The 115,343-nt window shown below is 52.0% G+C and carries 105 protein-coding genes (1 of these 105 running past the window's edge); 46 read left to right on the forward strand and 59 right to left on the reverse strand.

Translation table 11 applies throughout. From position 1 onward, the window contains the following. Window positions 1-271 precede the first annotated feature (271 nt). On the forward strand, window positions 272-3,076 hold the full coding sequence (gene polA, locus J1782_RS12940; RefSeq protein ID WP_217153292.1) for a DNA polymerase I: 2,805 nt from the start codon (window positions 272-274) through the stop codon (window positions 3,074-3,076). A gap of 391 nt (window positions 3,077-3,467) precedes the next feature. On the opposite strand, the gene yihA is transcribed toward polA, so the two are convergent. Continuing rightward, on the reverse strand, window positions 3,468-4,112 hold the full coding sequence (gene yihA, locus J1782_RS12945; RefSeq protein WP_152324939.1) for a ribosome biogenesis GTP-binding protein YihA/YsxC: 645 nt from the start codon (window positions 4,110-4,112) through the stop codon (window positions 3,468-3,470). Between the two features lie 579 nt (window positions 4,113-4,691). Between yihA and yihI the strand changes: the two genes are divergently transcribed. Beyond that, the gene (yihI, locus tag J1782_RS12950; protein WP_152324940.1) at window positions 4,692-5,243 is read left to right on the forward strand and encodes a Der GTPase-activating protein YihI; all 552 of its coding nucleotides are present in this window, start codon (window positions 4,692-4,694) and stop codon (window positions 5,241-5,243) included. Window positions 5,244-5,430: 187 nt separating this feature from the next. Next, window positions 5,431-6,804, forward strand: a complete 1,374-nt coding sequence (gene hemN / locus J1782_RS12955; protein ID WP_217153293.1) for an oxygen-independent coproporphyrinogen III oxidase — start codon at window positions 5,431-5,433, stop codon at window positions 6,802-6,804. A 62-nt stretch (window positions 6,805-6,866) separates the two neighbouring features. Here the strand turns inward: hemN and glnG are convergent, their stop codons facing one another. The 3 genes from glnG to glnA all read right to left on the reverse strand — a co-directional run bounded on the left by glnG (window position 6,867) and on the right by glnA (window position 10,999). Then, the gene (gene glnG / locus J1782_RS12960) at window positions 6,867-8,279 is read right to left on the reverse strand and encodes a nitrogen regulation protein NR(I) (RefSeq protein ID WP_152324944.1); all 1,413 of its coding nucleotides are present in this window, start codon (window positions 8,277-8,279) and stop codon (window positions 6,867-6,869) included. 7 nt (window positions 8,280-8,286) lie between these two features. Further along, window positions 8,287-9,336: a nitrogen regulation protein NR(II) gene (glnL, locus tag J1782_RS12965; RefSeq protein ID WP_152324945.1), complete on the reverse strand. Its 1,050-nt coding sequence runs from the start codon at window positions 9,334-9,336 to the stop codon at window positions 8,287-8,289. 253 nt (window positions 9,337-9,589) lie between these two features. Next, entirely contained in the window at window positions 9,590-10,999 is a 1,410-nt protein-coding gene (gene glnA / locus J1782_RS12970; RefSeq protein WP_152324947.1) for a glutamate--ammonia ligase, read from the reverse strand. Window positions 11,000-11,470: 471 nt separating this feature from the next. Between glnA and typA the strand changes: the two genes are divergently transcribed. The 5 genes from typA to fabY all read left to right on the forward strand — a co-directional run bounded on the left by typA (window position 11,471) and on the right by fabY (window position 16,349). After that, complete coding sequence (typA, locus tag J1782_RS12975; protein WP_152324949.1) at window positions 11,471-13,294, forward strand: ribosome-dependent GTPase TypA; 1,824 nt, start codon at window positions 11,471-11,473, stop codon at window positions 13,292-13,294. Window positions 13,295-13,458: 164 nt separating this feature from the next. Further along, window positions 13,459-14,046, forward strand: a complete 588-nt coding sequence (yihX, locus tag J1782_RS12980) for a glucose-1-phosphatase (RefSeq protein ID WP_217153294.1) — start codon at window positions 13,459-13,461, stop codon at window positions 14,044-14,046. Window positions 14,047-14,057: 11 nt separating this feature from the next. Next, the gene (locus J1782_RS12985; protein ID WP_152324951.1) at window positions 14,058-14,936 is read left to right on the forward strand and encodes a virulence factor BrkB family protein; all 879 of its coding nucleotides are present in this window, start codon (window positions 14,058-14,060) and stop codon (window positions 14,934-14,936) included. Between the two features lie 9 nt (window positions 14,937-14,945). Then, the gene (dtd, locus tag J1782_RS12990; protein WP_165061986.1) at window positions 14,946-15,383 is read left to right on the forward strand and encodes a D-aminoacyl-tRNA deacylase; all 438 of its coding nucleotides are present in this window, start codon (window positions 14,946-14,948) and stop codon (window positions 15,381-15,383) included. Window positions 15,384-15,416: 33 nt separating this feature from the next. Beyond that, a complete protein-coding gene (gene fabY, locus J1782_RS12995) occupies window positions 15,417-16,349 on the forward strand; it encodes a fatty acid biosynthesis protein FabY (RefSeq protein ID WP_152324954.1) in 933 nt (310 codons plus the stop codon). A 68-nt stretch (window positions 16,350-16,417) separates the two neighbouring features. Here the strand turns inward: fabY and J1782_RS13000 are convergent, their stop codons facing one another. The 8 genes from J1782_RS13000 to gmk all read right to left on the reverse strand — a co-directional run bounded on the left by J1782_RS13000 (window position 16,418) and on the right by gmk (window position 27,357). Next, the gene (locus J1782_RS13000) at window positions 16,418-18,109 is read right to left on the reverse strand and encodes an AsmA family protein (RefSeq protein ID WP_217153295.1); all 1,692 of its coding nucleotides are present in this window, start codon (window positions 18,107-18,109) and stop codon (window positions 16,418-16,420) included. A 154-nt stretch (window positions 18,110-18,263) separates the two neighbouring features. Beyond that, on the reverse strand, window positions 18,264-19,655 hold the full coding sequence (locus J1782_RS13005; RefSeq protein ID WP_152324957.1) for a uracil-xanthine permease family protein: 1,392 nt from the start codon (window positions 19,653-19,655) through the stop codon (window positions 18,264-18,266). 266 nt (window positions 19,656-19,921) lie between these two features. Continuing rightward, complete coding sequence (locus tag J1782_RS13010) at window positions 19,922-21,247, reverse strand: PTS sugar transporter subunit IIC (protein ID WP_217153296.1); 1,326 nt, start codon at window positions 21,245-21,247, stop codon at window positions 19,922-19,924. Window positions 21,248-21,493: 246 nt separating this feature from the next. Further along, window positions 21,494-23,575: an ATP-dependent DNA helicase RecG gene (gene recG / locus J1782_RS13015; RefSeq protein WP_217153297.1), complete on the reverse strand. Its 2,082-nt coding sequence runs from the start codon at window positions 23,573-23,575 to the stop codon at window positions 21,494-21,496. After that, a complete protein-coding gene (gene trmH, locus J1782_RS13020; protein ID WP_217153298.1) occupies window positions 23,572-24,270 on the reverse strand; it encodes a tRNA (guanosine(18)-2'-O)-methyltransferase TrmH in 699 nt (232 codons plus the stop codon). The genes recG and trmH overlap by 4 nt, the downstream gene beginning before the upstream one ends. Window positions 24,271-24,275: 5 nt before the next feature. After that, window positions 24,276-26,384 (reverse strand): bifunctional GTP diphosphokinase/guanosine-3',5'-bis pyrophosphate 3'-pyrophosphohydrolase, encoded by a 2,109-nt coding sequence (gene spoT, locus J1782_RS13025; RefSeq protein ID WP_120509389.1) that lies wholly within the window; start codon window positions 26,382-26,384, stop codon window positions 24,276-24,278. Between the two features lie 19 nt (window positions 26,385-26,403). Beyond that, on the reverse strand, window positions 26,404-26,679 hold the full coding sequence (gene rpoZ / locus J1782_RS13030; RefSeq protein ID WP_015699238.1) for a DNA-directed RNA polymerase subunit omega: 276 nt from the start codon (window positions 26,677-26,679) through the stop codon (window positions 26,404-26,406). A gap of 54 nt (window positions 26,680-26,733) precedes the next feature. Next, entirely contained in the window at window positions 26,734-27,357 is a 624-nt protein-coding gene (gene gmk / locus J1782_RS13035) for a guanylate kinase (RefSeq protein WP_217153299.1), read from the reverse strand. Between the two features lie 278 nt (window positions 27,358-27,635). Between gmk and ligB the strand changes: the two genes are divergently transcribed. Further along, complete coding sequence (gene ligB, locus J1782_RS13040) at window positions 27,636-29,333, forward strand: NAD-dependent DNA ligase LigB (RefSeq protein WP_217153300.1); 1,698 nt, start codon at window positions 27,636-27,638, stop codon at window positions 29,331-29,333. A gap of 21 nt (window positions 29,334-29,354) precedes the next feature. On the opposite strand, the gene J1782_RS13045 is transcribed toward ligB, so the two are convergent. Then, window positions 29,355-29,972 carry a trimeric intracellular cation channel family protein gene (locus tag J1782_RS13045; protein ID WP_152324964.1) on the reverse strand — a complete coding sequence of 206 codons (618 nt, stop codon included), beginning with the start codon at window positions 29,970-29,972 and terminating at the stop codon, window positions 29,355-29,357. A gap of 344 nt (window positions 29,973-30,316) precedes the next feature. Here J1782_RS13045 and J1782_RS13050 point away from each other — a divergent pair, with 344 nt between their 5' ends. Together J1782_RS13050 and fabF are read left to right on the forward strand one after the other, a co-directional pair. Beyond that, complete coding sequence (locus J1782_RS13050) at window positions 30,317-30,937, forward strand: TetR/AcrR family transcriptional regulator (RefSeq protein ID WP_152324966.1); 621 nt, start codon at window positions 30,317-30,319, stop codon at window positions 30,935-30,937. A 139-nt stretch (window positions 30,938-31,076) separates the two neighbouring features. Further along, window positions 31,077-32,351, forward strand: coding sequence for a beta-ketoacyl-ACP synthase II (gene fabF, locus J1782_RS13055; RefSeq protein ID WP_217153301.1), 1,275 nt, complete (start codon window positions 31,077-31,079; stop codon window positions 32,349-32,351). An 89-nt stretch (window positions 32,352-32,440) separates the two neighbouring features. Here fabF and J1782_RS13060 read toward each other — a convergent pair whose 3' ends face one another. Next, window positions 32,441-33,304, reverse strand: coding sequence for a YicC/YloC family endoribonuclease (locus J1782_RS13060; RefSeq protein WP_217153302.1), 864 nt, complete (start codon window positions 33,302-33,304; stop codon window positions 32,441-32,443). Window positions 33,305-33,430: 126 nt separating this feature from the next. Here J1782_RS13060 and rph point away from each other — a divergent pair, with 126 nt between their 5' ends. The 4 genes from rph to J1782_RS13080 all read left to right on the forward strand — a co-directional run bounded on the left by rph (window position 33,431) and on the right by J1782_RS13080 (window position 37,637). After that, window positions 33,431-34,147 carry a ribonuclease PH gene (gene rph / locus J1782_RS13065; protein ID WP_152324971.1) on the forward strand — a complete coding sequence of 239 codons (717 nt, stop codon included), beginning with the start codon at window positions 33,431-33,433 and terminating at the stop codon, window positions 34,145-34,147. A gap of 85 nt (window positions 34,148-34,232) precedes the next feature. Then, complete coding sequence (gene pyrE, locus J1782_RS13070; protein ID WP_217153303.1) at window positions 34,233-34,874, forward strand: orotate phosphoribosyltransferase; 642 nt, start codon at window positions 34,233-34,235, stop codon at window positions 34,872-34,874. A gap of 32 nt (window positions 34,875-34,906) precedes the next feature. Further along, window positions 34,907-37,114, forward strand: coding sequence for a DUF2157 domain-containing protein (locus J1782_RS13075; RefSeq protein WP_217153304.1), 2,208 nt, complete (start codon window positions 34,907-34,909; stop codon window positions 37,112-37,114). Next, complete coding sequence (locus J1782_RS13080) at window positions 37,101-37,637, forward strand: GDYXXLXY domain-containing protein (RefSeq protein WP_208950133.1); 537 nt, start codon at window positions 37,101-37,103, stop codon at window positions 37,635-37,637. The genes J1782_RS13075 and J1782_RS13080 overlap by 14 nt, the downstream gene beginning before the upstream one ends. Before the next feature lie 63 nt (window positions 37,638-37,700). On the opposite strand, the gene slmA is transcribed toward J1782_RS13080, so the two are convergent. From slmA to coaBC, 3 genes are all read right to left on the reverse strand, one after another. Then, window positions 37,701-38,297, reverse strand: a complete 597-nt coding sequence (slmA, locus tag J1782_RS13085) for a nucleoid occlusion factor SlmA (protein ID WP_152324977.1) — start codon at window positions 38,295-38,297, stop codon at window positions 37,701-37,703. 171 nt (window positions 38,298-38,468) lie between these two features. Beyond that, window positions 38,469-38,927, reverse strand: coding sequence for a dUTP diphosphatase (gene dut / locus J1782_RS13090; protein ID WP_013577627.1), 459 nt, complete (start codon window positions 38,925-38,927; stop codon window positions 38,469-38,471). Continuing rightward, on the reverse strand, window positions 38,905-40,122 hold the full coding sequence (gene coaBC / locus J1782_RS13095; protein WP_165062052.1) for a bifunctional phosphopantothenoylcysteine decarboxylase/phosphopantothenate--cysteine ligase CoaBC: 1,218 nt from the start codon (window positions 40,120-40,122) through the stop codon (window positions 38,905-38,907). The genes dut and coaBC overlap by 23 nt, the downstream gene beginning before the upstream one ends. A 183-nt stretch (window positions 40,123-40,305) precedes the next feature. Between coaBC and radC the strand changes: the two genes are divergently transcribed. The 4 genes from radC (at window position 40,306) to mutM (ending at window position 42,617) form a co-directional block, all read left to right on the forward strand. Continuing rightward, window positions 40,306-40,986: a DNA repair protein RadC gene (gene radC / locus J1782_RS13100; protein ID WP_217153305.1), complete on the forward strand. Its 681-nt coding sequence runs from the start codon at window positions 40,306-40,308 to the stop codon at window positions 40,984-40,986. A 265-nt stretch (window positions 40,987-41,251) separates the two neighbouring features. Beyond that, window positions 41,252-41,488 carry a 50S ribosomal protein L28 gene (rpmB, locus tag J1782_RS13105; RefSeq protein ID WP_101079928.1) on the forward strand — a complete coding sequence of 79 codons (237 nt, stop codon included), beginning with the start codon at window positions 41,252-41,254 and terminating at the stop codon, window positions 41,486-41,488. Between the two features lie 11 nt (window positions 41,489-41,499). Beyond that, a complete protein-coding gene (gene rpmG / locus J1782_RS13110; protein WP_004392084.1) occupies window positions 41,500-41,667 on the forward strand; it encodes a 50S ribosomal protein L33 in 168 nt (55 codons plus the stop codon). Between the two features lie 140 nt (window positions 41,668-41,807). Then, complete coding sequence (gene mutM, locus J1782_RS13115; RefSeq protein WP_217153306.1) at window positions 41,808-42,617, forward strand: bifunctional DNA-formamidopyrimidine glycosylase/DNA-(apurinic or apyrimidinic site) lyase; 810 nt, start codon at window positions 41,808-41,810, stop codon at window positions 42,615-42,617. A gap of 8 nt (window positions 42,618-42,625) precedes the next feature. Here mutM and coaD read toward each other — a convergent pair whose 3' ends face one another. From coaD to rfaQ, 7 genes are all read right to left on the reverse strand, one after another. Then, entirely contained in the window at window positions 42,626-43,108 is a 483-nt protein-coding gene (gene coaD / locus J1782_RS13120; protein ID WP_217153307.1) for a pantetheine-phosphate adenylyltransferase, read from the reverse strand. 6 nt (window positions 43,109-43,114) lie between these two features. Beyond that, on the reverse strand, window positions 43,115-43,882 hold the full coding sequence (locus tag J1782_RS13125; protein WP_165062003.1) for a glycosyltransferase family 2 protein: 768 nt from the start codon (window positions 43,880-43,882) through the stop codon (window positions 43,115-43,117). After that, window positions 43,882-45,156: a lipid IV(A) 3-deoxy-D-manno-octulosonic acid transferase gene (gene waaA / locus J1782_RS13130; protein ID WP_193333112.1), complete on the reverse strand. Its 1,275-nt coding sequence runs from the start codon at window positions 45,154-45,156 to the stop codon at window positions 43,882-43,884. Before waaA ends, J1782_RS13125 begins: the two co-directional genes overlap by 1 nt. Window positions 45,157-45,283: 127 nt before the next feature. After that, window positions 45,284-46,270, reverse strand: coding sequence for a glycosyltransferase (locus tag J1782_RS13135; protein WP_165062005.1), 987 nt, complete (start codon window positions 46,268-46,270; stop codon window positions 45,284-45,286). 51 nt (window positions 46,271-46,321) lie between these two features. Beyond that, entirely contained in the window at window positions 46,322-47,413 is a 1,092-nt protein-coding gene (locus tag J1782_RS13140) for a glycosyltransferase (protein ID WP_217153320.1), read from the reverse strand. Next, a complete protein-coding gene (locus J1782_RS13145) occupies window positions 47,413-48,543 on the reverse strand; it encodes a glycosyltransferase family 4 protein (protein WP_152324989.1) in 1,131 nt (376 codons plus the stop codon). The genes J1782_RS13140 and J1782_RS13145 overlap by 1 nt, the downstream gene beginning before the upstream one ends. After that, window positions 48,540-49,622 carry a putative lipopolysaccharide heptosyltransferase III gene (gene rfaQ, locus J1782_RS13150; protein WP_371819783.1) on the reverse strand — a complete coding sequence of 361 codons (1,083 nt, stop codon included), beginning with the start codon at window positions 49,620-49,622 and terminating at the stop codon, window positions 48,540-48,542. Before rfaQ ends, J1782_RS13145 begins: the two co-directional genes overlap by 4 nt. A 206-nt stretch (window positions 49,623-49,828) precedes the next feature. Here rfaQ and J1782_RS13155 point away from each other — a divergent pair, with 206 nt between their 5' ends. Beyond that, window positions 49,829-50,785, forward strand: a complete 957-nt coding sequence (locus tag J1782_RS13155; RefSeq protein ID WP_217153308.1) for a polysaccharide deacetylase family protein — start codon at window positions 49,829-49,831, stop codon at window positions 50,783-50,785. A 1-nt stretch (window position 50,786) separates the two neighbouring features. Continuing rightward, complete coding sequence (locus tag J1782_RS13160) at window positions 50,787-51,881, forward strand: glycosyltransferase family 9 protein (protein WP_235937449.1); 1,095 nt, start codon at window positions 50,787-50,789, stop codon at window positions 51,879-51,881. 51 nt (window positions 51,882-51,932) lie between these two features. On the opposite strand, the gene J1782_RS13165 is transcribed toward J1782_RS13160, so the two are convergent. From J1782_RS13165 to rfaD, 5 genes are read right to left on the reverse strand one after another with little or no spacing between them, the layout of a single operon-like run. Beyond that, on the reverse strand, window positions 51,933-53,099 hold the full coding sequence (locus J1782_RS13165) for an O-antigen ligase (RefSeq protein ID WP_235937450.1): 1,167 nt from the start codon (window positions 53,097-53,099) through the stop codon (window positions 51,933-51,935). Further along, window positions 53,074-53,991: a sugar glycosyltransferase gene (locus J1782_RS13170; RefSeq protein ID WP_152324995.1), complete on the reverse strand. Its 918-nt coding sequence runs from the start codon at window positions 53,989-53,991 to the stop codon at window positions 53,074-53,076. The genes J1782_RS13165 and J1782_RS13170 overlap by 26 nt, the downstream gene beginning before the upstream one ends. 2 nt (window positions 53,992-53,993) lie before the next feature. Beyond that, window positions 53,994-54,962 (reverse strand): lipopolysaccharide heptosyltransferase RfaC, encoded by a 969-nt coding sequence (gene rfaC, locus J1782_RS13175; RefSeq protein WP_152324997.1) that lies wholly within the window; start codon window positions 54,960-54,962, stop codon window positions 53,994-53,996. After that, a complete protein-coding gene (gene rfaF / locus J1782_RS13180) occupies window positions 54,962-56,011 on the reverse strand; it encodes an ADP-heptose--LPS heptosyltransferase RfaF (protein WP_208950127.1) in 1,050 nt (349 codons plus the stop codon). The genes rfaC and rfaF overlap by 1 nt, the downstream gene beginning before the upstream one ends. 29 nt (window positions 56,012-56,040) lie before the next feature. Continuing rightward, entirely contained in the window at window positions 56,041-56,973 is a 933-nt protein-coding gene (gene rfaD, locus J1782_RS13185; protein WP_101079915.1) for an ADP-glyceromanno-heptose 6-epimerase, read from the reverse strand. A gap of 241 nt (window positions 56,974-57,214) precedes the next feature. Here rfaD and kbl point away from each other — a divergent pair, with 241 nt between their 5' ends. Then, a complete protein-coding gene (gene kbl / locus J1782_RS13190) occupies window positions 57,215-58,411 on the forward strand; it encodes a glycine C-acetyltransferase (protein ID WP_217153309.1) in 1,197 nt (398 codons plus the stop codon). A 9-nt stretch (window positions 58,412-58,420) separates the two neighbouring features. Further along, complete coding sequence (tdh, locus tag J1782_RS13195; RefSeq protein WP_152325001.1) at window positions 58,421-59,443, forward strand: L-threonine 3-dehydrogenase; 1,023 nt, start codon at window positions 58,421-58,423, stop codon at window positions 59,441-59,443. Between the two features lie 56 nt (window positions 59,444-59,499). Here tdh and J1782_RS13200 read toward each other — a convergent pair whose 3' ends face one another. From J1782_RS13200 to gpmM, 3 genes are all read right to left on the reverse strand, one after another. After that, window positions 59,500-60,480, reverse strand: coding sequence for a divergent polysaccharide deacetylase family protein (locus J1782_RS13200; RefSeq protein WP_217153310.1), 981 nt, complete (start codon window positions 60,478-60,480; stop codon window positions 59,500-59,502). Window positions 60,481-60,482: 2 nt separating this feature from the next. Beyond that, a complete protein-coding gene (gene envC, locus J1782_RS13205) occupies window positions 60,483-61,748 on the reverse strand; it encodes a murein hydrolase activator EnvC (protein WP_193333113.1) in 1,266 nt (421 codons plus the stop codon). A gap of 172 nt (window positions 61,749-61,920) precedes the next feature. Then, entirely contained in the window at window positions 61,921-63,465 is a 1,545-nt protein-coding gene (gpmM, locus tag J1782_RS13210; RefSeq protein ID WP_152325007.1) for a 2,3-bisphosphoglycerate-independent phosphoglycerate mutase, read from the reverse strand. Window positions 63,466-63,770: 305 nt separating this feature from the next. Between gpmM and J1782_RS13215 the strand changes: the two genes are divergently transcribed. The 5 genes from J1782_RS13215 (at window position 63,771) to cysE (ending at window position 66,971) form a co-directional block, all read left to right on the forward strand. Next, complete coding sequence (locus tag J1782_RS13215; RefSeq protein ID WP_152325009.1) at window positions 63,771-64,202, forward strand: rhodanese-like domain-containing protein; 432 nt, start codon at window positions 63,771-63,773, stop codon at window positions 64,200-64,202. Between the two features lie 53 nt (window positions 64,203-64,255). After that, window positions 64,256-64,507, forward strand: a complete 252-nt coding sequence (grxC, locus tag J1782_RS13220; protein ID WP_152325011.1) for a glutaredoxin 3 — start codon at window positions 64,256-64,258, stop codon at window positions 64,505-64,507. 64 nt (window positions 64,508-64,571) lie between these two features. Further along, the gene (gene secB, locus J1782_RS13225; RefSeq protein ID WP_013577602.1) at window positions 64,572-65,042 is read left to right on the forward strand and encodes a protein-export chaperone SecB; all 471 of its coding nucleotides are present in this window, start codon (window positions 64,572-64,574) and stop codon (window positions 65,040-65,042) included. Continuing rightward, window positions 65,042-66,061, forward strand: coding sequence for an NAD(P)H-dependent glycerol-3-phosphate dehydrogenase (gene gpsA / locus J1782_RS13230; RefSeq protein WP_152325012.1), 1,020 nt, complete (start codon window positions 65,042-65,044; stop codon window positions 66,059-66,061). The genes secB and gpsA overlap by 1 nt, the downstream gene beginning before the upstream one ends. An 88-nt stretch (window positions 66,062-66,149) precedes the next feature. Continuing rightward, window positions 66,150-66,971 carry a serine O-acetyltransferase gene (cysE, locus tag J1782_RS13235; protein WP_101079904.1) on the forward strand — a complete coding sequence of 274 codons (822 nt, stop codon included), beginning with the start codon at window positions 66,150-66,152 and terminating at the stop codon, window positions 66,969-66,971. A 59-nt stretch (window positions 66,972-67,030) separates the two neighbouring features. Here the strand turns inward: cysE and trmL are convergent, their stop codons facing one another. Genes trmL through cpxR form a run of 3 tightly spaced genes read right to left on the reverse strand, consistent with a single transcriptional unit; the run spans window position 67,031 to window position 69,610 of the window. Continuing rightward, complete coding sequence (trmL, locus tag J1782_RS13240) at window positions 67,031-67,504, reverse strand: tRNA (uridine(34)/cytosine(34)/5-carboxymethylaminomethyluridine(34)-2'-O)-methyltransferase TrmL (RefSeq protein ID WP_217153311.1); 474 nt, start codon at window positions 67,502-67,504, stop codon at window positions 67,031-67,033. Between the two features lie 37 nt (window positions 67,505-67,541). Then, window positions 67,542-68,912: an envelope stress sensor histidine kinase CpxA gene (gene cpxA, locus J1782_RS13245; RefSeq protein WP_152325014.1), complete on the reverse strand. Its 1,371-nt coding sequence runs from the start codon at window positions 68,910-68,912 to the stop codon at window positions 67,542-67,544. Further along, window positions 68,909-69,610: an envelope stress response regulator transcription factor CpxR gene (gene cpxR, locus J1782_RS13250; RefSeq protein ID WP_013577597.1), complete on the reverse strand. Its 702-nt coding sequence runs from the start codon at window positions 69,608-69,610 to the stop codon at window positions 68,909-68,911. The genes cpxA and cpxR overlap by 4 nt, the downstream gene beginning before the upstream one ends. Window positions 69,611-69,761: 151 nt before the next feature. On the opposite strand from cpxR, the gene cpxP reads away from it, so the two are divergent. The 3 genes from cpxP (at window position 69,762) to J1782_RS13265 (ending at window position 72,787) form a co-directional block, all read left to right on the forward strand. Next, window positions 69,762-70,271 (forward strand): cell-envelope stress modulator CpxP, encoded by a 510-nt coding sequence (gene cpxP / locus J1782_RS13255; RefSeq protein WP_152325015.1) that lies wholly within the window; start codon window positions 69,762-69,764, stop codon window positions 70,269-70,271. Window positions 70,272-70,616: 345 nt separating this feature from the next. Beyond that, on the forward strand, window positions 70,617-71,603 hold the full coding sequence (pfkA, locus tag J1782_RS13260) for a 6-phosphofructokinase (RefSeq protein WP_152325016.1): 987 nt from the start codon (window positions 70,617-70,619) through the stop codon (window positions 71,601-71,603). Window positions 71,604-71,797: 194 nt separating this feature from the next. Continuing rightward, the gene (locus J1782_RS13265; protein WP_165062058.1) at window positions 71,798-72,787 is read left to right on the forward strand and encodes a sulfate ABC transporter substrate-binding protein; all 990 of its coding nucleotides are present in this window, start codon (window positions 71,798-71,800) and stop codon (window positions 72,785-72,787) included. A gap of 64 nt (window positions 72,788-72,851) precedes the next feature. Here the strand turns inward: J1782_RS13265 and tpiA are convergent, their stop codons facing one another. Continuing rightward, entirely contained in the window at window positions 72,852-73,619 is a 768-nt protein-coding gene (gene tpiA / locus J1782_RS13270; protein WP_104923984.1) for a triose-phosphate isomerase, read from the reverse strand. Window positions 73,620-73,746: 127 nt separating this feature from the next. Beyond that, complete coding sequence (locus J1782_RS13275) at window positions 73,747-74,352, reverse strand: DUF1454 family protein (RefSeq protein ID WP_217153312.1); 606 nt, start codon at window positions 74,350-74,352, stop codon at window positions 73,747-73,749. 158 nt (window positions 74,353-74,510) lie between these two features. Here J1782_RS13275 and J1782_RS13280 point away from each other — a divergent pair, with 158 nt between their 5' ends. Next, window positions 74,511-74,939 carry a DUF805 domain-containing protein gene (locus tag J1782_RS13280; protein WP_152325018.1) on the forward strand — a complete coding sequence of 143 codons (429 nt, stop codon included), beginning with the start codon at window positions 74,511-74,513 and terminating at the stop codon, window positions 74,937-74,939. A 10-nt stretch (window positions 74,940-74,949) separates the two neighbouring features. On the opposite strand, the gene fpr is transcribed toward J1782_RS13280, so the two are convergent. Beyond that, window positions 74,950-75,696 carry a ferredoxin--NADP(+) reductase gene (fpr, locus tag J1782_RS13285; protein WP_165062028.1) on the reverse strand — a complete coding sequence of 249 codons (747 nt, stop codon included), beginning with the start codon at window positions 75,694-75,696 and terminating at the stop codon, window positions 74,950-74,952. A gap of 308 nt (window positions 75,697-76,004) precedes the next feature. Between fpr and emrD the strand changes: the two genes are divergently transcribed. Then, the gene (emrD, locus tag J1782_RS13290; protein WP_165062030.1) at window positions 76,005-77,198 is read left to right on the forward strand and encodes a multidrug efflux MFS transporter EmrD; all 1,194 of its coding nucleotides are present in this window, start codon (window positions 76,005-76,007) and stop codon (window positions 77,196-77,198) included. Window positions 77,199-77,266: 68 nt separating this feature from the next. On the opposite strand, the gene glpX is transcribed toward emrD, so the two are convergent. The 3 genes from glpX to J1782_RS13305 form a co-directional block, all read right to left on the reverse strand. Continuing rightward, complete coding sequence (glpX, locus tag J1782_RS13295; protein ID WP_104923989.1) at window positions 77,267-78,277, reverse strand: class II fructose-bisphosphatase; 1,011 nt, start codon at window positions 78,275-78,277, stop codon at window positions 77,267-77,269. Between the two features lie 142 nt (window positions 78,278-78,419). Then, the gene (glpK, locus tag J1782_RS13300; RefSeq protein WP_152325021.1) at window positions 78,420-79,943 is read right to left on the reverse strand and encodes a glycerol kinase GlpK; all 1,524 of its coding nucleotides are present in this window, start codon (window positions 79,941-79,943) and stop codon (window positions 78,420-78,422) included. Between the two features lie 45 nt (window positions 79,944-79,988). Beyond that, window positions 79,989-80,837, reverse strand: coding sequence for an MIP/aquaporin family protein (locus J1782_RS13305; protein ID WP_152325022.1), 849 nt, complete (start codon window positions 80,835-80,837; stop codon window positions 79,989-79,991). 589 nt (window positions 80,838-81,426) lie between these two features. On the opposite strand from J1782_RS13305, the gene zapB reads away from it, so the two are divergent. Next, on the forward strand, window positions 81,427-81,666 hold the full coding sequence (gene zapB / locus J1782_RS13310; protein WP_013577585.1) for a septal ring assembly protein ZapB: 240 nt from the start codon (window positions 81,427-81,429) through the stop codon (window positions 81,664-81,666). A 64-nt stretch (window positions 81,667-81,730) separates the two neighbouring features. On the opposite strand, the gene rraA is transcribed toward zapB, so the two are convergent. The 7 genes from rraA to priA all read right to left on the reverse strand — a co-directional run bounded on the left by rraA (window position 81,731) and on the right by priA (window position 89,799). After that, on the reverse strand, window positions 81,731-82,216 hold the full coding sequence (rraA, locus tag J1782_RS13315) for a ribonuclease E activity regulator RraA (RefSeq protein WP_152325023.1): 486 nt from the start codon (window positions 82,214-82,216) through the stop codon (window positions 81,731-81,733). A gap of 120 nt (window positions 82,217-82,336) precedes the next feature. After that, complete coding sequence (locus tag J1782_RS13320) at window positions 82,337-83,263, reverse strand: 1,4-dihydroxy-2-naphthoate polyprenyltransferase (RefSeq protein ID WP_152325024.1); 927 nt, start codon at window positions 83,261-83,263, stop codon at window positions 82,337-82,339. A gap of 97 nt (window positions 83,264-83,360) precedes the next feature. Then, window positions 83,361-84,692 (reverse strand): HslU--HslV peptidase ATPase subunit, encoded by a 1,332-nt coding sequence (hslU, locus tag J1782_RS13325; RefSeq protein ID WP_152325025.1) that lies wholly within the window; start codon window positions 84,690-84,692, stop codon window positions 83,361-83,363. Between the two features lie 12 nt (window positions 84,693-84,704). After that, the gene (hslV, locus tag J1782_RS13330; protein WP_152325026.1) at window positions 84,705-85,235 is read right to left on the reverse strand and encodes an ATP-dependent protease subunit HslV; all 531 of its coding nucleotides are present in this window, start codon (window positions 85,233-85,235) and stop codon (window positions 84,705-84,707) included. A gap of 115 nt (window positions 85,236-85,350) precedes the next feature. Next, a complete protein-coding gene (ftsN, locus tag J1782_RS13335; RefSeq protein ID WP_152325027.1) occupies window positions 85,351-86,304 on the reverse strand; it encodes a cell division protein FtsN in 954 nt (317 codons plus the stop codon). Between the two features lie 80 nt (window positions 86,305-86,384). Continuing rightward, entirely contained in the window at window positions 86,385-87,413 is a 1,029-nt protein-coding gene (cytR, locus tag J1782_RS13340; RefSeq protein WP_152325028.1) for a DNA-binding transcriptional regulator CytR, read from the reverse strand. Between the two features lie 190 nt (window positions 87,414-87,603). Then, complete coding sequence (priA, locus tag J1782_RS13345; protein WP_152325029.1) at window positions 87,604-89,799, reverse strand: primosomal protein N'; 2,196 nt, start codon at window positions 89,797-89,799, stop codon at window positions 87,604-87,606. 200 nt (window positions 89,800-89,999) lie between these two features. On the opposite strand from priA, the gene rpmE reads away from it, so the two are divergent. Beyond that, window positions 90,000-90,212: a 50S ribosomal protein L31 gene (gene rpmE / locus J1782_RS13350; protein ID WP_152325030.1), complete on the forward strand. Its 213-nt coding sequence runs from the start codon at window positions 90,000-90,002 to the stop codon at window positions 90,210-90,212. Between the two features lie 169 nt (window positions 90,213-90,381). Here the strand turns inward: rpmE and metJ are convergent, their stop codons facing one another. Continuing rightward, window positions 90,382-90,699 carry a met regulon transcriptional regulator MetJ gene (gene metJ / locus J1782_RS13355; protein ID WP_004392248.1) on the reverse strand — a complete coding sequence of 106 codons (318 nt, stop codon included), beginning with the start codon at window positions 90,697-90,699 and terminating at the stop codon, window positions 90,382-90,384. Between the two features lie 329 nt (window positions 90,700-91,028). Between metJ and metB the strand changes: the two genes are divergently transcribed. The 3 genes from metB (at window position 91,029) to metF (ending at window position 95,777) form a co-directional block, all read left to right on the forward strand. Next, a complete protein-coding gene (gene metB / locus J1782_RS13360) occupies window positions 91,029-92,189 on the forward strand; it encodes a cystathionine gamma-synthase (RefSeq protein ID WP_152325032.1) in 1,161 nt (386 codons plus the stop codon). A 2-nt stretch (window positions 92,190-92,191) separates the two neighbouring features. After that, window positions 92,192-94,627, forward strand: coding sequence for a bifunctional aspartate kinase/homoserine dehydrogenase II (locus J1782_RS13365; RefSeq protein ID WP_217153313.1), 2,436 nt, complete (start codon window positions 92,192-92,194; stop codon window positions 94,625-94,627). Window positions 94,628-94,868: 241 nt separating this feature from the next. Then, window positions 94,869-95,777 carry a methylenetetrahydrofolate reductase gene (gene metF / locus J1782_RS13370; protein ID WP_152325034.1) on the forward strand — a complete coding sequence of 303 codons (909 nt, stop codon included), beginning with the start codon at window positions 94,869-94,871 and terminating at the stop codon, window positions 95,775-95,777. Window positions 95,778-95,859: 82 nt separating this feature from the next. Here the strand turns inward: metF and ppc are convergent, their stop codons facing one another. Then, window positions 95,860-98,505, reverse strand: a complete 2,646-nt coding sequence (gene ppc / locus J1782_RS13375; RefSeq protein WP_152325035.1) for a phosphoenolpyruvate carboxylase — start codon at window positions 98,503-98,505, stop codon at window positions 95,860-95,862. A gap of 288 nt (window positions 98,506-98,793) precedes the next feature. Then, window positions 98,794-99,945: an acetylornithine deacetylase gene (gene argE / locus J1782_RS13380; RefSeq protein ID WP_165062032.1), complete on the reverse strand. Its 1,152-nt coding sequence runs from the start codon at window positions 99,943-99,945 to the stop codon at window positions 98,794-98,796. Window positions 99,946-100,080: 135 nt separating this feature from the next. Between argE and argC the strand changes: the two genes are divergently transcribed. The 3 genes from argC to argH all read left to right on the forward strand — a co-directional run bounded on the left by argC (window position 100,081) and on the right by argH (window position 103,449). Next, a complete protein-coding gene (gene argC / locus J1782_RS13385; RefSeq protein ID WP_165062034.1) occupies window positions 100,081-101,085 on the forward strand; it encodes an N-acetyl-gamma-glutamyl-phosphate reductase in 1,005 nt (334 codons plus the stop codon). 130 nt (window positions 101,086-101,215) lie between these two features. Beyond that, complete coding sequence (argB, locus tag J1782_RS13390) at window positions 101,216-101,989, forward strand: acetylglutamate kinase (protein ID WP_152325038.1); 774 nt, start codon at window positions 101,216-101,218, stop codon at window positions 101,987-101,989. Between the two features lie 83 nt (window positions 101,990-102,072). Continuing rightward, window positions 102,073-103,449 (forward strand): argininosuccinate lyase, encoded by a 1,377-nt coding sequence (gene argH, locus J1782_RS13395; RefSeq protein ID WP_152325039.1) that lies wholly within the window; start codon window positions 102,073-102,075, stop codon window positions 103,447-103,449. Between the two features lie 41 nt (window positions 103,450-103,490). On the opposite strand, the gene J1782_RS13400 is transcribed toward argH, so the two are convergent. The 6 genes from J1782_RS13400 to J1782_RS13425 all read right to left on the reverse strand — a co-directional run bounded on the left by J1782_RS13400 (window position 103,491) and on the right by J1782_RS13425 (window position 109,645). Further along, window positions 103,491-104,558, reverse strand: coding sequence for an aminopeptidase P family protein (locus J1782_RS13400; protein ID WP_152325040.1), 1,068 nt, complete (start codon window positions 104,556-104,558; stop codon window positions 103,491-103,493). A gap of 14 nt (window positions 104,559-104,572) precedes the next feature. Next, window positions 104,573-105,808 (reverse strand): PTS fructose transporter subunit IIC, encoded by a 1,236-nt coding sequence (locus J1782_RS13405; protein WP_204902584.1) that lies wholly within the window; start codon window positions 105,806-105,808, stop codon window positions 104,573-104,575. A gap of 36 nt (window positions 105,809-105,844) precedes the next feature. Continuing rightward, window positions 105,845-106,165, reverse strand: coding sequence for a PTS fructose transporter subunit IIB (locus J1782_RS13410; protein WP_152325041.1), 321 nt, complete (start codon window positions 106,163-106,165; stop codon window positions 105,845-105,847). A gap of 6 nt (window positions 106,166-106,171) precedes the next feature. After that, complete coding sequence (locus J1782_RS13415) at window positions 106,172-107,557, reverse strand: Sapep family Mn(2+)-dependent dipeptidase (protein WP_217153314.1); 1,386 nt, start codon at window positions 107,555-107,557, stop codon at window positions 106,172-106,174. A gap of 114 nt (window positions 107,558-107,671) precedes the next feature. Further along, window positions 107,672-108,694: a LacI family DNA-binding transcriptional regulator gene (locus tag J1782_RS13420; RefSeq protein ID WP_217153315.1), complete on the reverse strand. Its 1,023-nt coding sequence runs from the start codon at window positions 108,692-108,694 to the stop codon at window positions 107,672-107,674. 189 nt (window positions 108,695-108,883) lie between these two features. Continuing rightward, window positions 108,884-109,645, reverse strand: coding sequence for a glutathione peroxidase (locus J1782_RS13425; RefSeq protein ID WP_152325044.1), 762 nt, complete (start codon window positions 109,643-109,645; stop codon window positions 108,884-108,886). 160 nt (window positions 109,646-109,805) lie between these two features. On the opposite strand from J1782_RS13425, the gene oxyR reads away from it, so the two are divergent. After that, window positions 109,806-110,729 carry a DNA-binding transcriptional regulator OxyR gene (oxyR, locus tag J1782_RS13430; protein ID WP_152325045.1) on the forward strand — a complete coding sequence of 308 codons (924 nt, stop codon included), beginning with the start codon at window positions 109,806-109,808 and terminating at the stop codon, window positions 110,727-110,729. Here oxyR and sthA read toward each other — a convergent pair. Next, window positions 110,712-112,112 (reverse strand): Si-specific NAD(P)(+) transhydrogenase, encoded by a 1,401-nt coding sequence (gene sthA / locus J1782_RS13435; RefSeq protein WP_152325046.1) that lies wholly within the window; start codon window positions 112,110-112,112, stop codon window positions 110,712-110,714. The genes oxyR and sthA overlap by 18 nt on opposite strands. A 212-nt stretch (window positions 112,113-112,324) precedes the next feature. On the opposite strand from sthA, the gene fabR reads away from it, so the two are divergent. Next, window positions 112,325-113,005: an HTH-type transcriptional repressor FabR gene (fabR, locus tag J1782_RS13440; RefSeq protein WP_152325047.1), complete on the forward strand. Its 681-nt coding sequence runs from the start codon at window positions 112,325-112,327 to the stop codon at window positions 113,003-113,005. Beyond that, complete coding sequence (locus J1782_RS13445) at window positions 112,980-113,339, forward strand: YijD family membrane protein (RefSeq protein WP_165062046.1); 360 nt, start codon at window positions 112,980-112,982, stop codon at window positions 113,337-113,339. Before fabR ends, J1782_RS13445 begins: the two co-directional genes overlap by 26 nt. A gap of 21 nt (window positions 113,340-113,360) precedes the next feature. Here the strand turns inward: J1782_RS13445 and J1782_RS13450 are convergent, their stop codons facing one another. Then, window positions 113,361-113,555, reverse strand: coding sequence for a hypothetical protein (locus J1782_RS13450; RefSeq protein WP_217153316.1), 195 nt, complete (start codon window positions 113,553-113,555; stop codon window positions 113,361-113,363). 95 nt (window positions 113,556-113,650) lie between these two features. Here J1782_RS13450 and J1782_RS13455 point away from each other — a divergent pair, with 95 nt between their 5' ends. Both J1782_RS13455 and J1782_RS13460 read left to right on the forward strand, forming a co-directional pair. After that, on the forward strand, window positions 113,651-115,237 hold the full coding sequence (locus J1782_RS13455; protein WP_217153317.1) for an MFS transporter: 1,587 nt from the start codon (window positions 113,651-113,653) through the stop codon (window positions 115,235-115,237). Window positions 115,238-115,266: 29 nt separating this feature from the next. Further along, a protein-coding gene (locus J1782_RS13460) for a glycoside hydrolase family 105 protein (RefSeq protein WP_152325051.1) crosses the window boundary here: on the forward strand, window positions 115,267-115,343 show its beginning. Its footprint extends 1,063 nt past the window's final position; 77 of the gene's 1,140 nt are visible here — the first part of the coding sequence; its start codon is at window positions 115,267-115,269; its stop codon lies off the right edge, out of view.

A 115,343-nucleotide genomic window follows, 5' to 3' on the forward strand; every position in this document is an offset into this window, starting at 1 on the left:
ATATAACTATCCACAAAAGCTATTAAGTTTCTATTACACGAAAATCCCCCGCCTACTTTCTATAACCTGATGAAACCAGTAGTTAAAATTCTGTAATATTTTCCAGTACATTTCAGATAATAATCCCCTTTGGAAACTATTCACAAACTTATCCACAGGAAGATCCTTCGAGATCCCTCGCAAGTTCGCAATGATTTTTCCTCCTGAGGTTCGTCTTTCCGGCTGGCTATGGCATCCTTAGAGCATGTCTGATCACGAATAAAGAAGAGTTATGGCCCAGATAGCAGAAAACCCCTTAATCCTGGTGGACGGTTCGTCTTACCTCTATCGCGCTTATCATGCGTTCCCGCCGCTGACGAACTCTGCGGGTGAACCGACAGGCGCGATGTACGGTGTGCTTAACATGTTGCGCAGTTTATTGCTGCAATACACACCAAGCCATGTCGCTGTGGTTTTCGACGCGAAAGGCAAAACCTTCCGTGACGAACTTTTTGAACAGTACAAATCCCATCGTCCTCCAATGCCTGATGATCTGCGCTCGCAGATTGAACCTTTGCACCAGATGGTTAAAGCCATGGGCTTGCCCCTGCTGGTGGTTTCCGGCGTAGAAGCTGACGACGTGATCGGTACTCTGGCACTGGAAGCGGAAAAGGCAGGTCATGCGGTTCTCATTAGTACCGGCGATAAAGATATGGCGCAGCTGGTGACGCCGGGCGTGACGCTGATTAACACCATGAATAATGCGATTCTCGGGCCTGAAGAAGTCGTTGAGAAATATGGTGTACCGCCTGAACTGATTATCGATTTCCTGGCTTTGATGGGCGATTCTTCGGATAACATTCCGGGCGTGCCGGGCGTTGGAGAGAAAACAGCGCAAGCTCTGTTACAGGGCATTGGTGGCCTTGATGCGTTGTATGAAGATCTGGATAAAGTATCGACATTAAGCTTCCGGGGTTCAAAAACCATGGCTGCAAAACTGGCGGATAATAAAGAGGTTGCTTACCTCTCTTATCAGCTGGCGACCATTAAAACCGACGTTAAGCTGGATCTGACTTGTGCCGAACTGACGGTTTCTGAGCCTGATGCCGATGAACTCCACAAACTGTTTGGCCGCTATGAATTTAAGCGCTGGCTGGCGGACGTCGAATCCGGTACCTGGCTGAGCGCTAAAAAATCGGCAGGAAAAGCGCCAGCAGCAGCTAAGAAAGCTGCGCAGAATGAAGAAACGACTTCAACATCTGCTGTCGAACCTAACCAGCTTTCGCAAGAGGGCTACGTTACTATTCTGGATCAGGCAACGCTCGATGAGTGGATCGGTTATCTGAAAGCCGCTGATGTTTTTGCATTCGATACAGAAACCGATGGTCTGGATACGCTGACGGCCAACCTGATTGGTCTGTCTTTCGCGACAGAAGCAGGCAAAGCCGCTTATCTGCCCGTTGCTCATGATTATCTGGACGCGCCGGTACAACTTGATCGCGATGAAGTGCTTAAGCAACTTAAACCGCTGCTGGAAGATGAGAAGCAACTGAAAGTCGGGCAGAACCTGAAATTCGATCGGGGCATCTTATTGCGCTATGACATCGAAATGAAAGGCATTGCCTACGACACGATGCTTGAATCCTACGTTCTCGATAGCGTATCTGGCCGCCATGATATGGACAGCCTTGCAGATCGTTACCTCGGCCATAAAACTGTAGGTTTCGAAGAGATAGCCGGGAAAGGCAAAAATCAGCTGACTTTCAACCAGATCGCTTTGGATCAAGCCGCGCCGTATGCAGCGGAAGACGCTGATGTTACGCTCCAATTGCATCAGGCGCTTTGGCCACGTATTCAGGAAAGTGAATCACTGAAGAAAGTTTTCACTGAAATTGAAATGCCACTGGTGCCAGTTTTGTCTCATATCGAGCGTACCGGTGTTTTGATTGATCAGAATATTTTGGCCGCTCATTCCAAAGAGCTGGCCATCCGCCTGAACGAGCTGGAAAACAAAGCGCACGAGCTGGCGGAAGAACCTTTCAACCTTTCTTCGACCAAGCAACTCCAGGCTATTTTGTATGAAAAACAGAAATTGCCAATTCTGAAGAAAACGCCAGGCGGGGCTCCATCAACGAATGAAGAAGTTCTGGCTGAGCTGGCACTGGATTATCCACTGCCAAAAGTGATTCTGGAATATCGTGGTCTGGCAAAGCTGAAGTCAACGTATACCGATAAGTTGCCTCTGATGATCAACCCGCAGTCTGGCAGGGTTCATACCTCTTACCATCAGGCGGTAACCGCTACCGGTCGTCTGTCATCCAGCGATCCAAACCTGCAAAACATTCCTGTGCGTAATGACGAAGGGCGTCGTATTCGTCAGGCTTTTATTGCGCCAAAAGATTACATCATTCTGGCTGCCGACTATTCGCAAATTGAACTGCGTATCATGGCGCATTTATCCAAAGATGAAGGTTTACTGAAAGCGTTTGCTGAAGGTAAAGATATCCACCGTGCAACCGCGGCAGAAGTCTTTGGTACGCCACTGGAAAGCGTCACCGGTGAACAACGTCGTAGCGCTAAGGCGATTAACTTTGGTCTGATTTATGGTATGAGCGCTTTTGGATTATCCCGTCAGCTGAACATTCCCCGTAAAGAATCTCAGCGTTATATGGATCTGTATTTCGAGCGCTATCCGGGCGTACTTGAATACATGGAACGCACACGGACTCAGGCTTCTGAGCAGGGTTATGTTGAAACGCTTGATGGCCGCCGTCTGTATCTGCCGGATATAAAATCCAGTAACGCCATGCGTCGTAAAGGCGCCGAGCGTGCCGCAATCAACGCCCCGATGCAGGGAACGGCAGCGGACATTATCAAACGCGCGATGATCTGCGTTGCTGACTGGCTCAAGCAATCCGATGCTCCCCGTGCCCGCATTATCATGCAGGTACACGATGAACTGGTGTTCGAGGTGCATAAGGATGATGTCGATGCAGCAAGTGAGAAAATTCGTAATTTGATGGAGTCGAGCATGGAGCTCGCTGTTCCGCTCAAAGTGGATGTCGGAACGGGTGAAAACTGGGACCAGGCTCACTAAGTGGTCATTTGACTAAGTGGATAGTAATTAAGCTTTTTTTGTAATTAAGCTACAGGATTATGTGCTCAGACCTTGAAGGTGATCGCATAATCCGCGATTTTTGTGTAAGTAAACTACAAAAAGTTCTTTTTCCCCGTCAGGAAATAGGGTAAAGTTTCTCTCGTAGGGTACAGAGGTAAGATGTTCTATCTTTCAGACCTTTTACTTCACGTAATCGGATTTGGCTGAATATTTTAGCCGCCCCAGGCATTTATGTCTGGGGCGTTTTTTATTGTGCTTTTCATGGCGTTGCGAAGGCTCCCCTCAAACGCTATCTATAAAAAAGGGCGACCTGCTGGCCACCCTGATGATGTTCTTTACTTACACGTGCCATTGATTATGGTCTGTAACGTTATTCGCCTGACAATTCTTCTTCCAGCACTTCCGGTGGGATCTCGTTGAACCAGTTGTTCAGCTTATCGCTCAGTTTATCCACGCCCATTTTCTTCGGTGAAGAGAACGCTTCAACCTGAATATCGCCCATGAATTCTTTTACCGCTTCACGGACCATCTTGATTTGCGCCTGACGCGCACCGGAAGCCAGTTTGTCGGCCTTGGTCAGCAGCAACATTACCGGCGTACCAACATCCACTGCCCACTGAATCATTTGCTGATCAAGATCTTTGAGCGGATGACGGATATCCATCAGCACAACCAGACCTTTCAGCGAATTACGCATTTGCAGATATTCGCCCAGTGCGCGCTGCCATTTGCGTTTCATTTCTTCCGGTACTTCTGCATAGCCGTAACCCGGCAAGTCGACCAGACGGATGCCGGGTTTGACTTCGAACAGGTTGATCAGCTGAGTACGTCCCGGCGTTTTACTGGTACGTGCGAGACTTTTTTGCTGCGTCAGCGTATTCAGCGCACTGGATTTGCCGGCGTTTGAACGACCAGCAAATGCGACTTCAATGCCTTCGTCAGCTGGCAGGTGCCGGATATCCGGGGCGCTCATGACGAAATGGGTCATATGATAGTTGTAAGTTTGGCTGGTCAAAACGTGCGTCTCCGTGAGGCATGAGTATCTGGCTGGCGATTATAACTGCAACAGAGCCGAGATGTGTTCGTGTTTTTGAAATCCGAATGATGAGGCGAAGGGACCACAGAGATGAAGGCGGGGGAAATTGCCTTCATGATGTAAGACATTTGCTATTCATGATGCGGGTTATTTCGCTTGTTTTATCGCCGTATTTTTTAATTCTTATCGTAATCAACAAGATAAAATTTGAGTGTTTCCGAAACTTCACTGGCGGCTGGCGGGTATCTTGAGCCTTTGCGCCAGTCGGGTAAAGTAATTCTTACGCGATGAAGGCAAGTAGGGAAACACGGATGAGTTCTGCATTCACGGATCACGGGAAATGCATTGCGATTTAAGGACGAACGGGGCCGGAGGCTCTGAAAGGCAAAGGAAAAACCGGGACGTTGACGCTATACAGGGAAAGTGTTTGAGGAATGTCCTTCTGTTGAAGGAAAGAAAAAGGCAGCAAGGTTAACTTGCTGCCTTTTTTCTTTGTTCGCTTTCTGCTAGATTCCGCCGCAAATCTATACTAAATGTACACACCTAAGAGCAGATGCCATGAAACAGCCAGCGAAAGCACCACGCGCCAAAACCGCGACAGCTAAAACGAAGAAGAAAAGTCGTGTAGAGCTTGATATCGAAGCGCGCGAACGCAAGCGTGATAACAAGCGCCGTGGCCATAAAGCAGGCTCACGTGCCAATCCGGATGCGGCTCAGAATCAAAACGGTTCTGGCGCTAAGAAAGCCGATCCGCGCATCGGCAGCAAGAAAGCAGTGCCATTAATCGTTGAGACAGTAACGAACAATGCGGCGAAAGCTAAAAAAGCCGCGCAGCCGAAACAAGATGCAAAACCAAAAATGACGCCGGAAGAAGAACTGACGTTGCTGGAAAATGATGAGCGGCTGGATTCACTCCTGGACCTTATCGATGATGGCAAAGCACTGAGCGCAGAAGATCAGGCTTACGTTGATCAGACGCTGGATCGTATTGATGTTCTGATGGAAATCCTCGGCATTGAACTCGGCGACGATGAAGATGACGAAGAAGAAGAGAAGAACGAAGACATGATGCAGTTGCTTAAGCGCGGAAATCCAAAAGACGGTTTCTAAGCCGTGCGCTGGGTCATCCCGGCAATAGCCTTACTCTTTGCATGTTATATGCTTTGGTTATTCGGTAAACTACGGCGGTTATCGAAAACCAAAGCACGTTTGCGCAGAGCGACCTTTGTCAGGCAGGCCAAAAGCCTGCCTGTAAGGGAAACCGGCAGCATCCGACGCCGGAAGGAGTAAGTTACCCATGTCAGAACAGACCACCGTCTGGGATTTAGCGCTGATCCAGAAGTACAACTATTCAGGTCCGCGATACACATCCTATCCAACTGCGCTCGAATTCAGCGAAAACTATGATGATGCGGCCTTTAAAAAAGCGGCTGCGCGTTATCCAGAGCGTTCCCTTTCGCTGTATGTGCACATTCCTTTCTGTCATAAGCTCTGCTATTTCTGCGGCTGCAATAAACTGGTGACCCGCCAACAGCATAAAGCCGAAGAATACCTTAACGTCCTAGAGAAAGAGATCAGCCACCGTGCGCCGCTCTTTAAAGGCCGTCAGGCCAACCAGCTGCACTGGGGCGGTGGTACTCCGACTTACCTTAATAAAGCGCAGATAAGCCGCCTGATGGGCCTTCTGCGGGCACACTTTGATATCCTGCCCGATGCAGAAATGTCACTGGAGGTGGATCCGCGCGAAATTGAGCTGGATGTACTCGATCATCTGCGCCGCGAAGGCTTTAATCGTCTCAGTATGGGTGTGCAGGATTTCAACAAAGAAGTGCAGCGTCTGGTGAATCGCGAGCAGGATGAAGACTTCATCTTTGCGCTGATTGAACGCGCACGTGCGCTGGGTTTCAACTCCACCAATATCGACCTGATTTACGGCCTGCCGAAACAAACGGCGGAAAGCTTTGCTTATACGTTGCAACGCGTGGCAGAGCTGAACCCGGATCGTCTTAGCGTGTTCAATTACGCCCACATGCCAAAATTGTTTGCCGCTCAGCGCAAAATCAAAGACGCCGATTTGCCGGGCGCAGAAGAGAAACTGAAGATTCTGCAGGAAACCATCGCCTCACTGACGGCGTCCGGTTACCGCTTTATCGGGATGGATCATTTTGCCCGTCCTGACGACGAACTGGCGATAGCCCAGCGCGAAGGCAAACTGCACCGCAATTTCCAGGGATATACCACGCAGGGCGACAGCGATTTACTGGGAATGGGGGTGTCAGCCATCAGTATGCTGGGCGATACCTATGCACAGAACGAGAAAGACCTTAAAACGTATTACACCAGAGTGGAAGATCAGGGGAATGCATTATGGCGCGGTCTGGAAATGACCGATGATGACTGCCTGCGCCGCGATGTCATTAAATCGCTGATCTGCCATTTCGAGCTGAATTTCGCGGATATCGAACAGCGTTATGGCATCCGCTTTAATGATTATTTTGCCGACGATCTGGCGCTGCTCAAACCGCTGACCGAAGACGGGCTGGTTGAGATGAGTGATACGCATATTCAGGTCACGCCGCGCGGCCGTCTGCTGATCCGCAATATCTGTATGTGTTTTGATATTTACCTGCGCCGCCAGGTTCGCCAGCAGCAATTTTCCCGGGTTATCTGACGCTCGCCGCATAAACAAAAACAGCCGCATTTGCGGCTGTTTTGCTTTCAGGCATCTGCCTTTTATTCCATACCCAGTTCTTTCAGTTTACGGGTCAGGGTATTTCGTCCCCAGCCCAGTAAACGTGCCGCTTCCTGTTTGTGCCCCTGAGTATGGCGCAGCGCCGTAGTCAGCAGCGTACGCTCCATCTCCGGCTGTGCTTCTGACAACAGGTTTTGATGACCGGAACGCAGGGCGCGATCGGCCCATTGTGCCAGTAACGTTGCCCAACTGTCCGGCAGGCTTTGCCCACCCGTCTCTGGCGCTGCCGTTTCAAACAATTCACTCGGTAAATCCTGAATCAGCACTTCCTGACCGGCGGCCATGACAGTTAACCAGCGACAGGTATTTTCCAGCTGGCGCACGTTGCCTTGCCACGGCAGACGGGTGAGCGCGGTTTCTGTTTCCGGATGCAGGTTTTTTGCTTCAACGCCCAGTTCTTTCGCCGCAACTTGCAGGAAATAACGCGCCAGACGCGGGATATCTTCACGACGTTCACGCAGCGGAGGCAGATGGACGCGGATCACGTTCAGACGGTGGAATAAGTCCTCACGGAATTTGCCTTCCTGAACCCGTAACTCCAGATTCTGGTGGGTAGCCGCGATAATCCTGACATCCACTTTTACCGGCGCATAGCCGCCGACCCGATAGAACTGCCCGTCAGCCAGCACGCGCAGCAGGCGGGTTTGAACATCAAGCGGCATATCACCGATTTCATCGAGGAACAGCGTGCCGTTATCGGCCTGCTCAAAACGTCCCTGGCGGATGGTATTCGCCCCGGTAAATGCGCCTTTTTCGTGGCCAAATAATTCGGACTCAATCAGGTCTTTCGGGATTGCTGCCATATTCAGAGCGATAAACGGTGCTTTGGCGCGCGGGCTGTGACGATGCAAAGCATGGGCGACCAGCTCTTTACCGGTTCCGGATTCCCCGTTTATCAGCACGCTGATTGAAGAGCGTGATAACCGGCCGATGATACGGAACACGTCCTGCATGGCTGGCGCTTCACCAATAATATCAGCTGTCGGGCCACTGGCGGGCTGGCTGCGCGCGGGTTGTTGTTGTTCCTGATAATGACTGATCGCACGCTCGACAAGCGCAACGGCTTCGTCGATATCGAACGGTTTTGGCAGATAATCAAACGCACCTTGCTGATAGGCGCTGACCGCGGCATCCAGATCGGAATGCGCTGTCATTATGATGACCGGAAGCATCGGATGGCGCTGTTTAATCTGTTTTAACAGCGCTAAACCGTCCATGCCGGGCATACGGATATCTGATAACAAAACGTCAGGAGTTTGAGTCGCAATGGCATCAAGCACTTCATTGCCGCTGTCAAACGTGGTGCAGGTTAAACCGGCTCCAGTGAGCGCGCGTTCAAGTACCCAGCGGATGGAGCTATCGTCATCGACGATCCAGACTATCCCTCGTTGCATAATAACCTCACTGGCGAATAGGCAGGAAAACCGAGAATTCGGTGTGTCCTGGCCAACTGTTAAATTCAACTTTACCCGAATGCTGATCAATCAAACTGCGCGCGATGGAGAGGCCCAAACCGGTGCCCCCTTCGCGGCCACTGACCATGGGGTAAAAAAGGGTGTCCTGCAAATGCGCCGGTACGCCAGGGCCGTCATCTTCAATATCGATACGGGCCACCAGACGATAACGCACGCCGTGTAACGTAATCTGGAAAGCCGTGCGTGTGCGCAAAGTAATTGTGCCGCCTTCGTCCCCGAGCGCCTGCAATGCGTTGCGGGTGATGTTCAGCAAAATCTGTTCTATCTGATCCGGATCGTGCGCCAGTTCTGGCAGGCTCGGGTCATAGTCTCTGACCAGCTGAACGTTATCCGGTTTTTCCATCGACACCAGCTGGCAAACACGTTCGGCAACCTGATGAATGCTTTGTGTGACGTGCTGGCTTGGGCGTTGTGGCCCCAGCAGGCGATCAACCAGATTACGCAGACGGTCGGCCTGCTCAATAATGACTTTGGTGTATTCCAGCAGAGCCGGATCGGGCAGTGCTCTGGATAATAACTGGGCGGCACCACGCAGCCCGCCAAGCGGGTTTTTGATTTCATGGGCCAGGCCGCGGATCAAATCCCGTGCTGCAACCTGTTGAGCATGCTGCAATTGTTCCTGACTGAGGCGTCGCTGATTATCCATCGGCGCCAGTTCGACCAGAATAAAACCTTCCGGCAGCATCTGCGCAGTCAGTGAAAGTACGTGCGCGCGGCCATCGACAACCAGAGTCACTTCGCTGTCTGTAAAGCCCTGTCCGGCTGTCAGACTTTCACGCATTAAGTCGATATTGAGCGAAAAATATCCCACCAGTTCCGGCAAAGGGGTACCAAAGAGTTTGCGGGAACTTTGCGCCAGTAACTGCTGAGCGGCTGGATTGGCGTAATGCACAGCCAATTCGTCGTCCAATAACAGAACGCTGTTGATTAAGGAATTCAGGATCTGCCCAGCATCGGGCAGCTTGCCAGTTGCCATACCGCAGTCTCCCGCACCTGATTGGTGCATTTTATCTCGCTACCCGGCGAAATCACGGGCCAGAGGGGTTAAGCAGGAAAGAGTGTGGAGAAAAAAGCCCATCCGGAGATGGGCTGAAAGTTTCCACGGCAACAAATAAAATCGTCTTACTTAATTTTGACGCTAAAGGCTTTGTTACAACCAGGCCATCAGTCGGGTATTACGCTCAGCGCCAGATCAACAGCTGGCGCTGAGTTCAGGGTTTAATCAGAAATTAAACGCTGTAGTACAGTTCGAACTCAACAGGGTGCGGAGTCATACGCACACGATCCATTTCTTCTTTACGCAGACCGATGTAAGCATCGATAGCGTCATCAGTGAACACGCCGCCACGGGTCAGGAACTCGCGGTCTTCGTTCAGTGCGTTCAGAGCTTCTTCCAGTGAACCTGCAACTTTTGGAATTTCTGCTTCTTCTTCCGGTGGCAGGTCATACAGGTTTTTATCCATCGCGTCGCCAGGGTGGATCTTGTTGATGATACCGTCCAGGCCGGCCATCATCAGTGCAGCAAACGCCAGGTATGGGTTAGCCGCTGGATCAGGGAAGCGTGCTTCGATACGCATGGCTTTAGGGCTGGATACGTGTGGAATACGGATAGAGGCAGAACGGTTACGCGCAGAATACGCCAGCATCACGGGTGCTTCGTAGCCCGGGACCAAACGCTTGTAGGAGTTGGTTGTCGGGTTAGCGTAGGCATTGATTGCTTTAGCGTGCTTGATGATACCGCCGATGTAGAACAGTGCCATTTCAGACAGGCCGCCGTATTTGTCGCCAGCGAACAGGTTGTTACCGTTCTTAGACAGAGACATATGGCAGTGCATACCGGAACCGTTATCGCCAAACATTGGTTTTGGCATGAAGGTCGCAGTTTTGCCAAATGCGTGAGCCACGTTGTGAACCACGTATTTGTAGATTTGGATTTCGTCAGCTTTTTTGGTCAGCGTGTTGAAGCGGGTTGCCACTTCGTTCTGGCCAGCAGTTGCTACTTCGTGGTGGTGAGCTTCAACAACCAGACCCATTTCTTCCATGGTCAGACACATGGTAGAACGCAGATCCTGGGAGGAGTCGACCGGAGGAACCGGGAAGTAACCGCCTTTCACAGCAGGACGGTGACCTTTGTTGCCACCTTCGTATTTGGTGCTTGAGTTCCATGCGCCTTCGATATCATCGATAGCAACGTGAGAACCGGAGATGCTGCTGCCGAAGCGCACATCATCAAACAGGAAGAACTCTGGCTCTGGCCCGAACAGAACGGTGTCCGCGATACCAGAAGAGCGCAGGAAATCTTCTGCACGTTTTGCAGTAGAACGAGGGTCGCGGTCATAACCTTGCAGCGTAGTTGGCTCAAGGATGTCGCAACGAATGATCAGCGTGGTTTCTTCGTAGAACGGGTCAAGAACAGCAGTGCTCGCATCTGGCATCAAAACCATGTCAGATTCGTTAATGCCTTTCCAGCCACCGATTGAAGAGCCATCAAACATTTTGCCTTCTTCGAAGAAGTCAGCGCTAACCTGGTGTGCAGGAATGGTGACGTGCTGTTCTTTGCCTTTGGTATCTGTGAAACGTAAATCTACGAATTTCACTTCATGCTCATTCAGCATCGTCAAAACGTGTTCAGCGGACATACTAGTTCTCCCGAATTTCTCATTATCGTCGTGGAACGAATAACCATTTTTGGTCTTTAGTTGGAAATAACAGCTTTACTTGAACTGGCGTGTGGCCTAAACAGCACTATTATTTGTCTGGTCAGACTCTTTCACCCAGTAAAAACTTTTTACCCTAAAAAATTTTTACTCTAAAAACTATTAGCGAAAAGTGTGCCAACTTTGAGAAAATGCAAACAACGCCATTTTACAGGGCTTTTGCACTCGATAAGTATGCACCATAACGGAATTTCTGCACTACAATGGTGCTAATCGTGAGATGCAAGGCACCAAAAAGGTGCGTCATAATGGTTCAGGGGTTCTTTTGCACCGTGAAAGGGATCACAAAGTAGCCATCCACAAGTTGTTTCAACAAGATCCTTGTGATCTTGTTTAGAACCTCGCTTAATACGTGTACAATAGCGCGCTATTTCTAATGCCTGAGGCAAAGCTGTGATCGAAAATTTGCGTAACATCGCCATTATTGCCCACGTTGACCATGGTAAAACCACCCTGGTCGACAAGCTGCTGCAACAATCCGGTACTTTCGGAGAACGTGTAGAAGCTACCGAACGCGTAATGGACTCCAACGATTTGGAGAAAGAGCGTGGGATTACCATCCTCGCAAAAAACACCGCCATTAATTGGAAAGACTACCGCATCAACATCGTGGATACCCCAGGACACGCCGACTTCGGCGGTGAGGTAGAGCGTGTGATGTCAATGGTCGACTCGGTGCTGCTGGTTGTGGATGCAATGGATGGCCCAATGCCGCAAACCCGTTTCGTGACCAAAAAAGCATTCGCTAATGGTCTGAAGCCGATCGTGGTAATCAACAAAGTTGACCGCCCTGGCGCGCGTCCTGACTGGGTTGTTGATCAGGTCTTTGACCTGTTCGTAAACCTGGACGCAACTGACGAACAACTCGATTTCCCAATCATCTATGCATCTGCACTGATGGGTATCGCGGGTAACGACCATAACGATATGGCCGAAGACATGACCCCGCTGTACCAGGCGATTGTTGACCACGTATCTCCGCCACAAGTTGAGATGGAAGCACCTTTCCAGATGCAAATCTCTCAGCTGGACTACAACAACTATGTTGGCGTCATCGGCATCGGTCGTATCAAACGCGGTACTGTTAAACCTAACCAGCAGATCACTGTGATCGACAGCGAAGGTAAAACCCGTAACGGTAAAGTCGGTAAAGTTCTGACCCACATGGGTCTTGAGCGTATCGAAGCGACCGTTGCTGAAGCTGGCGATATCATCGCGATCACCGGTTTGGGTGAGCTGAACATTTCCGACACTATCTGTGACCCGGCAAATGTTGAAGCTCTGCCAGCGCTGAGCGTTGATGAACCAACCGTTACCATGTACTTCTGCGTTAACACCTCTCCGTTCTGTGGTAAAGAAGGTAAGTATGTGACTTCACGTCAGATCCTTGACCGTCTGAACAAAGAACTGGTGCACAACGTAGCATTGCGTGTTGAAGAAACTGAAGATGCTGATGCATTCCGCGTTTCAGGCCGTGGTGAACTTCACCTGTCGGTTCTGATCGAAAACATGCGTCGTGAAGGTTTCGAGCTGGCGGTTTCCCGTCCTAAAGTAATCAACCGTAAAATCGATGGCCGCATGCAAGAGCCATTCGAGAACGTGACACTGGATATCGAAGAGCAACACCAGGGTTCTGTCATGCAGGCCATGGGTGAGCGTAAAGGCGATGTCAAAGACATGATCCCAGACGGCAAAGGTCGTATCCGTCTTGATTACCTGATCCCAGCACGTGGCTTGATCGGCTTCCGTACTGAATTCATGACCATGACTTCAGGTACCGGTCTGCTGTACTCCACGTTCAGCCACTACGATGACGTCCGTCAGGGCGAAATCGGTCAGCGTCAGAATGGCGTTCTGATTTCCAACGGTCAGGGTAAAGCAGTTGCGTTCGCACTGTTCAGCCTGCAAGACCGCGGTAAATTGTTCCTGGGCCACGGCGCAGAAGTGTATGAAGGCCAGATCATCGGTATTCACTCACGTTCTAACGACCTGACCGTGAACTGCCTGACCGGTAAGAAACTGACCAACATGCGTGCGTCCGGTACTGACGAAGCAACGACTCTGGTTCCTGCTATCAAAATGTCTCTGGAGCAAGCTCTGGAATTCATCGATGATGACGAACTGGTCGAAGTGACTCCTCAGTCTGTGCGTATCCGTAAACGTCACCTGACCGAGAACGACCGTAAACGTGCAATGCGTGGTCCAAAAGAAGGTTAATCTTCTTTTACGCATACCGTTACACAGAAACAGGGTGCCTTTGGGTACCCTGTTTTTTTTGTGTTTTTTTTCCAAACCTGCGCTTAACCCCACGCATCTGTCACTGTTCACCTGTACGTTTTACCGCTAAAGTTAAAAGTCATCTTTGAAATCAGGAGCATGCAATGCTGTACATTTTTGATATGGGAAACGTCATTATTGATATTGATTTCAAACGTGTTCTTGGCGTGTGGAGCCATCTGAGCGGTACGCCATTGGCTACGCTGATGGAGCGATTCTCGATGGGCGAGGTATTCCAGAAGCACGAGCGTGGCGAAATCAGCGATGAACAGTTTGCCGCCGACTTATGTCATGAAATGGGCATTGCGCTCAGTTTCGAGCAGTTCAGCGCGGGCTGGCAAGCCATATTTGTCGGGTTGAGGCCTGAGGTGATCACGGTATTCAAGAAACTGCGCGAAGAAGGCCATCGCGTTGTCGTGCTGTCGAATACTAACCGCTTACATCTGGATTTCTGGCCTCAGCACTACCCGGAAATTGAAGCCAATACCGATGCGATGTATCTTTCGCAAAATCTGGGCATGCGTAAACCTGAACCGGAAATTTTCCAGCATGTGATTGAGAAAGAAGGACTTTCTGCCAGCCAAGCAGTATTCTTTGATGATGTTGCTGAGAATATAGAAGCCGCCCGTGCGGCAGGCATTGAGGCTGTGTGGGTGGAAGATAACCAGACAGTACCGAAATACTTTTCCTGAAGGATGTAAGGATGCACAAAAGGGCATTGAGGCACTACCCAAAATCATTATGGAAATTCACAGTCCTGCTCTTAAAGCGTTCAGATAAAGATGGCCTGACGCTTCTCGCGGGCCATTTAGCCTATGTCTCTTTGCTTTCACTGGTTCCGCTGATCGCCGTGGTATTTTCGCTGTTTGCATTATTCCCGGTTTTTTCGGAAATCAGTGCGCAACTGAAAACCTTCATCTTTTCTAACTTCATGCCGGCAACGGGCAATACCATCCAGCGCTATCTTGAACAGTTTGTGGCCAACTCCAGTAAAATGACCGCGGTGGGCACTTGTGGATTAATCGTCACTGCGTTGCTTCTGATAGCTTCTGTAGACAGCGTGCTGAATAAAATCTGGGACAGCAAAACCAAGCGCCCGATTGTGTTCTCCTTTGCAGTGTACTGGATGGTATTAACGCTCGGCCCGATTCTGCTGGTAGCCAGCGTTGCGGTCAGTTCTTATCTGCTTTCGCTGAACTGGCTTAACCTGAGTGGCGTGCATTCCCTTATCGATCATGCGCTGCGGATCCTGCCTTTGCTGATTTCCTGGGTGACTTTCTGGCTCTTATATCAGGTCGTGCCCACGGTCAGGGTGCCGGCCAAAGATGCGCTGGTAGGCGCCCTGGTTTCCGGTGCCTTATTTGAATTGAGTAAAAAAATCTTCACTCTGTATATTCAGCTTTTCCCATCGTATCAGTTGATTTACGGTGTACTGGCGGTGATTCCAATTTTATTTCTTTGGGTCTATGTCAGCTGGTGTATCGTGCTTCTTGGCGCGGAAATCACCGTTACGCTTGGCGAGTTTCGTTCCCTGAGAAAATTGCAGTCTGCTCAGCAAGTAGCAGCAGAAAAATCAGTCTGAAGGATTTGTATGATTGCGTTAATTCAGCGGGTATTGAATGCCAGCGTGACCATCGACGGAAGCGTCTGTGGTGAAATCGGGCCAGGGTTGCTGGTTTTGCTGGGGGTTGAGCGGGGCGATGACGAACAAAAAGCCAAACGTCTTTGTGAACGGGTGATCGGGTACCGGATATTCGGTGACGAGAATGACAAAATGAACCTGAACGTGCAGCAGGCTGGTGGCAGTTTGCTGGTGGTTTCGCAGTTTACGCTGGCGGCGGACACTCAAAAAGGCATGCGTCCGGGGTTCTCACAGGGCGCAGAGCCGCAGGAAGCCGACCGGTTGTATCAGTATTTTTGCGGGCAATGCCGTAAGAAGGGTATTGCTACCGAAACGGGCCGTTTCGCCGCGGATATGAAAGTGGCACTGGTGAATGACGGGCCGGTGACCTTCTGGCTACAAGTCTGATCGATAAGGCATCACGCCGGAGAGAAAGCATCTATGTATCACCTGAGAGTACCGACGACCGAAAAAGAGCTGGCCGCCTATTACCGATTCCGCTGGGAAATGCTGCGCAAGCCGTTGCATCAACCGGAAGGTTCAGAACGTGATGCCTACGATTCGATTGCGCATCACCAGATGGTTGTGGATGAAAACGGCGATCCGGTTGCGGTCGGTCGTTTATATATTAATGCCGATAACGAGGCTTCAATCCGTTTTCTGGCCGTTGATCCGAATGTACAGGACAAAGGACTGGGGACGCTGGTGGCGATGACGCTGGAGTCTGTCGCCCGGCAGGAAGGCGTGAAGCGTGTGGTGTGTAGCGCGCGTGAAGATGCCGTGGAATTCTTCGCCAAGCTGGGTTTTGTGAATCAGGGCGAAATCACCACGCCACAAACGACACCGGTTCGCCATTTCCTGATGATTAAACCCATTGAAACGCTGGACGATATTTTACACCGCCCAGACTGGTGCGGTCAGTTGCAGCAGGCCTGGTACGATCACATCCCGTTGAGTGAAAAAATGGGTGTGCGTATCAGCCAGTACACCGGCCAGAGATTCGTAACCACGATGCCGGAAACGGGCAATCAGAATCCTCATCACACCTTGTTTGCGGGTAGCTTATTCTCGCTGGCCACACTGACCGGCTGGGGACTCATCTGGTTATTGCTGCGTGAGCGCCATCTGGGCGGCACTATCGTGCTGGCCGATGCGCATATCCGTTACAGCACGCCGGTGACCGGCAGACCGCGTGCCATCGCCGATTTGGGCTCTGTCCGGGGCGACCTTGACCGGCTGGCCCGCGGACGCAAAGCGCGCGTGCAGCTTGAAGTGAATTTATACGGCGACGAGACTGACGGCGCCGTGTTTGAAGGCACTTATCTTGTTCTTCCCGCCGCTCCCGGCGCGCCGCTGGAACCTGAAATCAACTGATTCGCTTTCCGTAAAAACAAAAAGGCACCGTGCAAACGGTGCCTTTTTACGTTCAGATGCGGAATTGATTATTCCGGCGCAGCGCCTGAAACCAGCCCGTTAACCATTTGCTGATTCAAAGTCTGTCCGTTGCTGCCGGTAACCTGCAAAGTGCCTCTGAGTGTCGGTTTGAAATCGACATTGGCGGGCATTTGGCCTTGCAAATTGAGCTGCATATTGGCATTACCGTCCAGCGCCAGGTGCGGCCATCCCCAGTTTTCCAGCTCATTTGCCGGCACCGCACGTCCGGTCATTTTCACGGAGAAATGGCGCTGTGGTTGCTGATCTACCGTTGCCGTCGCTTCCAGTAATCCTTCTTTGGTGAAGGCGCTCAGCTCGGAAATATTCACCTGACTGTCGTTCGCATCCAGCGTTATGGAAGGGCGGCGAACATCATTACGGTTGAACGTCGCTTCACTGGCGTTGAGATTCAGCTTCCCGCCCCAGACTCCCCACTGATGGTCGCGCGCCAGCAACAAATTACTGCCCAAACCATCAAGCGCTGTGATTTGGAACGGGAACTGCGGGTTGATATCGATAATCAGGTTACGGTTAGCGATGAACCGGCTGACAGAAATTTCGGCCAGCGGAGCCGGCAACGCCTGAAGCCAGAGTTGTTTCCAGTTCTGAGGCAGCGTGTATTCCAGCCCGGCAACGGAAAGCTCATCCAGTTGCAGACGTTTGTTCGCACGCAGCCAGTTACCGGTCGTTCTCAGCAAGCTACGCTCCCAGCGTGCGGTGGCCTGTTTGATGGAAATTCCCTGCGGGGAAAGGTCGAGGCTGATGATTGGATCCTGAATATGCAGATTACCGTCAATCATGTCCGTCGCGTTCAGCGTGATTTCGCCGTCATCGCTTTGCCAGTCGCCTTTCTCCAGCGTCAGGTCTTGCACGGAAAGGTCGACATCACTGAAAGCCCAGTCAGTGCCTTGCAGCCGGGCGTCGATCAGATCCAGGCGCTGAATCGTCACTTTCGGCAATGTCTGGAAATCATCAAAGAATGCAGAAAGCGATTTTGACGTTTGCAGGCGGACATTGCTCAGACGCAGATTCTCGATATTCCAGCTGCCGTCGGCGACCTGCGTCGCTTTACCGGTCAGCTGACCGCGCGCCAGATCGCCACCGAAATTACTCAGTGTCAGATTCTTGTTGTTGATATTGCCCTGAATCAGCACGTTTTCAGCCGGAAGCCCGTTTACGGTCAGGCTCGATGCGCTCAACTGGAAAACGGCTTTATCACCCAAAAGCTGATTCGGTTTCGGTTGCCACGGCGAAATACCGGCATTAATTTGCTGCCCCTGAATATCGAGGCCTGTGGTATTGCCGGTCAGTGCCATCTTGCTCAGTTGCAGCGTATTGGCCTGTAAGGGCAGCTTGATGGCGGAAGGGCTAACGTTCAGGCGGCCATTGGCCAGAACAACGTGATCGAAAAAGTAAGGGTCAGTAATCTGACGCCAGCTCAAATCGAGATCCACTTCTCCGGCGTTCAGAATTTCAGGCTGATTTTTTTGCCCGAAGATGACATTCGTCAGCGTGATGCGGCCAGGCATTGACCAGTTGTGATCCAGCTTTTCTACCGAGAGCCGGTACTCGCTGTTGTCGCTTATCCAGCGGCTGACCCAGCCGGCAGCCCAGCGGGTTTGTAATAGGACGTACACCAGTACGATCGCCAGCACCAGAAGTAAGGCGAACGTCAGCAAAATTTTACCGATAAATCTCATCGTCTGGAGCCCTGTAACGGGAAAAAGGAAAAAAGATTCTTTGTTTATGCCGCAAACAGCGACTTTTCTCAACAGGTTAGCAGAAGGGAGACAATAAAAAGCGGCAGGGGTTCCAGACCTGCTGCCGCTGTTGCACGTGGATTACATCCCGTGATTACTTTTCGTGAGGGAAAACCAGATTCAGAACTATCGCAGTAATCCCGCCCGCCGCGATGCCGGAAGACAGCAGCGTTTTAATCCAGTCTGGCGCGAATTGCAGGATCAGCGGCTGCTGGGAAACGCCCATGCCGACGGCCAGTGAAAGTGCCATGATCATAATCGCGCGGCGGTTCAGGCGCTCGCGGGAAACAATACGCACGCCGGAAGCGGCAATCGTACCGAACATCACGATGGTTGCGCCGCCTAAAACGGGCTCAGGAATGTGCTGCACAAACCCGGCAACCGCAGGGAAAAGCCCCAGTACGATCAGCATCAGCGCAACCACGAAGCCAACATAACGGCTGGCTACGCCGGTCAGCTGAATCACGCCGTTGTTCTGGCCGAAACAGGAGTTAGGGAAGGTATTGAATACGGCTGACAGCATTGAGTTCAGGCCGTTAGCCAGCACGCCGCCTTTGATGCGTTTCATGTACAGAGGGCCACTGACCGGCTGCTCGGAAACGTCAGATGTCGCAGTGATATCACCGATGGTTTCCAGCGACGTCACCATAAAGATAAGCATCAGCGGGATGAGCAGATTCCAGTCGAAGCCAAGGCCGTAATACAACGGCGTCGGTAACGTAATCCAGTTGCTCTGCGCGGCTGGTGCCACGTCAGGCAACATGCCCATCATCCAGGCCGCCAGATACCCTACCGCCATGGCGATAACCAGAGAAGCGACGCGCATATAGGGATTACGCTGGCGGTTGAGCAGAATGATAACCACCAGAACGACGGCGGCCAGAATCAGGTTTTTAGGTGCGCCAAAAGTATGATTACTCATCGCCGCATAGCCGCCACCAATCGACGTCAGCCCGACCTGAATCAGCGAAAGACCGATAATCATGACGACGATGCCGGAAACCAGCGGGGTGATGACGCGGCGTGCAAGGTGCAGGAAACGCGACAAAACGATTTCGGTACAAGAAGCCAGCATCAATGTGCCAAACAGCGCGGCCATCATTGTCGGAACGTCAGCGCCGCCGTTTTTCAGCGCCAGACCGCCCATAATCAGCGGCGAGACAAAGTTAAAGCTGGTGCCCTGAATTGAAAGCAGTCCGGAACCGACGGGACCCCAGGTTTTAATTTGCAGAATGGAAGCCAGGCCCGAAGCAAACAGCGACATGCTGATAATGTGCTGAGTGTCCTGCGCAGGTAATCCCAGCGCCTGACAAATCAGTAATGCGGGGGTGATCACCGCGACAAACATTGCCAGTAAATGCTGACAGGCGGCAAAGAGAGTCTGAGGTATTGGCGGACGGTCTTCGAGCCGGTAAATCAGTTCACTTTTTGGCTGGGGGGAAAGGTCTGGTTGCTGAGAGTCTTGTTCTGTGGTTTGCGAACTCATGTTATGGCATTCCAATAAGCGGCAAAGCGGGCATTTTTATTGAAATACGCGACAAAAGCAAACGTTTGCTAACGACAATTTAAACTGTGAAATCTTCGTTAAAAAATCTTTTGTGAACTGTTTGCCCGGCTGAGGTTTTTTCTGAGAAGGTCTTGTTCTGTTTTGTACGGGAAATCGGGTAATTCCGGTGGGAGACTGAAGAAAAACAGGCGCCGGGATAAAAGCTACGGCGCCTGTTTCAGGCTTTCTGTTTCTTCACTTATCGCTTACTGAGTAGCCTCTGCTTTTTCCGTAAACACGGCTTCAGCTTCCGCTGCTTTTTCCTGCGTCAGCAACTGCTTCTCATAAACCTTGAAGAACGGATAGTAAATCACCATCGAAAGCGCCATCAGTATGATGACCAGAAGTGACACTTTAAAGTCCCAACCCATTGCCCAGGCAGCACCAATCGGCGCAGGGGACGTCCATGGAACCAGCGAAATCATATGTGGCAGAAGATCGGTTGAGACAGCGGTGTAGGCAATAACGGCATTCACCATCGGTGCCAGCAGGAAGGGAATGAAAAATACCGGATTCATGACAATCGGCGTGCCGAAAATCACCGGCTCATTGATGTTAAAGCAGCTGGGAACCAGGCTGAGTTTCCCCATTGTACGCAGATGCGCGGACTTACTGCGACAAAACAGCAGCACCAGTCCCATTGTCGCGCCGGAGCCGCCGATGACGATCAGGAAGTTCCAGAACGCTTCGGTCATGATGTGCGTCATCGGCAAACCGGCGGCGAGGTCGGTCTGGTTAAGGCCGAGATTGGTTAACCAGAAAGCCTGCAACATGCCGGAAACGATGGCCGAACCATGAATACCGGCGAACCACAGCAGATGGCAAATTAGTACCGCCAGAAGTACGGCGGGCAGGGAGTCAGCGGCGGAAATCAACGGCTCGAACAGCGCCATAATTGCCTGTGGTAACAGCATGTCGAAGCCCGACTGCACCAGCAAACTCAGCGGGAAAAGAGTCACCACCACCGCAATAATCGGGATCAGCAAATCAAACGAATGCTTAATGTTGGAAGGTACCTGTTCAGGTAGCCGTATGCCAATATTGTATTTTTTCAGCAAGCGTGTCAGTTCGGTCACATAAATCGCCACCAGAATTGCGGTGAAAATCCCTACGCCGCCCAGTGCGGCTGTAGACATTTTCTCATCAATCTGAGGCGCAGCCACCAGCAGAAAAGACATCAGCGACAGCATCGCGGTCATAAACGGGTCAAGCTTGTAGCTTCGCGCCAGATTGTAGGCAATGGCCGCAGCGATGTAGATCGACATAATCCCCATCGTCATATTAAACGGCGTCAGAATCTGTACTTCATATTTTGCCGACAGTTCCAGCCAGCTTCGGGCAAATCCCCATGAGGATTCAGGAGAGAAAGGTGGATGTACAAAAACCAGCAAAAAGGACCCTACAATCATAAACGGCATTGCTGAAATAAACCCGTCACGCACCGCCATGACATGGCGCTGGGAAGATAACCGGGCCGCAAACGGGCTGATTTTCTGTTCTATAAAATCAAAGAGGGACTGGCTGATACTCATGATGATTTTGGCCTTATGGTGAGGGGATCTGACAGGCTTACCTTAATTATCATCAGTGTAGTGGCGGGGTGTGAAACCGGTTACCGACTTTACCCCAGTCTGTGAAGGTCATCAAATAACCAGAAGGCTTGATGGTTTTGAGGCAGAAATGAGCAAAAGTTGGGTTAATACATTGAAGCCAAAACATCATTTTCAATAATGTTTTGGCGTTTCAGAAAGAAAAAGAAAAGTCGAAAAGCATAAGAATTATGCGTTGGTATAACGCACTCTTTCCGGCAGCCAGCGCTCAATCAGCGCTTTGGCATGATCGGGGAACTGCTGCTGGAGATACCGTGCAATGCGCTGTACGTCGGGGATCATAGCCTGATCGCGCAGCAAGTCAGCCACTTTAAATTCAGCGCTACCTGTCTGGCGTGTGCCCAGTAATTCACCCGGCCCGCGGATTTCTAAATCCTGCTGAGCAATGACAAAACCATCGTTGCTGTCGCGTAAAACCTGCAAGCGCTTCTGCGCTGTTTTGCTGAGCGGTGTTTTGTATAACAACACGCAGTGGGATGCGACAGCACCACGCCCGACGCGGCCACGCAGCTGGTGTAACTGCGCCAGCCCGAGGCGTTCCGGGTTTTCGATGATCATCAGGCTGGCGTTGGGCACGTCGACGCCCACTTCGATGACGGTTGTCGCCACCAGAAGCTGCACCTCGCCCTTTTTGAACGCCTGCATAACGGCTTGTTTTTCCTGCGCTTTCATCCGGCCATGAACCAGCCCGATATTCAGCGCAGGCAGGGCTTCTTTCAGCCCTTCCCATGTGGCTTCCGCTGCCTGAGCTTCCAGCATTTCGGATTCTTCAATCAGCGTACAAACCCAGTAAGCCTGGCGGTTTTCCTGCTCACAGGCGCTTTTAACGCGGCTGATGATATCGCTGCGGCGAGTATCAGGGATCGCAACCGTCGTTACCGGCGTTCTGCCAGGCGGAAGTTCATCGATTACTGACGTATCCAAATCGGCGTAAGCGGTCATCGCCAGCGTTCTCGGGATTGGCGTTGCGGTCATGATCAGCTGATGCGGATGGAATCCCTGTTGCAGACCTTTCTCCCATAGTGCCAGCCGCTGATGAACGCCAAAGCGGTGTTGTTCATCAATGATCACCAGCGATAATGAGGAGAACAGAACCTGTTCCTGAAAGATCGCGTGAGTCCCGACGACCATCGAAACCTGACCACTGGCAATCGCATCCTGCTGCGCCATTCTGGCTTTGCCTTTTTGTTTTCCGGCCAGCCATCCGACCTGAATACCCAGCGGTTCGAACCACTGACGGAAATTATTAGCATGCTGCTCGGCGAGTAATTCAGTGGGCGCCATCAGCCCGACCTGCTGACCCTGCGCAATCGCACAAAGCGCGGCAAGTGCCGCTACCAGCGTTTTACCTGAACCGACGTCGCCCTGAACCAGACGCATCATCGGATAGTTTTTTGCCAAATCCTGTTCGATTTCAGCCACCACGCGCTGTTGTGCGCCGGTCGGGCTGAACGGCAACAAGGCCAGAAACTGATTTTTCAGGCGATCGTCATGATGCAGCGGCATGGCTTTATAGCTTTGCGTGCCGGCGCGAACGGCCAGCATGCTGAGATTGTGCGCCAGCAACTCTTCCATAATCAGACGTCGTTGTGCCGGGTGATGTCCTTTCTCCAGATCGGCCAGCTGAATATCTGGTGGTGGCCGGTGCAGTAAATGCAGCGCCTGTGGAAGCGGAATTAACGAGCGGCTCAGTTCTTCCGGCAACAGTTCAGCGATGGGCACGGTATCGAGTAATTCCAGCGCCTGATCGGTCAGTTTACGCAGTGTGGCCTGACGGATGCCTTCCGTTGTCGGATAAACTGGCGTCAGCGATTCCTGCAAAACCACTTCGCTGTTTTCACCCTGAATACGATATTCCGGATGAATAATTTCGGCGCCAATTGTCCCGCGTTTAATTTCACCATACGCGGTGACACGACGGCCTGCAGCCAGACTGTTTTTCATCGCGGCGTTAAAATTGAAGAAGCGTAATGTCACCATGCCGGTGCCGTCACTTATCTGACAGGTCAGCATTCTGCGGCGGCCAAAACTGATATCACTGCGCAGTACTTCGCCTTCTATAGTCGCGAAAATACCGGGCTGTAAATCATTGATGGTGTAGAGGCGGGTACGGTCTTCATAACGTAAAGGGAGATGTAGCAATAAATCCTGAATAGTTTCAAGACCGAGTTTAGCGAGTTTGTCTGCCTGACTGGCTCCGACGCCGGAAAGCGACGTCAGCGGGATTGCGTCGAGCAGGCGGCCTTTCATCTTTTTTTCACCGTCATTTGCATCGCTGACCACCATTCATCATCAGCAATAATTTGACCCTTCTCATCAATGAACGGGCGCGGTAATTTCTTACGTTGTGCCACATGAGATAAGACCGGATAGCCACCTTCAAAGAGCAGACGTTGCTGTTCTTTCTCACTTAAAACGCTTTTATCGCGAGTATACATTCCGGCATTTTCACGCTGACGCTGAGCTTCGTACAGGATTAAAGCGGAGGCCACAGACACATTCAGCGACTGTACCATCCCGATCATCGGAATAATAATATCGCTGTCTGCAAGAGCCAGCGCTTCGGGAGTAATACCGGTTTTTTCCTGCCCCAGCAAAATGCAGGTCGGGCGGGTGTAATCAATCGCACGGAAATCGACGGCTTTTTCAGACAGGTTGGTCGCAAGAATTTGCATACCTTGCGCCTTCATTTGTGCGACGGCATCCTGAATTATTTTGTGTGTTTTGACCTGAACCCAGCTGTTGCTGCCTGCAGCGGAAGACACTAACGTCTTCATTCGGGTCGTTGGCCAGACTGCGTGGATTTGGTGAACGCCGACGGCGTCGGCGGTCCGGATGACAGCAGAAACGTTATGCGGTTTATGCACCTGTTCCATGCAGACCGTCAGGTCTGGCTGTCGGGCCGCAAGCATTTCACGGATACGCGCATAACGTTCTGGGGTCATAACAATCAGTTTCGGTTGCGGGTAACTTTGATGACGTCCGGCATGATACGAATTTTACGCATGATATTCGCCAGATGAACGCGGTCGCGGGTCGTCAGGCGGATAAAGGCACTGTATACGCGGCCGTCTTTTTCTTCAGTGCTCAGGCTCTGGATATTTGACTGCGCGGCGTTAATCGCAGCGGTCAGATTTGCCAGAGCGCCCTGATGGTTGAACATGTCGACTTTGATTTCCGCAATAAATTCCTGATCGGTTTCCTGGTGATCGTCCCAGTCAACGGCCATGAATTTCTCAGGTTCTTTCTGATAACCGCGAATGTTACGACAGGACTCGTGATGAATAACCAGTCCTTTACCCGGACTCACGTGAGCAATAATCGGGTCGCCCGGAATAGGGCGGCAGCATTTCGCGAAGGTAATCAGTACGCCGTCTGCGCCTTTGATTGGCAGATTACGTGTGCCCGATGTTGCCATTGAAGACTGATCACCCATCAGATTTTTAGCCACGACGACGCTCATGGCGTTGCCGAGACCAATTTCAGCCAGCAAATCGTCCATCGCCGCGAGCTTCATGCGGTCGAGTTCGTTTTTGATATTCTCTGGCGGAATGTCTGACAATTTCTTACCGGCACCCAGCGCATGGTTCAGCAGACGTCGGCCGAGCGAAACGGAATCATCACGTTTCAGGTTCTTGAGCATCTGACGAATTTTGGCGCGAGCGCGTGAGCTGACGACAAAGTTGAGCCATGCTGCATTCGGACGGGCGCCCGGCGCGGTAATGATTTCGATTGTCTGACCGCTGGTCAGCGGCTGCGAGAGCGGATAAGGCTGGCGATCGACACGTGCACCCACACAGGCATGGCCGATATCGGTATGCACGGCATAAGCAAAGTCGACCGGTGTCGCGCCCGCAGGCAATTCGACAATACGGCCTTCCGGCGTGAAGACGTAAATCTCGTCGGGGAACAGATCCGATTTAACGCTCTCGATAAATTCAAATGAGTTACCCGCGCTCTGTTGCAGTTCTAGCAGACTTTGCAACCAGCGTTGCGCACGAATCTGCGCCGTCGTGCTGGTTTCACTGTTCTCTTTATAAGCCCAGTGTGCCGCAACCCCCATCTCTGCCATCTGATCCATATCTTCGGTACGGATTTGTACCTCAACCGGAACACCGTGCGGGCCGATTAAAGAGGTATGCAGGGATTGATAGCCGTTGGCTTTGGGGATGGCGATGTAATCTTTAACCCGACCCGGACGCGGTTTGTACAGGCTGTGAGCCTGGCCTAATACGCGATAACAGGTATCAAGGTCTTTAACGATCACCCGGAAGGCGTAAATATCCATAATGGAATGGAAACGCTGTTCCTTAAGGTGCATTTTGCAATAGATCGAATACAGGTGTTTTTCGCGACCACTTACACGGCACTGAATACCGGCTTCGGTTAAACGGCCTTCTATCTCAGAGAGGATTTTTTGGATCATCTCTTTACGGTTACCCCGCGCAGCTTTCACCACTTCTTTGATAACGCGATAACGGTTTGGATAGAGTGCTTCGAAGCCCAGCTCTTCAAGCTCGGTTTTCAGATGGTGAATACCCAAACGGTGTGCCAGCGGGCTGTAAATTTCCAGCGTTTCGCGGGCAATGCGGCGACGTTTATCCGGGCGCAAAGAGCCCAGCGTGCGCATGTTATGGGTACGGTCAGCGAGCTTGATCAAGATGACGCGGATGTCTTGCACCATCGCCATGACCATTTTGCGGAAGTTTTCCGCCTGCGCTTCTTTCTTATCGCGGAATTTCAGCTTGTCTAACTTTGAAACGCCTTCAACCAGCTCAGCAACGCTTTTGCCAAACAGTTGCTCCATATCCTGGTAAGTTGCAGGCGTGTCTTCGATAACGTCGTGTAATAACGCCGCCATCAGAGTCTCATGATCGAGCCTCATTTCAGCCAAAATACAGGCCACGGCTACCGGGTGAGTAATATAAGGCTCACCGCTGGAGCGTGTCTGCCCCTCGTGCGCATCCCGCGCCACGAGGTAAGCCTGCACGAGGCGCTTAATTTGCTCCTCCGGCAGGTATTTTTGAATCAGTTGATTCAGGCTTTCAAAGATATACAAGTGAGATCCGTTTCGTTAATTAACGACGGCCTTCAGCGATGGCAGTCACTGCCTGAATCTCTGCGGCTTCCTGCTCTTGTTGCTCCTGACGGTCACGAACGTCGAGGATCTGATTGGTGATCAGGCCTTCTTCGATTTCGCGCAGGGCAATAACGGTGAATTTATCGTTTTCTTCAGCGACCAGTGGATCTTTACCACCAGATTGCAGCTGGCGTGCGCGACGAGCAGCCACCAACACCAGGTCAAAACGGTTACCAATTTTCTCAACAGCGTCTTGAACAGTTACGCGTGCCATATATGTGCTACTCCACAGGGTGACGAAAGACTGGGCATAATACTGAAAGTGACTTCAGTCTGCCAATAGTTTGGTGATTAATCCGTCATGACGGAGCCGCTGACGGCTCAGACGCAGACGTTCGGCGCGAATAATGGTTTTTAAATCCGATAACGCCAGATCAAAATCATCGTTCACAATTAAATAGTCGTATTCGGCAAAGTGCGTCATTTCTGCAACAGCCTGCGCCATACGTTTTGCGATAACTTCTTCGCTGTCCTGACCACGGCCACGCAGGCGGCGATCAAGCTCATCTTTTGATGGCGGCAATACGAAAATACTGCGTGCTTGCGGCATTCTTTTCCTGATCTGCTGAGCACCTTGCCAGTCGATATCCAGAAAAACGTCAACGCCAGACGCCAAAACCTGCTCAATGGCTTCACGTGAAGTCCCGTAATAATTCCCGAAAACTTCTGCGTGTTCTAAAAAGGCATCACGTTCAATCATCTCGCGAAACTCTTCTTTAGAAACAAAGAAGTAGTGCTCGCCATGTTTCTCGCCCGGACGTTCTGTACGGGTGGTATGGGAAATAGAAACCTGTGTGTCGTAGAGCGGTTGTGTTTTCAGTAAAGCCTGAATCAGACTTGATTTACCTGCTCCACTCGGGGCGGAGACAATATATAGCGTGCCTTGAACCATGATGACATTTCAACTGATTGGGTTGATAGGAAGTATGCGAAGAGTGATCTCTCGCACAGTATACACGCTCGCCGCATTCGGTGCAGCGTTCCGACGTATTTCATCGTAACTAAGCCCGGGAAAACAGCCCCACTTTGTGGAATTACGCGCTGTATTCCAAAATTTCTTTGTATTACAGCAACGAATGAAATAACCAGGAAAGCATCTCGCAAGAACGAACATTGGCACTGGCAGATAAAATACCGACAGCGTTTACTGGCACCCACAAGGAGGTGCTTATGCGCCGTTTCATTCTTTTTATCAGTGTGTTCTGTTTTATTTTCCCAACGGTTGCCGGTGAGATATTTCCGCAAGATTGTCCTGCATGGTCAGCGGCTCAGCTGAACCGGGAAACACATAAGCTTTCGGAGCAACTGGCTCAATGGGACAAGGCGTACCATGAATCAGGAAGCAGCCCGATCGAAGATTCTGTTTACGATAACCTGCGACAGAAACAGAGTAAGTGGCTGCAGTGCGCCGGATTGCCATTGCCTGAGCTTACGGTGCCGGGTGGCGATGATGCCACCATTGCTCACCCTGTAGCACATACCGGGCTCAATAAATTACGCGATAAACAGGGCGTATCAGACTGGATGCGCGGCCGTAAAAATCTCTGGGTGCAGCCTAAAGTCGACGGTGTGGCCGTTTCGCTGATTTACCGGCATGGCAAACTGGCGGCCCTGCTAAGCCGGGGCGATGGTGCTAAAGGCCAGAACTGGACGGTTAAAGCGGCTTCCATTCCGTCAATTCCACTCAATATTGCCGACAAAAGCCCGGAACTGGTATTGCAGGGCGAGCTGTATCTGAAGATGACCGGTCATCAACAAAGTGTTGAAGGTGGCATGAATGCGAGATCGAAAGTGGCGGGCGCCATGATGCGAAATTCGATATCCGATCAGCTCAGTGAGTTTGGCATCTTCATCTGGTCTTGGCCTGACGGGCCTGCCGATATGCAGGAACACCTCCAAAAACTTAGTGCTTTAGGTTTCCCTGAAGTTTCTCAATTCACACTTGCAGTTAACTCTGTGGAAGATGTATCGAAATGGCGGGATACCTGGTTTCTCCAGCCGCTGCCTTTTGCGACCGACGGCGTGGTGATCCGCCAGCAAGAAGAGCCATCCGGAAAATACTGGATGAATAAACCCGCTACATGGGCAGTTGCGTGGAAATACCCGCCCGCAAGACAACTCACAGAAGTCTCCGGTATTACAACAACCACGGGGCGAAGTGGAAAAGTCACCGTAATTCTGAACCTGAAGACGCTGAAACTGGACGATAAATCGGTGAGTAAAGTCAGTGTAGGCTCGGTTGCCCGCTTTAAATCATGGGATGTGTTGCCCGGTGATCAGGTGGCTATCAGTCTGGCCGGTCAGGGGATCCCGCGGCTTGATGATGTCACGTGGCGCGTGAGCGAACGCCCCGAAATAAACCTTCCTGATCCACAACAATATGATGCGCTTTCTTGCTTCACGCCGGAGCCCGGTTGCGCGCAGCAGTTTCTCTCGCGCCTTGTCTGGCTAAGCGGTCCTGAAGGACTAGATATGGCCGGGTTTGGTGGTGCGACGTGGCAAAAGTTGTTCGAGAGGATTTCGGCTGATTCACTGGTGGCGTGGTTAAATCTGAATGAGAAGGACATGGCGGCTGTGCCGGGGATTAGTGTTAAGCAGGCGCAGAAGCTGGCGGCGCAAATCCAGTTGGCACGGGATAAAGGTTTCAGACACTGGCTGTCAGCATTGGGTTTTCCTACCTTTGCCCTGAAGTTTGCGGAGCAAAGGCAAAACTGGGGTCAGCTGGAACAACTGACTTCCGGTGATTGGGAAACAAAGGCCGGCGTTGGGCAAAAACGGGCCCGTCAGGTTTACGGCTTTATTCATCACCCGCAGGTTATGGCGCTGGCCGAGCGGCTAAAGCAGGCAGAACTGCCTGCTTTTCAGTAGTGTACAAAGCCAGCCGATAACTTAATGGTCTGAGTGCGGGTAGTTGAAAACCGGCAGGCCGAGACGAAAGCGCAGCGCGATAAGACGTGCGATAAAACCGACAAGCAGGGTGATGATCACCACCAGATTGTGCGGTAACGCGAGGTATTGCAGGCCGATATAAACCCAGGCGGAGGCGAAAGAGATCCCTGCGTAGATTTCTTTCTGGAAAACCAGCGGGATCTGATTACACATCATATCCCTCAGTACGCCGCCGAAAACGCCAGTAATCACTGCACAGACTGAAGCAATAATTGCGCCGTGACCCATATCAAGCGCAACCTGCGTCCCGATGATTGAAAACACCACCAGGCCTACGGCATCAAGCACAAGAAATAGCCGGCGAAGATGTTGCATCAGTGGGGCCAGCCAGGTCGTCATAATGGCAGCAACGGCAACAATGACGATGTATTCCGGATGCTTAACCCAACCTAAAGGATAGTGTCCGAGCAACATGTCACGAACAGAGCCGCCACCAATAGCAGTCGCCGCTGCGATAATAATGACGCCAAAGGAGTCCATTTTACGACGCCCGGCCGCCAGAGCTCCCGTCATGGCTTCTGCGGTGATCCCAATAATATAAAGAACTGTGAGTAACATGAATGTTCGCCGGACAAATCAGTAAGTGAGAAAGCAGGAGCCGCGTAGAGTAATGAGCTTTTCATAAACTCTCGATTGAATTTTTCTTTTGCATCTTATTTCAGATTATTAAAACTAATGTTATTTACGCATCAGTCAGGCTAAACAAAAGGCTCGGGAAGGATTCTGGCTTATTTTAGATTAGAAAAACAGTTATCGCATGCCAGTTTGTTCATCCTTCTTTCGTTTTCTACCTGAAGTGTCTCTCCCATAAAGGTGAAAAGTGTCTATTTTTAAGTTACGATTATTTAAAATCGTCACTAAAAGACGCAAGACCCAATGATTTTATCTGTCCGGAGGAGTGTATGAAGCCCGAAATTCCGGTTGCGTTAACTCAGCGTGGACCAGCTGAACACGAACGGCGCGAACAAATTATTGATGCGGCATTTGAGCACTTTCGTCTGTATGGTTATGCCAAAACGTCTGTGGCGGATCTGGCGAAATCGATCGGTGTTTCAAGTGCTTATATTTATAAATTTTTTGAGTCAAAACAGGCGATTGGTGAAGCCATCTGTTCCCAGCGTGTCGGTCAGATTGATCAGGCTTTGCTGCTGATTGCCCAGAGTGACCAAAGTGCAACTCTGCGCCTGCGTTCAATTTTTAAAACGTTGTTAACACGTAGTCTGGATCTCTTCTTTCAGGATCGAAAGTTACACGACCTGGCTGCGACAGCTTCTGCGCAGCAGTGGAAATCCACGCGAAATCACCGGGCTATGATGTATGCCATCGTTGAAAAAATAGTCAGCGACGGGCGTGAGTCTGGCGAATTTGAACGTAAAACGCCGTTGGATGAAGTCTGTATGGCCATCACCAGCGTAACGACTCCGTTCTCTCACCCGCTGTTACTGGAACAAAAAACGCCGGAGCAACTGGAAGAACGCGTTCAGGCCATTACCGGTCTGGTTCTGCGCAGTCTGGCAAAATAGTCACGACAAAAATTTCGAGTTACGGGTTTACAAAATCGTAATTCGTCACATACTGTCAGCCTTTAATTAAATCGTTTCTGCCCGCTGGTGGAAGTTTCAGCAGAAACTTATGTCTTCAACAGACAGAGAGGAAAGTTTTATGACTCATCGTCGAGTGGTTATTACCGGCATGGGGGCTGTGAGTCCTCTGGGCTGTGATATCGAAACTATCTGGAAGCGCCTGCTGGCCGGTCAGTCTGGTATCCGCGTTTTGCCGGAAGAAATTGTTGAAACACTGTCCGTGAAAATTGGCGGTCAGGTACAAACTAAAGAACAGGATCCTGAATCAGGTTTCGATCCTGACCTGTTTGTTGTGCCGAAAGACCAGAAGAAAATGGACCGTTTCATTCTTTTCGCCATGGCAGCTGCCGATATGGCGATTGCGAATTCAGGCTGGAAAGCGGAAACCGCTGAACAGCAGGAACGTACTGCAACCGTCATCGGTTCTGGTATCGGTGGTTTCCCGGCGATTGCACATGCTGTGCGCACCAACGACAGCCGCGGTGCTAAGCGTTTATCCCCGTTCACCATTCCTTCATTCCTGGTGAATCTGGCATCTGGCCAGGTTTCCATAAAACACCAGTTCAAAGGTCCAATCGGTGCGCCGGTTACCGCATGTGCGGCGGGTGTTCAGGCAATCGGTGATGCGGTTCGTTTGATTCGCAATGATGAAGCGGATGTTGCACTGTGTGGTGGCGCTGAAGCAGCTATCGATACCGTGAGCCTGGGTGGTTTCGCGGCGGCAAAAGCGATGTCTACCGGCCACGAAGATCATCCGGAAAAAGCATCCCGTCCATTTGACAGCGCCCGCGACGGCTTTGTGATGGGCGAAGGCGCAGGCATGCTGGTTATCGAAGAACTGGAACACGCGAAAGCGCGTGGTGCAAAAATTCTCGCTGAGATCGTCGGTTACGGTACCAGCGGCGACGCTTATCACATGACTTCCGGTGCAGAAGACGGCAACGGTGCCGGGCGTGCGATGAAAATTGCTTTGCGTCAGGCGGGGATTCAGCCTTCAGACGTGCAGCATTTGAATGCGCATGCGACCTCTACGCCGGTGGGCGACCTGGGTGAAATCAATGCGATTAAAACCCTGTTCGGCACCGACGGTAAGCTGGCGGTGACGTCCACCAAATCTGCTACCGGGCATTTGCTGGGCGCGGCGGGTGGTCTGGAAACCATCTTCACTATTCTGGCCGTTCGCGACCAGATTGTTCCGCCAACGCTGAACCTTGAAAACAAAGATGCCGCGGCAGAAGGCCTGAACATCGTCGGCAATACGGCGCAGAAGCACGGCATTACTTACGCGCTGTCCAACGGCTTTGGTTTTGGCGGTGTGAATGCTTGTGTACTGCTGAAACGTTGGGAAGATTAATTTCTTTCTGAATTTCAGAGCTAAAGCATAAAAAAACGCCTCCGGTCAGGCTGACGGGAGGCGTTTTTTATTGCATCAGATCAGATGATTTACTCAATGTTCTGGATCTGTTCGCGCATTTGTTCGATAAGGACTTTCAGCTCGATGGCGGATGTTGTGACATCGGCATTGATCGATTTGGATGCCAGCGTGTTCGACTCGCGGTTAAATTCCTGCATCATGAAATCAAGACGACGGCCGACCGCCTCATCTTTCTTCATGATTTTATGCGTTTCTTTAACGTGCGCTTCCAGACGGTCCAGCTCTTCTGCAACATCAACACGCTGCGCCATCAGAACCAGTTCCTGCTCTAGGCGGGTATTTTCCAGCTGTACCTGCGCGTCTTCCAGCTTGCTGACCAGACGCTCGCGCTGCCATTGCAGGATATTGGGCATCTGGGCACGGACTTTGATGACTTCTGCGCTAACGCCATCAAGGCGTTGTTCGATCATTGTTTTCAGTGCGGCGCCTTCGCTTTCGCGGGCAGCGATGAAATCATCGAGAGCTGTTTCCAGCTCGAGCAGCAGTTCAGTGCTGATTGCATCCAGATCCTGCTCTTCGGCCAGCATGACACCCGGCCAGCGCAGAACTTCCAGCGGATTAATCTCGCCTTCGTCGCTTTGCATTTTTACCCATTGCGCCGCTTCAACCAGCTGTTTCGCCAGTTTTTCATTCAGTTGCAGAGTGCTTTGCGCGCCCGGATCGAGATCAAAACGCAGATTACATTCGACTTTACCGCGGGTCAGCCGGGCACGAATGCGCTCGCGAATAACCGGCTCCAGGCTGCGAAATTGCTCTGGCAGACGGATGTAAGTTTCGAGATAACGTTGGTTTACCGAGCGAAGTTCCCACGCGGCGCTGCCCCAGTCACCCTTAATTTCGCGTCGGGCATAAGCGGTCATACTACGGATCATGTATGCGTACCTGTTAATGTAAAGATGCAGCGATTATAGCCCCGGTAAGCGGGTCATGATAGGCATTACCTCGCGAAGTCCGTATAATGCGCAGCCAAACACGATTCGCGACCCGGAGAACTATCCATGCGTCCAGCAGGCAGAAATGCACAACAAGTACGCCCCGTAACACTGACCCGCCATTACACTAAACACGCTGAAGGTTCCGTGCTGGTGGAGTTTGGTGATACCAAAGTGCTGTGTACCGCGACGGTCGAAGAAGGCGTTCCGCGTTTCCTGAAAGGTCAGGGACAAGGTTGGATCACGGCTGAATACGGTATGCTGCCACGCTCCACGCACAGCCGTAATGCGCGTGAAGCCGCGAAAGGCAAACAAGGCGGTCGTACCCTTGAAATTCAGCGTCTGATTGCCCGCTCATTGCGTGCGGCAGTGGATCTCAAAAAACTGGGTGAATTCACCATCACGCTGGACTGCGATGTTTTGCAGGCTGACGGCGGCACGCGTACTGCGTCCATTTCCGGAGCCTGTGTGGCGCTGGCAGATGCACTGAACGCGCTGGTAGCAGCGGGTAAACTGAAAGCCAATCCGATGAAAGGGATGGTTGCCGCCGTCTCTGTGGGTATTGTCAAAGGCGAAGCGCTTTGCGACCTTGAGTATGTCGAAGATTCGGCAGCTGAAACGGACATGAACGTCGTGATGATGGAAGATGGCCGCATGATTGAAGTGCAGGGCACCGCAGAAGGCGAGCCGTTCAGTCATGAGGAGTTGCTCAGTTTACTGGCCCTCGCCAGAGGGGGCATCGACACTATCTTCCAGGCGCAGAAAGCGGCGCTGGCGGAATAATTTTTTAAGGCGACTGAGAAGTCGCCTTTTTTATGGCCTGCGGGCTGACAATTGCAGATATAAGACATTATCGAGGAGACCATCAATGAAAGCCTATCAGCGCCAGTTTATTGAGTTTGCACTGAACAAACAGGTTTTGAAATTCGGCGAGTTTACCCTGAAGTCCGGGCGCATAAGTCCTTACTTCTTCAATGCCGGTTTGTTTAACACTGGCCGTGATCTGGCGTTACTGGGACGTTTTTACGCTGAAGCATTGATGGATTCAAAAATTGATTTCGATTTAGTTTTCGGCCCGGCCTATAAAGGGATTCCGATTGCAACCACCACTGCCGTCGCGCTGGCTGAGCATCATGAACGCGATGTGCCGTATTGTTTCAACCGCAAAGAAGCCAAAGATCACGGTGAAGGTGGTTTATTGGTGGGCAGCCCTCTTCAGGGCCGCGTCATGCTGGTTGATGATGTGATTACCGCCGGTACAGCTATCCGTGAGTCCATGGAAATCATCAATGCTCACAATGCAACGCTAGCGGGCGTTCTGATTTCTCTGGATCGTCAGGAACGTGGCCGCGCGGATATCTCTGCGATTCAGGAAGTTGAACGGGACTATCATTGCAAAGTGATTTCAATTATTACGCTGGCCGACCTGATTGAGTATCTGGAAGAAAAAGCGGAAATGGCGGACCATCTGGCTGCTGTGAGGGCTTACCAGCAGGAGTATGGCGTTTAATCTCGGGTAAAACTTTATAAGGCAGGGATGTCATGACACAAACTGAAGCAGGCAGCAAAGAATGGATGCCTTCGCGGGCAGCAGAGTTTCTCTGTCGCCAGACGGAGCGGCTGGTTAAAGGCAAAAGCCTGACACCCGCAGAATGCCAGCGTATTTATGATTTCTGCGGTGTCCGGCCTGATTATCCGCAATGGCGAAGATTTCTGGTGCCGTTACTCTCGCTGCTGGGATTGTTATCGCTCGTCGCGGCTGCCGTCTTTTTTGTCGCCTGGAACTGGGCAGATATGCCGAAGATGGCAAAGTTTGCGCTGGCAGAGTTGTTGGTCGTTGCGCTTACCGTCGTGGTCTGGTGGCGCTGGTATGACGGACTTGCGCGTAGTGCCTTACTGGCGGCCGCTCTCAGTTTTGGCGCGCTGTTTGCCCTCTATGGGCAGATTTATCAGACGGGGGCCGACAGCTGGGAGTTGTTCAGAGCCTGGCTGTTGGTTTTCCTGCCTTTAGCCCTCATCGCCCGACAGAACAGTTTGTGGTTCTGCTCCTGGTTGCTTGCCAATCTTACCTTTCAGCTCTATTACGTCACGGTGTCTATGTCCCTGATGGACAGCGCGGCATTTGATGGTCTCGACTATTTTCCCTCCACCGCACTTTATAGTTATTTGATTGTGCAGGTGTTGTGTCTGGTTACGCGTGAAGTGCTTGCCCTGCGGGCAATTAAACACAATCCTAAGTCGTGGCTCGCCAGTCGTTGGTTCTCCCGTGTGATGGCCGGTTTTCTCCTGTTAATGCTGACTTCCATCGTTGCCGGAAATGTATCCGGCTGGCGTTACGGTTCCCCTCATCACTTTGCGACGGCGTTATGGCTGCTCGTTTTACTGGCGGGCTACTTCTTCTACCGCTACCGCCATCCTGACCTGTGTATGCTGACGCTGGGGACGGCCAGTGGAGCGGCCATCGGGTGCGTGTTGATCATGCAGATGTTCGACAGTTCTTATGATGTGGGTGGTCTGTTTATGCTGGGCTGTCTGATGGCTCCATGGCTGGCGGGATGTGGCGCTTTGATGCTCCACTGGCGGCGTAAACTCTATGAGAACCAGCCGGTCGAGGTTTCCTTCACGAAAGTGGCATTGCTGACCGAACAGTTACGCCGACATAATTTGCTTAATCAGACGCAAATTGAAGAGATTCAGCAATACGATCACTCGTCTCATCTCCCCTGGTATCTGCGGCTGACGCTGGGTGTCGGTGGCTGGGTGGCGGCCATGATCATTCTGTTCCTGCTGATACTGGTGCTCTATGTTGCCGGCCTGCTCAATGACCCTAATGCTGCCACTGTGATTATCCCTTCGCTGATCCTTGCCTTGGTCGCGGGCGGATTTCTTCGCGCGCAGGGTGTGAGCAAACATCATATCGGACTGGCATGGGCGATAGCGGCAACCTGTGGCCTGTGCTTTGGCTTCTGTATGCTCTTTGAAGCCAGTTGGGATATGTATTTTCTGGTGGGCTCACTTTGTTCATTGCCGGTTCTCGCAGTGATGGCGCTGGCGATGGCAGATCGTACATTCCGCTTTATGGCGGTAACAGCGGCGACTTTTTTACTGATACTTTCCGGCAATTTGCTGGCCGGGATGTATTTACCGCCAGTCGTCAGTTTTTGTGTGGTTTCAGCGCTGATTGCTGTCATTGTGATTTTCTGGCTGTGGATTATCAGGGAACAAATTAACTTAACAGCCACTGCAGGCGCTGAGGCTGTTTCCCCTCTCCTCTGGGGGATCCCGTCCGGCCTGATATTGCAGTGTTTTTCCGGTATTAATTCCTCACTTTTCTTTGATTTTTTCTGGCGGCCAGCAGGGTATTTCACGCTTTCGACGGGAACCGGCGCAGGTATTGCCGCAGGTTTAATCATCGGGTGTTTGTATCAGACGGTGGTGAAAAAGACGTCATCAGCGCCGCTGCTTCTGGTTGCTGCTTTGTTGTGCGGTTTCGCTGCTTATTATGCACCGGGAATCGGCCTGGGCCTGTGGTTATTACTGATGGCGCGTTATCAGGGAAGTCAGGGGGTTTTGGCCGCCAGCGGCTGTTTCCTCGCGCTTTATGTTATTGACTGGTATTACTTCCTCGGTGTCAGTTTATTGCAGAAATCCCTTCTGATGTTTGTCACTGGCGTGGCGCTGCTTGCGCTGGCATTTGCCGCCAAAAAACTGATACCGGCGCGGAAGGAGGAAGCGTATGCAAACCACTAATTTGAGAAAATGGCTGGCGGGATTAGTGATACTGCTGGCGCTGATCGCCGTGAATGCCGGTATCTGGCAAAAAGAACAGATACTTAAACAGGGGGCGGTGATGATATTGCCGCTTGCACCGGTTGATCCGCGTTCTCTCATGCAGGGGGATTATATGGCTCTCAGTTATGCCATAACGCAGGCTTTGCAGCAGGAGTTATCCCGGCAACGTCAGGTGTGTGATTCGGTTCCACAGACGCCTTGCCTGCCAGTCAGTGGCAAAATTATTGTGACAGTCAATGAGCAGCGGCAGGTCACTCAGGCGAGGTTTGATAGCGGCGAGCCGCTGAAGCCAGGGGAGTTACGGGTGAAGTATCATATGAATGCCGGAATGCTGACGGTGGGAACGAATGCTTACTTTTTCCAGGAAGGTCACGGTGGGCGTTTCGCCAGCGCGCGTTATGGTGCATTTCGGGTAGGGCAAGACGGTACGGCCTTGCTGACTACGATGCTGGATGAACATGGAAAAATGATCCAGCCGTAGGGCCAAAAACAAAAGGGCCTTTCGGCCCTTTTTTGCATCTGTAACCTGTGCTGGAAAATGACGTTATTGCAGCTGAGCAGAAATCAGAGGCCAGCGTGTATCAAAGTCCTGAGTCGGACGATACTTGAATTCTGAACGCACAAACCGCGAAAGCATCCCTTCGCAAAATGCCAGTAACTGGCTGGCAAGCAGGGTTTCATCACTGATAAACCCGCTGCCTTCACGCATTTTCTTTTCCCGTAAAACCTGACGCAACTGCGCTTCAATTCGCTCAAAAAGCTGGTTGATGCGACCCTGCAGGCGATCCTGTTCGAACATCAGTGCGTGACCGGTCATAATGCGGGTGAGCCCCGGATTGCGTTCGGCAAAACCTAAAATCAGCAGCAAAATCAGACGGATTCTGTTCAATGTATCTTTTTCATCCTGCAGGATGAGATTGATACGCGTAATCAGACTGTCTTCGATAAACTCGATTAAGCTGTCAAACATCCGCGTCTTACTGGGAAAATGACGGTAAAGAGCTGCTTCTGAAACGCCTACGCTGGCGGCGAGTTTCGCGGTGGTGATCCGCTGGCTGCCATCGCTGGACTGAAGCATTTGCGCTAACGCCTGCAAAATCTCTTCGCGCCGGTTCCTTTTTGTCGTTTCTTTCTCTGCCATGTCTGAATAGACCCTTGCTAAAAAACGGCTAAAATCATGGAGAAACCGCACAACTGCCGCATGAATCGCTGTGATCCTGCGGCTTATTTCGTTCCCTTGGTGTTGTTACGGTCTGATAGTGATAAGGATCTGTTCAATATCGCGTCAAAATCTGCGGTGCTGAACAGGTTCTTATTGGCGACCTGAATGGCCGAAACCACCTTCGCCGCGTTCACTGGCGTCAAAATCTTCCACCAGATTGAATTCTGCCTGAACGACAGGCACAAATACCATCTGAGCAATGCGCTCGCCCGGTTCGATAACAAATGTAGTCTGACCACGATTCCAGACGGAAACCATCAGCTGACCCTGATAATCGGAATCGATAAGACCGACCAGGTTACCCAGAACGACGCCGTGTTTATGGCCTAAACCTGAACGTGGCAGGATAACCGCCGCCAGATTTGCATCACCGATATGGATAGCAAGACCTGTTGGCAGCAACGTCGTTTCGCCCGGTTTCAGTTCTACCGACGCGTCCAGACAGGCGCGCAAATCCAGACCTGCGGATCCCGGCGTTGCGTAGGCAGGTAAAGGGAAAGTCGAACCGATGCGCGGGTCGAGAATTTTAATGTCGATTTTTTTCATCATAACGGCTGACAATCTCTTCTAATAAACGTTGACCAAGCAGGGATTTATCGCTGAGCGGTAAGATTTTATCCCCGTCCTGCCAAAAAAGATGCAAGGCATTGGTATCAGTATTGAAACCATGTCCGGCAAGTGAAACGTCGTTGGCGCAAATCAGATCCAGATTCTTGCGGATCCTTTTTTGCCGCGCGTATTCTTCCACATTCTGGGTTTCAGCGGCAAACCCCACGACGTAGGGACGGTTTTCCGTCATGGCAGCGACGCCCGCGACAATGTCGGGGTTTTTCACCATTTTTACAGTGATTTCATCGCCTTGCTTTTTGATTTTCTCATCAGCAATGATTTCAGCGCGGTAATCGGCCACGGCAGCGCAGGAAATAAAAATTTGCTGGGAGGCTGCAAAAGCTTGCACTGCTTTCTCCATCTCCAGCGCACTTTCCACATCAATCCGGCGAACGTTCAGAGGTGTCGGTTGCACGACCGGTCCGGCAATCAGCGTGACCTGCGCACCGCGTTCAGCGGCGGCTTTGGCAATCGCAAACCCCATTTTCCCGGAACTGTGATTGCTGATGAAACGCACCGGATCCAGAGGTTCTCGGGTCGGGCCTGCAGTCACCATAATATTCAGATGCGCCAGATCTTTATGAGCAGAAAAATGGGTATTGGCTAAATCGACTATCACCAGCGGATCGAGCATCCGGCCAGGGCCGATATCGCCACAAGCCTGGCTTCCGCTGTCGGGGCCCCAGATTAACGTGCCACGTGCGGCCAGTTTTTCCAGGTTCTCCTGAGTGACGGCAGCGCGATACATTTGCTGGTTCATAGCCGGCAGAACAGCGACGGGCGCGGCGGTTGCCAGACAGACAGTCGTCAGCAGGTCATTCGCCATACCTGCGTTCATTCGTGCCAGTAAATCAGCCGTGGCGGGAGCAATCAGAACTAAGTCAGCCCATTTGCCCAACTCGATATGTCCCATTGCCGCTTCGGCAGCAGGATCAAGCAGGTCATCAGAGACCGGATAGCCAGAAACGGCCTGCAGGCTCAGGGGGGTCACAAAGGATTTCGCCGCTTGTGTCATGACCACGCGGACTTCTGCGCCTCTTTCACGTAAGCGACGTACCAGTTCTGGTGCTTTATAGGCAGCGATACCACCGCTGATACCGAGCACAATATGTTTGCCGGAAAGTCCCGTCATCATCATTGTCCGATTGGTTGTAAGCCGAAAGAAGCGACATTTTAGCATAACGCGGAATGATGACAGCTATTGGCGATGCTCTTAAGCGGATGAATAAAAATTCTGCGTAACGCCTCGCAGGCTTTTAAACCGGAAACCCCGACGGGCAGGGCTCTGTGCCAGAATCGGCGCCTAAAAGGAGTCAGGATGACGAAAGTACAGGAAAGCTGGCCGGGTGAATTGCCTCCACGGGAAAAATTACTGCAACAGGGCGCAAAAGGGCTGACCGATCAGGAGCTGCTGGCGATCTATCTGCGTACCGGTTGCCAGGGAATACACGTCATGGCGCTGGCGAAGAATCTTCTGGAAAAATTCGGTTCTCTGCATCAGTTGCTGATGGCTGATTTTGATTCAATGGCGGGCATTAAAGGGATGGGCGTCGCGAAATTTGCACAGTTGGTTGCAGTTTCAGAACTGTCGCGCCGGTCATATTTACGTCACCTCAATGCGGAGAATGCGATGCTCAGCCCTGAGGTCATGCGGGAATATCTGCAGAATTTACTGGTTTTTCGGGAAAGAGAGGTCTTTCTGGTACTTTTTCTCGACAACCAGCATCGCGTTATTCGCCATGAGGAGATGTTTGCTGGTACTATTGGGCACGTAGAAGTGTATCCCCGCGAAATTGTTCGCGGTGCGATGAAGGTTAATGCGGCAGCCCTAATTCTGGCGCATAATCACCCATCCGGTCGGGCTGAGCCCAGCCTGATGGACCGGAAAGTGACTGAACAGATTATTCGAGCGTGCCAACTGCTGGAAATTCGCGTCCTTGACCATTTGGTTGTAGGCCACGGAGAAACAGTCTCTTTTGCTGAACGCGGTTGGATTTAGCGTCGTTTTTTGAAGATCCTTAGGGATCTTTAGCTGTTCGGGACTTGAGCACTTACGCTACAGAGCGTATACTACGCCACCTTTGAGAATCTTGGGTTTGGCGTTAAGAGCCTATCTCAGCAGGTTTCTAACCTGATGAATTGGTTTTTACCCGACGACAGTGAGTCGGTTCTCAGTGGAGTTTGCTGAGATGGGCTCTAAAAGCCTGACGAGGCGGCCATACCCTATACGAAGCTCGAGCTGATTTGATTTTTGGAGAATAGACATGTCCCGAGTCTGCCAAGTTACTGGCAAGCGCCCGGTGAGCGGTAACAACCGTTCCCACGCACTGAACGCGACCAAACGCCGTTTTCTGCCGAACCTGCACTCCCACCGTTTTTGGGTTGAGGCTGAGAAGCGCTTTGTAACTCTGCGTGTATCTGCTAAAGGTATGCGTGTTATTGATAAGAAGGGTATTGAGACGGTCTTGGCCGATCTGCGTGCCCGCGGTGAGAAGTATTAAGGAACTGCATCATGGCTAAAGGTGTTCGCGAGAAGATCAAGCTGGTTTCTTCTGCTGGTACTGGTCACTTCTATACCACCACGAAGAACAAGCGTACTAAGCCGGAAAAATTGGAACTGAAGAAATTCGATCCAGTTGTCCGTCAACACGTGATCTATAAAGAAGCTAAAATTAAATAATTTTAGTGGATTAATAAAACCCGGCTCCGGCCGGGTTTTTTATTGTCTGAATTTGGCCATTTCCGCTCAGAGCGACTTTTGTTTGCCTGATGCTGATGTCTGCGACACACTCTGAGAATCATTCTGCTAAGGGAGAAATTATGCCGGAATTACCTGAGGTTGAAACCAGCCGCAGAGGGATTGAACCCTATCTGAAAGGCCACACGATCATGCACGCTATCGTGCGTAATCCGCGTCTGCGCTGGCCTGTTTCTACAGAGATTCTGTCGCTCAGTGACCAACTGGTGCTGAGCGTTCAACGTCGTGCAAAGTATCTGCTGGTTGAGCTTAAGACGGGCTGGATCATCATTCATCTGGGCATGTCTGGCAGTTTGCGGATTCTGTCGGAAGAAACCGAACCGGGTAAACATGACCATGTCGATCTGGTGATGGATACCGGTTTTGTGTTGCGTTATACCGATCCGCGGCGTTTTGGAGCCTGGTTATGGTCTTCAGATCTGGCGGCCAGCAATGTTTTAGCGCACCTCGGGCCGGAGCCTTTAAGTACGGATTTTACCGCCGGTTATCTGCTGGAGAAGTCGCGCACAAAAAAATCCCCCATCAAGCCGTGGCTGATGGACAACAAACTGGTGGTCGGGGTAGGCAACATCTACGCCAGCGAATCGCTGTTTGTTGCGGGTATTTCACCTGACAGGCTGGCGCATTCGCTCAAACATGATGAAGCGGAGTTGCTGGTCAGAACCATCAAAGCAGTATTGTTGCGTTCTATTGAACAGGGTGGGACGACTCTCAAAGACTTTTTACAGTCGGATGGCAAGCCGGGATATTTCGCTCAGGAATTGCAGGTATACGGAAGGGCGGGTGAACCTTGTCGTGCCTGTGGTACGCCGATTGAGAGTAAAAAACACGCTCAGCGCACCACGTTTTTTTGCCCGAAATGTCAGCGCTAATATGCGATTCAGGCGCTGATTTTTTCCATCAGTGCCTGAGTGATAACCTGTGGCAGGAACGGCGTGATATCGCCACCGTGGCGGGCCACTTCCTTCACCAGAGATGATGAAATAAACGACCACTCTTTTGATGGCATCATAAATACGCTTTCCAGCGTCGGCAGCAAATGCCGGTTCATGTTTGCCAGCTGCATCTCATATTCAAAGTCAGACACCGCACGCAAGCCACGCACCAGCACATTCGCGCCCTGCGCTTTGGCAAAGTTCGCCATCAGATCGCTAAAGCCAATCACTTCAACATTTTTCAGATGAGAAGTGACCTGCGTGGCCAGCGCCACACGCTCATCCAGAGTAAACATCGGTTTTTTGCTCGGGCTGGCGGCAATCGCCAGAATGACATGATCGAACATCAACGCAGCACGCGTCACGATATCAAGATGTCCGTTAGTCAGCGGGTCGAAAGTACCGGGATAAATTGCCTTAGTGCTCATACAAGCTCACTTTTGCAGTTGATGGCTGAGTGCCCACAGGGCGGCATATTTATTGAAAGTATACTGTGCATTGACGCCTGCCAGAATCAAACCCTGTTTCCCATCCAGAAAACCCGCCCGCAGGATCCAGGTTTTTATGAATGCGCCTGATGTGTGTGAAATGACAGAGAAAAAGCTGCAACGGCGGCCTTGCTGATGGCGCTGACGGGCCCATGCTTCGGCATAACTAAGCTGTTTACGCTGAAAAGCAAAGAAATCCCGACAAGTCAGGTGCAGCAAATCGCCTTGCAAAGGGATAACGGCGGCATTGCCCGTGTTCAGCGATTCGTGAACTAAATCGTCGTTATAGCGGAAGGCTGAAGGATATAAGCGGTTGACACGATCGGGATACCAGCCGCTGTGGCGCATAAATTTTCCGAGGAATAAATTACTGCGGCCAAAACTGTAAACCGTGTTTTCCTGAGAATTATTCAGAACGTTTTCCACCGACTGACGCAGTTCCGGGGAAACCCGTTCGTCCGCATCGATCATCAAAATATAATCGCCAGTCGCATAGCTTTGCGCTAACTGGCGCTGCTTACCAAAACCCGGCCATTGCTCGTTGGTGAAAACTTTGGCGCCAAACTGACGGGCAACGTCCGGCGTGGCATCTTCACTGCCTGAATCAAGCAGGATGATTTCATCTGCCCAGGCCACAGACTCAAGGCATTCGGGCAGCAGATCTGCTTCATTGCGTGCAATCAGCACGACGGATAAACGTTTTTTATCGGCCATTAATGACCCCGCACGGGCAGATAAGGCTCCAGTAAATGCAGCAGGCGTTGTAGCGCTCCCTGATTTTGATGCAAAACTTCTACCGCGTGACGCCCGTAATACAGACGATAATCTTCATCTGTCAGCAACGTGGAGATTTCTTTGACCAGCGACGGTGTATCTGTCACGGTGATCAACCCATCGTCCTGCGTGAGCTTGGCGCAGATATCTTTGAAGTTAAACGTATGCGGACCCATCAGGACAGGAATGGCGTGTGCTGCGGCTTCCAGAGGATTATGACCTCCGCGTTCGACCAGACTGCCACCAACAAACGCCAGATCGGCAATTCCGTACAGCAGCATTAACTCACCCATCGTATCGCCGATCACGACCTGCGTTCCCGACGAAGGCACTTCCCCCGTACTGCGTTGTGTGAAGGTCAGACCCGCTTTGCGCGTCAGTTCACAGGCAACGGGGAAACGTTCCGGATGGCGCGGCACAAGGATCAGCAGCAGCGTCGGATGAGCTTTCAGCAATTCTTTATGTGCTTCCAACAGCAGGGTTTCTTCCCCTTCATGCGTACTGGTCGCAATCCACACCTGGCGGCGTGATGCCCACTGACTGCGCAGCGCGATGGCTTTAGCGGCCAGCTCCGGCGTCACGGAAATATCAAATTTCAGGCTGCCGGTAACCGCGAGCTGATTACGTTTTAATCCCAGTGAAAGGAAACGATCGCCATCTTCCTGATTTTGCGCGGCAATCAGCGTGATGCGTTGTAAAACAGTGCGGATAAATTTGCCCAGCTTTTGGTAGCCTTTAGCCGAACGCTCAGAAAGGCGTGCATTAGCAATCACTAAGGGAATTTTACGGCGATGCAGGGCGCTGATGAGGTTTGGCCACAGCTCGGTTTCCATAATGATAACCAACTTGGGGTTCACTTCATTGAGAAAACGGTTCAGCGATCCAGGCAGGTCATAAGGTAGATAAACGTGATGAACACCAGCACCGAAAGCGGACTGAACACGCTCGGAGCCCGTTGGAGTCATCGTGGTGACTGTAATGGGCAATGAAGGATAACGATGGCGCAGGGCGCGGACTAAAGGAATTGCCGCCAGAGTTTCGCCCACTGAGACGGAATGCAGCATGATGCCGCCAGAAACCACCTTCCCTTTGCAGAAGCCATAACGTTCAGCCCAGCGTTTGCGGTATGCCGGTGACTTCCGGCCACGTACCAGCAAACGGATCCAGATAAGAGGCTGGATGAGGTATAGAAGAACTGTATACAGCGTTTGCAACATAATATCCGTGAAGTCTCGAGTAGGGTTGGAATTCTAAGTTTTTAGCCAAATCAAAGCTAATACTTTTAATGCCAGAGGCTGGGCGGCTCACGCATCAAGATGCGGTTACCGACCGTTACGGGATCTATCCACTGATTAATTTTCGCAATTTGAAATACCGACGCCCCAGCCGCCAGCGGAGGCGGAAAGTATTGGCGTTTCGCCACATCAGGTTCCAGACACCTTGCTGGAAAATTTCCTCAACCAGCTTTTTCTTCAATGCCGGGTCTTTTATTTTGTCGACAGTATGAAGAATGCCCAGACCTTCTTTTGCTATTTGCCATTTACACGCTGGAATTTTAGCGACTTTTTCCTGATACCGATGATTAATATCATCCAGCATACGAAGAATCTTCATGTAATGATGTGCAGAGCGGACTTCAGTTGCGTCACCGTCTGTTCTATGTGAAACCGAATTCGAATGGATTAAATAATCGTAGAAAATATCGCTGGTATATTGAACACGTTCTGCCGCCAGCAGAATCTCAGTCGTCCACGGAATATCCTGATGTCTGAGTCCTGGCTCGAAAGAAAAGTGATGACGTTTAATAAAATCATGATTGTAGATGTTCAGCCAGGTCACATGCAGAAACTTGCGGGAGTTGAGTGCCTGTTTCAGCCAGACGTCACCCGAAATAACGCCTGTCGAAGATAAGCGTTCTGGTGGGAAGATTATTTTGTTTTTTTCGCTATTTTCATAGACATAGCGCCCATTACAGGTTGCCACATCCAGCGAGTTCTTTTCAGCCATCTCCAGCAGTTTCTGGTACATTCCGGGATGAATATTGTCATCGATGTCCGGAAATGCCAGATACTGGCCGGTGGCTTGTGACAAACCGTGATTACGTGCGATAGAAACGCCCTGGTTTTCAATCGTGAATACCTTGTACGCCTCAAAAGATGTCCGATAGGATTCAATAATTTCTGCACTTTTATCCGTTGAACCGTCGTTAACAATAATCATCTCAAAATCGGTTAATGCCTGCTGGATGATATTGTCGAAAAATTGGGAGAGAAATTGCTCCCCGTTATAAACGGCAACGATAATACTCAGTGAAGGGGTCTGCAGCATAATTATCCTGGAATAAATGTAGAGCAGCGGGTGCTCAGAATGAATTCTTATTTAGCTCTCAGCATTTTTTGCCAGCGAGCAATATTGTTCGCAAATAGGTGCAATGCCAAAGCCCGATAATGTTTCCTGATTGATTTCCGGGGGATTCTGGTAAATATCCACCATCACTTGCGCTAAATTATGGCTGTTCAACTGAGCCAGCCCGCGGGCAAGTTCACCTTGCAGGATTTCAGCAGGGCCGCCCGGACAATGTGTGCTGACGACCGGGGTGCCCAGAAGCAGGGCTTCAACCAATACATTCCCAAACCCTTCGCTGTCCGAACTCAGTACCAGCATTGCTGCATTTCGAATGAAAGGATAAGGGTTAGGCCTGAATCCGGGAAACAGAACCCTGTCTTCTACGCCGAGATCCTGAGCTAATGTTTTCAGCTTTTCAGTTTTCGCTTCTGAACCCTGGCCCAGCAGAACCAGAGGGAGTTCGATGCGGCTTTCTGCATAAGCCTGAATCAGCCGGTCGTGACGCTTATTCTCATGAAAACGCCCCACATGGATCAGGTACGATCCCGGAGGAAGCTCACATTCCTGTGCGGCAGCCAGTCTGATTGCATCAATATCGAACGGGTTGTAGATCACCTTAAGCTGAGAGGGACGGAGTTCGAAATGGGCTAAATCATCCGCGACGGCCTGTGAAACAGTCACGATATTCCGGTCCTGATAAACATTTTTTATCTTGAGTTTCTTCAGCCAGCGGCTCAGGCCGGTCCGGTGTCCCAGATAAGACGTTGAGAACATCCCGTGTAAACAGAACCAGACTTTATGGCGGGGGAGGTATTTGCTGCGGGAAACGATACGATCGGTTTTGTGCAGGTTTGATAATACCAAATCGAACTCGTCGCTGGATTGTACGGCCTGATCAAGCAACCGGGCACGGCGTGTAAGCTCAGTGATTTTACGCCACGGCGCACGGCATTTATCTTTTATCACCCGGTAAGTCAGACCGTCTGGCAGCGGATAATCACAAACGTCTCTTAATGAAAATAGCGAAACACGGTGTCCGGCGCGCAGAAAGCCTTCGGCTAATGTCAGAACAACCTTTTCGGCACCGCCGCCTGGCAAACCATCGATAACAATCAGAATATTTATCATCGGTTCAGAAGCTCTTTATAGAGGTTAAGAAGCTGCTCTGAAAGGTGCTGAGGCGTATTGTTCATGACCGTTTCCCGTGAGTTTAGAGACTCGCGAGAATCTACCACATTCGACGGCAGAGCCATAATCGCTTGCTGCAGGTCGTTGATATCCAGCGCATCACAAACGAATCCGTTTCTCCCATTTTCTATAAACTCGGCTCCACCACAGGTTGGGGTAGTGATCACGGGCAGGCCACAGGCCATGGCTTCGAGAATCACGTTGGGGAACGGATCGTATAGAGTAGGGAGTAGCAACCCGTCAGCCATTTGATAGAACTGCAGCGTATTTTGCTGAACGCCAAAGAAATGCACCCGATCTTTGCAGCCGCTTGCAGCCGCTAATTCGCGATACCGTGGCTCATTTTTATCTTTGCCGACAACCAGAAGATGTCGCGACGTTCCTGAAATGGCTTTAATTGCCGCGTCCAGGCCTTTACGTTCAAAGCCCGAGCCAACGTAGATCATGCAAGTCGCATTCGCCGGCACACCATATTGCTGGCGAAGCTGAGCGCGCAGCGGGGCGGTCACCGGTATGAAATGTTGGTTATTTACAGAATTATAAATGACGTGAATTTTTTCTGCGGGCACAGAAAACCGCTCAATGATTTCTTTTTTAACCATTTCGGCATTACAGATAACCGCTTTCAACTCTGGCGCGGCATACATATCCTTTTCGGCTTGCATGACGTAACGGTGAAACCTGTCGGTGAAAAGTCTTTTTGCTTTGTACTGAGGCAACAATCGCGAACGCTCTTCCAGCCATCTGACATGAACGCCATCACCGGCCCGGTATAAATCGCAGCCAGGTATCCGTTCGTGGCTTTGCACCAAATCGAATTTCTCTTTTTGCCAGATTTGCCGGGCCGCGTTGGCAAAACCGCGCTCCCTGCTTACACGACCGAATTTCCACGGGTTGCACAGATGCACATTCCAATCGGGGTTAATGTCACCCTGCCATTCGCGGGTGATGACATTAAGCTCGATATTTTGGTTTTCAAGTGCTTCCAGCGCCCGGGAAACAAACCGTTCGGCGCCTCCGTCAGGGCGGTATTTCTGGCGAACTAAAGCAAGCCGGAATGCTTTCATGCTAATAATCTCCTGGCCGCATCAGTCACGACGTCTACGGGAATGGCATTCAGATAACGTTCGGACGTGTTGGTATCGATATTGTCCGGATCAGGAAGTGGCCCGAAATCACCGGCCCAAATCACTTCACCTGTGGCTTCCCATGGGCGCCAGAAAACCAGTTTTGACGGGCCAAACAGAGCGACGAGAGGAGTTTTCAAAGCCGCCGCCATATGCATCGGGACAGAATCCACGCCGATAAATAGCGCGGCACCATCAATCAAGGCGGCAAGCTGGGGTAACGTTAATTTGCCGGCCAGAGAAATCAGATTGATCTGAGGACAAAGTTTCAGGATACGATCGACCATGGCGAGCTCGTGTTTGTCCGGCCCGGAAGTGACTATCAGTGGATAGCCTTCAGCGTGCAATTGCGTAAGCATGGCGGCCATCTTTTCTTCTGACCAGCATTTGAAGAACCATCGAGAGGTAGGCTGCACCACAATATAACGGCCAGAAACCTGATTCTGCTGTAATAAATGCTGTACCTTTTCACCGTCTTCCTGAGCATAACTCATCGTGGCTTCCGGTCTTATCAAAGGAAGCTGAAGGGGGGCCAGCAGGGAGAGGTTTTGTTCAACGGTATGAAGTGCATGATGGTTTTTCGTACTGACCAGTTGGGTGTGGCAAAAACGCCAAAATGCGCCCTGACGTTTTGGAAAATCGAAACCCAGGCGGACAGACGCGCCCGTAAGTCGGGTGGCAATGGCACTTCGCCACTGATCGCTTAAGTTGAGCGTCAGATCATAATGGCGGGACATGACCTGTTTCATTAAACGAATTTCATGAGCCATATGGGACCACACGCCGAGTTTTTTCCAGGTGCGGTCAATGCAATGCAAGTGATGAATGGAAGGATTGGCCGCCAGCATATCCCGGGTTTCCTGGTATATCAGCATATCAATTTCAGCGTCAGGATAACGCGCCTTCAATGTATTGACGACCGGGGTCGTCAGCAACATATCGCCGTGATGACGTAGTTTGATGATAAGGATACGCCTGATAGAGGAATCCGGATTTTGTGCTTGAGCAGTCGTCATAATTCATCACTGTTTAGGAATCAAAGCACGATTCTAAAGTACACTGAAGCCTCAGGCTACACCCAACACGGTTCTTGCGTTGAGGGTGAAAATCCCAAAAAATAGAAACAATCCAATAAATTGTTGTCATAGCGGTATGTTTGCATTGGCATGCCCGCGTAACCGTCATCCTGTACGTTTGATTAATAAGATAAAATTAGGCCAGTTCAATGAAAAAACCCGCATTTATCATCACCATAGATACCGAGGGTGACAATCTTTGGCAAAATCATGAGCGCATTTCCACTGAGAACACCCGCTTTCTGCCGCGATTCCAGAGCCTTTGCGAAAAGTACGCCTTTAAGCCGGTTTATCTGACGAATTATGAAATGGCGCAGGATGCTGCTTATGTGGAGTTTGCCAGTGATGTGATCCGGCGGGGGAAGGGCGAAGTTGGCATGCATTTACATGCCTGGAATAGCCCTCCGCTTGTCGCGCTGACCGATGATGACTGGCGACACAAGCCTTACCTGATCGAATTCCCGGAAGACCAAATCAAGGCTAAAGTGGCATTTATGACGAAACTGCTGGAAGACAATTTCCAGACAAAAATGCTCAGCCATCGCGCGGGTCGTTGGGCGTTTAATGAGTTTTATGCGTCGCTGCTGGTTGAGCAGGGATATCTTGTTGATTGTTCGGTGACACCGCATGTGAACTGGTCATCTTCACCGGGTAACCCTGAAGGGGCGGGCGGAACGGATTACAGCCGTTTTCCGAAAGAGGCTTATTTCATTGACCTCAATGATATTGCAAAAGCGGGCAATTCTCCGCTTCTTGAAGTCCCGATGAGTATTCAGCTTAAGCACTCGGGAATGCTCAATCATATTAAGAGCGGCTACGATAAACTTCGCGGAAAAACCCGGTCGCCTTCTACGCTCTGGTTGCGCCCATCCGGTGGCAATGTTGAGAATATGAAAAAGGTTGCTGAGCAGACTCTTAAGCAGGGTTCTGACTATATCGAGTTCATGCTGCACTCTTCAGAGTTCATGCCCGGCGGAAGCCCGACGTTCAAAAACGAAAAAGACATTGAAAGACTCTACGACGATTTGGAAAAGCTGTTTAGCTGGATAAGCGAACGGGCACAGGGGATGACTCTGGCAGAATATTATCAATGGAAGATGAACTAAGATGTCGCAGAAAAGGATGAAAATATTTTGGATTAATCTTTTCTTACATTGCTATGTAAAGATTAAGCCCACTCTGAAAAGCCGGAAGTCATTCTCGGCAGAAGAGAATTTTAAAAGTATTGCTATTTACTCGACCACGGCGCTGGGCGATTTAATGTTCAATACGCCAGCCATTCGTGCGGTAAGACAACGCTATCCGGATGCGTTCATTACACTGGTCTCCAGTGAAAAAAATAAAACCCTCGTTGAGGGAAGTCTTTTTTTTGACCGGATAGTATATTGGGATGAGAAGGTAAAACACGTCAGAAAACTGGTCACACAACTTAGAGAGCGGCCGCCTGAATTAACGGTAATCTTACACTCAAAAGCCCCCTACGACATTCTTAGCGCAGTAATGTCCGGCTCCCAATATATCGTCAAGGATATATACGGCGGTAAGAAGATTGGGATGGAAAAGTGGCTTGTTAATGAAGGATCGTTTTTAAGCTGCCATCTGATTCAACGAAAATTGAATATGTGCAGTTTGTTAGGTTGCGATGTATCCAATAATGAAATGGTTATTCCAGTTGATTTCACGCATCTTAATAAAGAAGCCGGAAAGAAAATTATTGGTTTTCAGATGGGCGCCTCTGAACCAATAAGATGCTGGCCAATATCAAAATTTTCTGAGCTTGCGAAGGTACTTTTCCAATTGGGGCCAGAGTATGAAGTTGTGCTGATTGGGACAAAAAAAGAACTGGCCTATGAAAAATTCTTCCTGAATTCATTGTCGGAAGATGAAGTAAAACGGGTCACCAGCTATATCGGGAAAACCGATCTGAAGCAATTGATGGGCATTATAGAAAACATGGATGTGCTCGTTACCGGAGATACCGGACCGCTTCATCTTGCCGTCGCGCTGAAAACCAAAACTGTCAGCCTTTTCGTGACAGCAAATCCTGACCATACGGGGCCTTATCAGGATATGGAATTGCATCAGGTCATGCGTGTTTCTACAGATATTAAAAATCTGGCAGCAGATATAAAAATACAGCCTTTAGCTATCATTAATGCTGAGGATGTTCTGGAAAGAATCGAATTATTGTTACCGCTCTGAGGGTGAGAGCAAGGGAATAGCTATTTTTCCCTTGCTCTGTTTCGCCATTTACTATCGGGCTTTCTTTATTTCTCCGGCCAGCAAAACACCTATCGGGAACCAGAATAAGTACCAGCTTTCGCTGGGATTACTGATATTGAACATTCCCTGCGAAACATAAAAGATCAGCATGAATATGAAGATAGCTGCCTCAAAACGTCTTTCTTCCTTGATGTAACATAACGCCCTGTAAGCGATATAACTCAGCAGCATCAGAAGTGAAATGACACCGACCAACCCGCCTTTCAGCATGCTCCCAAGATACAAGCTATGTGTCGTTGTGATGTGTTCGCCACTGTAATTAATGAAATTCAGACTCTTATCAAAACCGTAACCGAAAACAATGTCAGGAGAGATCACTTCAAACGTATGTCGCCAGATACTGAGACGTAAGTAAACCTGCGATGACAACTCCTGAAAACGTTCAATGACCATCTCAGTAATGCCAATATATGACATGGCTGTAATGACAACGGCCAGTGCGATGGCTGCAATTAAAACGTTTTTCCTGGAAAGAATTTTATAGTGTGACGTGACGATCAGCGAGATCACCAGAGCAATAAAGGGCCCGCGGCTTTGAGTGAGTAATAATGCGATGAAAAGTATAGAGGCTGTGATGATAAACACAGGTTTCTTACTCTCTTTGAACGCCAGCAATGAGAGAATTATCCCGATTGAAAAGTATCCGCCGACATCGATGACATTACTCGGGCCGGGAGATATTGGGCTCATCAGTCGGTTGGTCAGTAAATTTTGATAATCAACAACAATTAAGAAAAGCGCCAAAGCAACAAATCCGAAAATTATCGCTGCCAGAGCAATCTCTCTTTTCTCGCTGCTTAATATTTTCGCGACCATGGCGACAAAGATCAGAATGTATAAACTGTGTGTTAACGCTGACTCAAGGTTTGACGGGATGTCTCCCCAAAGGGTGCTCAGCGAAAAATACAACAGATAAATTGAGCAAAAAAGCAGCCCATAAAGCATCTGTTTTTTATGCAGAAGGGTATCGCGAAATGTTTTGTTTCTGAAAATTAGGAAAAGGAAAACTATTCCCGATAAATGGAAAAGGTTTGTCGATCTTGTATAGCCGCAAAAAATTGCACTGAAGAAAAGAAACAATGTAAAGAATAAATAATAAAGATGCTCTGCATTAATTCTTCTTAAAAAATGCATCATTATATGAAACCTTTTCAAAAATGTAGTCTGGAATAGCACTATTGACTGAAAGATTAACAACTCTTATTTTCTTATCTTTAAGTAATAAGCTGGCATGTTGAAATGCAGGTAAAACAAGGTTTGTGAAAATACCTTTAAGGTTCGTGGGTTGCATATCGCTCTGGCTTTCATAAAACCGGGGTTTATCAAAGTTGTTCATATCCAGGCCTGCGATAAACAGTTCGGTAAAACCAAGATACAGGGAAATCTGTAATGCCCAGTAAATCACGGTACCGGCATCAAAAATCCCCTGCCGGATATCCGTTGAAAAACCGATATCTGCGCGGTCCGGAGCAAACTCAGCTGAGCTCTCTTTAACAACATAAAAACCTTTTAGCTCATGAGGTTTGAGTGCAGGCTGGTAAATTCTACAAGCAGCATCTTCGATAAGCGCTAATGTACACTGAATATTTTTTAATCCGAAGCGATCAACGATTCTGGCTATGCCATGCGCCGTCGTAAATAAGGTCAAATTACGTGCGGCAATAATGTTAGCTACGATTTCGGGCTTTTTATCGAAGAATCCCATGTCTACGATAACGTAAAACGAGAATTCAAAAAATTGGCTCAGCGACCAGGCTCCGTTAACGCCAAAAGCCGGAATCGGGAGAGGGGGTTGGGTAAAATCAATTTCTTTTACGGAAGGCCCGGTGGCAGTCAGCATTACCGGCCCGGAAAACTTTCCTTTTAAGGAGGAAAGATCGGCTATGGGTACATACTGGCCGCGATATTCGAGTTTAGTTATTTCCCCCGAACGCGCTCTGCCTATTTTCATATAGGGCCATAAATTTTCATTGTGCCTGTATGACCGCGGGTGCGTGTATCGGTAAATCTGTTTGAAAAAAGATCCCACGATTAACCGGCCTCCTTATCGAGCAGTGTTTTTACCTGTTCAGGAAGAATGTCCGCCATTTGATTCCCGGATAGCGGGCGGCAAATAAACTGATTCTTCCCATATCCCCCGATCAGCCCAGGATCTGTCGGGCCGTAAAGCGTGATATTTGGGCGATCCAGTGCGGCAGTCAGATGACTCAGGCCGGTATCGACTGAAACGACAGCCTTTGCCCCTGCCAACACTTCGGCCACATTTTGCAGGCTTAATTTGGGTAATACTTCAACGAAAGGGAAACTTTCTGCAAGTCGCAGCGCACGCTGATATTCGTGTTCCGCGCCCCACGGCAGTTTGATACGGATATTCTGCGTACTGAGCAGGCCAATCAGTTCGCGCCAGTGCTCTTCAGGCCAGTGTTTATCAGCGCGAGTAGTGGCGTGAAGGAAGACCAGATACTGGCCAGCATCTTGCGATGGATGTGAAAGGAAGCGTGCGGCGATGGCGTAGTCGCCCTGAGTCGCCGGCTTTTGATAGCCCAGACTTTTTGCGAAAAGCTCACGAGTGCGTTCGACAGCATGCTGTTTTTTATCGATCTCGTGACGTTGATTGTAAAACCAGCTGGCAAAAGGTTCGCGGGCACTTTTGCAATCCTGACCGTGCTTTTCGCCTTTTGCGACACGGGTAATCAGTGCCGCGCTTTTGATCAGGCCTTGTGCGTCGATGACGGCATCGTAAGTTCGTGACTGCACTTCACGTTTGAAATCACAACGTTGCTGGCGGGTTTCGGAACCAAACCAGTTTTTGCGCCAGCGCCGGATGGCTACCGGGATAACGCGGTCTACCGCCGGATGCCATCCGGGAATTTGAGTGAAACCTTCCTCCACGACCCAGTCAAACCGGATCCCAGGGATAGCCTGCATGGCATCCGTCAGTGCCGGGAGAGTATGCAGGACGTCACCCATTGACGATGTTTTGACGATGAGAACCCGCATTACTGCTCCTTCCCTGAATTCAGTAGCTGACTTAATTCCTGATAGACCTGTTCTGGCTGAATATCGATCAGACTCTGGTGATAGCCTTCTTCGGCATCGCCTTTGCGGACTTTATGATAGCCGGTGATGAGGCGGATAACTTTGGCCCGATGACTGAGCGGCGGGGTGAAATCCGGGCTGCTCGGCCCGTACAGAGCAACCAGCGGTTTATCCAGCGCGGCCGCTACATGCATCAGCCCTGAGTCATTGCTGACGACGGCTTGACAGGCGGCAATCATTACAACAGCCTGATCCAGCGACGTTTTACCCGCCAGATTCAGGCAGAAAGGCTGGGCGCCTTCCGTCAGAGACTGGCGTATTTGTTCGCCCGCCTGATGGTCTTTCGCAGAACCAAAGAGCACCACCTGCTGGCCTTCGCCAATCAGTTTTTCGGCAAGAGCGGCGTAATGATAGTGCGGCCAGCGCTTTGCCGGGCCAAATTCTGCACCCGGACAAAAGCCCACAAGCGGCCTGTTATCGCTGACGGCAAATGAGATTTTAACCGCCGCCACTTCCGCTTCTGACACCTGTAATTTCGGCCAGAGAATCGGCTGCGGCAGGTCGGCAGCGGTGCGGATTTGTTGCGCGTCGTAGCCCAGCGCGGCATAGCGCTGAACCATCAGAGGAAAGGCGGCTTTATCGAGAACACGCAGGTCATTGAGCAGGCCATAACGCATTTCGCCACGCCAGCCGGTACGCTGAGGAATGCGGGCAAAGAACGGAACCAGTGCTGATTTGAACGAGTTAGGTAGCACGAAGGCGCGCTGATATTGTTCGCCACGAAGTGAAATGCCCAGACGGCGACGCTCACCGAGTTCCAGAGCACCGTGGCCTAACGGCATCGGCAGAGCCTGACGCACCTCCGGCATCCGGTCGAGTAAAGGACGGCACCATGCAGGTGCCATCACGTCGATTTGCGCTTCCGGATGCGCTGCTTTCAGCGTGCGGTAGAGACTTTGTGACATCATCATGTCACCGACCCATGACGGCCCAATTACCAGTATTTTCATACCGTTAATCCATTCCTCAATCAGCGGACTTATACTGTGCGGTTAAGCCAGCTCATGTATTCCGTTACGCCTTCAGCAACCGTTTTGAACGGTTTGTCGTAACCGGCGTTACGCAGCGCGGTCATATCGGCCTGTGTAAAGGACTGATAACGGCCTTTCAGTTTTTCCGGGAAAGGAATGTATTCGATATCGCCAGATTTGTGGTAAGCAACGACGGCATCCGCAACGGCCTGGAAGGATTCTGAACGGCCCGTCCCGCAGTTGAAAATACCGGAAACACCGTTCTGCCAGAACCACAGGTTCACGGCGGCTACGTCACCCACGTAGATGAAATCGCGTTTGAAACCTTCGCTGCCTGAGAACAATTTCGGATTTTCACCGGCTTTGATCTGATTGTTCAGATGGAACGCAACGCTGGCCATACTGCCTTTATGGCCTTCACGCGGCCCGTAGACGTTGAAGTAACGGAAACCACAAATTTGTGAATCCGCATGAGGCAGAATTTCGCGAACATACTGGTCAAACAGGAACTTGGAGTAACCGTAGACGTTCAGCGGTTGTTCGTATTTACGGTCTTCTACAAAGCTGGTGCTCTGGCTGCCATAAGTGGCGGCAGAAGAGGCGTAAAGGAAAGGAATGCTGCGATCCAGGCAATAGTGCAGGATATCTTTTGAATACTGATAGTTGTTATCCATCATGTATTTGCCGTCCCACTCGGTGGTGGACGAACAGGCGCCTTCGTGGAAAATGGCGTCAATATCACCCAAATCGTCGCCTGCTACGATGCTGGCAATAAAATCTTCTTTGTCGCAATAATCCGCAATATCCAGATCAACCAGATTGACGAATTTGGTGCCGTCTTTCAGGTTATCAACCACCAAAATATCGCGGTATCCCATATCATTGAGCGATTTAATAATATTGCTGCCGATAAAACCAGCACCGCCAGTGACGATAATCATGGGATCCACCTTTAATCATTTTAAGAACCGCGCACCATGCGCAGCCTGTAATTGGGTAATATCATAACACTTCATTATGAAGCTCACATTGGGAAGGTGTCCGATAACACGCATTCTTGTGTTTCAGACCGTAAGGCGTGAACTATGCTGCAAAACAAAGATATTGTGAGCAGTTCCATCGTTATTTCATATCCAGATTAGTAATGTATTCCGTGAATGAGTCATTTCAGGAGAATACTGTATGTCTGTTTCGTTTTATCGGCAGTTGGAAGACCAGCTTGATCAGGCGCGGGCTGATGGATTGTTTAAAGAAGAACGCATTTTAACGACGCCTCAGCAAGCCGAAGTGTCTGTCGCGGGCGGTAAGCCGGTCATCAATTTCTGTGCGAATAACTATCTTGGATTAGCGAATCATCCGGAGCTGATCCGGGCCGCGAAAGAGGGGCTCGACAGCCATGGTTTTGGTATGGCGTCGGTGCGTTTTATCTGCGGTACACAAGATACCCATAAAGAACTCGAACATCGTCTGGCTGATTTTCTCGGTATGGACGACGCAATCCTCTATTCCTCCTGTTTTGATGCTAATGGTGGTTTATTCGAAACGCTGCTGGGTGAGGAAGACGCCATTATTTCGGATGCACTTAACCACGCATCAATAATCGATGGCGTCCGGTTGTGCAAAGCGAAACGCTATCGCTATGCCAACAATAATATGGACGAACTCGAAGCCCGTTTACAGCAGGCGAAAGATGACGGTGCCCGGCATATTCTGGTCGCAACCGACGGCGTATTTTCCATGGATGGTGTAATTGCTAACCTGAAAGGTGTTTGCGATCTGGCGGAACGTTTTGATGCGCTGGTTATGGTCGACGATTCCCATGCTGTCGGTTTTGTCGGTACCGAAGGACGCGGTACTCATGAATATTGTGACGTGATGGGGCGGGTAGATATCATCACCGGTACGCTCGGCAAAGCGCTGGGCGGCGCTTCCGGCGGTTATACCGCAGCACGTCAGGAAGTCATTGACTGGTTACGCCAGCGTTCACGTCCTTATCTTTTCTCCAATTCTTTAGCGCCTTCGATTGTTTCCGCCTCCCTGAAAGTCCTCTCCATGCTCGAGGAAGGCAGTGAACTGCGCGAACGGTTGCTCAGTAATGCCAAACTGTTCCGTGAAAAAATGACCGCAGCAGGCTTCACGCTGGCCGGCGCCGATCACGCCATCATTCCTGTCATGCTCGGCGAAGCCCGTTTAGCGCAAGAGTTTGCCGCGCTTTTGCAGCAGGAAGGTATTTATGTCACCGGTTTCTTTTATCCGGTGGTGCCGCAAGGTCAGGCGCGTATCCGTACTCAGATGTCTGCGGCGCACAGCACGGAACAAATCGAAAAGGCGGTTGAAGCCTTTACCCGTATTGGCAAAAAACTTGGCGTGATCGCCTGAGGAGTTTTCATGAAAGCCTTAGCAAAACTCAAACGTGAAGAAGGCATCTGGATGACGGATGCGCCGGTACCGGAAATGGGCCATAACGATTTGCTGATCAAAATCCGAAAAACCGCTATCTGCGGAACGGATGTCCATATTTATAACTGGGATGCATGGTCGCAGAAAACGATCCCCGTGCCGATGGTGGTAGGGCATGAATACGTTGGCGAAGTTGTCGGCATTGGCCAGGAAGTTAAAGGCTTCAGCATCGGCGATCGGGTTTCCGGTGAAGGCCATATCACCTGCGGGCATTGCCGTAACTGCCGGGGCGGTCGCACGCACTTATGCCGAAATGCGCAGGGCGTCGGGGTTAACCGTCCGGGCGCTTTCGCGGAATATCTGGTTTTGCCTGCATTCAATGCGTTCAAAATTCCGGACAATATTTCTGATGATCTGGCGGCTATTTTCGACCCGCTGGGCAATGCGGTGCATACCGCGCTGTCTTTTGATCTCGTCGGTGAAGATGTGCTGATAAGCGGTGCCGGTCCTATTGGGATTATGGCCGCCGCGATTTGCAAACACGTCGGCGCGCGCCATGTGGTGATCACCGACATGAATGAATACCGGCTGGAGCTGGCGCGAAAAATGGGCGTGACAAGGGCGGTCAATGTCAGTCAGCAAAGCCTGCCGGACGTCATGGAAGAACTCGGAATGACAGAAGGGTTTGACGTCGGACTGGAAATGTCCGGCGCACCGGCGGCGTTTCGCAGCATGCTCAGTGCCATGAATCATGGCGGACGGATTGCCATGCTCGGCATTCCTTCCACAGAAATGGCCATCGACTGGAATCAGGTGATTTTCAAGGGGCTGTTTATCAAAGGGATCTATGGCCGGGAAATGTTTGAAACCTGGTACAAAATGGCGGCGCTAATTCAGTCAGGGTTAGATCTCACGCCGTTGATTACTCACCATTTCCCGATAGACGAATTCCAGAAAGGGTTTGATGCAATGCGGTCTGGCCACTCAGGAAAAGTGATTTTGGACTGGTAGTATGGGCTGGTCGTACTGATGTGCGGGGCCTCTTGTGTCAAAGAGGCCCTGAAGTGTTATTTTTGAGGCGCAATAGTTGGCTCTGCTACCACCGGCGCAGCGGTTGGTTTCTCAACAAAGCCGACCCAAACCCCATATTGCCGCTCTACGAACTGAATGGCTGGCAGCGATTGCAGGCTTTCTCCCACGGCGTTAAACAGGCTGCCGGCGTAAACGGGTTGGACAGGATGTTTGATCTTGCACTGGCTGATGCCTTTGCGTGATGGTTTGGCAGACGGGATATTCACCGGTTTGCCCGAAGGCGCGCTGCGCTGGGCTTCATCTAACAAATCACTTGGGCGCACCAGCACAATATCTGACGGTAAATTTGGCAGCATTTGTTGCAGCACTTTTACCGTCGTCGGATGCGGGTGGCCGATGGCAATGGCATAACCATTTTTGCGGGCTAACTGAATCGCGCGCTCGAACTGGCGGCGGATTTCGGCTTCATTTTGCACATCATCTAAAAAGACGTTGCGCTTGATGACTTTCACGCGGGTGCCTTGAGCGGCTTTCATGGACTGCGTGTTGCCGATGGTCATGCTGTCGAGAAAGAACAGGTTATGAGCATTCATCGCCTGCATGACGTTTTCCATCCCCGTCAGGCTTGAGGTCATTGCGCTACCCATATGATTGTTGATACCAATCGCGTACGGGATGTTACTGATGGCCTGATCGACAATACGCTTCACCTCTGCGGCACTCATGGACGGTGTCAGCGTATTTCTTTCCAGTGGCTGCTTACTGAGCGGCGCCATCGGCAGGTGGATCAGAATTTCGCGGCCCTGCTGATGTGCCTTGTTCATCATCATTTGCGAATCTGGCGCATTGGGGAAAATCGCGACCGATACCGCTTTAGGCATCTGAAGTACCTGGTTTTCCTCATGCTGGCGATAACCAAAGTCATCAATCAGGATGGATAATTTCGCTGCCTGAACCTGACAAACGAAAAACGCAGTACCACAAAGGGCAGCTAAAACGGACTTTTTATATCGCAATGCTATCTTCCCAACCACGGCTGTGGATTGACTGCCTGGCCCTGACGACGAATTTCAAAATACAGCGATGGCTGGCCTTGTCCGCCACTGTTTCCCACTTTCGCGATGGCCTGACCGGTTCTCACCTGATCGCCGACGCTGACCAGTGCGTCCTGGTTGTAACCGTACAGACTCATATCACCCTTGCCGTGGTCGATAACCACAACCAGACCGTAGCCTTGTAACCAGTCCGCCAGAATGACACGTCCGTCGGCGATAGCCCGGACATCACTGCCTTCGCGAGCTGAAATGACAATGCCTTTCCAGCGTAGTTCACCCTGGAGTTGTTCGCCGAAGCGATGTATCAACGAACCGTTAACCGGCCACATATTCTGTCCGGATGGTCTTCCCAGGCCGCCGGTACGCGCCATCAGTGATTGCTCACTTTGGGTCGGTTTATAGGTGGTGCCAGTTTTCTTCGCCTGCTGTTCTTTCGCCCGGACGGCGGCGGCTTCGCGCGCTTCCTTCTCGGCGCGGGCTTTTGCTGCACGTTCAGCGGCGGCAATTTTATTCTGCAAACTGGCTTCGTTGGCGCGCAACTCTGTCAGGCTTTGCTCATCTTTTTGCAATGAGGATTCCAGCGCCGTCAGCGTTTGTTTTCGCGCCGAACGAGCCTGCTCAAGTTTTTGTTGCTGCGCCTGCTGCTCGCCTAACAGGCTTTTTTGCTGAGTTTCTTTCGATTGCAGGGAAACCCGCTGTTCTGCCAGTTTTGTACGCGTTTGTTTGAGTTCTTCGATGGTTTTCTGGCGGGCTTCATTCAGATAGCCAAAATAGGCCATGATGCGTTCGCTGCGCTCGGTCTCTTCACCGCTTAACAGCAGTTGCAGGCCTTTATGCTGGCCGATACGGAATGCGGCATCCAGCTGCTTTGCAAGTATAGCTTCCTGCGTTTTCTGCTGTTTTTGCAATTTATCGATAGAGGCATTCAGCCCGGCGATATCTTTGTTCAGCGTCGCCAGTGTCGACTGTGTCCCGCGCAACTGAGTGCTGGCTGAAGCAATGGTTTTTTCCTGAGCCTGCAACTGTTGCAGCAACGTTCCGCGCTGCTGTTTCTGCTGCTTTACGCTTTTCTCTTTTTCCGCAATGTTCTGCTGAATGGTTTTGAGCTGATCTTTGTTTTCGTCAGCGTGCACACTCACGGAGAGGGTTAACAATGAAGCGCAAAGTATTAAGGCTGGAGATGGGAAGGCAGATACGGCCTTGTCCTGAGCGGAAAGGCGGGTTCTCATCAGGCTGAAATGAATGAATTTGCTCAAACTTTTTTCCGCTTGTCGACCGTGGATGATAGACAATATGGCTGTCCCTTATCTTATCGTAACACTAATCAACCGGCTGATGCACAAACAAAAAAAGCGTACCAGCCTGCGCTGATACGCCTTAAATTCGCTTTCTTAACGGAAATTAACGCGCGATAAACAGCGGTTTGCCGCTCATTTCGGCCGGGATTTCCATCCCCATCAGGGAGAGCATGGTCGGCGCAATATCAGACAATTTCCCGCCATCGATTGCTTGCGCGTTGCCACCCACGTAAATCAGCGGAACCGGCAGACTGGTATGTGCTGTGTGCGCCTGGCCGGTTGCCGGGTCACGCATCTGTTCCGCGTTACCGTGGTCGGCGGTGATCAGCAGCTGGCCACCGGCGGCTTTCACGGCATCCACAACCTGGGCAACACAATGATCCAGTGCTTCTACTGCGTTGACGGCAGCATCATAAACGCCGGTATGTCCGACCATATCGCCGTTCGGGTAGTTACAGATAATCGCGTCATATTTGCCACTGGCGATCGCACCCAGCAATTTATCGGTCAGTTCTGCTGAACTCATTTCCGGTTGCAGGTCATAGGTCGCGACATTTGGTGATTTCACCAGTATGCGGTCTTCACCTTCAAACGCATCTTCCATGCCGCCATTGAAGAAGAAGGTTACGTGCGCATATTTCTCAGTTTCGGAGATACGAAGCTGAGTTTTCTTATGCGCCATCAGCCATTCGCCCAGCGTGTTTTTCAATGATGCAGGCGGATACGCGCATGCAGCTTTAATATCAGCGGCGTATTCCGTCAGCATGATGAAATCGCCGAAGCTGATCACTTTTTCGCGGGCAAAACCGTCGAAGTCGGTGTTGATGAAGGCCCGGGTGATTTCACGCGCACGGTCAGCCCGGAAGTTCATGAAGATCATCGCGTCGCCGTCATTGATTGCCGCGGTTTCTTCGCCGGCAGCCTGCAACACAGTCGGTTTCACGAACTCATCATTTTCGTCACGGGCGTAAGCGGCCTGTAAGCCTGCCAGAGCGTTATCTGCGGTGAATGCGCCTTTGGCCTGAGACATCAGGTCATAAGCCAGTTGCACACGATCCCAGCGGTTGTCGCGGTCCATTGAATAATAACGACCGACGATAGATGCGATGCGTCCGGTACCGATTTCTGCAAACTTCTCTGAGAAACGTTTTAACGCGGCTTCAGCGCTGCGCGGAGGCGTGTCGCGGCCATCCAGGAATGCGTGCAGATATATGGCTTTTGCGCCACGGCGGTGAGCCAGTTCGACCATCGCCATAATGTGATCTTCGTGGCTGTGAACGCCACCCGCGGAAAGCAGACCCATAATGTGAACGGCTTTGCCCGCGCTGATTGCGCGATCAACCGCGCCGGTCAGTACGCTATTATTAAAGAAGTCGCCTTCTTTGATTTCTTTATCAAGGCGGGTGAGATCCTGATAAACGATACGGCCTGCGCCTAAATTAACATGGCCCACTTCGGAGTTGCCCATCTGACCATCAGGCAAGCCTACGTCAAGGCCTGACGCAGCAATCAGGGTGTGAGGCTGAGTCGCCCACAGCTTATCCATGACCGGGGTTTTTGCATTCAGAATCGCGTTATCTTGTTGTTCTTCGCGATATCCGTAGCCATCAAGAATAACCAGAACCATCGGTTTTTTATTGCTCGACATGTCAATTGACCTCAATTTGAAAGATGAAATGCTCAATAGGCTCGCCAGCTCGATGTGAAAAAACAGGCGTGGCTAAGTGCATTTAAGCGGGCTGATTTTACCCCAGCGCTGAAAGGGGAATAGCCGTGGGAGATCAAAGATGGAGCGCGGCGGGAGTTAACTTTCGGCATAAAGGCGTGTTAATTTTTCGGGATGTGCCGCAGTTTGTGGCATTAGCCCGCGCATACTGGCTGTATTTGCGCCGACGCGCAGGTATACTCTGAAGCCTTGAATTTTCCCCCAACTGACGGGAGTTGCTACACCCCATGCAAGATATTATGCCATTCATCAGTGCGCATCCGGTTCTCAGCCTGGCGTGGGTTGCGTTACTGATTGCAGTAATTGTGACCACCTTTAAAACACGTTTTTCTAAAGTGAAAGAGATCACGCGTGGCGAAGCTACCCGCCTGATCAACAAAGAAGATGCTGTTGTTGTCGATGTTCGCGCGCGTGAAGAATTCCGCAAAGGCCACATCGCAGAATCCCAAAATGTGCTGAGTGCAGACATTAAAAACAATAATCTGGGCGAACTGAGCAAGCACAAAGCGCAACCGGTTATCGTTGTCTGTGCCACCGGCCAGACTTCCCGCACGGCGGCAGAAGGCCTGATCGCAGCAGGTTTCGAACGTGTTTTCACGTTGAAAGAAGGTATCAGCGGCTGGAGCGGTGAAAACCTGCCTTTAGTTCGCGGTAAGTAAGATTCAGACCCCGTCGCAACGGCACTAAAATCTACGACCCAGAGGTGGAACCCATGGCTAAAATTGAAATCTATACCAAGGCAACCTGTCCTTACTGCCATCGTGCGAAAGCCCTGCTCAATAGCAAAGGCGCTTCATTTGATGAAATCGCTATTGATGGTGACGCAGATACGCGTGAAAAAATGATCGCCCGCAGCGGTCATTCGACTGTTCCTCAGATTTTTATCGACGGGCAGCACGTGGGCGGTTGCGATGATTTACATGCACTTGATGCGCGTGGTGGCCTTGACCCGTTACTGGGTTAATGCCGCAAGCCGCGTATTTTCATTAAGTGTTTAAAAGGACTATTAACCCGAGGGTACTACTCACATGTCAGAACAAAACAACACCGAGATGGCTTTCCAGATCCAACGTATTTACACCAAAGATATTTCTTTCGAAGCGCCAAATGCTCCTCAGGTTTTCCAGCAGGACTGGCAGCCGGAAGTGAAACTGGATCTTGATACGGCTTCCAGCCAGCTCGCTGAAGGCGTATACGAAGTCGTCTTGCGTGTGACCGTAACTTCTTCACTGGGTGACGAAACTGCATTCCTGTGCGAAGTTCAACAGGGTGGTATCTTCACTATCTCCGGTATCGATGGCAACCAGATGGCACATTGCCTGGGTGCGTACTGCCCGAACATCCTGTTCCCGTATGCGCGTGAGTGCATCACCAGCCTGGTTTCACGCGGTACCTTCCCGCAACTGAACCTGGCACCTGTTAACTTCGACGCTCTGTTCATGAACTATCTGCAACAGCAAGCTGAAGGCGAAGGTGCTGAACCGCATCAGGATGCCTGATGAAAACCGTCAATGCGTCAATGACTGTTATCGGTGCCGGATCTTACGGCACCGCTTTAGCGATTACTCTCGCCAGAAATGGCCATCCCGTTGTGCTCTGGGGACACAATCCCGACCACATCAATGCCTTACAACAAGCCCGTTGTAATCAGGAATTCCTTCCTGATGTTCCGTTCCCCGATAATCTGCTGCTCGAAACCAATCTGTCTGTCGCGTTAGCGGCCAGCCGTAATGTGCTGGTTGTCGTGCCTAGCCACGTTTTTGGTGACGTCCTGCGTCAGCTGAAACCGCATTTGCGGGCCGATGCGCGCGTAGTGTGGGCGACGAAAGGGCTTGAGGCGGAAACCGGACGTTTGTTGCAGGATGTTGCGCGTGAAGAGCTGGGTGATGCCATTCCGCTGGCCGTAGTTTCCGGGCCGACGTTTGCCAAGGAGCTGGCTGCCGGGATGCCGACAGCGATTTCGCTGGCTGCCACCGATGCGAGCTTCGCTGAAGATCTTCAGCAGTTGCTGCATTGCGGCAAGAGTTTCCGGGTTTACAGCAATCCTGATTTTATCGGAGTACAGCTTGGCGGCGCGATTAAAAACGTCATCGCTATTGGTGCCGGTATGTCCGATGGGATTGGTTTCGGCGCGAATGCCCGAACTGCGCTGATCACCCGTGGTCTGGCCGAAATGACCCGTCTGGGCTCCGCACTCGGTGCTGATCCTGCGACATTTATGGGCATGGCGGGGCTGGGCGATTTGGTGTTAACCTGCACGGACAATCAGTCACGTAACCGTCGTTTCGGCATTATGCTGGGACAGGGCAAAGATGTTCAGACTGCTCAGGACACTATCGGTCAGGTTGTTGAAGGCTATCGCAACACGAAAGAAGTACGGGCGCTGGCTCAGCGTAATAACGTTGAGATGCCTATTACGGAACAGATTTACCAGGTGTTGTACTGCGGTAAAGATGCCCGTGAAGCGGCCATCAGTCTGCTTGCCCGTGCGAGCAAGGACGAAAAACACAGCCACTGAAAGGCGACATGAAGCATAGCCACCTTGTTGGGTTTCCCGACAGGGCGGCTTTTTATTATCAAAACCTGCTAAGTCGTAAGGAAAAGTGATGTCGCTAGAAGAATTAGAACTGGTCTGGAATAACATTAAATCAGAGGCGAGAGCACTGGCTGAGTGTGAACCGATGCTGGCCAGCTTTTTCCACGCGACGTTACTCAAACATGAAACGCTGGGCAGCGCGCTGAGCTACATTCTGGCTAACAAGCTGGGCAACCCAATCATGCCGGCGATGGCGATTCGTGAAGTGGTCGAAGAAGCCTACCGCAATGACGAGCAAATGATCCTCTCCGCTGCCCGCGATATTCTGGCGGTGCATCAGCGTGATGCAGCGGTCGACAAATTCTCCACGCCATTGCTTTACCTCAAAGGTTTTCATGCGCTTCAGGCTTACCGCATCGGCAACTGGTTGTGGAAGCAGGATCGCAAAGCGCTGGCGATTTATTTCCAGAATCAGATTTCTGTCTCCTTCGGTGTGGATATTCACCCGGCGGCGCGTATTGGTTGCGGCATCATGTTTGACCACGCCACCGGGATTGTCATCGGTGAAACCGCCGTGGTTGAAAACGATGTATCGATTCTGCAATCGGTCACGCTTGGGGGGACGGGCAAAACGGTCGGCGATCGCCATCCGAAAATTCGTGAAGGCGTGATGATTGGCGCTGGCGCGAAAATTCTCGGCAATATCGAAGTGGGTGCAGGGGCAAAAATCGGGGCGGGTTCTGTGGTATTGCAATCTGTTCCGGCGCACACCACGGCGGCAGGCGTTCCTGCACGCATCGTCGGGCGGCCAGAAAGCGAACGACCTTCAATGGATATGGATCAGCATTTCAACGGTATCGCGCAGGGTTTTGAATTTGGCGACGGTATCTGACAGATTTCCGATGGCATGTTCTAACATGCCATCGTTCATTTCATTTTTTCTCTTCCGGTTTACTCTTTGAGTAAAGCACCCGGATATCCCAGCTGGCGCCAGGCCTCGTAAACCACCACAGAAACAGCATTCGATAAGTTCATGCTGCGGCTTTCTGCGAGCATCGGAATACGGATTTTATGTCTGACAGGCAGTGCATCCAGGATTGTAGCGGGCAGGCCGCGCGTTTCCGGGCCGAACAGCAAAAAATCATTATCCTGATAGCTGACGCCGCTGTGAGCGGGCGTGCCTTTTGTGGTCAAAGCGAACAGACGCTGCGGATTTTCGCTGCTGAGAAAAGCGTCGTAGTTTGGGTGATGTTTGATGTGAGCGAATTCGTGATAATCGAGCCCGGCACGGCGCAGGCGCTTATCGTCCCAGCCGAAACCCAGCGGTTCGATGAGGTGAAGCTGACATCCGGTGTTGGCACACAAACGGATAATATTGCCGGTATTTGGCGGGATTTCTGGTTCAAATAAAACGATGTTAAGCATGCGTCCCCCTGATAGAGGGACGCAGAATAGCAGAAACTCAACGCTGGTGCAGCGGCAGCCAGATAATCAGGCGAAGGCCACCCAGCGGGCTGTCTTCGGCTTTAACCTTACCTCTGTGCTGCTGAACGGCGGTATCCACAATCGCCAGCCCGAGGCCAGTTCCGCCTGATTCACGATCGCGAGCCTCATCAGTCCGGTAGAACGGACGGAAAATCTGTTCGCGATCTTCTTCACTGACGCCTGGGCCGTCGTCATCCACGGTAATGGTGATACCTTCGTTGTCGTGAGCGAAGTTCAGCGCGATGTGATGATGTGAATAGCGCAGGGCGTTGCGCACAATGTTTTCCAGTGCGCTGTCGAGCGCTGCCGCATTGCCGATGAGTTTCCACGGGCCCGGAGGCGATGTCACCTCAAGGGTTTTGCCCATCTGCTCAGCTTCAAACTGCGCATCATCAATCACGCCAGCCCACAATTCGTTGGCCTTCAGGGTTTCCCGCGACAGCTCATTTTTGTGCTGACTGCGCGATAACACCAGAAGGTCATTGATCATACCGTCCAGACGCTGCGCCTCATTCTCGATGCGCTGCAACTCTTTGCCTTCACCGTGGCGACGACGCATCAGCGCGGTTGCCAGCTGAAGTCGCGTCAGCGGTGTACGGAGTTCATGCGAGATATCTGAAATCAGCCGTTGTTGCGCGGTCACCATGCGTTCGAGCGCGCTGACCATCTGGTTGAAACTGGCGCCAGTCGCGAGGAACTCCTGCGGTCCGGCTTCGAGTTCCGGATGTTGTTTGAGATTTCCCCGTGCAACGTCATCTGCGGCGTTTTTCAACTTACGTGCAGGTTTCGCCAGACTCCATGCCAGCCAGAGCAGAAGCGGAGCGCTGATGAGCATTGTGACGATGAGCAAAAGAAGCGGGCGGTCAAACATCAGATTGATAAAATCAGACTGAGAGCTACTGGCCGGACGCATCAGGTAAAGCTGATAGTTGTCCTCGCCGTCACGAACAGAAAATGGCCCCACCATTTCAACGCGGCCATATTTCTTTTTCTTCGGACGATCGGAGTTGTCAGACTGCCCGATGAAGTTACGCACGATCTGCATTTCATTGCGCTGCGCACCGATGACGCGGCCTTCGCTGGTGACCAGCAACAGGCGCTGGCCCGGCGGAGCCCACTTATCGATCGCGCGGAACAGCCTGCGCCACCACATCAGGTCATTAGCCGGATCCGTGGCGAGTTCGGCTTCGACATGTTGTTCAATCATCAGGCCTTGCCGCTGTTCGTTATCGAGCAACGGCGTAATCTGGCGAGAATCGAGTTTCGGCACCATCAATACCAACATCAGCACCAGCGCTAATGTGAACCAAAAAATGGCAAAGATACGCGCCGTAAGGCTGTTTATCATGAAGCAGAAACCATCAGATAACCGCGTCCGCGCAAGGTTTTAAACCACGGATGTCCGTCCTGACGGTCGGGCAATTTACGGCGCAAATTAGAAATATGCATATCGATGGCACGGTCAAACGGCGTCAGACGTTTACCCAGTACTTCCTGGCTCAGATGCTCGCGTGAAACGACCTGTCCGAGATGCTTTGCCAGTAAATACAGCAGGGTAAATTCAGTCCCGGTGAGATCCAGCGCTTCACCGTTAAAACTGGCTTCCTGGCGGCCGGGGTTAAGTTGCAGCCCGTCGACTTCCAGCGTTGGCGAGCCATTATTTTCATTGGTTTGCTGCTGTTCGCTCCAGTTGGAACGGCGCAACATGGCGCGGATGCGCGCAACCAGTTCACGGTCGTTAAACGGTTTTGGCAGATAGTCATCGGCACCCAGTTCGAGGCCGAGAACACGGTCTAATTCACTGCCGCGAGCGGTTAACATAATCACTGGCGTCTGGTGGCGCTGGCGTAATTCTTTAAGGGTTTCAATGCCGTTCTTCTTCGGCATCATCACGTCAAGTAACAGAAGATCGATGGTATTATCGATTTTCTCTAATGCCTGCTCACCGTCGTAAGCCACCACAACATTAAAGCCTTCCATTTCGAGTAATTCTTTCAAAAGTGAAGTCAGTTCACGGTCATCATCAACTAACAAAATTTTATTCATTGTATTTACCTCTAGACGCAAAATACGTCATCAATTGCCGCTATTCCATGACTTTACGTACTTTTACAAGCACTGACGCTTGTTTGCAGCAGCAGGTTTAGACTGCTTTTCAATGATTCGCGATGAGCGATAAAGACTTTAGGAGTATGTGATGTTTAAGGCAGCTTCAATTGGTTTGGCCACGCTTCTGACGCTGAGTTCAGGTGTCGTTTTAGCAGATGGCGCAAAACCAGTGTCGGCGATGCCAGCAGAACATGATAGCACGTTGTTGGATAAGCCTCAGGAACGCAACACACTGTTTGATGGTGTGAATCTGACCGAGCAACAGCGCCAACAAATGCGCGACCTAATGCATCAGGCCCGTAAAGATTTGCCTCATGTAAATGTAGAACAGATGGAAACTATGCACAGGCTGGTGACCGCTGAAAAATTTAATCAGGCCGCTGTAAGGGCTCAAGCCGAATTAATGGCTCAGGAACAAGTGGACCGCCAGGTCGAAATGGCCCGCATCCGCAACCAGATGTTTAATCTTCTGTCTCCCGAGCAAAAAGATGTACTTAACAGGAAGCACGAGCAACGCATGAAAGAGATGCAAGCGCAGCTTTCTGGTTTACAACCCCCTTCTGCCCAGAAGACGAGTAGTACCAGCACGACCGAGTAAGATCCCTGTTTTTCCTTGCCATAGACACCATCCCTGTCTTCCCCCACCGAAAGGTGGGGTTTTTTTTGTCCGCAATTTGGAATTGTTTCACAAAACCGGAAATTAACAAGATGGAAATCTGCGCGTAACCAACCGGAAATATCTTGTAAAAGCCGTATGAATCAGTAAATTGCGATGTACAGAGCGTTGTATGCGTGTTCTTGCTGACTTGAATCAATTCAGCTACGGTGTTTTGTTATACTATAGGCTCAAACGCTAATAAGCCCTTTGGCTGCAAAAGTTAAATCCGCCGACGGGCAGGCTCAAGATTCTTAAGAAATTGCATCTACAAGTTCAGAGGTAGTCATGATCAAAAAAATTGGTGTACTGACAAGCGGTGGCGATGCACCGGGCATGAACGCTGCGATCCGCGGCGTTGTGCGTTCGGCGTTATCCGCAGGTTTGGAAGTTTTCGGTATTGAAGATGGCTATCTCGGCATGTACGAAAATCGCATGCGAGAACTCGACCGCTACAGCGTTTCAGACATGATCAACCGTGGCGGTACTTTCCTGGGTTCAGCGCGTTTCCCTGAATTCCGCGATCCGGACATGCGGAAAGTTGCCCTGCAAAACCTGAAAGATCGCGGTATCGACGGCCTCGTCGTTATCGGCGGTGACGGTTCTTATGCCGGTGCTGACCTGCTGACGAAAGAAGGTGGCATTCGTTGTATCGGCCTGCCAGGCACCATCGACAACGACGTTGCCGGTACTGACTACACCATCGGTTTCTTCACTGCTCTGGGTACTGTGGTTGAAGCTATCGACCGCCTGCGTGACACCTCTTCTTCACACCAGCGTATCTCTATCGTTGAAGTGATGGGCCGTTACTGCGGCGATTTGACTCTGGCTGCGGCCATTGCCGGTGGTTGCGAATTTATCGCCATCCCAGAAGTAGAATTCAAACGTGATGATCTGGTTGCTGAAATCAAAGCCGGCATCGCGAAAGGTAAAAAGCACGCTATCGTCGCCATCACTGAAAAGTTAGATGATATCGATGAGCTGGCTAAATACATCGAGAAAGAAACCTGTCGTGAAACCCGTGGCACCGTACTGGGTCACATCCAGCGTGGTGGTGCACCGGTTGCTTATGACCGTATTTTAGCGTCCCGCATGGGTGCTTACGCGGTAGACCTGCTGATGGAAGAAGGTCGTGACTACGGCAAAGGCGGTTACTGCGTCGGTGTTCAAAACGAGAAAATGGTTCACGAACTGATCTCTGTGTGTATTTCTCCTGAGAACAAGAAAAGTAAGTTCAAAGAAGACTGGTACGATACAGCTAAAAAACTGTTCTAAAAACAGCTTCTTGCCTGAATATAAGAACCTCCTTTACGGGAGGTTTTTTTTCGACCTGTTTCTGGTTATTCCAGAAAGTAATAGAAAAAAACCTTTTATTCTTTAGTTGTTTTCTTTTTCTCTGGCACGCTCTGTTCATCCAATCAAATTAATGAAATCCATAAAAACTATTTTTGGGAGAGAGTGCGATGCGTATGCGTAAATGGGGTGCAGGTCTGGCATTACTGTTGGTAGCAACCGGGGCGATTGCCAAAGACATTCAGATTCTGAACGTGTCGTACGATCCAACCCGTGAGCTTTATGAGCAATATAACAAAGCATTCAGTAAATACTGGCAGGGCAAAACCGGTGATACCGTGACCGTTCGCCAGTCACACGGCGGTTCAGGCAAGCAGGCAACGTCTGTCATTAACGGTATTGAAGCCGATGTCGTGACCCTCGCCCTGGCGTATGACGTAGATGCTATCGCTGAACGCGGCCGTATTGATAAAAACTGGATCACCCGCCTGCCAGACAATTCTGCCCCTTACACGTCGACCATCGTATTCCTGGTTCGCAAAGGCAACCCGAAACAAATTCACGACTGGAATGATTTGATCAAACCGGGTGTATCGATTATCACCCCGAATCCTAAAACATCAGGCGGTGCGCGCTGGAACTATCTGGCTGCGTGGGGCTATGCCCTGCATCACAACAACAATGACAAAGCGAAAGCTCAGGATTTTGTGAAAGCGCTGTATAAAAACGTGGAAGTGCTGGATTCCGGTGCCCGCGGCGCGACAAATACCTTTGTGGAACGCGGTATTGGTGATGTGCTGATTGCCTGGGAAAACGAAGCGCTGCTGGCCACCAAAGAAGTTGGAAAAGACAAGTTTGAAATCGTGACGCCAAGCGAATCGATTCTGGCAGAGCCAACGGTTTCTGTGGTGGATAAAGTGGTCGATAAGCGTGATACGCGTACCGTGGCAGAAGCTTATCTGAAGTACCTGTACTCACCGGAAGGCCAGACTATTGCAGCTGAAAACTACTATCGTCCGCGTGATCCGGTTGTTGAGAAAAAATTCGATGCTGAATTCCCTAAACTGAAACTGTTCACCATTGGTGATGTTGCAGGAACTTGGGCTCAGGCGCAGAAAGATCACTTCGCGACTGACGGGATTTTCGACCAAATCAGCAAGCGTTAATCCTGTTTTCAGGCAATAAAAAACCCCGGCAAGCCGGGGTTTTTTGCGCTCAGAAGGAACAGGCTTACGCTTGTTTTGCTTCTGCGGCCGCTTTAACGATCACAGCGAAAGCGTCAGCTTTCAGTGATGCGCCGCCAACCAGTGCGCCATCGATGTCTGGCTGAGTGAACAGTTCAGCAGCGTTAGCAGCGTTAACAGAACCGCCGTACTGGATGATAACTTGTTCAGCCACAGCAGCATCTTGTTTAGCGATGTGGTCACGGATGAATTTGTGAACGGCCTGAGCCTGAGCTGGGGTCGCTGATTTGCCTGTACCGATAGCCCAAACAGGTTCGTAAGCGATCACTGCGCCTTCGAATGCTTTCGCGCCCAGAGTGTTCAGAACGGCGTCCAGTTGCTTAGCGCATACGGCTTCAGTTTTACCGGCTTCGTTTTCTGCTTCAGTTTCACCGATGCACAGAACAGGGATCAGACCCGCTTCTTTCAGCACGCCAAATTTCTTAGCAATGAACTCGTCGCTTTCTTTGTGGTAAGTGCGGCGTTCTGAGTGACCGATGATGATGTATTTCGCACCGATATCTTTCAGCATGTCGGCAGAGATCTCACCGGTGAATGCGCCGGACAGGTTAGCATCAACGTTCTGAGCACCCAGCGCGATACGGCTGCCGGCCAGAGCGTGTTTAGCCTGTGACAGGTAAACTTCTGGTGGAGCAATTGCAACGCCACAACCTACAACGGTGCTCAGCTCGGTACGCAGAGCAGCAATCAGTTCGTTAACCATGTGGGTGCTGCCGTTAAGCTTCCAGTTACCCATCACTAATGGATGTCGCATGTTTTTTCCTCCAAAAGGGGACGCGAGTGTCGATTAAAATTTCTGCCAAACAAGCAGATTACCTGTGCAACAGTATAGAGATCATTGACCATAAAGGCTTTGCTTTTTGTCATTAAAAACCGTCATCTCAGGGCTCGGCCAGCGCCAGTTTTACCGGCTCAACGGCAAACGTCAGGCCTTTTTCGCCATTGTCTGAAATCACAAAACGCACCGCCCCAACTTCCTGTTTATAAAACTGCTGACCTTTCCCTTTTTCAATCAGGGACGTCACTCTCGCCACGCTTTGTTCCGGCGAAAGGGTGGCATCAAACTGACGCATCAGATTCGCCATATAGCTGACAGCCAGCGTGCGGGCGGCTTTTTCTTCAGGGCCCTGAATCGGCAAATAGGTAATTTGCAGCGTTTTGATTTTGCCTGTGCCTTTTTCCAGCGCGGTGGAGGCATAGAGATTTTCGTTAATTTTGCTGGCCGCGCGGGTCAGCGAGCTGTTAGCGGATTCACTGATTGCGCGGAATTCGCCGATCTGCTGGGTCGGATTCGCTTCATTGTATTTGGCGCGGAAGTTAATCAGCGTCGTTTCGAATGTCGGTGCGCCTGCCAGAAGATACGGGGCTTTCGGCATCTCTTCTGCGCCGGAATGGTCAGCCGGCGGATCGGCAAGGGCTGTGTTCTGGCCCGCGAGTATCAGTAATACGTGCAAAGCCAGTTGTAAAATCGATTTAGCAACAGTCATAGGGCGTTTCTTATTTTGTTTCAACAGACCGATTAAAGCGGTGATCGGGGGGCAATGTCAAAAGGAGTGCGTAAACATTCTCCCGGCCACGGTGCATCAGGTACACTCGCCCTGTTTTAACATTTTCCTCTCATTGTTTTTTAGGGAACCGACGGTCAATGACGTTACAGCACGCACTGTTTTCTTTTAACGGCCGCCTGGGCCGCCGCGATTTTTGGATCTGGATGATCAGCTGGCTGATTCTGATGGCCGCCGATTTCTTCTTTGCCGCACAGCTATGGATTACCTATCAGACCGCGGGTTTCGCGCTGGTCGTCCTGTTGTGGCCAACGGCGGCGGTGCTGGTGAAAAGGTTACATGACCGCAATAAGTCGGCCTGGTGGGCATTGTTGTTTGTGCTGGCGTGGATGCTGGTGGCCGGAAACTGGGCGGCGGCGATGCCGCAGACGTGGAGCTGGGTATTAGGACGGCTGGTGCCTTCGGTCATTTTCATCATGCTGATTATCGACTGCGGCGCTTTCGCCGGTACACCGGGCACAAATCGTTTTGGCCCGGAGCCGGAAGACGTCAGATTTAAATCTGCATAACAAAAAATACTTACCAGTAGTGTTCGCTGGTCATATGACCCGGTTTGCGTTTGAGATGCTTGCGCATGCCATGCAGGTCTTTCAGCACCTGCTGGGTATCGCGGACCATCTGCGGGTTTCCGCAGAGCATGATGTGGCTGTCTTCCGCGTTGATCTTCAGGCCGACAGCCCCTTCCAGCGTGCCATTTTCAATCAGCGCCGGGACACGGCCGGTCAGTGAGCCTGAAATTTCTTCACGGCTGACGACGGTCTGAATATGCAGTTTGCCTTCATAACGTCGCTGTAATTGCTGCATCAGCGGTAAATAGCTGAGATCGGCAGCAAAGCGCGCGGCGTGGATCAGTACGATATTTTTAAAACGCTCCAGACCGGCTCCTTCCTGCAAAATTGACAGATAAGGCCCGATGGCGGTACCGGTTGCCAGCATCCAAAGCGTGTCACACTCAGGAACTTCATCAATCACGAAAAAACCGGCGGCTTCTTTGGTGACATGAATTTCGTCGCCGGGCTGCATCACGTGCAGACGCGGGCTGAGTTTTCCTTCCGGCACGTTGACCAGATAAAACTCCAGGTCTGCGCTGGAAGGCGGATTGACGTAGGAATATGCACGCTGAACCCGCTCGCCGTCGATTTCCAGAGAGAGTTTGGCAAACTGGCCTGCGGTAAAAGAGTCGACTGGCGCATTGACCGTGATGCTGAACAAATTGTCCGTCCAGTGCTCAACTTTTTTGATTTTTCCCGTTACCCAATCAGCCATAAAAACTCCTGTCGTTTCTGATTTCGTCATGCATAGCGAATTTATGCGCTGATTTTATTTCAAATTTTTCGGATCCCTTATCGGTTAAATGTTATCAGCCTGTTCTGCGTCCGTTAGCCAGTATCGATTTCTGTACAGTCTGCGTTACAGATCTGGCTCCTGTCGCTGCCAGCAAAATAACAGGAGAGTTTGCCGCACCCCTCGCTTATTCATCTGAATTTGTTAACTTATGCGCCGCCGTATTATCGGCGGTTTTGCTGGTTATTTGTTCTGAACTTTTTCCACCTTATCTGATAACGAACTGAAAAATGAAAAATCTGGAAAATATTCACCTGCTTGTGATGCTGATATTGCTGGTGGCGGTCGGTCAGATGGCGCAGACCATTTATGTGCCGAACATCGCGGATATGGCGACCAGTCTGGCCGTCAAACCGGGGGCAGTGCAGCGCGTTATGGCCGCTTATTTGCTGACCTACGGCGGCTCGCAGCTGATTTACGGCCCGTTGTCCGACAACGTGGGGCGCAAACCGGTGATCCTCACCGGTCTGATGATTTTCCTGATTGGTGCGGCGGGCGCGATGGTGTCATCCAGTCTGAATATGCTGATCCTGGCCAGTGCGGTTCAGGGGCTGGGCACCGGCGTAGCGGGCGTGATGGCGAGAACCATGCCGCGTGACTTATACAGCGGCGGTGCTTTGCGCCACGCCAACAGTTTGCTGAACATGGGGATTCTGGTCAGCCCGCTGTTAGCGCCGGTTATCGGTGGTGCGCTGGCTGCGTGGCTGGGCTGGCGGGCGAGTTTCGGTTTTCTGCTTATTCTGTGCGCGGGCGTCGCGTTTTCGATGTACCGCTGGTTGCCGGAAACCCGCCCGGAATTTACTGCTGACCATCCGCCGCGCAAAATGCTCAGCAGCCTGCGTTTGTTGCTGGCAGACGGCAATTTCAGCCGCTATCTGGTAATGCTGGTGGGCGCGCTGGCGGGCGTGGCGGTCTTTGAAGCCAGCTGCGGCGTGCTGATGGGCGGCGTGTTGGGGCTGAGCGGTGTGATGGTCAGCATCCTGTTTATCCTGCCGATCCCTGCGGCATTCTTCGGTGCCTGGTATGCCGGGCGTACGGAGAAAAGCTTCCAGCAACTGATGTGGCATTCGGTCATCAGCTGTCTGCTGGCGGGATTATTGATGTGGATCCCGGGCTGGCTGGGCATTATGAATATCTGGACGCTGATCGTGCCTGCGTCTTTGTTCTTCTTCGGCGCGGGTATGTTATTCCCGCTGGCGACGACCGGCGCGATGGAGCCTTTCCCGTATCTGGCGGGGGCTGCAGGGGCGCTGGTGGGCGGTTTGCAGAATATGGGATCCGGGCTGGTGGCGTGGATGTCAGCGATGTTGCCGCAAACCGGTCAGTTCAGTCTTGGCCTGCTGATGTTTGCGATGGCTGTGCTGATTTTGCTGTGCTGGTGGCCGATGTCGAACCGCAGTCAGCATGAAGGACATGCGGTTTAACGTTTTGTTTTACATTAAAAAAGGCAGGGCAAAAAAACCTGCCTTTTTGATGACCGGAAGGCCGCGGATCAGATAATGAATTCGTGCAGCGCGGCGTCTTTGCGGTCTAGATAATGCGTCGAACGGATGCGGCGGATGGTGCGGGATTTGCCACGAATCAGCAGTGTTTCGGTGGTCGCCATATTTCCCTGACGGCTGATGCCTTCCAGAAGATCGCCTTTGGTAATCCCGGTCGCTGAGAAAATCACGTTGTCGTTGCGCGCCATATCATCAAGCAACAGCACTTTCCCGGCTTCAATCCCCATCGCTTTACAGCGCGCCAGCTCTTCTTCGCCAATCCGGCGGTTTTCCGGCGTATCTCCTTTGACGTCATGACGCGCCAGTAATCGCCCCTGCATATCGCCATCCAGCGCGCGGATAACGGCCGCAGAAATCACGCCTTCAGGCGCGCCGCCAATTCCATAAAGCACGTCAACCTCACTTTCCGGCATGCAGGTCAGAATGGTTGCTGCGACGTCACCGTCCGGGAACGCAAAGACGCGGACACCGGCGGTCAGCATTTCACGGATTGCGTCGTCATGACGCGGTTTTGCTAGCACGGCAACAGTCAGTTCGGTCAGCGGTTTGTTCAGCGCTTTGGCAATATTCGCCAGATTTTCTGCCAGCGTCAGGTTCAGATTAATAGCGCCTTTCGCGCCAGGACCGACGGCAATTTTCTCCATGTACATATCAGGGGCGTTGAGGAAAGAACCCTGATCGCCCACAGCCAGCACAGCCAGTGCGTTGGACTGACCCATTGCGGTCATGCGCGTGCCTTCAATCGGATCCACCGCAATATCGACCGCGTCGCCGTTGCCGGTACCGACTTTTTCGCCGATATACAGCATCGGTGCTTCATCGATTTCACCTTCGCCAATCACAATCGTGCCGTCGATATCGACTTTATTAAGCATGATGCGCATGGACTGCACGGCGGCGTTATCGGCGAGGTTTTTATCCCCGCGGCCCAGCCATTTATAACCGGCGAGCGCGGCAGCTTCGGTCACGCGGGAGAACTCGATTGCTAATTCACGTTTCATTGGAAAACCTGTTGGAAGAAAAGAAAGAGTTCGGTGAGACAAGGCTCATCTGTGCCGCAGATTTTAGCACAGTGGGAAGGACGCATAAAAAACTCCCCGGATGGGGAGTTTCATAAAAGGTGTTGGCGTAAAACTGACGGGATTACTCGTCGTGATCTTCCCACGAACGAACGCGTGCCACCGCTTTCTGCCAGCCTTTATAGCGGACATTACGTTCCGTCGTTTCAATGCTTGGGCGGAATTCACGTTCGATAGTGGCTTTGCTGCGGACTTCTTCCAGATCGTTCCAGAAACCGACGGCCAGGCCTGCGAGGAAAGCAGAACCCAGCGCGGTAACTTCCAGCACTTCAGGACGCTCAACGCGGGTACCCAAAATGTCGGACTGGAATTGCATCAGGAAGTTGTTGGCGACCGCGCCGCCGTCCACGCGTAAGGATTGCAGACGGGCACCGGAATCGGCCTGCATGGCATCCAGTACGTCGCGGGTCTGATAAGCAATAGACTCCAGCGTTGCGCGGATGATGTGGTTGCTGTTCGCACCACGGCTCAGACCGAAGATTGCGCCACGGGCATACGGGTCCCAGTAAGGGGCGCCGAGGCCGGTGAAAGCAGGCACCACGTAAACGCCGTTAGTGTCTTTCACCTTCATCGCGAAATATTCGGAGTCAGTCGCATCGCTGATCAGTTTCAGCTCATCACGCAGCCACTGAATAGATGCGCCACCAACGAAAACGGCACCTTCCAGCGCGTAGTTTACTTCGCCGCGCGGGCCGCAGGCGATGGTGGTCAGCAGACCATTTTTCGATGCAACAACTTCGGTGCCGGTGTTCATTAACAGGAAGCAGCCGGTGCCGTAGGTGTTTTTCGCCATACCCGGTTGCACGCACAGTTGGCCGTAAAGCGCCGCCTGCTGGTCACCGGCAATACCGGCGATTGGAATACGCGTACCGCCTTTACCACCAATGTTGGTCTGGCCGTAAATTTCAGAGGAAGGACGGACTTCCGGCAGCATTTCACGCGGAATATCCAGCGCTTCGAGCATGCGTTCATCCCACTTCAAATCACGGATATTGAACAGCATGGTACGTGATGCGTTGGTGTAATCCGTCACGTGAACGCGTCCCTGAGTCATTTTCCAGACCAGCCAGGTATCCACAGTCCCGAACAGCAGTTCGCCGCGTTTAGCACGTTCACGGGAGCCTTCAACGTTATCGAGGATCCATTTCAGTTTGGTGCCGGAGAAGTACGGGTCAACAACCAGGCCGGTGTTGTGACGGATGTACTCTTCCATCCCGTCTTTTTTCAGCTTTTCGCAGATATCAGCAGTACGACGGCATTGCCACACAATCGCGTTATAAATCGGCTTGCCGGTTTCTTTTTCCCACACGATGGTGGTTTCACGCTGGTTGGTGATACCGATACCGGCGATTTGATCGGAATTGATGTCGGCTTTAGCCAGCACTTCAACCAGTACCGAGCTTTGCGATGACCAGATTTCCATCGGATCGTGCTCAACCCAGCCAGATTTAGGGTAGATCTGGGTAAATTCACGCTGAGAAACGCTGATGATGTTGGCATCGTGATCCAGCACTACTGCGCGTGAGCTGGTCGTACCCTGATCGAGTGCGACAATGTATTTTTTTTCGTGAGTCGTATCTGCTGACATAATTTTCATCCTGCAAATGAGTAAGCTGTGGAACCGTTTAGCCGATCAGGCCTTACGCTGTTTGGTTGGCTGTGACGCTTTGTCAGCCGCTGTTTCGTTAATCTGGTGTGGCAGGTGACGACTAATCAATGCTTTATAGCCGACCGCACCCAGACACGCACCCAGCAGTGGGCCAAAAATCGGTACCAGGAAGTAAGGGATATCTCGGGCGCCGGTGAAGGCCACTTTGCCCCAGCCTGCGAAGTAAGCGAACAGTTTCGGTCCGAAATCACGCGCCGGGTTCAGTGCGAATCCGGTCAGTGGCCCCATGGATGCACCGATAACTGCAATCAGAATACCGATCAGCAGCGGAGCCAGCGGGCCACGTGGCAGGCCGTTGCCGTCATCGGTCAGGCCGAGGATCAGCGACATCAGAACGGCGGTGATCACGGTTTCAACCAGGAACGCCTGCAATACGCTGATGTGCGGGTTTGGATACGTCGAGAAGATACCGGCAAGGCTCAGACTGTCTACGCTGCCGCGTACCATGTTGTGAGTTTGCTCGAAATCGTAGAACAGATTGTAGTAAAGGCCGTAAACCAGCGCGGCGGCACAGAAGGCGCCTGCGACCTGCGCGATGATGTAAGGCAGAACTTTGCGTCCTTCAAAGTTTGCAAACAAACATAGCGCGACGGTGACAGCCGGGTTCAGGTGTGCGCCTGAGATCGCCGCAGTCAGGTAAATGGCCATGGCCACACCGAAACCCCAGACGATACTGATTTCCCACTGGCCAAAGGATGCTCCGGCAAGCTTCAATGCAGCAACACAGCCTGCACCGAAGAAAATGATAAGCCCGGTACCCAGAAACTCAGCGATGCACTGACCTTTTAATGTGGAACTCATGGTTTGGCTCATAGTTTGATCCTGCTAAGGATGATGTTAATGATTGGTTATAGTTTTTCTGTTATGTCGTACGTGAACGTAATCGGATTTTGACGTTCATCATTAAATGAGAACGTAATGTGAATTTATCGTTAACGAGCATAAACGAGAAATAGCGAAATCAAATTTTGTGTGTCGTGTCATAAAAATGAGCGATTTCGCGTATTCGCAGGCCATCACGCGCGGGAAAAAGGCCACGATTTAACAATTTTTGGGCCGCGTCGGTTGAAACGAACATAACAACAGGCCTGATAAGGTTATTCGGTATTAACGGGGATTTCTGGTGAGTGACGCTGCTTTTTAAGCATTTCCTGATACCCGGCGCCGTAAAATTGCAACAGACTGCGTGCAGGAAGGGGTTCTTGCTAGACAGGGCAAAGCTGGCTACATACAATCACCCGGTAAGACACCCGCTGGTTTTACAAGACTTTGGCGCAATTCAGACCCGGATTTGGTTTGTATTCGTTATCAAAATCGACGGAGTGCAGGAATTCTTGAGCCGTGTCCGGATGATGCGGCAGAACATAAGATGTGCGCCTTGCGAACATAAGGGGACCGAAAAATGTCATTTGAAGTATTTGAGAAATTAGAAGCTAAAGTTCAGCAAGCGATCGATACCATTACTCTTTTGCAGATGGAAATCGAAGAACTGAAAGAACAAAACAATACCCTGTCTCAGGAAGTTCAGCAGGCGAGTGGTAATCATGAATCGCTGGTGCGTGAAAATGCACAGTTGAAAGAAGAACAGCACGTGTGGCAGGACCGTCTGCGTGCATTGCTGGGAAAAATGGAAGAAGTCTGATGACTTCGGCCTGAAAATAAAAAAGGACGCCACGGCGTCCTTTTTTGTTGCTGAAAGCGCAAGGTTATTCGATGTCGAGCGGGTCTTCTGACAGCACGATACCGGTGTTGTCGGCATAAAGATGGTCACCGGAGAAGAAGGTGACACCGCCGAAATTGACACGAATGTCGCTTTCGCCAATCCCTTCACTGCCTGCGCCCGCCGGAATCGCTGCCATCGCCTGAATGCCGATATCCAGTTCTTCCAGATCGTCTACCTGACGAACTGCACCGTAAATCACAATCCCTTCCCATTCGTTTTGCAACGCCAGGCGTGCCAGACCGGCATCAAGCAATGCGCGACGAACGGAGCCACCGCCATCGACCAGCAGTACGCGACCACGGCCATTTTCTTCCAGCAAGTCATAAAGCAAGCCATTGTCTTCGAAACACTTCACTGTCGTGATTTGCCCGCCAAATGAAGTACGGCCACCAAAGTTGGAGAACAGGGGTTCGACGACATTCACTTCTTCATGGTAGATGTCGCAAAGTTCGGAAGTATCGTATTTCATAGGATTTCATCTGGTTGCTGCATGAGTGTTCAGTATATCCCTTTCGGACGGATGTTGGCAAAATCATCAATTGTTAAATGTGAAAAGCGGCTCGATAAACGCACATCAGGCCACTTTTATTCAATTGAGTAACAGACCCACCGCAAACAACACGTTAGTCAGTAACGCCGTTTTCACCATATGTTCGAGCAGCGGACGCACTTCCAAAGATGTTTTGGACTTTCTTACGCGGATGACGTGAGTCACCAGCATCGGTACGGCCAGAATAAATAACCAGCCGGTCCAGTGGCGCAAATACACGGCGGAAAAAATGGCCAGGCACAGTGTGGCGGCGGCCAAAATAAACGTGTGATAATTGCGGGCATTCACTGGCCCGAGGCGAACCGCCAGCGTGTTTTTGCCGTTGGCGCGATCGGTTTCGATATCGCGCAAATTGTTGATATTCAGCACCGCCGTCGAGAGCAATCCCGTTGCGGTGGCTGGCAGCATCACAATCCAGTCAAAATATCCCGCCTGCAAATAGAATGTCCCGGCGACGCTTATCCAGCCAAAGAAAATCAAAACGGAAATATCACCCAGCCCCATATAACCGTAAGGGCGCGTGCCGACGGTATATGTGATGGCCGCGCCAATAGAGAGAAGGCCGAGGATCACAAAGCCCACGACATCACTCGGTTTGTGGCAGGCGACAGCGATAAGCGCGATACCGCACACGAGCGTCAGGGCGATGGTCAGGATAATCGCGCGCTTCATCTGTGCGGCGGTAATCATCCCTTTTTGCATCCCGCGCAACGGCCCGACGCGATCGGGCGTATCACTGCCTTTTTCGGCATCGCCATAATCATTGGCCAGATTAGACAGGATTTGAAGACAACCCGCCGTCAGCAACGCCAGCAGCGCGATGAGCGGATGGAAAACGCCTTGCAGGCTGGCAATCGCCGAACCCATGACAATTGAGGCAAAAGCCAGAGGCAGCGTTTTAGGACGCAGGCTTTCAAGCCATGCGCGGGCAGGCGTGGTCGGGGTGCAGGGAGTCATTGTGCTCATAGGTGATTTCGCTCAGGTGAACAGTCAGTCCGAAATCTAAAAAAAATCAGGGAGGCAAACGCCTCCCTGAAGATCACTTTCGGAACGTATGAGCAAATTATAAGATAAAACGGCTCAGATCTTCATCAGCTACCAGCTGATCAAGGTGGCTTCTAACATAATCTGCATCAATGTTTATGGAGATACCGTTGCTTTCGCTGGCGTCGTAGGAAATATCTTCCATCAGGCGCTCCAGAACCGTGTGCAGACGACGTGCGCCAATGTTCTCGGTGGTTTCGTTCACCTGCCATGCCGCTTCCGCGATACGACGGATGCCGTCAGCCGTGAAATCAATGGTCACACCTTCGGTCGCCATCAATGCTTTGTACTGATGAGTCAGGGATGCACTTGGCTCAGTCAGAATACGTTCGAAGTCTTCAGTCGACAGCGCCTGTAGCTCAACGCGGATTGGCAGACGCCCCTGCAATTCTGGGATCAGGTCTGACGGGCTGGCTGTCTGGAACGCGCCAGAGGCAATAAACAGAATGTGATCCGTTTTCACCATGCCGTGTTTAGTGGAAACGGTACAGCCTTCCACCAGCGGCAGCAGATCGCGCTGAACGCCTTCGCGTGACACATCCGGGCCTGAGCTCTGGCCGCGTTTACAGATTTTGTCGATCTCATCGATGAACACGATGCCGTGCTGTTCAACGGCTTCAATCGCCTGTTCTTTCAGCTCTTCCGGGTTCACCAGTTTCGCCGCTTCTTCTTCAACCAGCAGCTTGTAAGCTTCTTTGATTTTCAGTTTGCGCGGTTTCTGCTTCTGTCCGGCCATGTTCTGGAACATGGATTGCAGCTGATTGGTCATCTCTTCCATGCCCGGAGGGGACATGATTTCAACGCCAACAGGCGCAGCCGCCAGATTGATTTCGATTTCTTTGTCGTCGAGCTGGCCTTCACGTAATTTCTTGCGGAAGTTCTGGCGCGCGGCAGAAGGCTCGTGCGCTTCGTCAGCCTGGCCCCAGTTATTTTTCGCCGGCGGGATCAGCACATCGAGAATACGTTCTTCGGCCATTTCTTCGGCGCGGAAGCGGTTCTTATCGATGGATTGCAGGCGCACCATTTTCACGGCGGCATCGGTCAGATCACGAATAATTGAATCTACTTCTTTCCCGACGTAGCCCACTTCAGTGAACTTAGTGGCTTCGACTTTGATGAACGGCGCGTTAGCCAGTTTGGCCAGACGACGGGCAATTTCGGTTTTACCGACACCGGTCGGGCCGATCATCAGAATATTTTTTGGGGTGACTTCGTGGCGCAGCGCTTCATCAAGCTGCATACGGCGCCAGCGGTTACGCAGGGCGATCGCGACAGCGCGTTTCGCTTTATCCTGGCCAATGATGTAGCTGTCTAACTCGCTGACAATTTCGCGCGGGGTCATCTCAGACATAATTTTCGATCCTTACGCTTTAGAAGACAATTCTTCGAGGGTGTGGAAATGGTTGGTATAGATACAGATGTCACCGGCGATAGTCAGCGATTTTTCGACGATATCGCGTGCGCCAAGGTCTGAGTTTTCCAACAATGCGCGGGCTGCCGCCTGGGCATACGGGCCACCGGAACCAATCGCGATCAGGTCGTTTTCAGGCTGGATGACGTCGCCGTTACCACTGATAATCAGCGAGGCATTTTCATCCGCAACGGCCAGCAGCGCTTCGAGACGGCGCAGCATACGGTCGGTACGCCAGTCTTTAGCCAGCTCAACGGCGGCTTTCACCAGATGACCCTGGTGCATTTCCAGTTTGCGTTCGAACAGCTCAAACAGCGTGAAGGCGTCAGCGGTACCGCCAGCAAAACCAGCGATCACTTTGTCGTTGTACAGGCGACGTACTTTCTTGACGTTGCCCTTCATGACGGTATTTCCCAATGTGGCCTGGCCATCACCACCGATAACGACCTTGCCGTTACGGCGTACACTTACAATTGTTGTCACGAGCGGTTCCTCGTTGCAGACGGAAAAGATCCCCGCAGGCTTGTGGGACACTTCGCGTGTCTCACAAACTTACGGGGCATATTGAAAGTATAGATTGGGGAAGGATTACGGGTTTTCAACCCCCGGTTGCGACGGGAATGCAACCGGAGATGCCAGCGCCTTTGAGACGCGATAGTGTGCTGTCAGCACCAGAACGGCTGTTGTACGGGCCGATAACCACTCGGCTCCAGCCGCCACCGGTGGTGATTCGGCCTTCAAACCCTTCGAATGCCAGCTTGGCTCGCTGGGATTCCGCCTGATCGGCGCCTTTGAATGAACCGCACTGCACCATAAAGCGCTGGGTTTTTTCCTGCTCTTTCGGTTTTTCTGGCGCTGCCTGCGTGATGGCAGCCGGTTGCTGTGCTTTCGGTTGTTCTTTCGGCACTTCCCTGACCGGTTCTTTCACCTGTGGCTTAGGTTTTGGCTGAACAGGCTGCGTTTGCACCTGAGCCTGCGGCGCGCGTACCGGCTGCGTTTGAGGCGTGTACGTTGGCTGCTGGACCTGACGCGGCTGTGTCTGCACCGGCTGTTGCTGGGCATAAGTTGGCTGTTGTTGCTGAACCTGACGCTGCGTCTGAGCCGGACGCGTGGCGACCTGACTTGGGTCGTTATACGGCACTTCAGACAGCTGTGTTGGAGTCTGGCGCATATCGGCCTGCATTTGCTCGAGAAGCTGTCGCTGTTCCGGCGTCAGCTGAGTTTTGGATTCAACCTGACCGCCCGCCGTCGGTTCTGTCGGCGTGGTGACGCCCATCTGACGGTTTTCCAGCTCCTTGATATAACGCCAGCGTTCTTCAGGCTTAGGCGGCAATCCGTTACCCGGACGAACAACATGCGTCGGCAGTACCGCCGCTTCTTCATGTTTATTGTGCGCAATAAAATAGAGGCCACCGACAAACACCACCAGTACCGCAACGGCTAACACCACCATGGTTTTGGAGATCGTTGGGGAACTGCGTTTTTTACTCCGGCTGGTACTTTTCCGCCGCGCTCCTGAGCGCCCACGGCTTACATAGTCTCTTTGTGCCACTATCGTTTCGCTGTGTCGTGATGAATGAAGAAGTGCGTCATGTTACTTAACCCTGCATATATAACAAATCAAAAACTGACTCACGCTTTCGGGGCGGCCGTGCTTTGGCGTACGACCAGCTCACTATCAAGCAGAAGCGAACCGTTTTGTACCGGATTTCCCTGTAACTGCTCAAGTAATAATAACATAGCCTGACGACCAAGCTGGAATCTTGGCTGCGCGACGGTGGTCAGCGGAGGATCGGTAAACTGGCTGGCTTTGATGTCATCGAAGCCCACAACCGATAAATCCTGCGGAATACGTAAACCCATTTTCTTCGCCTGGAACATCGCACCAATCGCCATAATGTCGTTATGGCAGAAGATGGCCGTTGGCGGAGAAGGCAGCGCCATCAGTTCGCTCACCGCCCGCGCGCCGGATTCATAGGTAAAATCGCCCTGAGCGGTTAGTGCGTTTTCGACGCTGATCCCGTTGCGACGCAGCGCCTGCACATAACCTTGCGAGCGGTACTGGCACAGCGGCATATGTTTCGGCCCTTCGATACAGGCAATACGCTGGTGGCCCAGATTCAGCAGATAATGCACCGCTTCAAACGCGGCAGTCAGGTTATCGATATGAACCGTCGGTAGTTCCAGTTCGGGCGCAAATTCATTGGCCATCACCATCGGCGGCAGGTTGCGTTGTTCTTCTTTGCTGGCATCGAAAGGTAAATCAGAACCGAGCAGCAACATGCCATCAATCTGTTTGGTGATGATCAGATTGATAAAGGTTTTTTCCTGCTGGTTTTGCTGAGCGCAGTCGCCAATCAGCACCAGATAACCGCTTTCGGCGGCGGTGCGTTCGATCCCTTTGATCAGATCGGCAAAAAACGGATCGCAGATGTCCGGGACGATCACCAGAATAGTTCGCGATTCGTTGCGTTTCAGGTTTCGGGACAAGGCATGGGGAGAATATCCTACGGCCATGACAGCCTGATCGACCTTCTGACGGGTAGATGCGGAGACTTTCTCCGGGTTCATTAACGCGCGGGATACCGTTGCTGTTGAAACGCCTGCCTGTTCTGCCACATCTTTCATTGTCGCGGCGGGTAATTCTTTCTTGTGATCCAACGCATCTCTCCTTGCAACAGCATCAAACTGACACAACAACATCCACATTCCTCACCTGGCTACCCATGCTGTGTAGCTCATCACATTCTAAACAGAATGTGAGTAGGATTTGTTACCTAATTTGCATTAAAAGTGTGATGCAGATGCTTTTTTCGATCCATCACGCAGAAATCCTGACTATTTATGCGGATTAGCTATCGATCGGATCGACATCCAGCGTCCATTTCACTTTTTTAGCCTGCGGCAGGCTGGTAATCAGCGGTTGAGAACTTTTGATCAGATGCTGCAAAACGCGGCGGGAAGGATGCTGCAATAAGAGCTGCCAGCGGAAACGTCCGTTGCGCTTGGCCGCAAGCGCAGGCACCGGCCCTAAAATCCACAACGAATCATCTTTAAGCGGGCTGGATTCCAGCAGATTTCGCAACTGTTGCAGGAACAGCGCCGACTGCTGATTATCGTGGTCTTCTGAGCGGATCATAATGTGGCTGGTGTAAGGCGGCAGAAAGACGCTCTTGCGCTCGGCAAGCGTCTGTTTTGCGAATTCGTCGTAGCCTTGCTGCAACAGAACCTGCAACAGCGGATGTTCAGGATGATGCGTTTGCAGAACCACTTCACCTTGTTTGCCTGCACGACCGGCACGGCCTGAAACCTGAGTATAAAGCTGGGCAAAACGTTCTGCTGAACGGAAATCCGCCGAGAACAGCGCGCCGTCAACGTCCAGCAGCGAGACCAGCGTGACATCCGGGAAATGGTGGCCTTTCGCCAGCATTTGCGTGCCGATAAGAATACGCGCGCCACCACGATGGACTTCGTTCAGATGCTGTTCCAGCGAACCTTTACGGCTGGTAGTGTCACGGTCAATGCGGGTGATTGGCGTATCGGGGAACAACGGCGCCAGCTCGTTTTCCAGCTGCTCGGTGCCGACGCCGACTGACACCAGCTGCGTCGAACCGCAATGCGGGCACTGATGCGGCACGGCACGCTGGCTGTCGCAATGGTGGCAGCGTAACTGGCGCTGGTTCTGATGCAGCGTGTAATAGTGGTCGCAGCGCTGACACTCAGCAATCCATCCGCATTCGTGGCAGAGCAGGGCAGGCGCATAGCCGCGGCGGTTAAGGAACAGCATGACCTGATTGTCGGCTTTAAGATGTTCCTGCATGCGCTGGATCAGCGGCTGGGAAAGCCCGACTTTCAGCTGCAACCCTTTTAAATCCAGCAAATTTTGCCGCGCGAGTTTGGCGTTACCGGCACGCTTGGTCAGCTTCAGCTGGCGATATTTGCCCAGTTCCACGTTGTGCAGCGTTTCCAGCGCAGGCGTTGCCGAGCCCATAATAATGGGGATGTTTTCCGCGTGGGCGCGATACACCGCGAGATCCCGCGCGTGATACCGCCAGCCTTCCTGCTGCTTATAAGAGCTGTCGTGTTCTTCATCGATAATGATAACGCCCAGACGTGCAAATGGCGTGAACAGCGACGAGCGCGTGCCGATCACAATTCCGGCTTCGCCATTACGCGCCCGCAGCCACACTGAAAGTCGCTCGCTGTCGTTGAGACCGGAATGCAAAACATCGACCGGCGCGCTGAAACGTTCGCGAAAACGCGCGATGGTTTGCGGGGTCAGACCGATTTCCGGCACCATCACCAGCGCCTGACTGCCCTGCGCGAGAATATTTTCCAGCACGCTCAGATACACTTCGGTTTTACCCGAACCGGTTACCCCGGCCAGCAGCCAGGCAGAAAACTGCTGATCTTCACTGCGGATGGCTCCGACAGCGGTGGCTTGTTCGGTATTCAGGCGCAGGCGTTCGCCCACGACGGAGAAATCTTTGCGCCAGTCTTGTGTGGCAGGCGCGATGCTGCGTAAATCTGTCAGCCCTTTCGCCCGTAGTGCCTGCAAAGCAGTATCGGTCAGATCGAGGTCAGCAACCTGATGGCGATACAGCGGTTTTTGGATCAGTGCCGCCATCGCCTGTTGCTGTTTTGGCGCACGTTTCAGGCTGTCGAGCGGCGTGGCGCGCCCCTGTTCGGTGGCAAACCATTGCCAGAGCGGCGTCAGTTCAGCGGGTTTCCCCTGACGTAACAACACCGGCAGCGCGTGAAACAACACTTCGCCAATCGGGAAATGATAATAGTCGGCAGCCCAGAGCAGGATGCGCCACAGATCGGGCGTGAAAAGGCTGGAAGAGTCGAGGACTTCACGCACGGGTTTCAGCTTATCCAGGCCAAATTCGCTCGAGTCGCTGACGCGCGTCACGATGCCAATGGCGTCGCGTTTACCGAAAGGCACACTGACCCGACAACCCTGAGAAACCTGCAATCCAGGCGGCAGGAGGTAATCGAAAGTACGGGCAAGTGGAACAGGTAACGCGACGTGGGCAACAGGCATTGTGGGTCCAGACTATAAAAAAATGACGAGATAGTGTACACTGTGTCCTTCGAAATGCATGAACATCATTGCGCGGTTCTCAGAGATTCTGTATGATTCGCCGCCTTTAGTGCATTTCGTACTAAAGCCTATCATCCACTACGCGTGGTGTCTGACGGAACAGGGTTGGATAGCGACGCGGCCTTAAGAAGAGGTTTTCCATGAAAAAAGGTATTCACCCTAAATACGTAGAAGTTACTGCATCTTGCTCATGCGGTAACGTAATCAAAACTCACTCAACTGTGGGTCACGATCTGAACCTGGACGTTTGTGGCGAATGTCACCCGTTCTACACTGGTAAGCAACGTGAAGTCGCTACCGGTGGCCGCGTTGACCGCTTCAACAAGCGTTTCAGCGTTCCAAGCAGCAAATAAGCTTACGCTTGAGAGCAAAAAAAGGCGCCTTTGGCGCCTTTTTTGTTGCCTGTCGTTTCACTTCCCGCCAGACAAAACCTTCAGTGATTCAAAACGTTATATTGATCGCCCGCTCGTCAAAAGCCCGCACAATGAATTGCACAGGGCTGTCAGAAAATCTCAGCGTTTCTCAATATTCCCAGGTATCAGGATCAACACCCAGTTCACGCATCAGGATCTTCGCCGCTTCCGGGATTTCGTCACTGCGTTCTTTACGCAGGTCTTCGTCATTCGGCAAAGGCTGACCGGTGAACGCATGCAGGAAAGCTTCACACAATAATTCACTGTTAGTCGCATGACGCAGGTTATTCACCTGACGACGGGTGCGTTCATCGGTGAGAATTTTCAGGACTTTCAGCGGAATGGATACCGTGATTTTCTTAACTTGCTCACTTTTCTTACCGTGTTCAGCGTAAGGGCTGACATATTCGCCGTTCCACTCAGCCATGGGACACCTTAAATTTATCAAAAAATAAAATACTGAAAACCGCGTGATTATGCCCGATTTTCACTGTTCTCACTAAATAAATGTCGTCATTTTACAGGGATACCTCACGATTTGCCCTGCGGCATTGTTCATTTTGTCGCCTTGCGCTTAATTGCTTCACGCAACGGATCTGCCGGACATCTTCATTAACGTCATAATTTTAGCGGTTATTGCCCTGTTGCTCAATCTATACGCAAAGAAGTTTAGATGTCCAGATGTATTGACGTCTATAATTCCGGGCGTTACTCTTTACACCCTCATCCTCCGCATTTCGTCAGGAAGAAACGACTATGACGCACAAGCAAGCCACCATTGCCGTGGGCAGTGGCCTGAACAATGATCAGCAATATGGTTGTGTAGTTCCGCCTATCGCCCTTTCCAGCACTTACAACTTTGAAGATTTCAATCAGCCGAGAGCCCATGACTATTCACGCCGCGGAAATCCGACGCGTGATATCGCTCAGCGTGCGCTGGCCGATCTGGAAGGCGGAGCGGGCGCGGTGCTCACCAGCAGCGGGATGTCCGCAATCCATCTGGTGTGTACGGTGTTTCTCAAACCTGGTGATTTGCTGGTTGCGCCGCACGATTGCTACGGCGGCAGCTACCGTCTGTTCGACAGCCTGAGCAAGCGCGGTGCTTACCGCGTGCTGTTTGTCGATCAGGGTGACCCGCAGGCGCTGGCCGAAGCGCTGAAGGAAAAACCAAAACTGGTGCTGATTGAATCCCCCAGCAACCCGCTGCTGCGCGTGGTCGATATCGAGGCGATTTGTGCGGCGTCTCACGCGGCTGGCGCGCTAACCGTGGTGGATAACACGTTCCTGAGCCCGGCGTTGCAAAACCCGCTGAAGCTGGGGGCGGATTTAGTTGTACATTCCTGTACGAAATATCTGAATGGGCATTCTGATGTGGTCGCCGGTACGGTAATATCTAAGACCGCAGAGCATGCAACTGAACTGGCGTGGTGGGCGAACAATATTGGTGTGACCGCCGCGGCATTTGACAGCTATCTGCTGTTGCGTGGCCTGCGCACGTTGACGGTTCGCGTAAAACAACAGCAGGAAAATGCGCTGGCGATTGTGGCGTATTTGCAAAAACAGTCGCAGGTCAAAAAGCTGTATCATCCGTCGCTGCCGGAAAACCAGGGGCATGAAATTGCCCGCCGTCAGCAACGTGGCTTCGGGGCCATGATCAGTTTTGAATTTAACGGAGATGAAGCACAGCTGCGTCATTTCCTGAAAGAATTGAAGTTATTTACCCTCGCAGAATCACTGGGAGGCGTCGAAAGCCTGATTTCTCATACGGCAACCATGACACACGCTGGCATGGCGCCGGAAGCGCGTAAAGCCGCCGGGATTTCTGACAGCTTGCTCCGTATTTCTGTAGGTCTTGAAGACAGCGAAGATTTGATTGCTGATCTGGAACACGCATTCCAGTCAGTGGCAACGAGGTAAGTATGAATGCAATAGCGGTTGCAGCGCCGGCGGGAAGCCGGCAGTTGCACAAATTTGGTGGCAGCAGCCTGGCTGACGTGAAATGTTATCTGCGCGTCGCAGGTATTATGGCTGAGTACGCAAAGCCGGGCGACATGATGGTGGTGTCGGCGGCGGGCAGCACAACCAACCAGCTGATCAGCTGGCTGAAACTGAGCCAGACCGACCGGCTTTCCGCGCATCAGGTTCAGCAGGCCTTGCGCCGGTATCAGAGTGATTTGATTTCCGGCCTGCTTCCGCCGGAAATGGCAGAACCGCTTATTGCTTCTTTTATTCATGACCTCGAACGTATGGCTGTTTTGCTCGATGACAAGATGACCGATGCGGTTTACGCAGAAGTCGTCGGTCATGGCGAAATCTGGTCTGCACGACTGATGTCTGCTGTGTTGTGCAAAATGGAGCTGCCTGCCGCCTGGCTGGATGCGCGCGAATTTCTGCGTGCTGAACGCGCGGCCCAGCCGCAGGTAGATGAAGGGCGTTCTTATCCGCTTCTGCAACAGCTTATCGCGCAGCATCCCCAGCAATATCTGGTGGTGACCGGGTTTATCGCCCGCAGTGACGCCGGTGAAACCGTTCTGCTTGGCCGTAATGGCAGCGACTATTCCGCCACCCAAATTGGCGCACTGGCGAACGCCAGCCGCGTTACCATCTGGAGTGACGTCGCCGGGGTTTACAGCGCCGATCCCCGTAAAGTGAAAGATGCCTGCCTGTTGCCGCTGCTGCGTCTGGATGAAGCCAGTGAACTGGCGCGTCTGGCCGCACCGGTCTTGCATACCCGCACTTTGCAGCCGGTTTCCGGCAGCGATATCGATTTACAGCTGCGCTGTAGCTACAAACCGGAGCAGGGCTCGACGCGTATCGAACGCGTGCTGGCTTCCGGCACGGGCGCAAAAATTGTCACCAGCCACGATGATATTTGCCTGATCGAAATGGCTATTCCGTCTGCGCATGATTTTGCGCTGGCACAAAAAGATGTTGAGTTGCTGCTTAAGCGTGCGCAGATCAAACCGCTGTGTACCGGCGTGCATCCTGACCGCAATCTGCTGCAATTTTGCTATACCTCCGAAGTGGCGGGCAGCGCCTTGCAGGTGCTGGAAGATGCCGCATTACCGGGGCGCCTGACGCTGCGTGAAGGGCTGGCAATGGTAGCGCTGGTCGGTGCGGGCGTGTGTAAAAACCCGCTGCACAGCCACCGTTTCTATCAGGAAATGAAAGATCAGCCGATCGAATTCATCTGGCAGTCGGAAGACGGCATCAGCCTGGTGGCTGTACTGCGCGTCGGTCCGACCGCTCATCTGATTCAGGGGCTGCACAAAACCCTGTTCCGCGCTGAAAAACAAATTGGTCTGATGCTGTTTGGTAAAGGCAATATCGGTTCACGCTGGCTGGAACTGTTTGCCCGTGAACAAAAGAATATTTCTGCCCGCAGCGGTTTCGAATTTGTGCTGGCCGGTGTGGTCGACAGCAAACGCAGCCTGCTCAATTACGAAGGTCTGGATGCCAGCCGTGCGCTGGCCTTCTTCGACGATGAGTCTCAGACACACGACGAAGAATCGCTGTTCCTGTGGATGCGTGCGCATCCTTATGATGATCTGGTGGTGCTGGATGTCACGGCGAGCGCAGAACTGGCCGATCAGTATCTGGATTTCGCCAGCTACGGTTTCCATGTGATCAGCGCGAATAAACTGGCGGGCGCGTCGGACACCCATAAATACCGTCAGATCCGTGATGCGTTTTCCAAAACCGACAGCCACTGGTTGTATAACGCCACCGTCGGCGCCGGTTTGCCTGTCAACCATACGGTGCGCGATTTACGCGAAAGTGGCGACAGCATTCTGGCCATTAGCGGGATTTTCTCCGGCACCCTGTCGTGGCTGTTCCTGCAATTTGACGGCACGCTGCCGTTCACCGAACTGGTGGATTTAGCGTGGCAGCAGGGGCTGACTGAGCCGGATCCGCGTGATGATTTATCCGGTCAGGACGTGATGCGTAAACTGGTGATCCTGGCGCGTGAAGCGGGTTATGAAATTGAACCGACGCAGGTCCGTGTGGAATCGCTGGTGCCGGCCGGATGTGAAACGGGTTCCGTCGATCAGTTCTTTGAGGACGGCGAAGCGCTGAACCAGCAAATGCTGCAACGTCTGGAAGCCGCCCGCGAAATGGGTCTGGTGCTGCGTTATGTGGCGCGTTTCGATGCTAACGGTAAAGCGCGCGTTGGTGTCGAAGCGGTGCGAGAAGACCATCCTCTGGCCGCGTTGCTGCCATGCGATAACGTTTTTGCCATCGAAAGCCGCTGGTATCGCGACAACCCGCTGGTCATCCGCGGGCCGGGTGCCGGGCGTGATGTTACCGCTGGCGCACTGCAATCTGACCTTAACCGGTTGACTCAGTTGCTTTAATTACCCACCCCCTTCCGGCTACTGCCGGAAGGGGGCTTACAGACTTATCCTCATCTCTTCCTCTGCACTTTCCCCTAACATGAAATTCTTTCAATTTGAGTGAAGATTAATCACATGCATATGCATTTTTGCAGTTGACAGTTTTGCTCACTTCCTCCATTGTCTATCCATACGTTTAGACGTCTAGACGCTTACCATATAAGCCAATAATTAAAACGCAGTGATCCATGAGGTAGTGTTTATGAGCTTTTTCCACGCAAACCAGCGCGAAGCGCTGAACCAAAATCTGGCAGAGTTGCAGGGTCAGATTAACGTTTCTTTCGAGTTTTTCCCGCCGCGCACGAGCGAGATGGAAGATACGTTGTGGAGCTCCATCGACCGTCTCAGCAGCCTTAAGCCTAAGTTTTTGTCCGTGACCTACGGTGCTAATTCCGGCGAGCGTGACCGCACACACAGCATCATCAAAGGCATTAAAGAGCGCACCGGTCTGGAAGCGGCACCGCACCTGACCTGTATCGATGCCAGCCGTGATGAACTGCGTCAGATTGCGAAGGATTACTGGGAAAGCGGCATCCGTCATATCGTCGCGCTGCGCGGGGATTTACCGGCGGGCGGCGGTAAACCGGATATGTATGCCACCGATCTGGTGCATCTGCTGAAGGAAGTGGGTGATTTCGATATTTCCGTGGCGGCTTATCCGGAAGTTCACCCGGAAGCCAAAAGCGCACAGGCAGATTTGATCAACCTGAAGCGTAAAATCGACGCGGGCGCCAGCCGCGCCATTACACAATTTTTCTTCGACGTAGAAAGTTATCTTCGTTTTCGTGACCGCTGTGCGGGTCAGGGCATTGATGTTGAAATCGTGCCGGGCATTCTGCCGGTTTCCAACTTCAAACAGCTGACGCGTTTTGCCACCATGACTAACGTGCGTGTCCCGAACTGGATGAACAGTCAGTTTGAAGGGCTGGACGATGATGCGGAAACCCGCAAAATGGTCGGCGCAAATATCGCGATGGACATGGTGAAAATCCTCAGCCGCGAAGGCGTGAAGGACTTCCATTTCTACACCCTGAACCGTGCTGAAATGAGCTACGCAATTTGCCATACGCTGGGTGTACGCCCTGACATCGCCGTTCCGGTTCGTGCTTAAGTAAATAAGTAAACAATGTCCCGAATGCAGAAAGCAAAAAACCCGCGAATTCGCGGGTTTTTCTTTGGGCTTTACGGCTGAACTAACCGGTGTTGCGCATACCGGCCGCAACGCCTGCGATGGTTACCATCAGGGCCTGTTCGACATTCGCATCCTGCTTGCCGTCTTTTTCCAACTCACGTGAACGGTGCAACAACTCAGCCTGAAGCACGTTAAGCGGGTCGGTGTAGACGTTACGCAATGCGATAGATTCAGCAATCCACGGCAAATCTTCCATCAGATGATCGTCGTTGGAAATCGCCAGCACCACTTTGATATCGCCTGCCAGCTGCTCACGCAGTTTCGCGCCCAGCGGCCACAGTTCTTTTTCGACCAGACGCTGATCGTAGTATTCCGCCAGCCACAGGTCGGCCTTGGCGAACACCATTTCCAGCATACCGATACGCGTAGAGAAGAATGGCCAGTCGTGGCACATGGCTTCCAGCTCATCGCGTTTCCCGTCATCGACAACGGCCTGCAAACCAGCACCTGCGCCCAGCCAGGCTGGCAGCATCAGACGGTTTTGCGTCCAGGCGAAGATCCACGGAATCGCGCGCAAGCTTTCCACGCCGCCGTTGGCTTTACGTTTCGCGGGGCGTGAGCCCAGTGGCAGTTTCGCCAGTTCCTGCTCCGGTGTCGCCGCACGGAAGTAAGGCACGAAGTCTTTATTCTCGCGAATATAACCACGATACATTTTGCAGGAAACGTCAGACAGCTGTTCCATGATGTCCACCCAGGCTTTTTTCGGCTCAGGCGGTGGCAACAGATTGGCTTCCAGAATGGCGGAGGTATACAGCGCCAGACTGCTGATGGTGACTTCCGGCAGACCAAATTTGAAGCGGATCATTTCGCCCTGTTCGGTCACGCGCAGGCCACCTTTCAGGCTGCCCGGCGGCTGAGAGAGCAGCGCAGCTTGCGCTGGCGCACCGCCACGGCCGATAGAACCGCCGCGTCCGTGGAAGAGCGTCAGCGCGACACCGGCTTTCTCACAGGTTTTGATCAATGCGTCTTGTGCGCGGTACTGCGCCCATGAAGCTGCCATCACGCCCGCGTCTTTCGCGGAGTCGGAATAGCCAATCATCACCATTTGTTTGCCCTGAATGAAGCCGCGATACCAGTCGATGCTCAGCAATTGCTTCATTACATCGTCGGCGTTATTGAGGTCATCCAGCGTTTCGAACAGCGGCGCAACCGGCATCGGGAACGGACAACCGGCTTCTTTAAGCAGCAAATGCACGGCCAGAACGTCAGACGGCGTACGCGCCATGGAAATGACATAAGCGGCGATAGAGCCTTCCGGCGCTTCCGCAATCACCTGGCAGGTATCGAGCACTTCTTTGGTATCGGCGCTCGGTTCCCAGTGGCGTGGCACCAACGGGCGTTGTGAATTCAGTTCGCGGATCAGGAATGCCTGTTTGTCGGATTCTGACCAGCTTTCGTAATCGCCGAGCCCCAGATAACGGGTAATTTCAGCGATCGCGTCGGTATGACGGGTACTTTCCTGACGCACGTCGATACGCACCAGCGGCACGCCGAAACAGCGTACGCGGCGCAGGGTATCGAGCAACTGACCGTTCGCGATGATGCCCATATTGCAGGCCAGCAGCGACTGGTAACAGGCGTAAAGCGGTGCCCAGAGTTGTTCATTTTTCACCAGCAAATCATGAGGACGCGCAACGCGTTCGCCTTTCAGACGGGCTTCGAGATACACCTGCGTGGTGGTCAGCTGGGTACGCAGCTGTTTCATGATTTCGCGGTACGGCTCGAGGATATCCGCGCCACCGGCCCGCTCGCGAAGTTCCGGCGTACATTCGGTCATGGAGAGTTCGGAAACCAGCACAGCGACATCGCGCAGGAACAGATCGGTGGCTTTCCAGCGGCTCAGCAACAGAACGTGGCGGGTAATATCGGCAGTCACGTTCGGGTTACCGTCGCGGTCGCCGCCCATCCAGGAAGTGAAACGCACCGGCACGGCTTCCACCGGCATTTTGTAATTCAGTGATGTCTCAAGCTGCTCATTCAGTTCACGCAGGAAAGCAGGAACGCCTTCCCACAGGCTGTTTTCGACCACCGCAAAACCCCATTTGGCTTCATCAACCGGAGAAGGGCGGTTCTTACGGATTTCGTCGGTGTGCCATGACTGCGCAATTAACTGACGCAGGCGGCGCATAATTTGTTTGCGCTCGTAATCGGCCAGATCGTTATGGTCGAGTTGTTTGAGGCAATTATTCACTTCCACCAGTTTGTGGATAAGCGTGCGGCGGGCGATTTCCGTCGGGTGTGCGGTCAGCACCAGTTCGATAGAAAGCTGGTCAACGGCGTCACGCAATTGTTGTTCAGAGAGATTTTTGGATTTCAGACGATCGAACAATTGTGCCAGAGCTTCAGGGTTGCTGGCTGCCTCGCCGTGTGGCGAAATGCTGTGATATTGCTCGGCTACGTTGGCTAGATTAAGGAACTGGCTGAAAGCACGGGCAACGGGCAACAACTCATCATTCGAGAGATTTTGCAGCGTTGACAGCAATTCCTGACGATCTGCATCATTTCCTGCACGTGAGGATTTGGACAACTTACGGATTTTTTCAACACGATCCAGGATATGTTCTCCCAACGTATCTTTGATCGTGTCGCCCAGCAATTTACCTAACATACTGACATTACTTCGCATTGCGGAATATTGTTCGTTCATATCACCTCTGACCCGTTCTCTCGTTTGATTTTTATATTCTGTAAATAACTTTCACCCGTCAGGCATTCATGCCCCGTTCACCCGCCAACCTGGCCATACTTTTTAAATACCGCACCTGTTTTAACCCAAAAACACCCGATCACTCACGTTAAAAATGGTCTTTTTGGCGATGTCGCTGAAATTTAATTACAACCGCGACGATATCAGTTTGGCTAATCCATCATTTGTACAGTATCAAAGGGCGCCCGGAAGCGCCCTGATTGTTTCTTCATCAACCCTGATTCAGGATCAGTGATAACAGAAGTGATGAACGACCTGAGAAATCAGCTCGCGTGTCGGTTTTATGAACGCGGTATCAATATATTCATCTGGCTGGTGCGCCTGATCGATAGAACCCGGCCCCAGAACCAGCGTCGGACACAGTTCCTGAATAAATGGCGCTTCGGTGCAGTAGTTAACGATTTCCGTTTCCACGCCCAAAAGCTTTTCGACCACCTGAACCAGCGGGTGATCCGGCGGGCATTCATAGCCCGGGATCGGCGGATGCAGTTCTTCGATAGCTAGACGGCCCGGCCAGCGCTGGCTGACAGGCTCCAGCGCTTCGTTGAGCAGACCGTTGATATCAGCCAGTGTCAGGCCCGGCAGCGGACGAATATCCATGTGCATCTCGCAGCAGGCGCAAATACGGTTTGGCGCGTCGCCGCCGTTGATATAACCGAAGTTCATGGTCGGATACGGGATCACAAACCCACTGTGGTTGTAACGGGTTTTCAGCGTATTGCGCAGCGTCATCAGATGGGTAATCGACTCGTGCATCAGCTCGATGGCGTTCACGCCGCGCGACGGATCGCTGGAATGGCCGGACTGACCGGTGATGCGGATGGCATTCGACAAATGACCTTTGTGCGCACGAACCGGTTTCAACGAGGTCGGTTCGCCGATGATTGCGCAGTCCGGACGAATTTTCGCATTTTTAGAAAAGTAGCTGGCACCGGCCATCGTTGTTTCTTCATCCGCCGTCGCTAAAATATACAGCGGTTTAGTCAGTTTGGTCAGATCAACATCGCGCAGTGAATCGAGGATAAACGCGAAGAAACCTTTCATGTCGGCAGTACCCAAACCATAGAGCTTATTTTCATGCTCGGTGAGGGTGAAAGGATCGCGTGTCCAGCGTCCGTCATCGAACGGAACGGTGTCGGTGTGACCAGCCAGCAGTAAGCCGCCGGCACCTTCGCCGGTACTGGCTAACATATTGAATTTATTGCGCGTACCTGGGACGGGCTGTACTTCAACTTTGAAGCCTAAATCACCGAACCAGCCTGCCAGTAAATGGATTAGCGTCTCATTGCTCTGGTCCAAAGCAGCGTCCGTTGCGCTGATGGAAGGGGTTGCGATTAACGCCCGATAGAGCTCAATAAAAGGAGGTAATTTCATCTTCACTGTTGACAGCCTTTAGTTAGGGTAGTATTCATATTCATGCAATAATTGTGAATAAAAATACAATAAGCCAGTGCGTAAGGAAACCAGAATAATTATCCGGCTCCTTACCCAAAATTGAGAAGGTGAACAGACCCTATGTTGAATACGCTGATTGTTGGTGCCACAGGTTATGCCGGAGCCGAACTCGCGGCCTATCTGAACCGCCACCCACATATGAACATAACCGGTTTAACGGTTTCAGCGCAAAGTGCAGATGCAGGAAAATTGCTTTCCGATTTGCACCCTCAATTGAAAGGCATCGTCGATCTGCCTGTTTTGCCGCTCAAAGACGTGGCGGAAGCAGCGAAAGGTGTCGATGTGGTGTTTCTGGCGACCGCGCATGAAGTCAGCCATGACCTGGCCCCGCAGTTTCTGGCGGCGGGTTGCGTGGTGTTCGATCTCTCGGGAGCTTTCCGCGTCAGCAAACCTGAGTTTTACACCGAATTCTACGGTTTCGAGCATCAGCATCTCGATTTGCTCGATAAAGCCGTGTACGGCCTGGCCGAATGGCAGGCTGACAAATTAAAAGACGCGCAGCTGATTGCTGTGCCAGGTTGTTACCCGACCGCTTCTCAGCTGGCGCTGAAACCGCTTATCGAAAACGGTTTGCTCAATGACAGCCAGTGGCCGGTGATCAACGCCACCAGCGGCGTCAGCGGTGCAGGCCGCAAAGCCACGCTGGGCAACAGCTTCTGTGAAGTCAGCCTTCAGCCGTACAAACTTTTCAGCCATCGCCATCAGCCGGAAATCGCCGAGCATCTTGGCGTGCCGGTGATTTTCACGCCGCATCTGGGTAACTTCCCGCGCGGTATTCTGGCGACTATTACATGCCGTCTGAATGCAGGTGTGACGGAGGAGGATGTGGCAGAAGCTTTCCACAATGCGTATCACGACAAACCGCTGGTGCGTCTGTACACCAGGGGCGTTCCGGCGCTGAAAGACGTGGTCGGCCTGCCGTTCTGTGATATCGGCTTCGCGGTGAAAGGCGAACATCTGATTGTGGTGGCGACGGAGGATAACGTGCTGAAAGGCGCGTCCGCGCAGGCTGTGCAGTGCATGAATATCCGCTTTGGCTTCCCGGAAACGCAATCCCTGCTTTAACAATCCTCAGATTGTCAGCAAACAGAAAACACGCGTCCCTGAGCGTTTATTCAGACGTTCAGGGATGGTAGATTAAATTAAACGCATTGTTATTAATTAACATTCTCAACCGGTCGGGGCACGAACAGCTATGAATCCGTTAGTCATCAAGTTAGGTGGTGTGTTGCTGGATAATGAAGAAGCACTTGAGCGCCTGTTCATGGCGGTCGTGGCTTATCGTCAGGAATATCATCGCCCGCTGGTGATCGTTCACGGTGGCGGCTGCCTGGTTGATGAGCTGATGAAAAAGCTGAATCTTCCTGTCGTGAAAAAAGCCGGTTTGCGTGTGACGCCGGCCGATCAGATTGACATTATTACCGGCGCACTGGCGGGCAGCGCGAACAAAACCCTGCTGGCGTGGGCGGTGAAAAACCACATTAACGCCGTTGGCCTGTCTCTGGCAGACGGCGGTACGGTCAGCGTGACCCAGCTGGATGAATCTCTGGGCTTCGTGGGTAAAGCCGAAGCGGGCAATCCGGCGCTGATTAACACTCTGCATGGCGCCGGTTATCTGCCGATTGTCAGCTCAATCGGTATTACCGCTGCGGGCGAGCTGATGAACGTTAACGCGGATCAGGCAGCGACGGCGCTGGCAGCCACGCTGGGTGCAGATCTGATCCTGCTATCTGATGTCAGCGGCATTCTCGATGGTAAAGGCCAGCGCATTCCGGAAATGAGCGCAGAGAAAGCCGAACAGCTTATCGAGCAGGGTATTATCACCGACGGAATGATCGTCAAAGTTCACGCCGCGCTGGACGCCGCACGTTCTCTAGGCCGTCCGGTGGACATCGCCAGCTGGCGCCACGCCGAACAATTACCGGCACTGTTTAACGGCGTCGCCATCGGCACACGTATTCTGGCGTAACGCAACGGCGGCGCATTCGGTATACGCTTTTCAAGGGCGCAGCATAGTGCGCCCTTTTGCATAATTAATTCAGGAGCAGGAAAATGGCACTTTGGGGCGGACGTTTTACTCAGGCAGCAGACCAGCGGTTTAAAGAACTCAATGACTCACTGCGTTTCGATTACCGGCTGGCAGAACAGGATATCGTGGGCTCGGTTGCCTGGTCCAAAGCGCTGGTGACCGTCAACGTATTAACTGCTGACGAGCAAATCCAGCTGGAAGAAGCCCTGACCGTTTTGCTGGAAGAAGTCCGTGCCAATCCCCGCGCTATTTTAGCCAGCGACGCTGAAGATATTCACAGCTGGGTCGAAGGCAAACTTATCGATAAAGTCGGCAATCTTGGCAAAAAACTGCACACAGGCCGCAGCCGTAACGATCAGGTCGCAACCGACATTAAACTGTGGTGTAAAGCGCAGGTCGTCGAACTGGGTGACGCGTTACATCATTTACAACAGGCGCTGGTCGCGACGGCCGAAGCCAATCAGGACGCCGTGATGCCGGGTTATACCCACCTGCAGCGCGCGCAGCCGGTGACTTTTGCGCACTGGTGTATGGCGTATGTGGAAATGCTGGCGCGTGATGAAAGCCGCCTGAAAGATACCCTGACCCGTCTGGACGTCAGCCCGCTGGGTTGTGGCGCACTGGCCGGTACAGCGTATCCGATGGATCGCGAGCAACTGGCGGGCTGGTTAGGTTTTGCTTCAGCGACCCGCAACAGCCTCGACAGCGTTTCCGACCGCGACCACGTGCTGGAACTGTTGTCCAACGCCGCCATCAGCATGGTTCACCTTTCCCGTTTCGCCGAAGATCTGATTTTCTTCAACACCGGCGAAGCGGCGTTTATTGATTTGTCCGACCGCGTGACGTCCGGCTCTTCCCTGATGCCGCAGAAGAAAAACCCGGATGCGCTGGAGCTGATCCGTGGCAAATGTGGTCGTGTGCAGGGCGCACTGACCGGCATGATGATGACCATGAAAGGTCTGCCGCTGGCGTACAACAAAGACATGCAGGAAGACAAAGAAGGGCTGTTCGACGCGCTCGATACCTGGCTGGATTGCCTGAACATGGCATCTCTGGTACTGGACGGGATTCAGGTGAAACGTCCGCGTGCAAAAGAAGCCGCGCAGCAGGGTTACGCGAATTCTACCGAACTGGCGGATTATCTGGTTGCCAAAGGCGTGCCGTTCCGTGAAGCGCACCATATTGTGGGTGAAGCGGTGGTCGAAGCGATTCATCAGGGCAAAGCGCTGGAAGAATTGCCGCTGGCGGATTTGCAGAAATTCAGCAGCGTGATTGGCGATGACGTTTACGCCATTCTCGAACTGCAATCCTGTCTTGATAAACGTGCGGCCAAAGGCGGTGTTTCTCCGCAGCAGGTGGCGCAGGCCATTGCCGACGCGAAAGCGCGTTTAGGTTTTTAAGCTTTCCGGCTTCTCCCCCTGTGAAGGGGGAGAAAATCACTTCAGAAACAGATGTCTTTCCACGCCCGTGGGCTGTGCGTCAGTACCTCGCTGCCCCTTTCCGTCACCAGCACGTCATCTTCAATTCTCACGCCGCCCAGACCCGGCACATAAATACCCGGCTCGATGGTGATGATCATTCCCGGTTCCAGCTGCTGCGCATTTTGCGGGCTGAGCGCCGGCGCTTCGTGGACATCCAGCCCTAAACCGTGCCCCAGATTGTGACTGAAGTACCCGCCAAAACCCGCCGCTGCAATAATATCTCGCGCCACGGCATCAAGTTCCTGACAACGAATTCCCGGCCTGACGGCGTCACGTGCGGACTGCTGGGCGAGAAGTACCGTGTCGTAAATTGCTTTCAGTTCCGCGCTGACGTTGCCCAGCGCGAAAGTGCGCGTCATATCCGAACAGTAATGCTGATACACTGCGCCGAAATCTATCGTCACCAGTTCACCGGTCATCAGCTTTTTATCGGTCGGACGCCCGTGTGGCAACGCGCCGCGCAGGCCAGAAACCACCACGGTATCGAACGACGTTTTACTGCCGCCAGCTTGTCTCACCGCCATTTCGAGATGATCCGCCAGCGTTTTTTCGCTGATACCTGGCCGGATCAGCGGCATGACCGTTTCCAGCGCGCGGTCAGCAATCGCCGCAGCCTCACGGATTTTGGCGATTTCATCGGGATATTTATGCACGCGCAAAAACGACATATCCCGGTGTTGCAGCGTCACGTTGCACTGTTTTTCCAGCGCCTGCCACGCAAGATGCGATAACTGGCTGGCATCTGCAAACAACGGTTTACCGGGGATCAGCCGTTTAATCACATCCGCGAGCGGGTTTTCGGCGGTCAGCGTCAGCACCTCAACGTCCGGGTTGTTCTGCCGGCATTCGGCGCTGTAGCGGCCATCGACCAAAATCCACAGGTCGGCTGGCGTAACCAGCACATACCCCGACGCGCTGTACAGTTCTGTTACCGCGTACTTGCTGAACCTGTCGGTCAGAAGCACGGCGGGTAGGTGCTGTTCCTGCATAAGCTGGCGCAGAACGCCCAGACGTTGCTGACGACTCATTATTTTCTCCGGGTTCAGGCGACGTCGAGCAGCCCTTTTTTGATTAAACGGTTACGGTAGAACACGCAGGTCACGGCGATAAACAGCGAACCGCCCGCCAGACCCATCAGGTAGGCCGGAATGTTGCTGATCAGCGGCCATGCCCAGATGGCGGATTCCGGGAACCATTGCACGGCACCCAGTGAAACCCCGAGCAGCGCGCCGATAATTGCCCCCACCACGTATACCGGAATGACAAACCCCGGACGTTCCAGCGCAAACGGAATCGAGCCTTCGGAAATCCCCATAAAACCGAGGAAAATCGCGGTGCGGCCAATCTGATTGAACTGGCGATCGTAAACACGCCGCCCGACCAGCCATTTGTCGATCACCGTAGACAGCCCGAGGCCGAACGAAGGAATAACGACCGCCAGACAGCGCGCGGTTATCGGCAACACTTTTTCCGTCGTAAAGCCGAGCGCCACAAACCCGGCGGCTTTGTTCACCGGTCCGCCGAGATCAAACGCCGTCGCCGCTGCCAGTAAGGTGGCGTAGAAATATGTGCCCGCCGCGCCAGCGGCCTGCAACGCTTCACGGATGAGCGTGTTCAGCCAGCCGCCGATTGGGGTTATCAGGAAAACCATCAGTAACATCGCGACAATGGCGGAAATCAGCGGGATGAAGAAGGTGGTTTTGAACGCCAGCCAGTTGTGTGGCAGTTTGATGGTGTTGTTCAGCCAGCGGACGAAATACCCGACCACAAACGCGATCACGATAGCACCCAGAAAGCCCGAAGCGACCGGCGCAGCGGCTGCCCATTCACCATTGATCAGAGCCGGAATGGCGACAGGTTTAATCGAGACATAGCCGCCGATAAACCCGGCCGCCAGCGCCGTTTTTCCGCCGATGGAGTTGGCGGTAAATGCTGCGAACATCGGAATGGCGAAGCCAAAAAGCGTGAAACCGAAGCTTTCCATGATGCTGGCGATTTGCAGCATCCAGACCGAACTGCCGCTGTATCGCCCGCTGTTGAGCGCCCCCATAATGGATTCGTCCGGCGACATTCCCAGAAAAACATAAGGAATGATTTGCGACAGCGCGCCAATCAGACCGCCCATGATCAGCACCGGGATCATGTAGGAAATACCGGTCATGATGTGTTTGCTAAATTCTTTCCAGGCATGGCTCTGGCCTTTACCTGCAGGCCCCGCAGGCGGTGTGTCGGATGCCTGACTGTGACCGGTATTAATGACTCTTTTTCTTATCGCCACGGAAAACTCCTCGCGCTTAAAAAAGTAAAAGTGGGATCACTGAGCCTGATCGGCCTCAATCTCATCAATCAGTCCGCCGGCATTTTTCACCGCATCTTTCAGTTCAACTTCATACACTTCGACGCCGTTAAAACGCTCGATATTTTGCGGCGTAATGCCGGTGGCATGGATGATGACTGTGGCCTGCGCGATATCTTCTGCCGTCAGTTCGTTCTGAATACCGTCGGCACCCTGCGTTTCAATTTTCACGTCATAACCGCGCTGGCGGGCGGCGACTTCAATGGCTTCGGCTGCCATAAAGGTATGAGCAAGACCCATCGGGCAGGCGCACAGCGCAATCAGTTTTTTTGCAGACATCGTGAATTACCTCGTGTTATCGGAAGGAGCGGCGGGCAGATTTGCCAGCCGGTAAAGGGCTTCGGCGTAGATGCCGATGGCGCTGATAAAACGGCTCAGGCTGCCGTATTCGTCCGCGCAGTGTGTATTGCCGGAAGAGCCGTCGGGAAATTCGCAGCCAAAAATCACCGCGTTTTGCATTGCGCTGGCGTAACTGCCTGCGCCGGTGGTGCGCGACGGGTGGTTTGTATCGCCGGTATGACGGGTGTAAATCTCGTGCAACGTCTTCACCAGCGCGCTGTCCGGCGGATAAAGGCTCGGTGATTTGACCGGCTCAATGCTGATGCGGCTGTCGGGCCAGCTGAGATTCCAGAGCGTAAGCCGTTCAGCGATGTATTCCGGGGTCAGGTTTTCGGGATAACGGACGTTCAGCGTCAGCGACACCATCCCGTTTTTGATGTTCAGTACGACGGGAACCAGCAGGATCTGACCGCATTCTCCCGGCGTATCCAGCGCGAATTGCACGCCGCTCTGGCCGGTTTCCGGCGCGGTGATTTCGCAAAGTTGTTGTGTCCAGCGTGCGCTGAAAAGTTGATGAAGTAGTTGCGCGGCACCGGCAATCGGATTAAGGCAGGCCTCCGGTTTTGAGGAGTGTCCGCCGCGACCATAAAGCTGCCAGTGATTAATTTGTCCCGGTTCGGCCAGCAACGTAAAACCGTCGGGTAACGTCCAACCGCCAGAGGAGAGCGACAATCCGTTCAGCCGGGCGACGTCAGGGATGGTGTTCAGCACGCTGCCGCAGGACACGGTCAAACCAGGCTGTTCAACCGGGGACGTCAGCGTGACCAGCAAAGAGCCTTTTTCGCCGTAAATCACCGGGAATTTTCCGTCCGGCGTAAAAGCAAAAGCAGGTTGCGGCTGCGATTCAAAATAGCGGCGAATGCAGCGGAAACCACTCTCTTCGTTGCCGCCCGCCACCAGCCGGATGCGGCGTGAGAGAGGAAGATTCAGTTCACGCAGAATATCCAGCGCCAGCCAGGCGGCAATCATCGGGCCTTTGTCATCCACGACGCCGCGACCGATCAGATTGTCGCCCAGCCGCGAGAGCTGATACGGCGGAAAATGCCAGCCGTCACCGGCGGGAACCACGTCAGCGTGACCAAAGACATACACGATTTCCTCGCCGCTGCCGTATTCAATATGCACGGCGTGGTTGTCGACATTGAGTGTGTTCAGCCCGGCGTCGTCGCCGAGTTTTTGCCACCAGCTGAGCGCGTCGGCAACGCCGCGGCCAAAAGGCGCATCCGGCTGTAGGCTGGCAGCGTCGAACGGCGAAGGGATCGCCACCCACTGGGCGAGTAAGGTGAGAAAATGCTGCGCCCGATCCCGGGCATGCGCTGCGAAGTCAGTCATTGACGTTAACCATCCGAAAAACAATGCTCACAGCATTGGGGCTGGCGGAAAAACCGTCAAAAGGCAGGGTTCAGAATTGATAAATAAAACGGGTAAAATTTTTCGCCGGTTTTTTTAAGCAGAAGCGAGAAACGCCGGAGATACCTTCAGACGCGGGTCGTCAGGCAATAATGACTCTCCGGCCAGCTGCGCATGCAGGCATTCAACTGCCCGTGTCGCCATCTCGGTATGACGTGTGGCAACCAGAGGCAAAGCCAGTTTCAGGGAATGTTCGCACTCGCCGAAACCAGCCAGAGCGATGCGCCGCGAGAACAGCCGCCATCGGGAGGTTTGCAAACCTTCGGCCAGCGCGTGATGCGCGGCCAGTAATACCGTCGGGTTGTCGCAAAGGATCGCGGAAATTTTGGGGCTTTGTTTAATGAGCTGAGTGACTGCGCGGAAGCTGTCGTCAAATGTCGCTGCACAGGGCTGACTTAACGATGCGGAAAACGCCAGACCGGCTTTCCCGAGCGCGAGCGAAAGGCCGCCCAGCCGCTCGGCGCGAACCAGCGAATGATTTTCCCCGCCGAGATAACCAATATTCAGGTGCTGTTGTTGAAGTAACGCGTCCGTTGCCATGTGTGCGGCCAGCGCATTGTCGGGATGAATTGTCGCGAGCGGACCGGTATGGAAATGCGTGCCGACGCCGGTCAGCGCCACATGCCGCGCCGTCGCCCGCGCATGCAGGGCTTTCAGCGTATCAGGCTGCGCATTGAGTAATTTCCCGCAGACGAAAATCCCGCGCACGTCCTGCGCCAGAAGCTGCGCGGCGTGCTCCAGAAGCGTTGAGGTGTCTGCGTAGCCCGGGATAAGTGTGAAGCCGGTTTGTTGCAGCGCACAGGACAATTCGGGGAGTAAACCGGCGGCGAAAGCGCAATCTGGTGAAAGCAGAATGCCCGTTCGTGTGAAAGGTGCGACTGACGGTGTGGCCGGTAAACGGTAACCGAGCTGATCGATGGCCTGATAAATACGCTCCACGCCTTCGGGGGATATCCGTCCTTTGCCGCCAAGCACCAGCGAAACCGCAGCAACGGAAACGCCTGCCAGACGCGCGACATCCTGCTGAGTGATTTTTGTGCGGGGCTTTTGCGCCGTCATCGTCCTGCCATTCGGAATAAATTGACCGCAAAGTGTTGCAGGAGAAGGTCGGGAAAAAACGGGCTGAGATCGCAGAAACAAAAAATGGCGGGCACTAAGCCCGCCGAAAGTTCACGTAGTCTAACTTTGCTTTTTTGTTGGTAATGCAGGGATTATCGTCTTACTTCTTACAGCTGTTTCCGGTGAAGCTTATTGTGCAACTTCGCACACTTCTTGTGTTTCTGAATGCAGGTAAACGTCCAGATCGTCGCTTCCGCCGATGTGGCGCCCACCAATAAAGACTTGCGGCACGGTCGCGCGGCCGGTGACAGCGCGCAGGCTGACGGTGGTGGCGTCTTTGCCCAGTACGATTTCTTCATACTGAATACCGCGTTCCTGCAACATCTGTTTGGCTTTGGCACAGAACGGGCAGCCCGGTTTGGTGAATACGGAAACCGATTCCTGCACTTTGTATTCGGGTGCCAGGTATTTCAGCATTGTGTCTGCATCTGACACTTCAAACGGGTCGCCCGGCTTGTTTGGCTCAACGAACATTTTCTCGACCACGCCGTTACGTACCAGCATGGAATAACGCCATGAACGCGGGCCGAAACCTAAATCCGCTTTCTCGACCAGCATGTCCATGCCTTTGGTGAATTCACCGTTGCCGTCCGGAATAAAGGTAATGTTCGATGCCTTCTGTTCTGATTTCCAGGCATTCATGACGAACGTGTCGTTAACAGAGACGCACAGAATGCTGTCGACGCCGTGTTGTCTGAACACCGGTGCCAGTTCGTTGTAACGCGGCAGATGGCTTGAAGAACAGGTCGGGGTAAATGCACCCGGCAGTGAAAAGACAATCACTGTTTTGTTTTTGAACAATTCATCGGTGCTGAGATCTACCCACTGATCGCCCTGGCGGGTGTGAAAAGTAACGTGCGGTACGTGTTTCCCTTCCTGGCTTGCAAACATGAATAACCTCTTAATTAATCGATAGAATATGAATTATTTTCGGCATTGCCGTTTCGTTGAAAGGCATTATTCACGATAATGGTTGATAGATATAATCGTTGATTGCTATCTTATCTATCGTTATCGGCTATCGCATTGCCTTATAGGGACTGGAGGAAAAATGAACATTCGTGATTTAGAGTATCTTGTGGCACTGGCAGAGTTCCGCCATTTTCGTCGTGCAGCAGATTCCTGCCATGTCAGCCAGCCGACGTTAAGCGGGCAAATCCGTAAGCTGGAAGATGAACTGGGCGTGATGCTGCTTGAAAGAACCAGTCGTAAGGTGCTGTTCACACAAGCCGGTTTACTGCTGGTGGATCAGGCGCGCACGGTGCTGCGTGAAGTGAAAGTCCTCAAAGAGATGGCCAGCCAGCAGGGCGAAGCGATGTCCGGGCCGATGCATATCGGGCTAATTCCTACCGTCGGGCCTTATCTTTTGCCGCAAATCATTCCTTCACTGCATAAAACATTCCCTAAACTCGAAATGTATCTGCACGAAGCGCAAACCCATCAGTTGCTGGCTCAGCTCGACAGCGGAAAACTCGATTGCGCAATTCTGGCGCTGGTCAAAGAAAGCGAAGCTTTTATTGAAGTGCCGCTGTTTGATGAGCCGATGAAACTGGCGATCTACGACGATCATCCGTGGGCATCACGCGATCGCGTGGCGATGGCAGATCTGGCGGGTGAAAAACTGCTGATGCTGGAAGACGGACATTGTCTGCGCGATCAGGCGCTCGGTTTTTGCTTCCAGGCAGGGGCGGACGAAGATACGCATTTCCGCGCAACCAGTCTGGAAACGCTGCGTAATATGGTAGCGGCGGGAAGTGGCATTACCTTGCTGCCTTCGCTGGCCGTGCCGAATGAGCGCAGCCGCGATGGCGTCACGTATCTGACGTGTGACAAACCGGAACCCCGTCGCACAATCGCGCTGGTATATCGTCCCGGTTCGCCACTGCGTGGGCGCTATGAACAACTGGCTGAAGCCATCAAAGAGCACATGCAACCTTATATGGATAAAGCCGCGGGCTTAAAAAAGGCGGTTTAATCCGTTCAGTGCCGCTACGCGATAAGCTTCTGCCATGGTCGGATAGTTGAAGGTGGTATTAACGAAATACTCGATAGTATTGCCTTCGCCTTTCTGTTCCATGATTGCCTGGCCGATGTGAATAATCTCGGCAGCGCGCTCTCCAAAGCAGTGAATACCCAGAATTTCTTTGGTATCACGATGGAACAGCAGCTTGAGGCTCCCCACATTCATTCCGGCGATTTGCGCGCGTGCCAGATGTTTAAACTGCGCGCGGCCCACTTCGTAAGGCACCTTCATGGACGTCAGTTCCTGCTCGGTTTTGCCGACGGAGCTGATTTCAGGAATGGTATAAATGCCGGTCGGAATGTTTTCGATCAGATGCACTTTCGCTTCGCCCTGAATCATCGCCTGTGCGGCAATGCGGCCCTGATCGTAGGCCGCTGAAGCCAGACTCGGATAGCCAATGACGTCGCCGACGGCATAAATATGCGACAAAGCCGTCTGATACATGCTGTTTACTTTGAGCAAACCGCGGCTGTCGGCTTCCAGACCAATATTTTCCAGACCCAGTTTGTCAGTGTTACCGGTGCGTCCGTTAGCGTACAACAGCGCGTCAGCTTTCACTTTCTTACCGGATTTCAGGTGCATGATCACGCCGTCTTCCACGCCTTCAATCATCTCGAATTCTTCGTTGTGGCGGATAACTACACCGTTATTCCAGAAGTGATAAGACAACGCGTCTGACATTTCCTGATCGAGGAAAGACAGCAACCGGTCACGGGTGTTGATTAAGTCCACTTTTACGTTCAGACCGCGGAAGATAGAGGCATATTCGCAGCCGATAACGCCCGCGCCATAAATGATGACGTGGCGGGGTTCGTGGCTCAGTTCGAGGATCAGGTCGCTGTCATAAATGCGCGGATGACCAAAATCGACGTTGGCCGGACGGTAAGGGCGCGAACCACAGGCAATCACGATGTTGTCGGCGGTGATTTGTTCGTGCGTGTTATCGGCGTAGCGGATGTTGATGGTATTGGCATCGACAAAACTGGCGTCGCCGGAGAACAGCTGGCATTGGTTTCTTTCGTAGAAACCCTGACGCATGCGGGTTTGCTGATTAATGACGGAATCTGCATGACGCAAAATATCCGGGAAACTGGAGCTCAGGGTGCGGGAGTTATCACTGTAGAGCGGGTTTTGGTTAAATTCGATGATTCTGCTGACGGCGTGACGCAATGCTTTGGAAGGGATGGTTCCCCAGTGAGTACATCCGCCACCGACGTTGTTATAGCGTTCGATGACAGCAACCCGGGCGCCTTGTTTAACCAGTCCCATCGCGGCGCCTTCTCCGCCAGGGCCTGAGCCAATGATGATGGCATCAAAATGTGAGTGCTGTGGCATAGTTCGAAACCTATTTTTATACAAAATCACAACGAGAAAGTAACATATTACACCTAATTACCCCACATGCAGTTGTCATTTAATGGTAATACGGCAACATTCTGACCCACTTTATGCTGTGGTATCTATGGCTCCGCCCGGTAAAAATTTTGGTATAGTGAAGCTATAACGGGCGAATAATCAAAAAGAAGAACATTATCCGGATGAATGTTATGGGCGTAAGAGCACAACAAAAAGAGCGCACGCGTCGCTCACTGATTGAAGCGGCTTTTAGCCAGCTGAGTGCCGAGCGCAGCTTTGCCAGTCTGAGTTTGCGTGAAGTGTCCCGTGAAGCGGGTATTGCGCCGACGTCCTTTTACCGGCATTTCCGTGACGTGGATGAACTGGGTCTGACGATGGTTGATGAAAGCGGTTTGATGCTGCGCCAGCTTATGCGCCAGGCGCGCCAGCGTATTGCCAAAGGCGGCAGCGTGATCCGCACGTCGGTTTCGACTTTCATGGAGTTCATCGGAAATAACCCCAACGCCTTTCGTCTGCTGTTGCGCGAACGTTCCGGTACGTCTTCCGCTTTTCGTGCGGCTGTCGCCCGTGAAATTCAGCATTTTATTGCGGAACTTGCCGACTATCTGCAACTCGAAAACCACATGCCGCGCAGTTTTACCGAAGCGCAGGCCGAAGCGATGGTGATCATTGTTTTCAACGCCGGTGCGGAAGCGCTGGACGTGGATATCGCACAGCGCCGCCAGCTGGAAGAGCGTCTGGTGTTGCAACTGCGCATGATTTCTAAAGGTGCGTATTACTGGTATCGCCGGCAGCAGGAAAGAACGGCGGTGACTCCTATTCACAATAAGACCAGAGGTAAAGAAGATGACCGAACAAGCGAACCAGGATAATGGCACTCTGGTTTTGGCTTTGATTGCCGGACTGTCGATTAATGGCACTTTCGATGCGTTATTCAGCTCCGTCGTCGCGTTTTCGATATTCCCGATAATCGCCCTGGTGTTGTCGGTGTATTGCCTTCATGTTCGTTATCACAAAGGCGAAATGCCCACCGGTTTACCGGTGCTGGCTGCGGCCTCTTTCCTACTCGGATTGCTACTCTACAGTACGTTTGTCCGCGTGGAATATCCTGAATTAGGGTCGAATTCTCTGCCATTGCTGATCAGTGTCGTGCTTTTGTTCTGGATAGGATTGAAGCTGAAAAAGCGTAAATCGACGACGCAGTAACTTCCTCATTCCTATGAAAAATCAGGCAACTTTCAGGTTGCCTTTTTTATGCCTTACGTCTGACCGCGACCATTTGTAATCTTCTCCGACTGTCTTTTTATGAACTGTCATTTCATAAATATCAAACCTATGTTCAATATTTAGATATTGATCGTCCACTTCTTTATTTCTTTGCCATAAAGTCTGTCTGAGTGGCAAAAACCAAAAGGTTTTCATCCGGGCTCCTCGCTAATTTGAATCATGGCCGGACGAAGTATTTTCGTTCGCATTCAGCCTACGCCTACAGGTGATTTAACAGAGGCCAGACGGCAATGAAAACACGTAAGATAGGATTCTTTAATTACATCGCCTACGGTTCTGGCGATTTTCTGGGGGCAGGCACCACAGCCCTGACCGCGGCGTGGCTGCTTTATTTCTACACCACGTTCTGCGGCCTTTCGCCCATCGAAGCGACCTTCATCTTTGCGACCGCGCGCGTCGCCGATGCGGTGTTAAGCCCGTTAATGGGTTATCTCACGGATAACTTTGGTAATACCTGGCTCGGCAAACGATTCGGTCGCCGTAAGTTCTTTATTCTGCTTGGTATTCCCTGCGTGTTCAGCTACAGCTTCATGTGGGTGGGCGACATGGGATATGTCTATTACCTGCTGACCTATCTGCTGTTCGATATCGTCTACACCATGATTCTGGTGCCGTATGAGACGCTGGTGCCGGAAATGACCGACGATTTCAAACAGAAAACCAAATTCTCTGGAGCCCGTATCGCGCTGGCGCAGCTTTCTGCCATTCTCGCCGCTTTCCTGCCGGGAATTCTGTTGCAGCATTTTGGCAAAGATAATGCCATTTCCTTCTTCTATTCGAGTCTGGTCTTTGCGGTGATCTGCGCCTTCGTACTGACGCTGGTGTACTTCTTTACCTGGGAACGGCCGGAAGAACTCAAATCCGAAGCCACGAAGAAAATTGAGCGCGAACGCCAGCAGCTGACGCTGGTGCAAAGCCTGAAACGCCTGAAAGTGGAACTGTCCTCGACGCTGCGTATCAAAATTTTCCGTCAGCATCTGGGTTTGTATCTCGGCGGGTATATTGCGCAGGACGTGTTTAACGCTGTCTTCACGTACTACGTGGTGTTTGTGCTGATGCAAAGTGCGGCGATTGCTTCCAACCTCATGGGCATGATGGCGATTCTGCAATTTGTGGCGGTTATCGGGATGATCCCGCTGTGCATCCGCTTCGGACCAGCACCGTCCTATCGTCTGGCCGTAACGTTATTCGGGCTGGCGGCGATTTCTTACGGCGTGCTCTATTACACCGGAATGAACGATTCAATGTCGTTACTGCTGTTGATTTCTGCGCTGGCAGGGCTCGGGCGCGGCGGGATCAACTACGTGCCGTGGAATATCTACACCTATATCGCCGATGTCGATGAAACCATTACCGGCCAGCGCCGCGAGGGGATTTTCGCCGGTGTGATGACGCTGACACGAAAAGCCTCGCAGGCCGGTGCCGTGATGCTGGTGGGGATTATCCTGCAACTCGCCGGATTTGTTTCCGGGCAGAGCCAGCAGGTTCCGGCTGTCGGCCACACCATTCTCGGCATTCTGGTGATCGGCTCACTGCTGATGCTCAGCATGGGCTTCATCATTTCACTGTTCTTCCGCCTTAATCAGAAAACGCACGGCGTGCTGACCCGCGAAACGCAGAAAATGCGTGACGCGAACCGCATCGTGCCGGAGCAAATTACGCCGGAAGATCGGGCGATCGTCGAAATGCTGACAGGGATGAAATACGAATCGCTGTGGGGCAACAACAATATTGGTTATTTGCATCGCCACAATCCGCCACCTGAAAAGCTGACCCGTGAAAATGCCGCCGAAATTCCGGCACAGGGACGTTTGTAAATTTGGTGAATATTTATCAGGAGAACACCATGAAAGTTTTTGAAGTGAAACACAGTGCGCTTTTACGCCAGCCAGAACATTTCATTTCGCGCAATGAACTGAAAGC

Source organism: Rahnella sp. BCC 1045, assembly GCF_019049615.1.
GTDB classification, from domain to species: Bacteria; Pseudomonadota; Gammaproteobacteria; order Enterobacterales; family Enterobacteriaceae; genus Rahnella; species Rahnella contaminans.

What these genes read in the sequence shown, in the direction of transcription:
- polA (WP_217153292.1), top strand. Translation starts at nt 272, where the DNA reads ATGGCCCAGATAGCAGAAAACCCCTTAATCCTGGTGGACGGTTCGTCT.
- yihI (WP_152324940.1), top strand. Translation starts at nt 4,692, where the DNA reads ATGAAACAGCCAGCGAAAGCACCACGCGCCAAAACCGCGACAGCTAAA.
- hemN (WP_217153293.1), top strand. Translation starts at nt 5,431, where the DNA reads ATGTCAGAACAGACCACCGTCTGGGATTTAGCGCTGATCCAGAAGTAC.
- glnG (WP_152324944.1), bottom strand. Translation starts at nt 8,279, where the DNA reads ATGCAACGAGGGATAGTCTGGATCGTCGATGACGATAGCTCCATCCGC.
- glnL (WP_152324945.1), bottom strand. Translation starts at nt 9,336, where the DNA reads ATGGCAACTGGCAAGCTGCCCGATGCTGGGCAGATCCTGAATTCCTTA.
- glnA (WP_152324947.1), bottom strand. Translation starts at nt 10,999, where the DNA reads ATGTCCGCTGAACACGTTTTGACGATGCTGAATGAGCATGAAGTGAAA.
- yihX (WP_217153294.1), top strand. Translation starts at nt 13,459, where the DNA reads ATGCTGTACATTTTTGATATGGGAAACGTCATTATTGATATTGATTTC.
- J1782_RS12985 (WP_152324951.1), top strand. Translation starts at nt 14,058, where the DNA reads ATGCACAAAAGGGCATTGAGGCACTACCCAAAATCATTATGGAAATTC.
- dtd (WP_165061986.1), top strand. Translation starts at nt 14,946, where the DNA reads ATGATTGCGTTAATTCAGCGGGTATTGAATGCCAGCGTGACCATCGAC.
- fabY (WP_152324954.1), top strand. Translation starts at nt 15,417, where the DNA reads ATGTATCACCTGAGAGTACCGACGACCGAAAAAGAGCTGGCCGCCTAT.
- J1782_RS13000 (WP_217153295.1), bottom strand. Translation starts at nt 18,109, where the DNA reads ATGAGATTTATCGGTAAAATTTTGCTGACGTTCGCCTTACTTCTGGTG.
- J1782_RS13005 (WP_152324957.1), bottom strand. Translation starts at nt 19,655, where the DNA reads ATGAGTTCGCAAACCACAGAACAAGACTCTCAGCAACCAGACCTTTCC.
- J1782_RS13010 (WP_217153296.1), bottom strand. Translation starts at nt 21,247, where the DNA reads ATGAGTATCAGCCAGTCCCTCTTTGATTTTATAGAACAGAAAATCAGC.
- recG (WP_217153297.1), bottom strand. Translation starts at nt 23,575, where the DNA reads ATGAAAGGCCGCCTGCTCGACGCAATCCCGCTGACGTCGCTTTCCGGC.
- trmH (WP_217153298.1), bottom strand. Translation starts at nt 24,270, where the DNA reads ATGACCCCAGAACGTTATGCGCGTATCCGTGAAATGCTTGCGGCCCGA.
- rpoZ (WP_015699238.1), bottom strand. Translation starts at nt 26,679, where the DNA reads ATGGCACGCGTAACTGTTCAAGACGCTGTTGAGAAAATTGGTAACCGT.
- gmk (WP_217153299.1), bottom strand. Translation starts at nt 27,357, where the DNA reads ATGGTTCAAGGCACGCTATATATTGTCTCCGCCCCGAGTGGAGCAGGT.
- ligB (WP_217153300.1), top strand. Translation starts at nt 27,636, where the DNA reads ATGCGCCGTTTCATTCTTTTTATCAGTGTGTTCTGTTTTATTTTCCCA.
- J1782_RS13045 (WP_152324964.1), bottom strand. Translation starts at nt 29,972, where the DNA reads ATGTTACTCACAGTTCTTTATATTATTGGGATCACCGCAGAAGCCATG.
- J1782_RS13050 (WP_152324966.1), top strand. Translation starts at nt 30,317, where the DNA reads ATGAAGCCCGAAATTCCGGTTGCGTTAACTCAGCGTGGACCAGCTGAA.
- fabF (WP_217153301.1), top strand. Translation starts at nt 31,077, where the DNA reads ATGACTCATCGTCGAGTGGTTATTACCGGCATGGGGGCTGTGAGTCCT.
- J1782_RS13060 (WP_217153302.1), bottom strand. Translation starts at nt 33,304, where the DNA reads ATGATCCGTAGTATGACCGCTTATGCCCGACGCGAAATTAAGGGTGAC.
- rph (WP_152324971.1), top strand. Translation starts at nt 33,431, where the DNA reads ATGCGTCCAGCAGGCAGAAATGCACAACAAGTACGCCCCGTAACACTG.
- pyrE (WP_217153303.1), top strand. Translation starts at nt 34,233, where the DNA reads ATGAAAGCCTATCAGCGCCAGTTTATTGAGTTTGCACTGAACAAACAG.
- J1782_RS13075 (WP_217153304.1), top strand. Translation starts at nt 34,907, where the DNA reads ATGACACAAACTGAAGCAGGCAGCAAAGAATGGATGCCTTCGCGGGCA.
- J1782_RS13080 (WP_208950133.1), top strand. Translation starts at nt 37,101, where the DNA reads ATGCAAACCACTAATTTGAGAAAATGGCTGGCGGGATTAGTGATACTG.
- slmA (WP_152324977.1), bottom strand. Translation starts at nt 38,297, where the DNA reads ATGGCAGAGAAAGAAACGACAAAAAGGAACCGGCGCGAAGAGATTTTG.
- dut (WP_013577627.1), bottom strand. Translation starts at nt 38,927, where the DNA reads ATGATGAAAAAAATCGACATTAAAATTCTCGACCCGCGCATCGGTTCG.
- coaBC (WP_165062052.1), bottom strand. Translation starts at nt 40,122, where the DNA reads ATGATGACGGGACTTTCCGGCAAACATATTGTGCTCGGTATCAGCGGT.
- radC (WP_217153305.1), top strand. Translation starts at nt 40,306, where the DNA reads ATGACGAAAGTACAGGAAAGCTGGCCGGGTGAATTGCCTCCACGGGAA.
- rpmB (WP_101079928.1), top strand. Translation starts at nt 41,252, where the DNA reads ATGTCCCGAGTCTGCCAAGTTACTGGCAAGCGCCCGGTGAGCGGTAAC.
- rpmG (WP_004392084.1), top strand. Translation starts at nt 41,500, where the DNA reads ATGGCTAAAGGTGTTCGCGAGAAGATCAAGCTGGTTTCTTCTGCTGGT.
- mutM (WP_217153306.1), top strand. Translation starts at nt 41,808, where the DNA reads ATGCCGGAATTACCTGAGGTTGAAACCAGCCGCAGAGGGATTGAACCC.
- coaD (WP_217153307.1), bottom strand. Translation starts at nt 43,108, where the DNA reads ATGAGCACTAAGGCAATTTATCCCGGTACTTTCGACCCGCTGACTAAC.
- J1782_RS13125 (WP_165062003.1), bottom strand. Translation starts at nt 43,882, where the DNA reads ATGGCCGATAAAAAACGTTTATCCGTCGTGCTGATTGCACGCAATGAA.
- J1782_RS13135 (WP_165062005.1), bottom strand. Translation starts at nt 46,270, where the DNA reads ATGCTGCAGACCCCTTCACTGAGTATTATCGTTGCCGTTTATAACGGG.
- J1782_RS13145 (WP_152324989.1), bottom strand. Translation starts at nt 48,543, where the DNA reads ATGAAAGCATTCCGGCTTGCTTTAGTTCGCCAGAAATACCGCCCTGAC.
- J1782_RS13155 (WP_217153308.1), top strand. Translation starts at nt 49,829, where the DNA reads ATGAAAAAACCCGCATTTATCATCACCATAGATACCGAGGGTGACAAT.
- J1782_RS13160 (WP_235937449.1), top strand. Translation starts at nt 50,787, where the DNA reads ATGTCGCAGAAAAGGATGAAAATATTTTGGATTAATCTTTTCTTACAT.
- J1782_RS13165 (WP_235937450.1), bottom strand. Translation starts at nt 53,099, where the DNA reads ATGATGCATTTTTTAAGAAGAATTAATGCAGAGCATCTTTATTATTTA.
- rfaC (WP_152324997.1), bottom strand. Translation starts at nt 54,962, where the DNA reads ATGCGGGTTCTCATCGTCAAAACATCGTCAATGGGTGACGTCCTGCAT.
- rfaF (WP_208950127.1), bottom strand. Translation starts at nt 56,011, where the DNA reads ATGAAAATACTGGTAATTGGGCCGTCATGGGTCGGTGACATGATGATG.
- rfaD (WP_101079915.1), bottom strand. Translation starts at nt 56,973, where the DNA reads ATGATTATCGTCACTGGCGGTGCTGGTTTTATCGGCAGCAATATTATT.
- kbl (WP_217153309.1), top strand. Translation starts at nt 57,215, where the DNA reads ATGTCTGTTTCGTTTTATCGGCAGTTGGAAGACCAGCTTGATCAGGCG.
- tdh (WP_152325001.1), top strand. Translation starts at nt 58,421, where the DNA reads ATGAAAGCCTTAGCAAAACTCAAACGTGAAGAAGGCATCTGGATGACG.
- envC (WP_193333113.1), bottom strand. Translation starts at nt 61,748, where the DNA reads ATGAGAACCCGCCTTTCCGCTCAGGACAAGGCCGTATCTGCCTTCCCA.
- gpmM (WP_152325007.1), bottom strand. Translation starts at nt 63,465, where the DNA reads ATGTCGAGCAATAAAAAACCGATGGTTCTGGTTATTCTTGATGGCTAC.
- J1782_RS13215 (WP_152325009.1), top strand. Translation starts at nt 63,771, where the DNA reads ATGCAAGATATTATGCCATTCATCAGTGCGCATCCGGTTCTCAGCCTG.
- grxC (WP_152325011.1), top strand. Translation starts at nt 64,256, where the DNA reads ATGGCTAAAATTGAAATCTATACCAAGGCAACCTGTCCTTACTGCCAT.
- secB (WP_013577602.1), top strand. Translation starts at nt 64,572, where the DNA reads ATGTCAGAACAAAACAACACCGAGATGGCTTTCCAGATCCAACGTATT.
- gpsA (WP_152325012.1), top strand. Translation starts at nt 65,042, where the DNA reads ATGAAAACCGTCAATGCGTCAATGACTGTTATCGGTGCCGGATCTTAC.
- cysE (WP_101079904.1), top strand. Translation starts at nt 66,150, where the DNA reads ATGTCGCTAGAAGAATTAGAACTGGTCTGGAATAACATTAAATCAGAG.
- trmL (WP_217153311.1), bottom strand. Translation starts at nt 67,504, where the DNA reads ATGCTTAACATCGTTTTATTTGAACCAGAAATCCCGCCAAATACCGGC.
- cpxA (WP_152325014.1), bottom strand. Translation starts at nt 68,912, where the DNA reads ATGATAAACAGCCTTACGGCGCGTATCTTTGCCATTTTTTGGTTCACA.
- cpxR (WP_013577597.1), bottom strand. Translation starts at nt 69,610, where the DNA reads ATGAATAAAATTTTGTTAGTTGATGATGACCGTGAACTGACTTCACTT.
- cpxP (WP_152325015.1), top strand. Translation starts at nt 69,762, where the DNA reads ATGTTTAAGGCAGCTTCAATTGGTTTGGCCACGCTTCTGACGCTGAGT.
- pfkA (WP_152325016.1), top strand. Translation starts at nt 70,617, where the DNA reads ATGATCAAAAAAATTGGTGTACTGACAAGCGGTGGCGATGCACCGGGC.
- J1782_RS13265 (WP_165062058.1), top strand. Translation starts at nt 71,798, where the DNA reads ATGCGTAAATGGGGTGCAGGTCTGGCATTACTGTTGGTAGCAACCGGG.
- tpiA (WP_104923984.1), bottom strand. Translation starts at nt 73,619, where the DNA reads ATGCGACATCCATTAGTGATGGGTAACTGGAAGCTTAACGGCAGCACC.
- J1782_RS13275 (WP_217153312.1), bottom strand. Translation starts at nt 74,352, where the DNA reads ATGACTGTTGCTAAATCGATTTTACAACTGGCTTTGCACGTATTACTG.
- J1782_RS13280 (WP_152325018.1), top strand. Translation starts at nt 74,511, where the DNA reads ATGACGTTACAGCACGCACTGTTTTCTTTTAACGGCCGCCTGGGCCGC.
- fpr (WP_165062028.1), bottom strand. Translation starts at nt 75,696, where the DNA reads ATGGCTGATTGGGTAACGGGAAAAATCAAAAAAGTTGAGCACTGGACG.
- emrD (WP_165062030.1), top strand. Translation starts at nt 76,005, where the DNA reads ATGAAAAATCTGGAAAATATTCACCTGCTTGTGATGCTGATATTGCTG.
- glpX (WP_104923989.1), bottom strand. Translation starts at nt 78,277, where the DNA reads ATGAAACGTGAATTAGCAATCGAGTTCTCCCGCGTGACCGAAGCTGCC.
- glpK (WP_152325021.1), bottom strand. Translation starts at nt 79,943, where the DNA reads ATGTCAGCAGATACGACTCACGAAAAAAAATACATTGTCGCACTCGAT.
- J1782_RS13305 (WP_152325022.1), bottom strand. Translation starts at nt 80,837, where the DNA reads ATGAGCCAAACCATGAGTTCCACATTAAAAGGTCAGTGCATCGCTGAG.
- zapB (WP_013577585.1), top strand. Translation starts at nt 81,427, where the DNA reads ATGTCATTTGAAGTATTTGAGAAATTAGAAGCTAAAGTTCAGCAAGCG.
- rraA (WP_152325023.1), bottom strand. Translation starts at nt 82,216, where the DNA reads ATGAAATACGATACTTCCGAACTTTGCGACATCTACCATGAAGAAGTG.
- J1782_RS13320 (WP_152325024.1), bottom strand. Translation starts at nt 83,263, where the DNA reads ATGAGCACAATGACTCCCTGCACCCCGACCACGCCTGCCCGCGCATGG.
- hslU (WP_152325025.1), bottom strand. Translation starts at nt 84,692, where the DNA reads ATGTCTGAGATGACCCCGCGCGAAATTGTCAGCGAGTTAGACAGCTAC.
- priA (WP_152325029.1), bottom strand. Translation starts at nt 89,799, where the DNA reads ATGCCTGTTGCCCACGTCGCGTTACCTGTTCCACTTGCCCGTACTTTC.
- rpmE (WP_152325030.1), top strand. Translation starts at nt 90,000, where the DNA reads ATGAAAAAAGGTATTCACCCTAAATACGTAGAAGTTACTGCATCTTGC.
- metJ (WP_004392248.1), bottom strand. Translation starts at nt 90,699, where the DNA reads ATGGCTGAGTGGAACGGCGAATATGTCAGCCCTTACGCTGAACACGGT.
- metB (WP_152325032.1), top strand. Translation starts at nt 91,029, where the DNA reads ATGACGCACAAGCAAGCCACCATTGCCGTGGGCAGTGGCCTGAACAAT.
- J1782_RS13365 (WP_217153313.1), top strand. Translation starts at nt 92,192, where the DNA reads ATGAATGCAATAGCGGTTGCAGCGCCGGCGGGAAGCCGGCAGTTGCAC.
- metF (WP_152325034.1), top strand. Translation starts at nt 94,869, where the DNA reads ATGAGCTTTTTCCACGCAAACCAGCGCGAAGCGCTGAACCAAAATCTG.
- ppc (WP_152325035.1), bottom strand. Translation starts at nt 98,505, where the DNA reads ATGAACGAACAATATTCCGCAATGCGAAGTAATGTCAGTATGTTAGGT.
- argC (WP_165062034.1), top strand. Translation starts at nt 100,081, where the DNA reads ATGTTGAATACGCTGATTGTTGGTGCCACAGGTTATGCCGGAGCCGAA.
- argB (WP_152325038.1), top strand. Translation starts at nt 101,216, where the DNA reads ATGAATCCGTTAGTCATCAAGTTAGGTGGTGTGTTGCTGGATAATGAA.
- argH (WP_152325039.1), top strand. Translation starts at nt 102,073, where the DNA reads ATGGCACTTTGGGGCGGACGTTTTACTCAGGCAGCAGACCAGCGGTTT.
- J1782_RS13400 (WP_152325040.1), bottom strand. Translation starts at nt 104,558, where the DNA reads ATGAGTCGTCAGCAACGTCTGGGCGTTCTGCGCCAGCTTATGCAGGAA.
- J1782_RS13410 (WP_152325041.1), bottom strand. Translation starts at nt 106,165, where the DNA reads ATGTCTGCAAAAAAACTGATTGCGCTGTGCGCCTGCCCGATGGGTCTT.
- J1782_RS13415 (WP_217153314.1), bottom strand. Translation starts at nt 107,557, where the DNA reads ATGACTGACTTCGCAGCGCATGCCCGGGATCGGGCGCAGCATTTTCTC.
- J1782_RS13420 (WP_217153315.1), bottom strand. Translation starts at nt 108,694, where the DNA reads ATGACGGCGCAAAAGCCCCGCACAAAAATCACTCAGCAGGATGTCGCG.
- J1782_RS13425 (WP_152325044.1), bottom strand. Translation starts at nt 109,645, where the DNA reads ATGTTTGCAAGCCAGGAAGGGAAACACGTACCGCACGTTACTTTTCAC.
- oxyR (WP_152325045.1), top strand. Translation starts at nt 109,806, where the DNA reads ATGAACATTCGTGATTTAGAGTATCTTGTGGCACTGGCAGAGTTCCGC.
- sthA (WP_152325046.1), bottom strand. Translation starts at nt 112,112, where the DNA reads ATGCCACAGCACTCACATTTTGATGCCATCATCATTGGCTCAGGCCCT.
- fabR (WP_152325047.1), top strand. Translation starts at nt 112,325, where the DNA reads ATGGGCGTAAGAGCACAACAAAAAGAGCGCACGCGTCGCTCACTGATT.
- J1782_RS13445 (WP_165062046.1), top strand. Translation starts at nt 112,980, where the DNA reads ATGACCGAACAAGCGAACCAGGATAATGGCACTCTGGTTTTGGCTTTG.
- J1782_RS13450 (WP_217153316.1), bottom strand. Translation starts at nt 113,555, where the DNA reads ATGAAAACCTTTTGGTTTTTGCCACTCAGACAGACTTTATGGCAAAGA.
- J1782_RS13455 (WP_217153317.1), top strand. Translation starts at nt 113,651, where the DNA reads ATGAAAACACGTAAGATAGGATTCTTTAATTACATCGCCTACGGTTCT.